The sequence below is a fragment of the Candidatus Edwardsbacteria bacterium genome (assembly GCA_018821925.1).
Taxonomy (GTDB): Bacteria; Edwardsbacteria; AC1; order AC1; family EtOH8; genus UBA2226.
The window spans coordinates 1-87,082 of sequence record JAHJLF010000016.1; the positions used below are offsets into that span (position 1 = coordinate 1).

The following is an 87,082-nucleotide window of genomic DNA, read 5'->3' on the forward strand; positions in this document are numbered from 1 at the left end:
GTGGTCTATGAAATATTTCCGGCCGGTGAGATCCCTGGTGAATCCCCGCACCCGATAGTCGATCACGGCAATATCGGAATAGAAAGCGTCCAGCAGGTAGTTCAGGGCCTTAAGCGGCGAGATCACCCCGCAGGTGGAGACGTCGATATCGGCCCGGAAGGTACTGATGCCGTTGTAGGGATGGCTCTCGGGATAGGTATGGACGGTGATGTGGCTCTTGTCCAGATGGCCCACCACCGCTTCCGACTGGATATTCTCGGCCGGGGCGTCGGGAAAATCTGGATAGTCAGTTTGTACGTGCTGTTCCGAGATCAACATGGTGACGCTGGCGCCCTGGGGATCGTAATCCTGCTGGGCGATATTCAGCACCTTGGCCCCGATGATGGAGGCCACCTCTTTGAGTATCTTGGTCAGCCGGGCGGCGTTATATTCCTCGTCGATGTATTTGATATAGTCCTCGCTGTACTTGAGCCCCTTGGCATGGCAGATATCGTACATGTTAAAACTGAGGGTCTTGGTCAGGTTGTTGAAACCGTAGAGTTTCAGTTTTTTGATGGGCTTGACCTCGATCCGGGTATCCTTGGCCCTGAAAATATTTTTTTCCTTGTATTTCACCATCTCTTTGGCCTCTGATTAAAGAATGAATTCATAAACGGGTATATTATAGAACTAATCGACCTTAATATCAATAGATAAAATTAATTAACGGGATTTATTTGATAGTGGTGGGGCGAAATTATGATGCCTGCACCTTTGCTGGATATATACTTTCCTGCTCCCAGTTAGTGAAATAAAATTTGTTTAAAATTATCTTGACAAACCAGTCCTTAAGCATTATAATGAAGTCAATCCGCTGATGCGGAGGTGGATGGCCAAGTGCTATCGGAATTGGGGCTTGCAAAAGCCCCTTTTCTTATTATATAAACTTTTTGCCATAAATCAAAGCATTTCGTTTATAATATTTTTTCTGCAAAATATCTGATATACTTTGTGCAAAAATCGTAATATTGTTCGAAATACCTTGGTCAGAGAGAATTTCATCGCGGCTGTCGTGCGCCAAAAGATCAGCAATCTGAAGACCACTTATATTATTAAGTTTGGGCTTAACCTTAAGCTCTTTGCTTGTTAAACTTTCTTGAAACTTATCAGGGGCAACGTAGTCTGTGCCTTTTTCAATAAGCCCGCGAAAAGATGCTTTTAATCTCATATCAGCTTTACCCCCTCTAGACTCAGCCATCACATCGCCCTTGCACCCTTTTTGCTCTAAAAAGAACACATATCTTTCCAATAGAACTGCCAAACAATAATGGTACGGATCATATCTCCATGTGTTGTACGTTTCTCTGTGCTTTTTTTTATCAATGCATACTGTCATTACAGTATATTGCCAGGCGTTCAATAATTTAAGAAGTTCACCATCAAAAGATGCTCTTTTCTCTGGATTTTTTAAACATTCAAACGGGGATTTGGAATTTATCATTTCTTTTCTGTGGAATATTACCGGCTCATCTGAATGATAGGTAAAATAATCACGTTTTATTTTCTCCATTTGCGGATGAATTACAAAATCAGCATGCCTTAGCTCTATGATTATTCCAGTAAGACTAAGATATCTGTGATTTGGGTTGTTTGAGCTATCTAAATCTGGGTTCCCAACTTCGTCAATATAAATCCGATACTTCATAAATAGCCATTTCGTTTAAAATACTTATTCTTCCTACCACCCCACTGCCAACCCCAGCTCCAGCGGAGTCTCGATCACCATTTGATCGAAAGTCATTAAAAACCCATAATCCAAAGTTATGCCCACCCGGCGGGTAAGGGGAAACTTTATCCCGGCGCTTATTTGGCCGAAGGGCCGATAAACGGTCTCCCCGGTTCCCGAGACCATTATGGTGTCAGTCGTGCCTGCAAAACCTCCTTCGGTGATCACCGTCAACTGCCCGACATGCGAGGCCATCACTCCCAGTCCCAATTTTAGGTTGGTGCCCATGATGGCCCGCGGTCTGATCAGCTTAAGGTACAGGCTCACCGGAACCTGCCAAGAGGCCTGGCCGGTCCAGACCAAGGTTTGTCCGCCTACCCCGGTGATCTCCGCGCTTCCAGCAGGCTGCTTGCTGAATGTCTGGTAGGAGCCGGAACCGCCAAATGCCAGCCAGTCCTTGGCCCGGTATTCCAGCCCGCCACCGGCCTGCCAGCCGCTCTCCCATAGCGAGAAGGGTTTGTCATCAAACCCGTTCTCCGCCCAGTCAGGGCTGGCGTTGCCCAGCCAGCCGAGGTTGAGGTTGACGCTCCACTGGGCCAGGGCCGCCGCCGGCACAATGGTCAGCAGCAGGATTAGGGATATGGTTTTTTTCATGATCTCCTTGTGTCATCCGTTCAAAACAGATTGTAACCGCTGCCCGGCTACAGAGTCCTGTTCCCCAATTATCTATCCCCTATGATCCATTCCCTATTTTCCCCACCGGTGCCACGTAGACCACGAACTCGTCCCTGCCGTCCAATTGGCACAGCTTATCAAACAATTTCTGGTTATAGGCCCCGATGGCGCAGGTTCCGCAGCCGATGGACTCGCAGGCCAGATAAAGGTTCTGGCAGAGGTGCCCCGAGTCCTGCAGAATGATCTTCTTAGCTTCCAGGGAGTAGCGCCACTCCGTCTTGTACGGGACCGCACTCCAGATGAATGTTACCGCGCAGTTGCCTACGAAATCCTGGCCCAGGGCCGCCTTGGTCAGTTTTTTGGGCATCGAGGCGGGGCTGAAAAGTTTCACCAATTTATGGTCCACCGGCTGATAGCGATATATTCCATTTTTCAGGCCGGCAACATTGTTGACCGCCAGGTAGGTCTCGAAGGGATGCATGCATCCGCCCGACGGCACGGTGCGGAAAGCAACCAGGTTTCCCCTCATGCTTTTGACCCCCTGGGTGGCCCACAGTAGGTACGACAACTCGTTCAAAGATAACGGATCGTCCGTGTACTTGCGGCGGCTCTTGCGGTCGCCGATACAGTCGAAGATGTCAGATTTCTTTATGACCGATTTGTCCGGCTGAGGCAGTTCAATGACCTCGGCGCCGGCGGGATATTCCTTCTGCAGCGGCCCGCGCTCGATCCCCCTGGTCTGGTCCGATATCACCTTCTCCAACTTAATGAACCCGGCCTTCATCGTCTCCCGGAACTTCAGGGTCTGCTTTTTGGATTTAACTGTGCTCTGCTCCAATTTTCCCACCCTGGCTCCGATGCCCTCGATCTGCCGCGAGATCTCCTGCAGGGCTTGCTGCTCCTTCTCCGGAGGCAGCGCCCCTGTCTTTGAGACCTCGTCCTTGATGTATCCATCCCAGCCGGACGGCAGTGATTTATAAAATTCTTCTGCCAAAGGCTGGTCGGCATTTTTTATCAGGCTGCAGAATGCCTCCTTGAGGCCCTTTTCGCTTTCCACCATGTCGCCCACCAGGGTTTTGCGTTCCAGAACCCCCAAGGCGATGATCTTTTTGATGATATCGGACATTTTTATTTTACCTCCATGTTTATGTTTTTTTTCTTTTTATTTTATAATAAAGTATAAAAGCGTATATGCAAGCATTTACCGTTAACGCCAAAATCCCAAATGCTATCTGCATGTTTCTGGTCAGCACGTCGGGATAGATAACCGGGATAATATAATGTTCAATAAAACCAGAACTGTATATTTCCCTGCCGCCTGAATATCTAAGCCAGTTTTCCAACGGCGTCAATGGGCAGATACCTCCGCTGAACTCAATTGCCGCCCCCCAGATAAACGCCGGCACATGAAACCATAAAATTTTTCTCCATTTAAAGCACAGCAAACCGCCCAATATAACAAATACGATAAAAAGAAGGTGTATCAGCACAACAATATCAGCTAATATTAAATAAGCCATTTTACACCATAATAAAAATATCAGATTTATTTTATTAGAATAATAAAATCAGCGTAAGTAGTCGCTGAAGCAGCCAATCATAGTAGCATCTAGATAGGTAAGCTGAACATTGGGGAGAGCCTGCGTGGGCAGGGATGGGTACCTGGATTCCCTCTTTCGAGGGAATGACATGCGTAGCCCGGCGTTGCAGCCAGGGGCGAAGCACTCACATCAATTTCCAAAACACAATGCCCTTTCGCAAACCCACTTCGCCGAAGTAGCCAATCGTAATATCACCTCGCTACGTAGGCTGAATGACCCTCTACCATGCTGGGTCGGATACCAAACCCAAGCTTAGCCGATGAACCGGCCAAGGCGGGTCTTAGGGGAGCGGCCACGGCCAGTGTTGCTGGCACAATCAGAATTGCATAATTGTTTTCGGCGGGTTAATAGCGTGGTCTGTTTTGAAACCGTCAGTTTGCCGTCCCCTAAAACTTCTCTTTGTAGCTTTCTCTTGGTTACAAGAGAAAGCGGAAGAACCTTTTCTGGATTCCCGTCGTCAAGGGAATGGCATGCAGGGTTATTGGTATGTTACTGTGCGAAGAAACTTCGCCCCTACGATAATATTACTCTCTCCTTACGGGCGAGGGATCAAGGGAGGGGTCGGGAGCCTTAGGTCAAAGGGCGAATCGTTCAGATTCGCCCTTTTTATATTCACGGATTATCTATCTCACTTCGCTGCCGGGATCGGTCTTCCTCTGCGGATTAAGTATCACCACCCCATCCTTATCCTGGGCCGCCAGCAGCATGCCGTGCGATTCCAGCCCCCGGATCTTGGCCGGCTTGAGATTGGCCACGATCACCACCTGCTGTCCCACCAGCGATTCCGGAGTGTACCACTGGGCGATACCGGCCAGCACCTGCCGGGTCTCCTGACCCAATTTGACCTGCAATCTCAGCAGTTTGTCGGCATTGGGAACTTTCTCGGCCGAAATGATCTCGGCGGTGCGCAGTTTTATCTTTTTGAAATAATCTATATCTATCAGATCTTCATCAACAATTTCCGATTTTTCAGTTCCTGATTCCAGTATTTTATTTTCTTCCATATTCTTTTTCCCTTCGTCTTTATTCACAGAGGTTAACGGTTGTATTAATCCAACAGAAAAACCTTTTTGTAAATTAAAATCTTTAAAGTTTACTCCTTCACCAATTTTCGGAAACAATTGCTCAACTGGACCGATCGCATGCCCTGATTTAATATGTCCCCACCTGAGGGCATTGATATTAACATCCTTGTCCTCAACGCCTAATTTTGTCAACAGTTGCCCGCATTTTTGTGGCATAACAGGCGAAAGTAATACAGCTGAAAAATGCAATACTTCTGTGGCAACATATAATATTGTGTTAATATCTTGATATTTTTTCCCTTTATGAAGTTTCCACGGTTCAGTTGCATGAATATAGCGGTTAGTAAGTTTGATTAAATATATAATAGACTCTATTGCTTTATTTGGGTCAAGGCATTCAACATGCTCTTTAACAGTTTCTACAATTCTATTTGTTTCTTCTATTAAACCTTTATGTATTTTAGATTGGATATAGCTATCATTAGGTTTACTAGGTATTTTGCCTTCACAATATGAATTAATCATTTTTAATACGCGACTGGCCAAATTCCCAAAATCATTGGCCAAGTCACTATTAATACGCATTACCAAGCTCGCTTCGGAAAATATTGAATCTGCCCCAAGTGTCATATCTCTCATCAAAAAATATCTAAATGGGTCAACGCCATATTTATCTACCAAATCCAAAGGTTTTACCACATTACCCAATGATTTTGACATTTTAGTATCACCTACCAGCCACCAACCGTGCGCCAGTATTGTCTGAGGGGTCTTGACCTTCATGGCATGGAGCATAGTAGGCCAGTAGACCGAATGGGTGGTCAGAATGTCCTTGCCCAGCAGGTGCAGGGCGGAGGGCCAGAATTCCTGATATTTTCCATCGTCCGGAGAATGGTAGCCCAGCGCCGAGATATAGTTGATCAGAGCGTCGAACCAGACATAGGTAACGTAATCATGGTCAAAGGGCAGTTCTATGCCCCAAGCCAGCCGTTTCTTGGGCCGGGAGATGCACAGGTCGTTCAGCGGTTTTTTTAAGAAGCCCAGTACTTCGTTCTTCCGGGTCTCGGGTTTGATCGTCATCCGGCCGGAGGTTATCTCGTCTATCAGCCATTGCTGGTGCTGCGACATCTTGAAGAAATAGTTCTTCTCCGTGATCTTGGACACCGGCCGCCCGCAGTCTGGGCAGTTGCCGTCCTTGATGTCCTTCTCTGTCCAGAACCTTTCGTCGGGGGTGCAGTACCAGCCGTCGTATTCGGCCGGATAGATCTGGCCCTGGTCGTAAAGCTCCTGCAGGACTTTTTTGACCACCGCCTGATGGCGGACCTCGGTGGTGCGGATGAAATCGTCGTTGGTTATCTCCAGCTTTTTCCACAGGCCAGTAAAGCGGGCGGACATCTGGTCGCAATGCTCCTGCGGGGAAACGCCCCGCTTGACCGCCGCCTCCTGCACCTTTTGGCCGTGCTCGTCCAGGCCGGTCAGAAAAAAGCTTCTATCTCCGAAAAGCCGGTGATAGCGGGTCAGCACGTCCGCCAGGATGGTGGTGTAGGCGTGCCCGATATGAGGCTCGTCATTGACGTAATAGATGGGTGTGGTTATGTAAAAATTCTTCATTTCTGCTTGATCTCCGAAAAAGGGAACCAGGCGTGGCCCTCGTCGAACTTGACGTGTATCCTCTGCTTGAAGATGTCCACCTTGTAGACGGTGCCGTCGCCCTGCGGGGTATTCACCACCGAGCCCACCTTGGGCAGGTGGCTGTAGGATTCCTCGTAAAAAGCGTCCTCATACATCAAGCAGCACATCAGGCGGCCGCACAGGCCCAGCATCTTGCTGGAGGTCATCGACATGTTCTGCTCCTTGGCCATCTTCAGGGTGACCGGCTCGAAGTTGTTCAGCCAGGCCACGCAGCACAGCTGGCGGCCGCACTGGCCGTAGCCGCCCACCCGCCGGGCCTCGTCCCGAACCCCTATCTGGCGCATCTCAATCCGGCCCTTGAACATGGTGGCCAGGTCCCGCACCAGGTTCCGGAAGTCCACCCGCTTCTCGGCGGTGAAGTAGAAGATCAGCTTGCTGCCGTCGAAGCGCGACTCCACGTCCACCAGGCTCATATGAAGTTGGTGCTTGGCCACCAGGTTCTGGCAGGCCAAATAGGCCTCCTCTTCGCGTTTGTGGTTGGTCTGCAGTTTGGCCAGATCCTCTTCGGTGGCCTTGCGCAGGACCTCCCCGGAGCGTTTCATCTTCTCGCGGAACTGAACGTTGTTGCGGACCACCGTCCCGATCTCCTCGGAGCTGTCGTAGGTGACCACCACCAACTCCTGGGGCATCAGGCTCAGCTCCTGGGGGTTGTTGTAGTATGTTCCCCGGGCCTGTTTAAAATGAACCTCAATCAGAGGTGAAGGCATCTTCCTCTCCTTGCGTTGTATTGCAGGCTGACAGCAGGCACAGCCTGGGGGTTACGTTTCGCTCCAGCGCGATCCTGGCCTTTTCAATGGCCCGGACCATCTCCGAAAGCTTCTGCTGGTCTATTCTTTTCCCGATGTCCGACAGCTCGGCCTGCCGGTCGGCATTCAGTATCTTTCCCGTTACTTTTAGATGCACCAGGTCGGCGACCACCGCCGACAGCATCTCCAGTATCCTGGCCGGGCGCCCCCGGTCCCGGGCTATCTGATCGATGGTCTCCACCATTTCCCATTGCTGGCCGTCCACCGCCGCCTTCAGCAGCTTGACGGCCAGGTCCCTTTCGGACAGCAGGTCCTGATCGGTCATCTGCAGGGCCCTTCCCAGGCTGTTGCCGGAAAGCTCGGCCAGCAGGCCGGCGGCCCGGGGATCCTGCCCGTGGTCTTTGACCAGGGACTTTATTACCTCCTCCTGCGGCAGGGGCTCGAACCGTACCTTCTGGCAGCGCGACAGAATAGTTGGCAGCAGGGCATTGGGCCGGTCGGTGGTCAGGATGAAATTGGTGGTGGGCGATGGTTCCTCCAGGATCTTCAAAAAAGCGTTGGCCGCCTCGGTGGTCATGGCCTCGACCCCGGTTATCAGCACCACCTTGCGTTTCCCTTCGTATGGCAAAAAACCCAGCCTCTCCTGCAGCTCGCGGATGTCGTCGATGGAGATGGCAATCGGCCGGCTGCCGAAATCGAAAGCCTGGTGGGGCTGAGCCTCTTTCTCCTTGAGCATCTCCGAGATCTCCTCGGCCAGTTTCCGCTTGTCGCTATCCGACGAGGGATGGGGCCGGGGGAACAGGTAGTGGAAATCGGGATGGATATAGGCCTCGGTCTTATGGCAGGAGTTGCACTGCCGGCAGGGCTGGTCGCTCTCGGACTGGCAGTTGAGGGCCATCACCAGTTCCATGGCGGCCAGTTCCTTGCCCACCCCGTCCGGCCCGTAGAACAGATAGCTCTGGGCCAGCCGGTCCTCGGTCCAAGCCTGCCGCAATATTTTCTTGGCCACGCTCTGGCCTATGAGATTATCGAAAAGCACTTGTAAAACAAAAATATTTCTTGTTTAATTATGAATACCGTTTTCACGGAAATGATAAGAATATCAAACCTGGCTTAAGGTCGCCTATGCTCTGTCGCTGAATAGAGGAGGCCGTCCGCTTACACATTATATTGGGCTTCCTCGAGTGCCATAGCTTTAGCGGAGGCACTTGGGAATTTGGCGATGTCTGAGCAAAGCGAGTTCGTCAAATTTAGGCCGACAGTTTGGGGCTACCGGGCAGAGCATCAGCGACAAGTTCTCTTTCCTACTTTCTCTTCAAAGAGAAAGTGGGAAGAATACAGTCCGGTTCCAATTTTATCTTAATGCCTGCATTTAGGAAAGGGACCCCCTGTTTTTCGAAGACAAGTTTCTTGGGAATGACAAAGCGAGATTGCTTCGTTTGCCCGGCTTCGAGGCTTCCTCGCAATGACCGCCCTGACAGGCGGTCCGGTGCGGCCCCTGTCATCCATGATCCATAAACTATTATCGGTGTTTATTCCAGCTCCTTGACCTGTTTGTTGCGGATGGTCATCAGTTTGGACTTGGGCATGGCTCCCTGACTACCGAAGGCGAACTGGCCGGAGGCCCCCTGGCTGGCGTTCTCGGCCTGGTTCAGGGCTTTTTGCAGATCCTCCCGGGTGGAGGCCCCCTTCTGCAGGGCGGCCAGCATCACCTTGGCGCCGTCATAGGCCTGGGCAGACAGCTTGGAAGGCGCCTTGCCGTAGGCCTTCTTATAGCTCTCCTCGAATTTGGCCGCGGCCTGGGCCAGGCTGGAACCGGAGGACAGGGTGGCGAAGATGGCCCCCTCCACATAGGTTCCGCCCTTGGAGGTGACCTTGGGGTCGCCCCAGCCATCGGACCCCAGCAGCTGCACCTTCAGTTGATTGTAGACCAGCTGCGGCGCGATCATGATGATGTCATTGGGCGTGGTCGGTATGAACACCGCTTGGACTTTTCCGGCCTTCAGGGTCTCGGCCTGGGCCTTGAAGTCGGTGGTGCCCGGTTCGTAAGAGACCGAGACCGCCACCCTGGCCCCCAGGTTCTTGGCCTGTTGAACGAAGGCTTCGGCCACCGCCGCCCAGCCGGGATCGTTGGGATACATCACCCCCAGCGTTTTCATTCCCAGCTTATTCACCGCGCAATCGGCCAGGGCCGCCCCCTGCCAACTGATGCTCTGACTCAGCTGGAATATATACGGCCCCAGAGTGGAGATCCTCTCCTCCGAGGCGGTGGGCGACAAAAACGGCACGTTCTTGAGGTTGGCAATTCCGGCCGCCGCGCTGGTGGGCCCGGACAGCACCTCGCCGATGATCCCGATTACCTGGCTGGTGTCGCTCAGCCGAATGGTGGCCTTGATGGCGTCGATGATGTCGCCCTTGGTGTCTTCAATGATCAGCTTGATCTTATTGGTGGTGGTCTTGTTATATTCGGTAAAAGCCATGTTCACCCCCTCTTTGACCGCGGTGCCGTACTCGCCGTACCGACCGCTTAAGGGGACGATCAGGCCCACCTTGCGCCCGACATCGCCCACCGGCACCACCGGCTTATTGTCCTTGAGTGATGCCAGAACCGGTTTGGCCAGTCCAGCCTCCTGGCTGGCGGGGTATTTTTTAACGATCTCCTGCAGTATCTTGATAGCTTCGCTGTTGTTCTTGGCGTCCAGCTCCTTCTGGGCCAGCTTCAGCCCCAGGGCCGGGGCCATCTCGGATTCGGGATATTTTCGGAAAAGTATCCGCAGCTGCCCGTCGGTAAGCCTCTCCTCGATCATGGCGGAAAGCGGCAGCAGCAGGGCCTCGCGCTCGTCCCCGGTCCTGGCGGCCTCCAGCCCCTCGATATACTGCTGCCCGGCTTTCAGGTGATCCTGGCTGGTGAAATAGCAGTCGCCCAGCAGTTTCTTGGTCATGGGATATTCCTTGGACTGGGGATATTTTTCGGCCAGCATCCAGCCGTTCTTCAGGGCCAGGTCCAGCTCGTTAAGATCGTAGCGGCTCTTGGCCGAAAGATATATGGCCTCGGGGACATAATTTGAGCCGGGATATTTGGCCAGCATCTCCTGGGTGGCCCCGATGGCTTCCCTGGGTTTGTGTTCCGCGTAAAGACTCCGGGCTTTTTTTATGAAGTCCTCGGCTCCGGCGTCCTGGTCGTTGACCTGAACCGTTTTGGCATCATCCTTCTTGACCGGCTTCTTGTCCACCGCCGGCTGCAGGGTAGCGCAGGATACGGTAAAGGCCAATAAAATTAATAAATAAAATCTCCTCATCTTCATCTCCGTAAAATATATGTTCGTCTCTATTCTGTTTTAAAAAATACCCTTGTAAGTATAACAGCCCTTTATTTTTATGTCAACATCAAAAGACCGGCGAAAGGTCTACATTTTCCTGCCGATGGCCCAATGCACCGGCATTATCATCCCTCTGTCGTCAGTCATTATTTCCATTGACTCCAGAGCCTCCCTCGGATATCCCAGTTTATGCAACAAATTCCACTCCTGCCGGAACAATTCGGGATTCTGTTCAAATGTTATCTTATCATTTACCGATCCCACGATTGTTTTAAGCCCGACCTTAGCAAAGATGCTCCCCAGCTTTTTGCCGATATCCGGATCAGCTCCTTTTTTCGCCAGATCGGTCATCAGGAATTCCTTGATGGATGGATGGCTGCCGGGAAAATCCTGCCGCGCCGAGTAATCGGGTTCGGCCAAGACCGCCAATTTCCCGCCCTTTTTAAGGACTCTCCGGCATTCATTGCATACGACATCGGGATGCCTGGCCCACAGCCAAAAATAATGAGTGACTATCAGGTCAACTGATTCATCGCCAAAGGGAAGTTTTTCGGCATCGCCGGCCAGCCATACCGGTTTTACTTTATCTGAGATTTTATTTTGGGCAAAGTCCAGGGCCGATGTGTCGCTATCCAACCCATAGATTGTCGAATCGGTGCGGCCAGCCAGCTCTCCGGCGATCACCCCGGTGCCGGAGCCGATCTCCAAAATGTTCTTACACCGGGCGATCTCAAGCCGACGGTAAAGGTAAAGTCTCAAGGCCCGGGTCCATTCCGCCTGCCGGACGTAGCGCTGGTGCCACCAAGCCAGATCTTGGGGGTTTAAATTTCTTGACAAACCAATATCCATATAATATCATGTTTTAGTAATTGAGGAGGCCCGAATGGTCATCGCGAGATCGCCTTGATTTTTCGGCCGCCGAATTCGGTCCATAGATTGCTTCGTAAGACTGGCCTTGGGGTTAAACTCGCAATAACTGGAACCAACCTTATAGTTTCAGTATTGATTATACCAAAAAACCAGCCAACATCAAATTAAAAGAGCGGATATAAAATGAGAAAAATAATAGTTTTATCATTGCTGGCCCTGGCGGCATTGGCCGGGCCGGGTCTGGCTCAGGACTACAGCTTCACCCTGCCGCGCAACACCTCCTGGCTGGTGATAACCCCTGCCGGCCAGGCCGACCTTTATTATGAACTGACCTTCATTTGCGACCCGGGCGCCCACCCCATAGACATCGTGGATATCGGAATGCCCAACGGCAGTTATCAGATTAACGGCGCCATGGCTCGGATCGGCCAGACCGAGCTGGACGATATCCGGGTCTCGGAATACGTCAAGCCTTACGGGGTGGAGGTCCACCTGGGCAAAAAAACCATCCGACCCGGCGACTCGGCCACGCTGTTCTTCAACATCCATCTGGAAAAGCTGCTGTATCGCGATTCAAAGGACCGGGACTATGTCTCCTTTGAATTTTCCCCCACTTGGTACGGCTCCAAATATGTCAGCGGCTCCACCCGCCTGGAATGCAATTTTTCTTTTCCGCCCGGCATGGGCCCGGATGAGCCCCGCTATCATCAAAAACAGTTCACCGAAGCATGGCTGGATACCGTTGAGAACGCCGTGGTCTACCGCTGGGTGCTGGGCAGCGCCGACCCCGACCGGCAGTACACCTTCGGAGCCTCGTTCCCGGCCAAGTATGTGCCCAAGGGGGCGGTCAAACAGCCGGCTCCTTTCTGGCAGAAGATGATCGGCGGTATCTTTGGTTTCATTGTCGGCATCTTCAAATTCTTCTTCAGCACCATCGTCTTCTGGATATTCGGAATAGCAATATTCTTCGGTGTCCGCCAGCAGAAAACCCGCCGTATGAAATACCTGCCGCCGGAGGTTTCCATCGAGGGGGTGGGCATCAAACGGGGCTTGACCGCGCCCGAGGCCGGCATCATCCTGGAGATGCCGCTGGACAAGGTGCTGAGCATGGTGCTGTTCGGGTTGATTAAAAAAGAAGCGGTGGAGGTTACCGACCGCGAACCCAAACTGCGGATAAAGGTTCTTAAGCCCGAACTGGCCGCCCTGCCCTATGAGAAGAGTTTTCTGGAGGCCCTGGACAAATACGGCCTGCCGGATGAGATCAAACTGCGGGAGGTGGCCATCAAATTAATCAAGGATGTCAACGACAAGATGAAGGGGTTCTCCCGCAAGGACACCGCCGCCTATTACCGCGGCATCATCGCCAAGGCCTGGAAGCAGGTGCAGGACGCCCAGACACCGGAATTGAAGAGCCAGCCCCTGGAGGATCAGTTCGACTGGATGATGATGGACGGCGATTACAAGAACCGCATGACCCAGCATTACGGCACCGGAGATGTGTTTCTGCCACTCTGGTGGGGCCGGTCGGGATACGGTTATCATTACGGCGGCGGGGGTACCACCGTAAAGACTTCGGGCGGAACGGGGGTGCAGATGCCCAAACTGCCAGGCGCCGATTTCGCCAACAAGGTCACCACCGGGGTGGAAAGTATGTCCGCCGGCTTGGTAAGCAAGCTGGACAGTTTTACCGGGGGCGTGACAAACAAGACCAATCCCGTCCCGGTTTCATCGGGCGGTCGGAGTTCCGGGGGCGGGGGCTGCGCCTGTGCCTGCGCCTGTGCCGGATGCGCCTGCGCTTGCGCCGGCGGAGGAAGATAGAATAGATATTAGATTATGGGAACTGTGTGTTGTAGGGGCGAAGTCCCTTCGCCCTTGGCTGCAACGACTGACCATACATGTCATTCCCTCGAAGGAGGGAATCCAAAAGAGGACAGAGATGATTTTTTATTGCCGTCATCCCATAAAAATATAATTTGAATAACATTTATGAAAAAACCCCATAGGCCTGTCGTCGTAATCAGCAAGTGCCTGACCTTTGCCGCCTGCCGTTATAACAGCCTGATGGTAGGCTCCGAAACGGTCGAAGCCCTGAAAAAGCACGTGGACTTCATCCCGATCTGCCCGGAGATGGAGATCGGGCTGGGCATTCCCCGCCAGCCAATTCGGGTGATTGAAAGCAAGGACGAAACCCGGCTGGTCCAGCCATCCAGCGGCCTGGATGTCACCAAAAAAATGCAGGCTTTCAGTCAGAAGTTTCTGAATAATTTAAAAGAAGCCGATGGCTTCCTGCTCAAGAGCCGCTCGCCCTCATGCGGGATCAAAGATGTCAAATTCTATGCCGGGCCGGAGCAATCGGTGCCTCTGGGCAAGGCCCAGGGTTTCTTCGGGAAAGCGGTGCTGGAAAAATTTCCCGAAGCCGCCATCGAGGATGAGGCCCGGCTTGATAATTTTTCCGTCCGGGAGCATTTCTTCACCAAGCTGTTCGCCCTGGCTGACCTGAGAAGAGTTATCAATTCCGGAGAGATGAAAGAGTTGGTGGCCTTCCACTCCCGGAATAAATATCTGCTGATGGCCTACAGCCAGGCCAAACTGAAGATTTTGGGCCGCATCGTAGCCAATCATGAAAATAAATATTTTATCGACCTGACAGAGGACTACAGGGTCGAATTCTCGGCCGCCCTGGCCCACGCACCCAAACATACCTCGCACATCAACGCGCTGATGCACACCCTGGGGTATTTTTCGGATAAGATCTCCTCCGGCGAGAAACAATATTTTCTGGATTCCCTGCAAGACTACCGCAACGGCAAGCTGCCGTTAAGCGTGCCCCAGAGCCTGATCCGGTCGTGGATAGTGCGGTTCAATGAGGAATACCTGAAGGACCAGACCTTTTTCCGGCCGTTTCCCGAGGAGCTGACAGAGATAGCCGATTCGGGAAAAAGAAGAAAATATTAGGAGGCACTGATGGACAATAACCCGCTGACCCAACAACAGAATAACCTGAACATCGTCTACTGGGCAATGGCCGCCGAGCCGGTGATCCTGGCTCTGATCGCGATATTCCTGAAATCCCGGAATGCTGTGGGAAATTTTCTCTCCCCGGCTTCGGATGAACCGGTGATGGTGGCCTTTATCGCAATTTCCTCCATCTTCGTCTGGCTCAGCTTCAGGTTCGCCTCCGGCCGGAATTTGCTGCCCAAAGCCATGACCGCCCGGGCCAATCCCCAGGGGTTCCGGCTGGTGGCCTTGGGTCTGGCCATTGCCCCGGGGATCTTAGGGTTTGTCCATTACCTGTTCTTCGGAAACCTGCTGTTCCTGCTGATCCTTAACGGCGGCGCGGTGGGCCTGGCCATTAAGCATATCACACAATTCAACGAAGGGAATTGTTAGACCTCCCCCGCCCCCTCCTTGATCAAGGAGGGGATTTAGGGGTGGTTTAAAACTATTATGCTCATCAATCTCAAAATAATCCCCAATGCCAAACAGGCCAAGATCATTTCCGAGGGCGACGGCTACAAGGTCTACATCCCGGCCCCGGCGGTGGATGGCAAAGCGAACGCATATCTGGTAAAATTTCTGGCGGAACATTTCAAGGTGCGTAAAAGCGCCGTCACCCTGGTCCGCGGCGAGACCAACCGTCATAAGGTGGTGGAGATAACCGGCCTATGAATAATAAAAATATATTAAGAGCATCCCGCTGGCTTGTGGCGGTCCTGTTTCTGCTCGATCTTCTGGCCGTACTGGTCTTATCGTTCATCATCACTTTGAATATTCTGCCGTTGACCGTATTGGGCTCGTTTCTCCTGCTGTTGGTCTCCTTCTCTCTGGCCATGTTGTTCCGTCAGACCATCGTTCCCTCCTGGCTGGAAAAAAGCGGAGACCACGTCATTATCCACTGGAATAACTGGAAGCTTTCGGGCAGGCTCCTCTCGGCCGGGTTTCAGGGAAAACGCAAACTGCTGCTGGAAGTTAGCGATATCAACCTGATGTTGACTCCGGTCGGCCCCATGATGGGCCTGGCCGGCATGATGATAAAACCGCTTCTGGGACTGGTGCTTCCGGATTTCCTGGCCCAGAGCTATTACTTTAAAAAAGAATCCCTGCTGAAAAAAATACGCTCCGGCGATAATCATTATACGCTTATTTTCCCGGTGATCCTGCTGGGAAAAAGAAAGGTGAAGAAATGGCTTGGTTGAAAAATTTATTTTCCAGAGAAAAGCCGCTTCGCCCCGGCCTGTTCCAATACCGGGGACAGGAGGGCGAGACAAACTTCCGGCTGCATCTCCGCATTGAGCCCGATGCCCGGGGGGTGCTGGTTATTAATGCCTCGCGGATACTGCATTTGAACCAGACCGCTGCCGAGATGGCCAAGCACATCATTGAGGGAGATGAAACCGTTCAGGCGGTTAAGCAGTTGCTTAAAAGGTACCGCGGGGTCAAGGCCGATCAATTGAAACAGGATTACGATTCTCTGAAGGAGAAGATATTCACCCTGGCCCGGACCGACGACATCTGTCCGGTCACCTATATGGACATCAACCGCATCGAACCGTTCGAGACGCCGGTCTCGGCGCCCTACCGGATGGACCTGGCCCTGACCTATAAATGCGACAATGCCTGCGGCCACTGCTACCTGCCCAAGGACCGCCAACCGGCAGAACTGAATACAGACCAGTGGAAACAGGTCATAAAGAAGATCTGGGAGATCGGCATTCCCCATGTCTGCTTCACCGGCGGCGAGGCCACTTTAAGGCCCGATCTGGTGGACCTGATCGCCTACGCCGAGGAGACCGGCCTGGTCACCGGCCTGTTGACCAACGGCCGAAATTTGAAAAACAACGACCTGGTAAAAAGAATGGTCGAATCCGGGCTGGATCATTTCCAGATAACTTTGGAATCGCACGATGCCGGTATCCACGACAAAATGGTGGGGGCCTCCGGCTCCTGGCAGGACACCGTCCTGGGCATCAAGAACGCGGTGGCTACGCCGGTATACACCATCACCAACACCACGCTGACCCGGCTGAATGCCGACAAGATAGAAGCCACAATGGAATTCATCAAATCGCTGGGCGTGGCCGCCATGGCCTGCAACGGGCTGATCTACGCCGGGCAGGGCGCCACCTGCGGCATCGGCTTCAAGGAGGAAGAACTAAAACCCCTAATGGAGCGCATCCGCCAAAAGGCGCAGGAACTGGAACTGCGGCTGATCTGGTACACGCCCACCCAGTATTGCCAGCTGGACCCGGTAAACATGGAACTGGGGGTTAAGACCTGCACCGCCGCCAAGTACAACATGTGCCTGGAGCCGGACGGCTCGGTGATCCCCTGCCAGAGCTATTTCGCTTCGCTGGGAAATATATTGACCAACCCCTGGGAGAAGATATGGAACGCCCAGCCGGCAGTTGATTTGAGAAAGAAAGCCTATTTGCAGGAGAAATGCCAGGAATGCGATAAACTGCCGCTGTGCGGCGGCGGCTGCCCCATTTACAACCAGCAGCAGGAAGTGCTGTGCACCGACAGCAAATCGAACGGGTGAGAATAAAATGAAGATTAAATTAATAACAGGATTATCAAAAGAACAATGTATTGCAAATTTAGGCAATGCTTTTTCAAAAGAAAATTCAGAAATTATTGGGAAAATTAGTGATGATAATATAACCATCAAAAGGAAAGAAAACTACCAAAGCGGTTTTATACCAATCAATAATCATGCTTACATACCGATATTTAAAGGAAAGCTGTTTAGAAGCAAACAAGGCACCTTAATTGAAGGTGGTTTTAAGTATAAACCATCAATCAATTATTATGCCTCTTTATTTATCGCAATTGTGGTAGGCGCAATTTGGTTTATATTGGGTTTAATTTCATTGATTTTCAATGACAATGAAATTCTCCCGGTTTTAACCAGTAAGCTCACAGCAATAATGATACCAATATTGTTATGGACCGTCATTTTCTATACAAATAAATTAGCAAAAGCAGATAAGATATTTGTAATTGATATATTGGTCAATCTTTTAAATGCCAAACAGGAAGGTCTTAAATGAAATTAAAGAACAGCTCTCTTTACTACTGGCTGGCCAATATCATGTGCCTCATCAGCGCCGCGTACTTCTTTTGGAAGGTCCTGCCCTGCATCACCACCTCCAAGGAGATCGTCTTCGCCACGGTTTGCATTTTGACCATGGTCGCCAGCGGCATCTGCTTTGTTCTGTATACCGATGCCAAAAAGAGCGAACAAAGCAATAATAAATGACGTTTTGATTGTCATTCCGGACTTGATCCGGAATCCAGGAAAATCTGTCTTTCTGGATTCCTGCTGAAGCCTGCACAGAATGCAATGAAACGCAGGAATGACTATTCATTTCGTAGTTAATCATTTAGAAGAAACCAAAATGAAAACTTATTTCGCTTTTCTTTTGTCGTTTTTCCTGCTTCCCCTGACCGCCGCTCATGCCCAACAATCCTTCGAAACAGACACCTTCGACTTGGGCCAAAAGAAACTGGTCATCCACTTCATCGGCCACGGCACCCTGATGCTGGACTACGATGGGCTGATCATCCATGTCGATCCGGTGGGCCGTTACGCCGATTACACCCAATTGCCCAAAGCGGACATAATCCTCATTACCCACCAGCACCAGGACCACCTCGACAAGGAGGCCATCGCTAAGATCCTATCGGCTAAAACGCGTATTATTTTAAACAGGGCTTCTTGCGACATCTTGGGCTTCGGCAAAGCTATGGCCAACGGCGATACCATCACCATAAAAGACGTTAAGATAACCGCCGTTCCGGCCTACAATACCACCAAGGGGCGGGACAAGTTTCACCCCAAGGGCCGGGATAACGGTTATGTGCTGGAGATCGGCGAGAAAAAGATATATATCGCCGGCGATACCGAGGACATCCCGGAGATGAAACAACTGAAAAATATCGACATCGCCTTTCTGCCCATGAACCAGCCCTACACCATGACCGCCAAACAACTAGTAAACGCTGTGAAAGTGATAAAACCGCGTATCGTCTATCCCTACCACTACGCTGACAGCGATCTCTCAGCCCTGCCCCAGCTCCTGAAGGGGATCAAGGGAACGGAGCTGCGCATCCGGCGGATGAACTGACTTTTAATCTATTGATATACAATCACGCAGGTCCCCTCCTTGATCAAGGAGGAGATACAGGGGCGGTCTGATTCTGGCCATATTAATGGCTATAAAAATATTTTAAAATATTTTAAAATAACACTTGACAAACTATCGGCATTATGATACACTGCTCAATAGTAAAACAACCCAAGCGTCCGGAAGAACCAATTCCCCGTGTCAGTTGTTAAATTGACCAGGGGCTTTTTTTCGGGCAAAAACACAAAATCCAAGGAGAAACATGAGTTTCACGGACAAGACCCTATCCTGCAAAGAGTGCGGGAAACCATTCACTTTCACTGCCGGCGAGCAGGAATTCTATCAACAGAAGGGCTTCCAGAATGAGCCCCAGCGCTGCCCGGATTGCCGCTCGGCCAAAAAGACCGAGAGACGCGGGCCCCGCCAGATGTTCAAAGTGACCTGCGCCGACTGCGGACAGGACACCGAAGTTCCCTTCAAGCCCACAGGCGATCGTCCGGTCTATTGTTCAGACTGCTTTGCCAAGAACCGCGCCTAAGCTTCTAACACCGTCATTCTAAATTTGCAAGATATAGATGATAGGACAAAACCTCCCGGGAGACCGGGAGGTTTCTTTTTTTGCTTAATCCGACCTTTGGGGCCTAGAAATTATGCCCCAACCGGAGGTGGGTCAGAAAGCTATGCCGGCTGCCGCCCATCAGCTCCAGCCTGACAGGACCCACCGGAGTCAAAATGCCGGCCCCAAAACTTACCCCGCTCACCAGGCCCTGTTTGGTGAACTGGTCCTTCCAATACCCGTCGCCGGCCTTGGCGATATTCCAGCTTATGGTGACGAACCTGCCGGACGAGATCTCATATTGCGCCCCGATCCCCAGGCCCATGACATTGCTGCCGTTAAGCTCCATGGGCTTCAGCCCGGCCAGGGAGATGACCCCCTGCCGTTGGTCCAATCCTCCCAGATAGAAGCGGTAATGAGTGGGGATCTCCCGGCCGGAGACATTGCCCCAAAAAGTCTCCTGGCTGAGCGATAATTTTTTATTCACCGGAAAGCGTCCCTGCCACAGGCCGGACTTCTTGTAAAAATCGGCCCTCCCCCCGAATTGCCGGTTGGCCAGGGTATTGCTCAATGTCAGTTTTTGCCCCCTGGTCGGGAACTCGCTCCGATCATAGGTATCCATGTCTAACGAAAGGCCGATGATTAGGTGATGTTCCTTGGTGCCGACAAATCCCACCGGGGCGATATCCGGCGACGACCGGAAATACTCCATTTTTATGCTTCCGCCCAGCTCCAGCATTTTGGAATAGATGGATCCTAAAAAGATCTCACCCCGGGCCATTCTGCAATTCAGGCTGGCCCAGCGCTGCTCATGTTGGTATAGATAAACCGGGAACTGAACGAAACCCAGGCTGAGCCGGGCTCCGATGCCGCCTCCGATGCCGGCATGGATGGACTCTGATAGCTTGAATTCCGGACTGTTGCCCAGACGCAGGTCCGCTACCAAAAGCGAGCTGTGCCCCAGCAGGTTCCTAAGATTGAACCCGGCCAGGATCTCGGCGTTGGTATTGCTGTCGTATCTGAATCCCAGCCCTAGTAGGTGATGCTCCTTTTCTATGACTTTGACTTTTAGACCCACTCCGGCACCATCCGGCACCATCCGATAGGTGACCCTTTCAAAGAACTGCGTGCTGTAAACCCTCTCAATTGCCCGGTCCAGCTCGTCCGCCGAAAGCCATCCGGCGCCATTCAGGTTCATTTCATCCAGAACCAGTTTTTTGGAAACATTGCTTAAGCCCTCAACCTCGATATTTACCACGTAAAGGGATTCCGTCCTGGCCGGGGTCATTCTTGTTTCCTGTCTGCGTCTCAAGCCCAGGGAGTCTATCATCCTCTCCAGCTCCGATCGGGACTTTCGGGCGGCTTCCTCGCCTTTATTAATGATCTCTCCGATCCGGCTGAAACTGGCCGAAGTGTACTGGGACAATTCCGGGATTATCAGGGCCTGGCATAACAGGCGCTGTTTTTCCACCGAGGCAAAACCCTGGAAGCTTATGGTTTGATCCAGTACCTCTATCAACGATCCCAGTTTATCCTGGGAGCGAAGTAAAACGCTGACATCTACTCCCAACAGCACTTCGGCTCCCATGGCTTTGGCCTGACTGGCCGGGAGGTTATCGACGATGCCTCCGTCGATCAGCAGTTGCTCTCCAATGCGCATGGGAACAAATATCGTCGGCAGGGACATGCTGGCCCTTACGGCCTCGGGCAGGGATCCCCGGTCCAATATCACCGGCTGTCCGGTCTCCAGGTCGGTGGCCAGGCAGCAGAAGGGGGTCGGCAATTTATTGAAATCATCAATCCGGTTAGCCGGCCAGGTAAGCCGAGCTAACAGGGCCTGCAGTTTCTGACCCGAGATCAGGCCAGAAGGCATGGTCACTCTGCCCTTTCTTATTGGGAAGATGAGGGCATAAATACCGTGCCGGGACTTCTCTCCCTTAGACAGATACCTTCGGGAGGCGGCATCATCAAACAGCTCCGCCCAGTTCTGTCCTAGGGCTATCTGTTCTATCTGGGCCGGGCTGTATCCTATGGCATACAGGGAGCCGATAATGGCCCCCATGCTTGTTCCGGCAATGTAGTCCACTTGCAGGCCGGTCTCCTCAATGACCTTGAGCGCCCCGATATGGGCGAAGCCCTTGGCCCCGCCGCCGGACAGTACCAGGCCCACTTTGGGACGGCACTCCGCCTCGTCCCCCGCGGCACCAACCGTTGCCGCCATCAGAACGGCCATGGCCGACAGGCAGATACGGACCAGATGAAAAGATCTTGTTTTTTTATTCATGTTTTCAATGATACCAAAAATTGGGCGGCATTCCAAGCCAAATATTTTACCCCTTGCTAAAATATTTACTGTAAGGTAAAATGATACCTAATATATGCCTAGAAACAGAAAGAAAAAAAGATCCAATCTATGGATTGTGCCGGCGGCGGCGCTGGTTCTTCTGGCGGCCTTCGGTCTGCGCCATTTTGTCGGCCGGCCTCAAAAGCCCGTCTTGCCGGAAATCCCCAAAAGCCAGGCCTTCCGCCCCGCCACTGGGGATATTCAAAGCCTGCTGGGAACCCTGACGGACCAGGGTTTTACTGTCCGGGCACTAAGCCCGGGAGCCGACAGCTCCCGTAATTTTCTGATCTACATCCCTCCGGGATATCCCCTGATCCAGGCCAATTTAATGATAAACCGGCTAGCCCTTTCCCAAAATTATACCCCGGTCAGATCGCTGGAGAACAGAAAGAAGCAACGGCTGGATCTGGCCTTTCTTTCCCGGGATTCCCTGGGCCTTAATATAACCGTTCTCAAAAAAAGAGCCCCGGCTGAAAACATCTCTAATCTACCTAAGATCGCCCTGGTTCTTTATTTTTGGCCTCCAGAGAAACCCTCCCTTTCCGGGCAATTCGATAAAATAGCAGCCATCAAAACGGTTATAATAAAAGGCAGCTACCGATCCAAGGACAGGGAGGCCATCTGTACGGTGACCTTGGAGCCGAAGGGCTATCCCAGGAATGACCCCGGTCCCGGCACTATTTTAGTGGACGATCCTTCGGGAAAAATAAAAAACAAGCTGGACGATGCCGCGACTGCGGCCGATGAGCCTGCCGGGTTGTACCTCTGGCAGGGATCCCGGGCAGTTGAGGATGCCAGGATCACGGATATGATCACCTCCTATTGCAGCCGCAATCAGCTCATCCTTATCGAGCCTTACCCCTCGGCCCAATCCCTGGTAAAAAAATCCGCCGGGGCCAATTCCTGCTCTTATATTACACCGGACTTGGTAATTGACACCCAAGCTTCCGCTAATAGCTGCCTATCCCAGCTGAAAAATCAACTTGCCAAAACCAAGGCCAGATCGCTTATTCTGATCCCGGCCACCGAGAACGGCTTGAAAGCCCTTAATAAGGTCCTCACCACGGAAACCGCTTCCCATTACGAGTTCGTGGCCGTTTCAGGGATGATGTAATGAAAATAAATTTAGCACCCTGGTTGTGGCTTTTTTTGCTGTGGCCGCCAGTCATCAAGGCAGAAGATATTCCGCCAAAAAGGTGGGAGATAATAGCCGTCGGAGATATTATGCTGGGCCGGGGGGTATCAAAAGCAATTGAACGACATGGCCCCGGCTACCCCTTGGCTAGGATGATGCTGGTTACCGACTCCTGCCAGGTGCTGTGCGGCAATCTGGAATCGGTCATCAGTTCAGAGGAATTCAAAAGCCAAAGCCCCTATCGTTTTAAAGCCGACCCGGTTGTGGCCGCCAATATTTTGAAGCAGAACGGCTTCGGCTTTTTATCGGTTGCCAACAATCATGCCTACGACTGCGGACCAAGCGGCCTGGAGGAATCACTTGGAATTTTGGATTCATTAATGATCCCCTATAGCGGGGTACTGGAGATACCTAAAAGCCCGGGGAGCGACAGCAGCGCTGATTCATCGGCGATGAAAACAATATGCCGGCCGGCTTATCTGAAAATAGGCGACATACGGATCTGTTTTCTGGCTTTCTGCCAGCCTTATTTGCTGAACCCAAATAACGAGAACAATATTATCGCCCCGGCCGATTCCGCAACGATTTATAATTCAATACGGGCGGTCAAAGATTCTTGCCAGGTGGTCATCACTTCCTTTCATTGGGGCTTTGAGTATCAGCAGCAACCATCCAAGGCTCAGAAGTATCTGGGCCGGCTGGCCATCAGGGCCGGCGCCGGAATAGTCTTGGGGCACCATCCTCATGTTCTGCAGGGGGTTGAGCTTTATAGGGGTGGGGTGATTGCTTATAGCCTGGGGAATTTCATATTTGACCAGAGGGATTCTTTGGCCAACCAGAGCGCCGTTCTGCATATGATAATGAAAGGCTCCCGGTTGGATTCTTTATGGCTGGAGCCCATAGAAATAACGGCAAAACGTCCGACGATCTTGAATAAAGCCAAGCTCACTCAATTCAAGGACTTGATCGATGGATTGAATCTGAAGTTTAAAACCAAGTCCCGAATAATAAAGGATAGGCTCTATCTGTTCTAACGGTAGCATGGATATTTTAAAGGCTGGAAATACTTTTCCAGCCTTTTTCTTTTAAATGGTAACTATATAAATTCTGTTGTCAAAAAAACATGGCTGTTCCTAAAGCAACATCATCAATGCGTTTATCTCGCAACACATTGTTTTCCAATGCATTGCAAACAAATGATCGAGTTGGCATGACAAGTGCTTGTATATAATACCAGAACGCAAACAAACTAAAATAAATAAACTTCAAACCCAAGGAGAACCAAAATGAAAAAGGCAGCCGTACTCACAGCCCTGGGCGGATTGATTTTCGCCGGAATAACCACCACCTGTTACGCCGCCCCAAACTGGGCAAGATTTTTACCCAGGCCGATAGTCATACCGGTTGATTCCTCCTCTGTCAGCAACGATATCACAATTGCCGCAATTGATTTCAGAAAATTTCTTCCCCGGCCCATTGTGATCCCGGTAGATTCTGTCGAATTTTCCGGCCCCATCGAGCTGGCCTCCTCATATCAGGGCGGGATCATCATCTGCAAAAAGTCGAAAACAGGACCTTCCATTCCTCCGACACCCATCGATAGAAGGACCCTGACTTCATATCAGGATGAGATCATCATCTGCAAAAAGGCGATAACGGGGCCTTCCATTCCTCCGACACCCATCGACAGAAAGACCCTGACTGCTTAAATTATTATCAGAAGAAACCATGAAAAAAGGCCGCAGATAATCTGCGGCCTTTTTATTTCCCTTGACAAAATACCTTCTAATCCTTATATTTATAAAAGCCGTTTTGGATAAATTGCTAATTTATAAGGGTTATTATGCGTTTGGAAAAATTTACCGTAAAATCCCAGGAAGCCCTGGAGGCCGCCTCAACCCTGGCCGAGCAAAAGAACCAGCAGGAGATCGCCCCGGAACATCTTTTATTGGCTCTTCTGGAGCAGACGGATGGCGTGGTGGTACCCATCATTCAGAAGCTGGGCGCCAGGCCGGAAGCGATCCAGGAACGGTTGGAACAGGAGATCGATGCCGTCCCGAAGGTTTATGGCGGAACCGGACAGGCCTATATGTCGCCCAGCCTCAACCGGGTGCTTCAGGAGGCCATGAGTGAGGCCGACCGGATGAAAGACGAATACGTTTCGGCCGAGCACCTGCTTTTGGCTATCTCCGAGGGATCCGGAAAAGCAGCTCAGATCCTAAAGAATGCCGGCATCACCAGGGATGCGGTGCTGAAGGCCTTGGTAGACATCCGCGGCAATCAGCGGATAACCGACCAGAATCCCGAGGGAAAATACCAGGCCCTGGCCCGTTACAGCCGCGACCTGACCGACCTGGCCCGCAAAGGGAAGCTGGACCCGGTGATCGGCCGGGATGACGAGATCCGACGGGTGATCCAGGTGCTGTCCCGCCGCACCAAGAATAACCCGGTGCTTATCGGAGAGCCCGGGGTAGGCAAGACCGCCATCGTGGAGGGTCTGGCCCAGCGGATAAATTCCGGCGATGTGCCGGAGACCCTGAAGAACAAAAAGGTGGTGGCCTTAGACATGGGAGCCTTGATCGCCGGGGCCAAGTTCCGGGGCGAATTCGAGGAGCGCCTGAAAGCCGTGCTCAAGGAGATCGAGGCCGCCGCCGGACAGATCATCCTTTTTATAGACGAATTGCACACTCTGGTGGGCGCCGGCAAGGCCGAGGGCGCGATGGACGCCTCCAACATGCTGAAGCCCTCCCTGGCCCGGGGCGAACTGCGGATGGTGGGCGCCACTACCCTGGACGAATACCGCAAGAATATCGAGAAGGACCCGGCCCTGGAGCGCCGGTTGGCGCCCATCGTGGTGCAGGAGCCATCGGTGGAGGACACCATCGCCATCCTGCGGGGATTGAAGGAACGGTATGAATTGCACCATAAGGTGCGGATCAAGGACAGCGCCTTAGTGGCGGCGGCGGTGCTGTCGCACCGCTACATCTCCGACCGCTTCCTGCCGGACAAAGCGGTGGATTTGATAGACGAGGCATCCTCCCGCCTCCGGATCGAGATCGACAGCATGCCCACCGAGATAGACGAAGTGGAACGCCGCATCATGCAGTTAGAGATCGAGCGCACCGCCCTGAAAAAAGAGAAAGACCGCGCCTCGAAAGAGCGGCTGGCCAAACTTGATGCCGAGCTGGCCGAACTTAAAGAGAAGTCCTCCGCCATGAAGGCCCATTGGCAGAACGAGAAGGCGGGCATCAAAAAGATCGGCGATGTCAAGCAGCGCATCGAGGATGCCAAGCTACAGGAACAGCAGGCTGAAAAGCTGGGCGACCTCAACAAAGTGGCCGAACTGCGCTACGGCACCATCGCCTCCCTGCAGAAGGACCTGGAGAGCGAGAACAAACAGCTGGCCGAGGTGCAGAAGGACATAAAGATGCTGAAGGAAGAGGTGGACGACGAGGACATCGCCGAGGTGGTGGCCAAATGGACCGGCATACCGGTGGCCCGGATGCTGGAGGGCGAGACCGCCAAATTAGTAAAGATGGAGCAACGGCTTAAACTGCGGGTGGTGGGCCAGGACGAAGCTTTGGTGGCGGTATCCAACGCGGTCCGCAGGGCCAGGGCAGGATTGTCTGATCCCAATAGACCCATCGGCTCATTTATTTTCCTGGGTCCCACCGGCGTGGGCAAGACCGAGCTGGCCAGGGCCCTGGCCGAGTTCCTGTTTGATGACGAACGGGCCATGATCCGGATTGACATGTCGGAATATATGGAGAAGCACGCCGTGGCCCGGCTGATAGGCGCCCCGCCGGGCTATGTGGGATATGATGAGGGTGGCCAGCTGACCGAGGCCGTGCGCCGCCGTTCCTATTCGGTGATACTGTTCGACGAGATCGAAAAGGCCCACCATGACGTGTTCAATGTTTTATTGCAGATATTAGACGACGGCCGGCTGACCGACGGCCAGGGCCGGACGGTGGATTTCAAGAACACAGTGATAATCATGACCTCCAATATCGGTTCGCAGTTCATCAGCGAGCTGGATGATGAAGCCCAGATCAAGACAAAGGTGTTGGAGGCCATGCGGGAGCACTTCCGGCCGGAGTTTTTAAACCGGGTGGACGAGACCGTGATATTCCACCGGCTGGATAAGTCGCAGATCAAGGAGATCATTGATATCCAACTGGCCCACCTTTATAAAAGGCTGGCCGACCGGAAGATAACACTGGAAGTTACCGAAAAGGCCAAGGAATTGCTGGCCACCGAAGGGTATGACCCGGCCTTCGGCGCCCGGCCGTTGAAGCGGGCCATCCAGCGGTTATTGCAGGATCCATTGTCTATGATGATTTTGGAGGGAGCATTCAAGGAAGGGGATACGGTTAGGGCGGAGGCCAAGAAGGGGGAGATAATATTTAACAAAGAGTAATTGTTTAATAATGGTGAACGTGAAGGGCCCCGCCGGAAGGCGGGGCTCTTGGCTTACATTTGTCTATGGGTTATGTCACGATAGCAGGTGGTGTGAATTGTTAGGTCGCCCTTTTCTCTAAATGCTTCGGGTGTACATACCCAATAAGCAAATAACGATAAACTTCCAAGAGGTCGTTGAAAAGAAAATAGTAATCATCGGCCGTTATGGGTGGGTGCGAAAATATGCCAAGTCGGCTTTCAGGATGGAAAGACGCAATTCTCCTTTCGTAGTCCTCCTCAAAATACTTCTCAAGTCGGTCTATATCATAAAAAGCATTGTGAATATAATTTGCGGCATCCTTCGCAGTTGGTTGTTGATACCCTGTATCTCTCAGTTTACGCAAAACCATACGGTACGAAGCTTCCATTGAGATGTAGAGGGTGTTGGTCGCTTCTTCGAAAAACTGATAGTGAAAATGTAACATGCCAGCCTTGATTAGCGTTGAGAGACCTCTGAGCACAATTGCATCGTTTGGGCAAATTGCATCGTATAACTGCTGGGCCATCGTATAGTCAATTCCTTTGTCGCGAAGGTCATAATCTCGACCCCCGACCACCGGCGGTAGAGGAATGTCGGTTGCGTGGCGATAGGAATTCAGTGCTGGAACGGCGTAACCAGTAGGAGTTTTATCTGGCTCGGTTAGTTTCTCAATCAGAATCGGCCTCACGTGTTCGATTGCATAGGTAATTGAGTCAGGAGGTTGTGAACACACCAAGGAAATATCAAATGGGTAAGGATAGAAGGCCGAATAGCTTATTTCTCGGTCAACCGCGAGCATCAGTGCTCCGTAGATTCTTATCTCCGATACAGAAAGTAACTGAACTTCGGAGCATGATTCGTCATCACCCCGGTCGTGATATTGGACGAGGCTGAAACACAGATCTCTACTAGCGACATACAAACAATTCGAAAAAGAAACGCTCATCGCCGGGTAGATCCCCATCGGAGAAAGAATTCTCGCGATATGGGTAGGTTTTTCTCTATGTTCGCAGGTGCGAATGTGCGGTTTCATTCTTATATTGCGAAACAACAGTTACTTTTTTGATACTTGTATTTTGGATTAACTTAAACGCTTTCGAAATAACGGCGTTTTATTCTTCCCTTGTCGCATTCAGTGCTTTGTTTCTCTTTAAAGTATATCTCAACCAATTCAATGCGGTCTTCATCTTTTAAGTAAGCATAGATCAGGCGCAACCCCGTTTGAGCCCCCTTGCCCTTAAGCGCTTTGCAGGCAAATTTCCTGACTTTGTATACTGGCGGGTTTTCAAATCCTAAGCCGGGAATCCTGAATATACCTTTATTGTCAATGTTGCACTTATGGTATGAATAAATTGAATAATTGATAAGATTATCTAAATCATCTTCCAACGTCCTGAATCGTTTTGTCAATTGTTTTTTGTCCCGTTTAAATTCAGGGTGTTCGAACACTTCCCTGAACTTAGCCATATTATGTCCTCACCGAATATTCCGGCGTTCGATAAAAAACCGCCTCATAATCAATGGGCTTGCTTTCTTCGGCAGTGATCCAGGGAACATCGCGGTGGGAGTAATCGCTTAATTCCGAGGCGGTTTTATCTGATAATCTATTCAAAACATCATTAATCACTTCAATTTCATGGGCTTTAAACTGCCGCAGATCAAAACTTTTCAACGGCAAATACTTTCTTTGGGGATACTGGAAATAACTTGATTTAACCAACTCTATTTCTCCTTTGCTGACCATATCGTCGACCACTTTTTTAAACTCCACGGGCGTGGGCCCGTATTTATTTTTGATATAGGTGGCGCCGATAAGCTGTTCTTCATATTTTTCATAAAAATTAAAATCAATAAAATATAAAAGCTTATAAATGACGGTTTCGCCTATGTTTGGCTTGGAACCGACTTTATTAAGAATATAAAGCAAAGCTTGCTTGAGCTTATTCAGATTTTTTTGAGGTACGCTGATGCGTATTTCTTCTACTTGTTTTTCCGGCCTCCTTTCGCTTTGAATCAATATTTTAGGCGTTTTGCCTTCGTCTAAAAGTTCCTCAACGTTCAAATTGAAGAATTTTGCCAAACAAACCAGTTCGGAAGCGGTTGCCTTGCGCTTTCCCTTTTCCATCAACGTTACCGCAGGCCGGGCTATGCCCAGCGCCTTGGCCAGCGTTTCCTGGTTGATGTTATTGGCTTTGCGCAATTGCTGGACCCGCTTGCCTAACAAGATATCTATGTTCTCGTTCATCTTTTTAATTCCCTTAGTTCGTCCACATTATAACAAATGTATGATAATATGTCAAGTGGTTGTTAGATAAAACCACATATTTTTATTAACACAGCGGGCCAGAGCTACCGGAACCGTTGCCCAACCAATTAACGAGAACGAGCCCCGCAATTGCGGGGCTCTTGGCGTTAATGATCTCACCTTAAGCGGAATGTCAGGCAAGCTGATCGGTCATAATTTCTCTACATATTCCATCCGTTCCTTATCGGACTCCGGCAGCAACTCCCTTTTCAATATCTCCTGATCCCCTTTGCCTATTTTATAAGCCAGATCATCCAGATTCCCAGTTCTATGAAATTCCGCAATCTCGTCCGGATTAAGCTCGACAATCCGGTTGTGCATGGCTATTCCCCCGCAGGTGACGTCGATCACCAGGTCCTTGACCCTGTCGCATTTACACACCGAGTAATAATTGGAGCTTCTATAGATCTCATGCAATTTCATATCGCTGTTCCCGCCATTCCTCTGATCTTTCCGCACCATTGCCGGATGATATTTAATAATTGGTCTTTTTGTTTATCAAATATTTAGCCCCGCAACTGCGGGGCTCTTTGTTTATTCTGGCTACCGTCAAAGCTCACCTGCCGCTATGGAGCGCAGCGGAATAGCGGTCAGGTGAGCGCCTTGTTAGGCACTTCTTTTAAGTTTAAATTCTACTCTCAATGGTCTGACTATACTCTTCTCCTTCATGGACTACCTGACCACACTCACTTTCTTCTGACAATACTTAACTCACAACTCGAGGCCCGACCCTGTTACTTCTGCGGATTCTTATTCCGTGCTTTTTCTTTTTGTTTTTCGTAGGTTGTCGGTCCGTTGATCCATTCGGACTTATCATACCAATCTTCAGGATAACCAACTTCCTGTGCCATTTTTTCAGGGGCATTGATATAACCATCATCATAACGGGCTACAAGGGTCCAGGCAAATCCCCACCAGTCTTTCACAACCTGGTTTGCCTGCGTTTCACAGTAAGTGGTGAGCAGTTGTTGCGCCTTTTTCGGGTTCTGTTTATAAAGAGCAAGCGCTTGCTTATCCATTTTCTTAATGCCTTCAATTTCAGCGTGTTCGATTTCGTCCTGTTTCTGCTGAATATCTTTGATTATATAACTATACTTCAAACCCGCCCAATTAGCCACAAAGTTGAATGCCCACCACGCACTTTCCTGGCTGAAGACTGAGGTGTTACATGTGTAATATGGTTTGGCAATTCTTGTAACTCCTACGTAGAAGGGAACATAGCAAGTACTCATCGGCTCATCCGGACCGAACCATACAATGCCCCCGATAGGATCCGGTAACCAGCCGCGTGCTTGACAGACATAACTGAATCCACAGCGAAAGATGGAAATCGGACGTTCCCATGCACCTTTCAGTTTGGCATTTGGATCATCGGTATCGCCCGTCGGATCCCTGGGACCGGGGTATCGGTAGGGGCAGCCGAAAGGACCTGCGGTTACTCCTTTTGACAGATCAAATTCAGTTCCCTGGTAGTAATCGCGGTACAGGTTCATAACGTCACGGACGCTGAGTTTTTTATCGGGTTTAATGGAGAGCGGATACTCTCTCGTGAAACCATCTTCGACCCAGGGAGATTTTTTCTGTGAGGGTGCCATCCGCGCATGTAAACGCCAGACCCGACGCAGTGAGTAGTATGGATGATTATATTCTCCTGAACTTACGGCTCGTAACCAGTCTAACTTCCCGTCTTCCGGTTTCCACCATCCGTGTTTTTCAGCAATAGCATGAAGATCGCGGCAATAGAGCATATTGGGGTCATCCGGGTCGACTTCTCGAATACGCAGTTCATTTGCTGCCACGAACACCTCGCCATCGGGTATCTTTTTTGCCACCCAAAGCCCACCTGTGCCTTCAGGACTGGGTGCCATTTCTATGACCCAGCCTTCCTCAGTATCCCCAATGGGCAGTGTTTCACCTGTACCGTAGTAGCCGTAGGTTTCAATAAGATAACCAATCAATTTAATGGCTTCGCGTGCTGTTGTGCAGCGTTCTGCTGCAACGCGGCTAAGTTCAGCACTGTAGAAAATAAGTTTTCCAGGCACCGGTTCGGGTTGTATTTTTGTCCCGTCGGTACACTCGCCGAACATAAGCTGATGTTCGTTCATGATAGCATAGCTGCCATCAAAGTAAGCATAGGTATGTGCGACTTGAGGAATAGTACCAAGTGGTATGCTCTGCGGCTGACTGGGATCGATATAAGTTGGACCCCGGTGAGTGCCCACATAACGGCGCAGCAAATATCCATGATATTCCGGTCTGCTCCCCAGCGATGCAGCATCGTAGTATACAGGACGGAGTGCCCCGGGCTTATGATCTGCGGCCGGTACGTAGACCAGGCGCTGATCGAACAATTCGCTGTCGTCTGAATGCGCAACAATGACCGAACCGTCTTCTGATGCCCCCTTGGTAACGAGTATGGTCGTGCAGGCCAGTGCAGGTACAAGATTCGCCAGGTTTAGGATGAGTGTTATAATGATCACTTTCATCATAATACAATACCTCCTTTTTATTGATTAACGGGTCTACAATTTCACTTTCGCTACAATCATACTAAATAGAATGGCAATAATCCGTCATTCTATGCCTAACATGTATTGGGTTGTATTTATGCTGTTTTGTTATTTTGGCATTATACAAAATACAGCCCGTCATGTCAATATTACAATAGAAAACCATTGCCGTATATTACTAAACAATAACTTAATATTTGGAAAACGGATTCAGGGGCGGCCCATACATCTTAGCGTCTGGGCCTGGATGTTTCTTCTCAAGCGCCAGGTTCACTCATTTTTTGGGCCTCAGTTTCGCCGCCAGCTTTATTTTACCGAGTCTTCCTTTTTTATTGGCCATGATGACGTCATAAAGGTCCTCCGAATCCTGGGGCGGCACGATCTCCTTCTCTTTTTTGAGAAGGCTCATGGCCCCGGTCGGGCAGGTGGAAACGCAGTTTCCGCAACCGATACAGCGATCGAGGTTGATGACTGCGGTGCCCGCACGATCGTCAACCGTCACGGCATTCACCTGGCATCTTTCGACACAGATCCCACAACCGGAGCAGGTCCCGGCGTTCACCGAGGCGCAGTAGTTGGTTGCCCAGAAATCAACCGGTTTGGGCAGTATTTTCTGAAGGCGGAGCATTCCGCAACAGCACCCGCAGCAGGAGCAGATGAAATCGACCTTCCGGGTGTTGGAAGGCTGAAAGACCAATCCGTCAGCTTCGTTCATCCGGGCTATTTCAAGCGCCTCCTCTCTGCCTATGGCCCTTCCGTTCGCGTATTGGATAACATTCTTCGCCATGTCTCCGATGGCCAGGCACGTTTCCTGGCGGGAGGTTTTCCGACAGGGATCCCCCTTCAGACCGGCCATTTTTCTGCAGATGCATTCGAGAATGGCGAAGGGGCCGTCGGCGCCGTTAATGATGTCCACTATGTGGTCATAGGTGGCTACCTGGTGTTCCACCGAGATGCTTTTCCCCACCGGTATCGTCCGCATCTGCGGCAATTCCGTACTAAGAAAGGCCAGCCCGAAGGACTTGTCGTTGGTGTACTGCCCAAAATCGCTGAGGAACTCAGGGGTAAGCCTCTTCAACTGGCCCTCGAACATGCCGACGATGAACGGTATGGTGTAGAAGCACCGAGTGCCTTCCTTTTCAACCAAGCCGATAACCCCATTTCTTGCCATGTTATTTAGCAGATCCTCGGCCCCACCGAGGGCTATCCCACTGTCCTTGGCCAATTCCTTGATGTGCTCGATGGAGTCGGGTTTGTAAGTCAAATACATGGCCAGCCGGGCTTCCTCGGGGCTGAAGAACCGCTTGAGAAGTCGTATCTCAGCTCCGGACTTGGTGGCGGGATAACCTACGGCTTGATTGTCGAGATGTTGTTGAAGCTTGCGATAGACCTGTTCAGTCTGGTCCATTTTGTTATCCTCCCCTCAATGCCAAGTAATAGATGATAAGATAATATTTTAAAGTGCCTTCTTTGTCAAGTAAAAACCAATGGTCGTTTTTTCTTTGCCCCAGTCCCTGCTTTGCCCTTCCTTAATCGCAAAAGACACCGCAAGCGGGGCTTTGCTTTTGCCTGCCGCCCAAGCTAAACCTTTCCACTTGGTCATTGTTGAGTTTTACCATAATAAATGAAGCTTAAGTTAGCGTACCACACATATCGCAATATACTGTAATAATAATAGGACAGTTTATTGGTTAGTCTGCTTTTGGCGCATCGCCGATATAAACAAATATGGACTGTCTTGCAATGGCTTATGCCTATTATTTTTATGCTCAACGGTTTGGCACAAAAAGTGTGGTATTTTTAAGATAGTTGTTTTTATTGTTATCGGCTTTTTGCTATGCAATATTCAGCAAAAAACTATTTAACTATAAGCAGGGATGACATTGTGTTTTCTAAGACAAAAGGGTTAAACTGTTTACAATGTTAAAGGACGTTACTTATGGACAGCAAGAAGAGCATCATCATAGCAGAATCGTTCCCGATATGCCTGAAGGGTTTGGCCGATCTGATCTCGCTTCAGCCGGACCTTAAGGTTGTCGGGGCCTTTGATGATTACAACCCTTTTATTGCCGCTATCGGGGAATTCAACCCAGAGGCCGTAATTTTAAGCGCCGTTTTGGATATTGACTCCATCGAGCTTACCAAAACCGTGCATGGCAAATATCCCAAAGTTCCCATCATTGCATTCTCGATGATCAAGGATCCCTTCTACGCCGAACGGGTCCTTAAAGCCGGCGCCAGGGGATATGTTTTAAAACACGATGCCCCTGATGTCATATTGAGGGCTGTCCGCGAAGTCATAGCCGGGCGGATATTCGTCAGCGAGATCGTAGCCAACCATATATTCCAGAAATTTGTGAACGGCAAAGACTACACCTGCGATTCCCTGATAGGCTGCCTGAACGACCGCGAGATCGCCGTCTTCCGGTATATCGGACAGGGTTTCTCCACCAAGAAAATAGCCGAGAAGTTCAACCTCAGCCCAAAAAGCGTGCAATCGTACCGGGAGAGCATCAAGCGTAAGTTAAATCTGGAGGATTCCCACGACCTGATAAAATCCGCCGTCCAGTGGATGCAGAACGAGCTGGTCTTCTAACCTAAACGCGCCGGGGGTGATTGGCAATGCCTAAAAAACTGCTGGTGATCGAAAGCGACAAGAGTGTTCTGGCCTGCTCCCGGATGTTATTCAAGCACTATGGTTTTGAGGTTGATTCCGCAGAAACCCTGGAGACATCCAAGGAGCTTATATCAAAGAATAAATACGATATAGTTGTCGCCGAACTGTGCTTAGAGAACAAGAACGAGAACGATGGCTTTGAGATCATTGCGCATACCAAAAAGACCTCGCCCGGCACCAAGGTCATCATTGTAACCTACCTGTGCGACCCCGCCATCAAGCGAAAGGCCCTGGAATACGACATTCACGGGTATTTCGAAAAACCGGTTTCGTTCGATAAGATATTTAAGCTGATAGAGGACCTGTAACTTTCTCCAAATGAAAACCCCGGATCTTTTTGATCCGGGGTTTGTTTTTATATTTTGTGGGCAGAAAATCATTCCTCTTTTTTTATTGACCGGGCGACCATCTGTCTAATGACTCCCGTAACGAACTTTGCTTTCCATTCTTCCATCACACCGGCCAGCTCTTCCTGCATGGCGCCTAAAAATTCATTGCTATTTTCCAAGGTAACGTTATTTAACACAATCCCGCACTTGCTCTCAATCTTCTTTAAGGCGTTCTCCGGCGCTTGAGGTGCGTAACGTCGAAATATATCCGTTATCACGTCATGAATGATATTATGGCCGTTTTGATCGGTCATGATTACATTCCCTTGATATAATCCGCCGCTCTTTTATCCAATTTCGCACTGGGGGCCATAACAAACCGGCAATCGCTGTCTCCTTTGGCAATGCACATAATTTCCTTGGCATCCAAATCCAAATCAAAGCTGTACGAGCACCACCCGGCCGAATATCCCGCCGAAAAGAGGCAAACCGGCTTATCGCTTTTTTTGCCCTGACTGGCGTGCAGTTCCGATTCGAAGGTATTGGGGTGGTTATAGACCAACAGGTAATCGGCATCGGCACTGGGAGCGCTCTCCGGCAGGATATCTACCAACGCCCAGCCGGTATGGCTGAAATGTACCGGGCCGGCCGACAACTTGGCGATCGGATCTTTTAAACCAAGCTTTTCGGCAAACCTTTTGGCGTCGCTCTTTCCGATTGTTTTGGCCAGATCGTAAAGAAAGGAATCGGTTACCGCTTCTCCGAATTGGCCTATCATGCTGTCCCGCAGGGTTGAGAATATCGATTCTCCCCTCATCAGTATATAGCGATCTCCGGCGATATGGATGACGCCCCGGGAGGGCTTCATTTCTATCTTCGAAAAGAAGTCCCCCACTATTTTCTCCGCTTTGGCAAAGATATGCTCAAACTGGGGCGGGACTTTAACGGTTTTCAGCATGGTTTTCTCCCCATTACAAATTTACTTAACAACCGGCTTATTAAGCATCCATCTTACAATTGGATGGCTCGGATCAGTGCAGCTTGGGTCCGAAGGAAGTGCTGCTGTAATGCTTGCCCCACTCCTTTTTGATACTGGCCATGATGATCAGATTGCCATCAGCCATGCCCTCGACCTGGGAAAGCACGGTACCCACGCTGATCTTCCACTCCGGGGCGTTACGGAAAAGCCGTAGGTCGATGTCCATGCCATAGTCGAACCTGGTCGAGGAGTAGGTGGAATCATGGGGAATGCCCGACATTAAAATTAAATATGGCGGCGCAGGCAGGGAAATGTAATACGGCATGATGGTGGTCACCGTGGTGCTGCTCCAGGCAAAACGACCGAACGGCACCAGCGATACATAGTAATTCAGGGGAATGTCGGCCACCAAGCCCATCGGCAGGCTGCCCTCCATGGTGCTGACCGAGAAATCCTCGTCCTCAATGATATTTTCCATCTCGAAATCGGTTCCGGTGAAGTCGAACCCTATGAACGCGGCCAGGGTGGTCTTCTTGTCTACAATCTCCCCTGCGATGTCCCTCTTTTCCCCTTTTTTAAGGTCCAGCACCATGGTAGCACCCATGGCCATGGCCGAGGCGGGATAATCTTTTTTGACATTGTTTATTTCCGTCGGGACGTTCAGCCCCAGAAACATGAAATGGGACATCAGCCCGAAACCGTCGGCAAAGCCGCGGGACATCTCAAAATTGAAACCCTTGCCGGTGGGCGACTCGTCCATGTCCGAATCCTCCGGCAGGCCCAGCTTCATGTAGATCCCGGTAAAAGTGAACTGATACGTCCCTTTGAAAAAATCCAGACAGGAGATGGGCGGAGGAGTGGGTTTTAAGCTTGGTCCCCCTTCATCCTGGGCTTTGGCCGACGCAGCCAGCAGCAGCGATCCCGCCAGTATCAGCAATACTGACTTTTTCATTTATTCTCCTTTTTATTGATCTGATCGTTTTCCACGTTAAGGGCGAATTTGGTCACCACCTGGTTGACCGCTTTCCGGGTGGCGATGCCGATGGTGGTCTCGTCGAATCCAGTCGTTCCGAACTCAAAGGTCAGGGCCACCCCCCGGGTCTGGGTGCTGCTGGCGCCGATGCCGGTCTCACCGGCGATGATGCCGGCGGTCTCGGAATCCACCAGCCGGGCGTCTATCACCACCCTGGTGGTGATGGTCTTGGTGCCGCCCACCCCCACGAAGGCGCTGGTCTTGCGGATGCCGAACTCGCTTACCTCGCCCACCACCACCGTTTTGGCTCCCAGCATTTTGCCCACCTTGGCCGCGGTCTGGGATGTCACCGCTCCGGTCTGTCCCAGCTTCTGCTCGGCAAAGATCTTCTCCAGGGCCTGATCATTGCGCTCCACCACAATGAAACGCCCGGAATTTACCAGGGCGGTGATCATCATGTTGGACACCCCCCGCCCGATGCGGGGATCGTCGAACTCCGACTGGTTGCGCAGGTCAATCACCGCCACCGTTGTTTTTTTGCCATTATAGGGCGGCAGTTCCAGCCGCAGGTCGGCGGTGGTCTCCGGCGGAGGCGCCGTGGTGGTGGCGGCACAGCCCATAAAAAAAGAAGCCATCACAGCCAGAAGAATCCCTGACCTATACATACAGCTCCTAGAGTAAAAATTCATTTATTTTAGGTATGTGCTATTCTAATTCAAATTCGTCCCGCTGTCAATAAGTATTGTTGCATCTGGCGCTTTAAAATTATGATTGACTTTACCTGGGTCGCTTTGATAGTATTCAAGAACATTCCTTATATGCCGAATTTTACTTGGGGAGCTGATCAATGAAAAACAAGAACGTCCTGATAGTTCTGGGAAGTCCCAGAAAGAACGGTAACAGCACCGCCCTGGCCAAACGGACCGCCGAAGGGGCCAAGTCCGTCGGAGCCGTTTGTGAGATTGTCTGCCTGCATGAGATGCACATCAAGCCCTGCAACGCCTGCGACTACTGCCTGACCAAACCAGGCCATGTCTGCATCCTTAAGGATGACATGCAGAAGCTGTATCCCAAATTAGTCAAGGCCGACGCCATCGTCATGGCCGGGCCAGTATACTGGTTCACCGTTTCGGCCCAGATCAAGCTGTTCATGGACCGCTGGTATGCTCTGATCGGCAAGAGCGGGCACGCCCTGAAGGGCAAGAAGATTGGCATCATTTTGACCTACGGCGATGTTGACCCCGTTGCCTCCGGCGCGGTGAACGCCATCCGGACCTACCAGGACGCCTTTCGCTTCATCGGAGCGCCGATCGTGGGAATGGTCTACGGCACCGGAAACAAACCCGGAGAGGTCAAGAAGGACAAAAAACTGATGCACCAAGCCTTCGAGTTGGGAAAAAAGCTTGGGAAATGATTAATTTTGATAACAGAAAAGCCCGGCACTGCCGGGCTTTTCTTACTTATGTCACACTGAGACTGGCAACCTGCTTGGCAAGCTGAAGGTGTGAACTTTGTCATCCTTCAGCTTGTGCTACTTTGGAGTTAGCTCAGGATGACAAGAAAAAACGTTATCACTTCTCGAAAAACGGGTTCTTCAGGAAGGGCGGCTGGCTGCCCACTTCGGATGGCCCGCTGGCCTCTATTTGGTCCAGCAGGATATCCGGGGTTATTACCGAAAACGACGCACTTTCCACCCCGCCGCCTATCCGGCTGTTGTAGACCATCGGCTTCTCTCCCGTTCGGTAGATATCGCGCAAGGTCCGACGGGAGACATCCCGCAGAACCAAATTTCTTACCAGGCTTAGCTTCTTGGTCTTGATATCATACTTGTAAGCCTCTATGGCTTTGAGGGTGGCATCCAGATATCCCAGGGAATATTTTTGAGGCTCCAGCCGTTTTATAATGATCCCGTAATCGTTGCCCTTTTCCTTGCACAGCTTCTCCAGGGTTTTTAGGAGCTTTTTATGCGCCAGCCCCTTGGACGATGACAGGAACAGGTTGCCCGGCATCAGTTGTCCGTTTCGCAGATGGCCGTTGCTGCCGTATATCTTCTCGATGGGCGAGCGGGACATGTAGAATGTCTTCAATATTCCGTCCTCGATCAGGGCGATCCTTTTGCCCGGCATCCCCTCGTCGTCCACCCGATAATGGCCGCCCAGCGAATCCTTTTCGAAAGTCTCTGCCGTGGGATCGTCGATCAAGGTGATGTGTGGAGCGATGATCCGCTTATTCAGCCATTTTTTCAGATCTTTGGAGGTGTTGTCGGCATAGTCGTAATCCGAAACCGGATCGCGCTCGGCCTGCATCAACGGGACGATGGTCTGCACCACGAATTCGGCGGCGGCCTGTCCCTCCAGCAATACCGGCCCGAAATAATCCTCCATGGGCGGGGCCGCCAGCTGATCGCAGAACCGCTTGATCTCCTGCCGGGCCTTCTTAAGCAGGACCCCCCTGTCATCGCCGGATTGATAATCCACCGAGAAACCGTCCTTCAGCATCAGTCCGTTGTCGGTCAGCCCGGACATCTCCACATTGATGGAGCCGAAAGCGCCGAAGGTGCGGTTGGCCGAGCCCTCCGAGCTGACAAAATAATGTTTTTTGAACTGAACCAGAGCCTCGGCCTGTGATCTGTCTATCCGGGGATATTCCCGGAACAGCCGGGAGACGTCCTTTAAAATATCCTTTATTTTATCCCATTCCAGTTTTTCCTCGGGCACCGGCTGGAAGAAACGATAGGGCTTCTCCCGGGAGAGATCGTCCAGCGGCTCCTGGCGCTTCTTGGTTTTCATCAGCATCTTCTTGCGGGAGTACTGCTCGATGGCCCGCTTGAAAGTTTGGTCGCTCTGCCACCACAAAGATTTGCGCAAACCCCAATAGTCCGCCTCGGCCGGGATGTTCGCCCGATATCCTCCGGAGCGGTAGCGCCAGCGGCCCTCCGGAGTGTTATCCATGGAATAGTCGCCTATCCTCAGATCCACTTCCCCCCGGGAAAAGCTGGAGGAGCCCTCATCCACTAATTTTCCGAAGGTGGCCGCCGCTTTGTAAGTTTTATATATCTCGATGGTATAGGAGACGAAATAGGGATGGTTGGCCGGGCCGCCCGGCATGATAGCCGAATCGCGCGGCGCCCGGCCGGCGGCATTCGGGGCTCCCTGGAATTTATCAGATTCGGGGGCAGGCGGGGATAAACGTCCCAAGCCTTCGGAATACGATATCCTCAGGTTCTCCGGGATCTTTAAGCCGTCAAAATTCCTCTGCAATTCGTCCTGCATGGCATTCAGCACCGGGTCATCGGGAAAAGCAGGCAGTGATTGGGCGGAGACATTTAAAGAAATGATGGCCGATACTGCCAGCAAAAATAAGAGTATTTTATTTTTCATTTTGTCCGTCTCCTTTCCGCAGTTCCATGGGCTGGGGGAGAATGGGCGGCTTGTCCTGCTCCATCATCCGCTTCTCCACCTCCATCTCCCTTATCAGGATGCTGGGCGAGACGCAGGACACCGGCAGGTAGCCGGACTCGGCCCCGCAGAAACCGCTGAAGACGTCGTAATCATCGGCGGTGGCGGTTATCTTGGAGAACACCGTCAGCGGCGTGCCGCTGATGTCGATGCCCCGCACCAATTCTTCGCGCCCGTCGGGATATATCTTGTAGACCATCACCGGCAGGACCTTGAAGGACTGCGGCATGTAGGTGCTGGTCATGGTGAAACCGCCGGAGATGTCGGTGAAGATCAATCCATAGGGCTTCTTTTGCTTTTTGACCTCGGCCATCAGCAGTTTCTTCAGGGCCGCAAAAGACACGGTCTGCTGGGACGAGATGATGGTGTTGCCCATCCGCGACACCGGAGCCTGTCCGATGGTGCCCCGGCCGTGCCCGTTGGAATATTCGAATCCGGCGATGGGCGAGCGGCTCATCAGAAAGTTTTTCAAAGTTCCCTTTTCTATGATAGTGACTCGCTCTGAGGCCACCCCCTCGTCGTCGTAGGGGTAATCGCCCATCAGGTTGAGCCCCCTGAAGGAGGAGAGAGAGGGATCGTCAAACACCGAGATGAACCCGGGAAGGATCGTCTGGCCCACCTTCTTCTTGAAGGTCTGGCCCTCGGTGACATCCTTCTGCCGGTGGCCCTCCACCCGGTGCCCTAGTATCTCATGGTAAAAGACCGCCGAGGCCCGGTTGCACATGATGGCCGGGCCGACATGTGGCTCGGCCAGCGGCGCGTTGCGCAGGGCGGCCAGCTCGGAGATCATCTTTTGGGCGGTTGCTTTTATGGCCGCCTCATCAGGCAGTCCATCGGCAGATCTGGCATCGAAGGCCTCGTAGCGGTAGAGGTCCATGCCGTCCTCGGCCACGGTGGAGATGTACAGGTGCAAGCGGCAGCGGATGCGGCCATGCGATATTTTGGTGCCTTCGCTGTTGACGATGTAATTATTTTCGGCGGCCACGGCAAAGGCCACTTCGGATTTGTAGATATCGGAATAGCCGTCGAACAATTTGGAGATATCCATCACTCTTTGTTTCCACCAGGCCTGGTCGATATCCAGCTTGGCCGGAGCCGACAGGCTGACCACCACCGGGGCCGGAGAAAAGTCGTCGGACTGGTCCTCCTCCTCCACCTTGACCGCCAGGTTGGCCTTGACTGCATCAAAACCCTTCTGGGCCTGCTTGAAGGTCTTGTCGGTGTACCACCATAATACCGATTCCAGGGCCGCCTGGTCGTCCTCGGCCGGCAGGTCGAACTTGCCGCTGCCCCAGTAGCCCCAACCCTCGCGGATGTTATGAGTGTTGTCTAACTGCATGGAGCCCACCCGGACGTCCACCATCCCAGCCCGTTCCTTGAGCGATCTCTCCTCGGTCACCGCTCCGAACGACCCGTTGACTGTGTATTTCTCCTCCTCCGTCACCCGGTAGCCGATGAAATACGGCTTGTCGCCCGGGGCCTTTTGCAGGATAGGCAGGTTTATCTCTATCTGGTGCGACAGGGCGGAGATGACCGCCGAGGGCTTTTCTTCAGAGGATGCCGTTCCCGAGAGAAGAAAGGCAACAAAGAGGATTGATAATGTTTTTTTCATGATTTACCTTATAATAGAATTTCGTTGTAGGGGAGGGTTTGAAACCCTCCTCTACAGTATTTATAACATTCATGCCATCTATGTTTTCCCAACGACGGGTAGGGGTGGGGTCGTTACCCTGTGAATTTTCACATTACAACAATAAAGCCCTGTGCTTTCGTGGTTTTTGATATTTCACTTATGAACTCCTCCATCTCATGCCCCTGTCTGGCATTAATATCTATTTAAGCATAATATTGAATGAGATTCAACCAAAATGTTCTTGCTTGGCATAGCGTCCCCATAAAAAAACCCCGCGCAAGGCGGGGGTTTCTCCCTTTAAAAAAGGCAGGTTATTTCTGAACCACCGGACTCATTAAGCTGGCCTTGATCTTGGCGGCCAGGCTCTGCATCTTGGTCCCGATGTTGACCGCGCCCAAAAAGTCTCCGGACTTACATGCTTCCTTGGCCTTGGCCAGAGAAGCTTCCATCCCTTTGACATCGGTCTTGGCTGCCGCGATGGCGGCCTGGTCCGCGCCTCGGGCCGAAGCAATGGCGGCCTTGGTCTCGGTGATCAGCTTGGGCAGGCTGGCGGCCATGCCCTCCCATATCTTGGGCAGTTCGGCCTTGCGGGATTCGACGGCAACGGCCAGGTCCTTGACCTTGAGTGGCAGATCCTTGGCTCCGTCCAGGGCGGCCTTGTAATCGCCCTTCTCGAACAGGCTCCTGGCTTCGGCCAGGGCTGTCTCCACAGAGGCCAGCTGATCCGGCACATATTTCTGAGCTTCAATGCTGACGGCCTTTAAAGCCTCCTCGGCGGTTTTGATGGCCAGCTGAGCCGGGGTCTTGCTAAGACTGCAGGCCGCGAACAGCAAGGCGACACAACAGAGGACCGGACGGATCTTCTTCATGGTCTTTTCCTTAGTTATTGGTTTATGGTTATGGTTGTTTGCTGGAATAAGCAGTCTATACCTGCCGGAATAAGAAGTCAAGAGATAATTTAAAAAATATTTCCCTTATCGCATTCCTAAGACGGCTCTGAGAAAAACACAAAAGCCTCGTGCTTACGAGGCTTTTAATATTTTCTACTTGTGAAACTTCTTGATGAACTCCTCCACTTCCGGTACCCCGCCCTGGTATATCAGGTATCCGTTGTACGGCTCGCGCGGAGTGGTCTCCCCGTTGATGGGGGTCAGCATGATCTCCCTGACCTTCTCCAGATCGCTGGTCTGGCCCAGGGCCCATCCCAGTTTGATATAGGCCACCTCCGGCAGCATGTTCTCGGCCGGCACCACCCCCTTGGCCATCAGGTCGCGCCCGGTGTCGTAGACGAACATGTGGACATAGCCCCACAGGGTCTGGACCGTCATGTAGATGGCCACCCCTTTCTTGACCGCCCGCTCGATGGCCGGGTACAGCGGTTTGTTGACGTGCCCCAGTCCGGTGCCGATGATGATGATCCCCTTGTAGCCGTTGTCCACCATCGAATCTATCATGTCCGGCTGCATGTTGGTGTAATAGTAGATCATCCCCACTTTCTCCTCGAAGAAGGGCTTGATGGTGACCTGGCGGTCCTTGCGCCGGGGATTGTAATCCTGCTTGATGTGGGTCAATCCTTTGCGGGTGATCATGGCCAGCGGGGTGTCGCCGATGGTGCGGAAGGTGGAGCGGTAGGAGGAGTGCATCTTGCGGACCCGGGTGCCCCGGTGCAGCAGGCCGTATTCGTCCGAAGTGGGGCCGAACATGCAGACCATCACCTCGGCGATGTCGCCGTGGCCGGCCGCGGTGGTGGCGTGCATCAGATTGAGGGCGGCGTCCGAGGATGGTCGGTCGGATGACCGCTGGGAGCCCACCAGCACGATGGGCACCGGCGGGTTCTGGACCATGAAGGTCAGGGCGGCCGCGGTGTAGTGCAGGGTGTCGGTGCCGTGGCCGATGACGATGCCGTCGATGCCGTTCTCTATCTCCTTGCCGATGGCCACCGCTAAGGTCTTGTACTGTTCCGGCCCCATGTTCTCGGAGAACACCGCGAAAAGTTTATCGGTGGTCAGGTTGCAGATGTCGGCCAGCTCCGGCACCGCGCCGTACAGCTCGCCCGGGGTGAAGGCCGGGATCACCGCGCCGGTGCGATAATCCAGGCGCGAGGCGATGGTGCCGCCGGTGCCCAAAAGCTTGACCTTGGGCAGGCCGGGGGTAATGGGAAATTCCTTCTCCGGGATCTTGTAATTGGCCTTCTTGTAGCCGGTCTCGGTCATCCCGGTGATGGTCTTGACGTCGATGCCAATATTGTAGCCGGTGGCGATCTTCAGCACGATGTGCTGATCGTCATCGTTCTCCGACCGCGGCAGCACCGTCCCTTTGAAATCGCCCCGGCTGGTAAGTACTTCGGCCTGGCCCCACACCCGGACGTTAAATTTCTTCAGGACTTCCAGCCCCGCGCCCTTGTAACCTTGAAAAATATCTTCTGTCATTTATTTGATTATCCGTTATGCATTTTTAGTTCTTTGAACCTCACCCTTCCCTCTCCTAAAGCATTAGGAGAGGGGTAGGGGAGAGGTCAGTCTTCTATCAATGTCCAAAGTTCACCCAGTCCCACATTCCCCACCGCCATCTTCCTCAACTGCCCCATCACCCAATGCTTCTCAGCCTCCGGCAGTTTTGAGGTTCTGATGCTTTTGTATTTCTCCTTGAGAAACGGGATCTTGGAAACTATCTCGTCCTTGGAGAACCGCTTGAATTCAAGGTTCACCAGCACCGAGTCGAAATCCATCTTGGGATACTGGTACACCACCGGCAGCATGGTCTTTACGATCTCAGGGTCCAGCTTGTTCTCTACGATATATTTGTAAAGATCATGGATGCGTTCAAATGAAAAGTCCGGGGATCTTTTATAATGTCCCTCGACGTATTTCAAATGATGCCCGAACAGCTTCCCGACCTTTTTGGGGGCCTGGCTCAGGCCGGTGACGATCTTCTCTATCACCGGATACAGGTTGTGGGTGAAAAGATAATGATAGGAATCCTCCGGCACCCCCCAGGTTTTCAGCTGGTTGTATCTTTCGATGACATCAGTGGGCAGATCCTGGCCCAGTTTTTTGATATGGCTGTCCTCCAGCGGGATGGGCTTGGAGTCGGTGTCGGGATACATCCGGTCGGCCCCGGGCAGCACCCGCTCGAAGATGGTGGTGCCGTCGGCCAAGGATTTGCGGGTCTCGTTGGGAACCCCGGAGAAGGCCATTATGCATCGTTCCTCGATGGTCTCCCGGGCGGTCTTGATATCATCCTCCGGCCCCCAAAAGATCAGTTGGGCGTCATCGGTCGAGACTTTGAGCAGGCTTCGCACCTGGTCCCAGTCATTATCAGCCAGCATCGGATCCAGGTCCTCGGAGCAGGTCATGTTGGGCCGTTCCAGGCAGGCGATCACTTTGAGCCGGTCGGCGATCTCATTGGCAAAGCATTTTCCGGGCTGGGTAAAGTGTGAAAGTATTCCATTGAAGCCCGGCAGGTTGACCGCCACCACCTGGCTACCGTTGTTTGCCAGTTCCTTAAAGCGCTTGCTTTCCAGCTTGTTGATAATTGGTTTGAGCGGTTCAGGTTTTATTTTCCATTCCTTCTGCTGTTTTACTTTGTCCTTGAGCAGGTCGCGGATCTTCAGCAGAGCCCACTGCCGGAAGCACTCGTTGTGGGTCAGTTCTGGGATCAGCTTGGTGCGCGATACCCCCTTGATCTCCACCCGGGTGCCGCCCTTGCAGGAGACATTGACGTCCTCCCGGCCCGCCCCGATCCCGGTGCGCACCATCCCGGTGCTGCGGTTCAAAAAGCGGATGTAGTTGCAGGCCTCCATCACCTCGTCGGGGTTCTTCATGTCGGGATAGGTAACGGTCTCGATCAGCGGCATGCCCAGCCGGTCGGTGCGGTATACCCGCTCATGGCCGATGTCCGACACCTCCCGGCAGGAATCCTCCTCCAGCGAAAGCTGGATCAGGCGGACCTTCTTTTTCTTCAGCGGGATCTCGCCCTCCACCCCGATGATGGCGGTGCGCTGGAACCCGGTGGGGATGCTGCCGTCCAGGTACTGCTTGCGGGTGATATGCACCTCGCCCACGATGTTCAGCTTGGACAGCAGGGCGATGCGGATGGCGATGTCCAGGGCCTCCCGGTTCAGCGGGAAGGGCGGGGTGTCGTCCACGTCGTAGGTGCAGGCGGTCCGACTGTTGATGTGATAGACGATGTTCTTCCGGGTCTTGAACTCCATCAGGGCGGTGCCGTCGTACTCGCCCAGTTCGGAAAGGGTGGGCCGCATATGGCGAATCAGCTCGGCATCATATTCCTCCGGCTTCTGGAATATCCCGGCCGGACAACGACAGAACAGCTTCTGTTTGGTCAGCAGCTGCTGGTGAACCTCAAGGCCGGACATAAAGCCGATGGCGTCGTAGGTCTGCTGGGTGGCCTGTTTCCTAGGCAGGTACCCGGTCGACGCCAGGGTCTTATCGTAATTCAGGGCGGGGTTGATTTTGTCGCTCATTTCAAAAATATATTCAGGATTAATTTATTACTGTGGATAAACAATTAAGAATATTACAATTCTATTCATAAGTCAATATAAAATACAGCCGTCAGAAATGGAACGGCTGTATTTTTTAAACCATGGCGCAGGTGATTTATTGTGCCTGGGCGGCGGCCGGGGGTTTCTTTCTGGCCCTAAAGAGGTACAGCACCAGCCCGGCTATCAGGGCCAACACTATCAGCAGAACGATTATATTGTGGGCGACCATGGAAACGATGATGGTGGCGGCCGACAGCACCAATGCGATGGGAAAGGCTACCAGGCCGATAACGAACCGGCTGGCCGAGCCCAAAAACGGAAGGACATCCAGAATGGTATGCAGGGGGCCGGTCAGCATCAGCAGCCCGATCCACATCATCAGAAATCCGATGATCCGGCCGATCCATCCGGCCGCCTTGTATTCGCCCTTCAGAGTGGCGATGGCCTCGTCCCTGGCTCCCAGAAAGGCCCGGTAGAAGCTTTTCTCGCCATTATAAAAATATGGATCAAGCATCCCTCCGGACAGCTTGCCGAATACCGTGGCCCTCCGGCCGGATGACAGGGCATAGAATGACAGCCGGGTATCGCCGACCTGCGGGTCGGCCAAAGAACCCTGCCCCTTGAACAGATATTCTTCGGTGACGGTATATCCTTTGGTCTTTTCCAATAGGATCTTTCCGCCCCCCAGGCCCAGAGGCTCGGTCGAGGGCAGGCTTATGCGTTCCATATCCAATTCATAAACCCCGACTTGGGCCTGTCTGGCCGAAAAGGTTTGGGAACGGATCGCCGGCGGGGGGTTGGCATGGCCCTCCGGCTGCTTGAAATCCCCCGAGTTCTCCGGGTTTTCGGTCCATCCCTTTTCGTAGCTGTAGGTCTTGGTGGTGGTCTCGCTGCCGCCGGTGTTCTTCTGGGTCTTGGTGCTTACCCGCTCCCTCCAGGCGAACATCTCGGCCCGGCGGGTCAGGATCAGGTATTTTCCCGGGGATATGAAATCGGGATCGCCCACCAGTTCGACGGTCTCCAGCGGCCCGGTGACCGACGCCAGCTGTTCCTGGGCGTTCTGATCTATCGATGATGGCGATGCAATGACGGCCTTCTGCGCCAGCTTGGCGAAATCGGTCCGGCCCTCTGTTTTCCAAAGCACTATAAAGGATATGAAGAACAGGGCCAATCCCACCAGCACTCCGACAAATGAATTGATGATCCTTTTGCCCCAGCCGGTGGTGGTAACTTCGGTCAATTGATCGGTCATTTTTTCCTCCTATACTTATAATGGGATAGGGACGCCCGGGCGATCCGTCTGAAGTTATTATCCGATAGCTTTATGGAGATGTCAAGCAGTTTTATACCCTGGCGAAAAGCTTCGGTGTCTTTTTCTATATTTTTCTCTTGCAATCATAAATCTGTATGGTAAAATGTTAAATTGTATTAGGAGGCTAACTTTATGCATTTCAAACGTTCCTCCCAGGTGGCCGAGGTGATAAAACGCGAGATGTCCGACATCATCTCCAACCACATCAAGGACCCCCGCCTGGGATTCATCACCGTTACCGGGGTTGACCTCACCGATGACCTGCGCTATGCCAAAGTGTTCGTCAGCATATTCGGGGAGGAGGACAAACGGCAGGAATCCCTCAAGGGCTTGGAGAGCGCCAAGGGCTTCATCCGCCGGGAGATGGGCAGCCGTCTGCGTCTGCGCTATTGCCCCGAACTCTCCTTCAAGGTGGACGAGTCCATAGCCTACGGCGACAAGATAGATCGCCTGCTTAACCAGATCTCCCCGAAAGAGACGCCCGATGACAGCCAGTGAGATCGCCCAGGCCCTGGAAAAGCACCGCCGGATAATGATCACCAGCCATGTCAACCCCGACGGAGACAGCATCTCCAGCCAGCTGGCCCTGGCCTCGTTGCTAAAATCCCTTGGCAAACAGGTGAGCACAATAAACCAGGACCCGGTGCCGGAGAGATACCGTTTCCTGCCCGGCTGGGAGTCCATCTCCAATAAAATGGAGACGCCCAACGTTACCGCGGTCTGCGTGGTGGACTGCGCCAACCCCCAGCGCCTGGGCCAGGCGGCCGAGCTGATCACTCCGGCCACCATGGAGCTGATCGTGATAGACCATCATGTCTCCAACGACGGTTTCGGGCACATCCAGTATATAGACACCCAGGCCTCTTCCACCTGTGAGCTGGTATACCGCATCTCCCAGAAGCTGGGCGTCAAGCTGAGCGCCGAGCAGGCCACTATTTTATTATCGGGCATCATGACCGATTCCGGAGGCTTCCGCTATTCCAACACCTCTCCCGTAACTTTACGAAGCGCCGCCCTGCTGATGGAGTCCGGGGCCGAGCTGGCCTGGATATCGGAACAGCTATATTTCCAGCAGCCCTTACGGCACCTTAAGGTGCTGGGGCAATTGTTCTCCGATCTGAAGACCGCCGCCAATGGCCGGATCTCGTGGGTGGCCCTGACCCAGGAGATAGCCCGGAAGCACGGCCTTGACATTAACGACAGCGAGGAATTCGTCAGCCATGTGCTGGCGGTCAAGGGGGCCGAGGTGGGCCTGCTGTTCAAGGAGCAGGGCAACGGAATTGTGCGGGTCTCCTTCCGTTCCAAGGGCCGGGTGGACGTAAATAGACTGGCAGCCATCTTCGAGGGCGGCGGACACCTCCAGGCCGCCGGGGCCAGAGTCAGGGGGTCGATTGATGAAGTGACCAGGAAGGTTATTGAGACAGTGGAGAGGGAGATCTGACCTGTTCGCCGCAGACTGAGCAGGCCAAGTCCCTCGCCTGTGTCAAATGCAATAAAACTTACGCCATAGAAGATTTCAAGCAGATAGAATATTAACTCCTGCTCCCTCTCCAAAAGCATTTGGAGAGGGTCGGGGTGAGGTCAAAAGGAAACAGTTATGAAAACATACGGATTGATCTACAACCGGAATCGCCCGGGGGCCGAGCGCATCGTGCGGGAGCTGGCCGCCTGGCTAAAGGATCACGGCATCAAGGTCCTGGCCGAAAAGGGTTTTGATATCAGCCAGGCCGAGATGGCCGAAGAAACCGAAGTGGCCGCCCGCTGCGACCTGATGCTGGTGCTGGGCGGCGACGGCACCCTGCTTAGGGCGGTAAGGCTGATGGGAGATGATCAAAAACCGGTGCTGGGCGTCAACCTGGGTTCGCTGGGGTTTTTGACCGAGATCTCCCAGGACCATATTCAGCAAAGCATGGAGCAGGTGATCCGGGGGCAATATCAGGTAGAGGACCGGGCCATTATCCGGGCCCAGTGCGATGGTTCGTCTTTTTACGCCCTGAACGATTTCGACATCCGGGTGCCCACCCGCTTAGTGGAGCTGACCGTATCCATCGGCGATGAATTCGTCAGCCGCTATTACGCCGACGGCCTACTGATCGCAACTCCCACCGGCTCCACCGCCTATTCCCTTTCGGCCGGCGGTCCGATAGTGGAGCCCGACATGGATGCTTTCGTGCTTACCCCCATCTGCCCCCATACTTTGAGCCTCCGCCCCATGATCGTATCCATGAAGAAGACCATCACGGTGGTGGTCCACGGCAAGAACGAGGAGGCGGTGTTGGTGGCCGACGGCCAGACCGTGGCTAAATTAAAGGATGATCAAAAACTGACCATCACCAAGGCTGACAGAAAAGCGCTTTTAGTAAGACCAGCGGCCTCCTCATTCTATAATATTTTGAGAACCAAACTTAAATGGGGCGCCCGGGGAGAGAACGGCTGAAACTTGACAAACCACCCAAACCCCTCCTTGATCAAGGAGGGGACGCCATGAAAATTTTATGAGGATAACGAAATGAAAAAAATCATTACCCTGGTTTTATTGGTCGCAACAGCAACGGTAATTGTCCAGGGCTGCGGTAAAAAGAGCGACCCGGTGGCCCCGACCCCGACCCCCCCCTACTCCACCGACGGTGATTGCCGTTTATCCGCCCGCCAACAGCATAGACAACTTTGGAAACAGCCTGATATATCTGACATTCAGCGCCGACATGAAGCAGACCGAGACCCAGAACGCCCTGACCATAACCGGCATGACCGGCCAGAAGACCTGGTGGAACCGGATACTGATATTCCGGCCGGACTCGCTTTATACCCCTGGCGACACCATCCGGATCACTTTATCCACCGCTGCCCAAAGCACCGCCGGAACGGCCCTGGCCACGGTCTACACTTCTTCATTTATCTGCGGAGCCAGTGCTGACAGTATCAGGCCCACGGTGTCTTCCACCAATCCGGCCAGCGGCCAGATCGGGGTCAGCGTCACAGCTAGCATTTCGGCGGCCTTTTCCGAGAAGCTGGCCCCCTGGTCGGTCTCGGCTTTTTCCATGACCGGCGTTACCAGCATCTTGGGAAATACAGCCCTGCAGAGTGACTCCATAATAAACTTTTCCCCCTCTTCGCTCCTCTGCTATGGCATGACCTTCACCGCCATCATCGACACCAGCGTCACCGATCTCTGTGGAAACCATCTATCGCCCCAGCATTCCTGGACCTTCCAGACCATGGCCGACACCGTCAAGCCCAAGGTATTGTCGCTTGATCCGGCCAACAACGACACTCTGGTCTCGGTGAATAAGTCAATCATTGTTAGATTCTCCGAAGTGATGGATACCGCCTCGGCCCGGGCCGCTTTTTCGATAACTCCTGCCGCCACCGGGAATTTCTCATGGACCGGAGATTCCATCATGACCTTTGCTCTGGCCGAGACCCTGGCCTTCCGTCGGCAATTCCAGGTGACGGTCGGCACCGGAGCCCAGGACCTGGCCGGGAACCCTCTGGCGGCGACTTGGAATTCCAGCTTTACCACCGTCCGGGGGATCTATGTCTGCTGTAACACCTCCAATGATATATATATGCTCCAGCAGAACGATCTTAAGTTCGAGGGCTACCTGCCAGGTTACATAGGGGCCAAACAGGTCAAGATGTCTTCTGACGGCAATCGCGCCTATGTGCTGTGCGGCGGAAATCCAGGCCAGCTGTATTTTTTGGAGGTCAAGAATGATAACAATAATCTGGGAAATATTTCCGTGGGCAACACGCCCTACGGCCTGGCTGTTTCGACTGACGGCAGCAAGCTGGCGGTAAGCGTATCCGGGGATAACCGGGTGCTGATCATCAACGCTGACACCAGGCAGATAATTGATACCATTGCCACGGGCAATACCCCCACCGGGATTGTTTTCTCGGCGGATGGTGCTTATATCTATGTCATCCTCAATCAGGATACCCGGGTGGAGCGCTATAATCTGTCAACCCACGCCCTGGATTGGGTGACAATCATCATCGGCGGAGAAGAAGCTGTCCTTTCTCCCAATGGCAGCCGCCTCTTTGTCACCAACGGGTCCTATGTAACCGTCATCACCACTTCCACCTTCTCCGCCCCGTATAACATCCAGAGCGTCAGCGCACGTCCCTTCGGGCTGGCCGTCTCCCCGGACGGAGCCCACCTGGCTGTCGGCTGCTACACCGAGGGATTGGTAAAGGTCTACAGCGCCACCTCCGGCACCGAACCAGCGCCGCTGGCCCAGATAACTGTCGGCACCGGCCCCAACGGTCTGGCTTACAGTCCGGATGGCAGATATCTTTATGCCTCGAATTCCGGCAGCAGCAGCATTTCGGTCATAAGCCGGAGCGGGAATACTTACACTGCCCAGACGCCGAAGACGGTGGGCAGCGGCCCGTGGGGCATTGCGGTAACACCATAAAACGACAATCCGAAAACCACCCCTTCCCCTCCTTGAGCCTGCACTGAGCCTGTCGAAGTGCAAGGAGGGGATTAAGGGGCGGTCTATTGCTAAGCTGAAGATCTACCCAACCAACACTAATATAATCCATGCTTAAAAAACTCATCGTAAAAGATTACGCCCTTATCGACTCCCTGGGTGTCGAGTTCTCCCCCGGCCTCAACATCCTCACCGGGGAGACCAGCGCCGGCAAGTCCATCCTGATCGGCGCCCTGGGCTTGGTGCTGGGCGAGCGGGCCGACACCGACAGCGTCCGCAGCGGCGCCAAGGCCGCCATAGTGGAGGCCGAATTTTATCTTAGGGATTACGCCGCCGTTAAGAAGATCTTCGGCGAATTGGATCTCGAATGGTCCGATGATCTGCTGATCCGCCGCGAGGTGGCATCCTCCGGCAAGAGCCGGGCCTTTGTCAACGACAGTCCGGTCACCCTGGCTAATCTGAAGCGGATCGGCGATGCCGTTCTGGACATGCACGGCCAGCACGAGCACCAGTCCCTGCTATATGAAGAAAAGCATCTGGATTATCTGGACGGCTATGCCCGTACCTGGCCGGAAAGAACGCTGACCGGTGAATTGTTCCAGCAACACCAGAAGATCAAGTCCGAGCTGGAGGTCTTGCGGACCAGGGAGCAGCTGACCAGGGAGAAGCTGGACCTGTATTCTTTCCAGATAAAGGAGATTGAATCGGCTTCGCTTATAGAGGGCGAAGACGCAGATCTGGAAAGCGAAAAAACCGTTCTGGAGAATTCGGAAAAGCTGTTCTCCCTGGCATCGGCCAGCTATCAGCTTTTATACCAGCAGGACGGCTCCATCACCGAACAGTTCAGCGCCTTGGAGCGTTCGGTGGAGGAGGTAGCCGGCATCGATCCCCGCATGGAGCCCACCCTGAAGGCCGTCACCTCGGTGAATGATCAGATAGAGGAGATCGCCCGGGATTTACGGAAATACCGAGACGGCATCTCTTTCGACCCGCAGCGGCTGGAGGAGATACGGAACCGTCTGGACCTGATAAGGACCCTTAAGAAAAAATACGCCGGCCGGGAGAACTCCATAACCGCCGTATTAGCCCATCATGCCCAGATAAAATCCGAAGTCGATTCGGTGGAGCACGGCGAAGAGCAAATACAAAAGCTGGAAAATGACCATGAGGCAAAGCGTCAGGAGCTTGAAAAATCCTGTTTAGGCCTGTCGGCCAAGCGCCAGGAGGCCGCCAAGAAGATGTCTAAAGAAGTGGTGATCCAGCTTAAGGACCTGGGAATGGAAAAGGCTTCCTTCAAAGTGGCTGTTTCTCAAATAGAAGACCCTGCCGGCCTTACTGTTGACAACAAGAAAAGAGTTAAGACTGAGAGCTCCGGAATAGACCTGGTTAGGTTTTTGATCTCGCCCAATCCCGGAGAGGAATTAAAGCCTCTGGCCAAGATCGCCTCCGGCGGCGAGATCTCCCGGGTGATGCTGGCCATTAAGACAATTTTATCCGAGGTCGATGCCGTACCGGTGCTGGTGTTCGACGAAATAGACGCCGGGATTGGCGGCCGCATTGCCGAGGCGGTGGGAGTAAAACTCAAGGAGATCTCCTTGGCCCGGCAGGTGCTGTGCATAACCCACCTGCCCCAGATCGCCTCGCTGGCCAAGAGCCACTTCCGGGTCAGCAAAGATGAGCAAAAGGGCCGCACCATCACCTCGGTGAATGTTTTAAGCGAAAAAGAGAAAGTCGAGGAGATCGCCCGAATGCTGGGCGGCAGCAAGATCACCGAGACTACGCTTAAACATGCCCGGGAAATGATAGAGAAATAAACACTCTGAATATCTTTGAGGTCACAATTTGTGACCTCAAATGGAAATCACAAATTGTGATAACCAAATAAATATATTAGTATCATTATGACTAAAAAAGCTCTAATAAAAATTGACGACATACAAAACAAAATCCATACCATCCGTGGTGTGCAAGTAATGTTGGACAGTGATTTGGCTACCCTCTACCAAGTAGAAGTCAAAGTGCTTAATCAAGCGGTAAAACGCAACGTCGGAAGATTTCCTAAAGAATTTATGTTTTACTTATCTACAGATGAGTACAATTCTCTAAGGTCACAAATTGTGACCTTAGAGAACACAAAATCTTTAAGGTCGCAAAATGTGACCTTAAACAGCAGGCGTGGGAAACACCGTAAATATCAGCCCTATGTATTTACTGAACAAGGCGTAGCTATGCTTTCGGCCGTTTTGCGCAGTGACGTGGCCGTAAAGATAAGCATCAGCATAATGAATGCTTTCATTTCAATGCGTAGGTTCATTGCCGCCAATGCCGGGATAATGCATCGGGTCGGAACGCTTGAAGTGAAACAGCTCGAAATGGATAAAAAGATGGACAAAGTTTGGGATGCTATAGAGAGTAAAAGCATACAACCCAAGCAAGGAGTTTTTTATAATGGCCAGGTTTTCGATGCTTATAAATTTATCTCCGATCTTTTCCGTAGCGCAAAAAAATCCATAATTATCATAGACCCATATATTGATGAAACAGTATTAATCCATTTAACCAAACGGCCAAAAGGAGTGAAGGTAGTTATATTAACAAAGGAAACACCAAAACAATTATCTTTAGATGTAAAAAAATTCAATCAGCAATATCCAACTATTGAAATAAAGGAATTTAAAGAGTCTCATGATAGATTCATCATAATAGACCGTGCCGATATATATCACATAGGTGCGTCGCTTAAAGACCTCGGGAAAAAATGGTTTGCTTTTTCTAAAATGGACATGGGCATTGCTGATATGATAGAAAAGCTTAAGAATATTACGTAAGTGTTTTAAATATAAGACTGACTGCCGCCAACATCATCATCCAGCAGCAGCAGCATCTTCGTGTTGGCATAGATGCTCAGCAACAATAAATCATATTAGATGATGTTGGGCATACTCATATTGATTTCTGTAGACATAATCAATGAACCTCCCCAATATCCTCTCCCTGTTGCGAATCGCCCGGGAGATGTTGGGAAAGAACTAGTTCCGTGCAAAAACTTTTCACACTTTAAGATCAGCGACAAATGAAAGAATTGAAGATAAGAAAAATAAACCTGACCGGAAACGTCACCCACAACCTTTGCTTTCTTTCCCGGGATTTTGATATATCTTTTTATGTAAAGTTCAGCTCTTTTACCGGCGAAGCGGGATTGCTTTTTAGGGCGGCAGATCAGAACCATGGTCATGCTCTGAGAATCACTAAGGACCGTATAACCTTTGTCGCGCATTTCTCGCCCGGCGGCACTTCGGAATACAAAGAACAAACGATAAAAAGCAATCTTCAGGAGAACCAGCGGTACAATATCCGAGTGCTTTTCGTCGGATCCGAACTGAAAATATCCGTGGATAACAGGATACTATTCAGCAGTTCGGTTTCTTCAAGCACCATAGGAAATATATATATATTCGGCAACATTGTCGGAAAAGTAAATATTTATCAGATATCTATTTCCTCGCTCGACAAGCAGGCGGATATGGGAGATGCTGCATTTGTCGACAAATTTAACGATATCAACAACTGGGAGATAATCAGCGGACAATGGCAGACTAATTCCGGATGCCTCCGGGGAACGGCTGAAAAGAATAATATTTATGTGCGCTTAAAGGAAAATATCCCTCAGTTCGGCGGCGTCTCTTTTTATCTGAAAAATGAAAATGATCTGCGGATGAATTATGGTTCCGGCATTTTGCTTCGCTTTTCCCCAGAAACCCAAAAAGGGGTTGCCATCCATTGTTTTCCCAGCCACGGCTATATCAGCCTTTACCCCGACTTTGATCTTTCAATCTATAATGCAAAAACCGAGATCTGTTACCCTGGTCTGGAATTGAAACACCATATGCTTTTAAAAGCAAATTGTTGGCATTACCTTCAGATAAAATTCACCAAAACCCAGTTCTGGACATATTTTGACGATGTTTTGATCCATCAAAGCAATAATATCCCATATCATGATGGCCAGCTTTTGTTGTGCGTCGGCGAACGCAATACCGCACAGTTCAGCGATTTCAGGCTTTACCGATCGGAAGAGACGACATGAATATCCCTAACATCCTCTCTCTGTTGCGCATCGCCCTGATGCCGGCGGTATTGCTCTGCCTCAAGGAAGAAAAAACACTGCCCCTTCTGATACTGATGCTACTGGCGGTGGCCACCGATTATTTTGACGGATTCCTGGCCCGGAAGCTGGGCAAAATATCTTCTATGGGCAAGATCCTCGATCCTCTGGCCGACAAGATCTGCCTGGACTCGATGGTCTTTGCCCTTTCCCTGTGGCGGGGCTTCCCCTGGTGGGCCACCGGGTTGATAATATTGCGCGATGTTTTGATACTGACCGGCGGCCTGATGATGATCAACAAAACCAAAGAAATTCCCGTCTCCAACTGGCCGGGAAAATTTGCGGTCACTTTTCTTTCGGCCGCCATATTTCTTTATGTGCTCAACTGGCAGCCCTGGGGCCTGTATCTGCTGTATGTTTCGCTTTTACTGATTCTGGCATCGGGGATGCTATATCTTCGCACCCTTCGTGCCAGTCATTGCGAGAGAACATCGAAGAATGGCAAATGAAGCAATCTACACAAGGCCTCACCCTTTAGGGCAGCTGATCTCTGGCTAGCTTAAATGGGTGAAAGCTGAAATCCTACAACCTGTATCGCTTCGAAGTTTACTCAGGATGACAATGGTTTTGTCATTTTTCGTCCTGCTTTATAATCAGATCAAATAAACCTCTATGTTCTCTGTGGCTTTGTGTGTGTAAAAACCTTTTTTGAGGAATAAAATATGCCCGGCAAAGTATATTTCGCTAATTTCCGGGAGACCTCCGAACGGAACATGTTCGACAAGATCGATCTCCTGCTGGAAAAGCTTCCCCTGTCCTCGACCTTCAAAAAAGACGATCTGGTGGCGGTCAAGGTGCATTTTGGCGAGCGGGGCAATACCGCCTTCATTCCCTCCTACTTCGTCCGCCGGGTGGTTGATAAGATCAAAGAGGCCGGAGGCAAGCCTTTTGTCACCGATGCCAACACCCTGTATGTCGGCTCCCGCTCCAATTCGGTGGACCATCTGGATACGGCCGCCATGCACGGCTTCACCCGCGACACCCTGGGCTGCCCGGTGCTGATAGCCGACGGCCTGCGGGGCGGCGCTTACGTGGAGGTCGAGGTGGACGGCAAGCACCTGAAAAAGGTAAAGCTGGCCCATGACCTGGTCAAGGCCGATTCCATCATCTGCGTTACCCACTTCAAGGGGCACGAGCTGGCCGGGTTCGGCGGTAGCATCAAGAACCTGGGGATGGGCGGCGGGGCCAGGGGCGGCAAGCTGGCCATGCACTCCGATGTCACCCCGATCATCAAGGCCGAAAAATGCATCGCCTGCGGCAAGTGCGCCACCAACTGCCCGGCCGAGGCCATCACAATAGACAAGTTCGCGGCCATAGATTCCAAGAAATGCATCGGCTGCGGCTCCTGCATCGTGGTCTGCCCCACTCACGCCGCCCGCAACGGCTGGGACAGCGGGGCCCAGAAGATGCAGGAAAAGATGGTGGAGCACCTGGCCGGGTTCGTGAAGCACAAAAAGGCCCGGATCGCCTATCTTAATTTCATCATGAACGTCTCCCCGGCCTGCGACTGCTACGGCCACGCCGACCACCCCATAGTGCCGGACATCGGCATCTGCGCCTCGCTGGATCCGGTGGCGGTGGATGCCGCCAGCAATGACCTGGTGATTGCCTCGGCCGGACATAAGGATTCGGTGCTTAAAACCTCCCATGCCCCAGGCAGCGACAAGTTCCGGGATATCTATCCCGAGGCAGACTGGAATATCCAATTGGATTACGCCGAAAAAATGGGCTTGGGACAAAAGAAATATGAACTAACAGCGATATAGCAAGCCTTGGACATCATCACACCCACATTAATGACCGATGGCCTTACCCTGCGCTCACCCCGGCCAGATGAAATGGAATACATCCAAAAACTCTGGGCCGACCCCTTAACCATGGCCGAGGTGGGCGGGCCCATCCATCTCACCGATGAGCAGGCCGAAAAATTGTACGCCCGGATGATCTCCCCCGGAAGCGAAACAGACAGGTATTTCCTTATATTCAACCAGAACGACCAACCGGTGGGCGAGATCAGCTTTCATAGGTATGACCCCTCCTCCGGCACGGCGGAATTCAACATCAAGATCGAACATCAGCATCGCAGCAAAGGATACGCTAAAAAGGCCGTTCCTTTGCTATTGAGATATTTCTTCTTCGACTTCGGAGGAAAGATCATGTGCGACCCAGTGGCACCCGATAACCAGCCCGGCCAGAAGGCTCTTATTAAGTTTGGTTTCAAAAAAGATATTTTGAGGCAGGATGTTTGTCTTTTGAAAATGACCAAAGAAGATTTTTCAGATATCTACGGAAATATAACACCTTGAAAGGAACCACCATGAAAAAAACTTTTTTGATCCTGCTGGCGAGCGCATTGTCCATCGGAGCCGCTTTCGCCCAGCCCGGTTTCGATGAGGCCCAGAATCTCTGGGCCGACCGGGGAAATCCAGTCTCGCTGGAGAAGGCCATCGCCGTCTACGAAAAAGCCTACCAGACAGTGCCCTCCTATCAGCTGGCGGAGCGCCTGTCATACGCCTATTATTTCCTGGCCGATGCCTTCAAAGAGGGCGATGCCAAGGCCGATAATTATTACAAGGGCCACGAATGGGGCCTGATATCGCTTAAATACAATGGTGAATTCAAAAAACTGTCCGAGGTGGATGATAAATCCATGGGCGATGCCGTCTCGGTGCTGGGCAAGGAGTATGCCGGGGGGATATTCTGGACCGCCACCTGCATCGGAAAATGGGGAAAGATGAAAGGCATTTTTAAGACCATCAAATCATCCAAACAGGCCCGGAAGATGGTGGAGCATCTTTATACCCTGGACAAGACCTATTACTACGGCGGACCGGCCCGCTGGTTGGGGGCATATTTCGCCCTGGCGCCCGGAATGTTCGGCGGCGATATGAAGAAATCCAAAGAGATGTATGACGAGGCCTTAAGTATGGCGCCGAACTATTTCGCCACCTCGGTGCTGATGGCCGAGAACTACGCCTCCAAGATCAAGGACCGTCAGATGTACGACCAGCTGCTGGACAAGGTCCTCTCCAGCCCGGCCGGCATCATCCCGGAGATCATATCGGAGCAGACTGTGGAGCAAAAGAAGGCCAAAAAATTGAAGGAAGAGAAGTTCTGATGGATGAAAAGGAGATATTGGTCTGGGCGGAAGCCTCCGGGATTTCGGTGGAGCAGGCCAAAGAATACCTGAAGAAACTCGAACCGTTAGATAAAATTGAGGCCAATACTCTGCGGAAGGTTTTTTCCGGAGTGTCCGGGCCAGTATTGGAACTCAGCGCCGGGCGGGGCGAATTCACCCGCCAGCTGCTGGAAAAATACATTCATCCTGACGGAAAGCTCTATACCACCGAAAGACTCTCCGAAGTGGCCGAAAAACTGATCAAAGAGATTCCCGACAAGCGGCTAGAGGTGCTGGTCAGCGACTCCTCCAAACTCCCCCTGCCGAATGGCTCAGTAGGGCTGGTGATCTCACGGGCCGCACTGCATGATTTCGTCAGCGACGATGGTGACGTTGTGAGAGCGCTCAATGACTGTGTTCGGGTGCTGGCGCCGGGCGGGATATTTGTCATTTACGATAAGATCAAGGACGGCTACAAGGACGTTGAAACAGAATCGGCCGAGGGCCGGATGGAAAGGATGAACGTAGAACTAGCATCATTGGAGAGCAAGCTGTGCTGGGGTCTGCACTATCTGAAGGATTATGTTCGGCTGATGGAGGAAATGGGGTTTAAGGATATCCAAACGACCATTCTGGAAATGCCCGACCAGCCGGGATATATCAAATACATGACCGGCAACCTGAACCAGCGAAGGCCGGCCTATGTCAAGCGTTGGGGAGAGAAGGTCAATGTCCTGCTGGACAGCCTGTATGCCGATTTTCAGAAAACCCATCCCAGGGCCCTATCCATGGCCTTGATCTGGGGTCAAAAAAAGTAATAATGATGCAAGGAGAAACAAATGTCTGAGATAAAGATATCGCAACCGTCTAAGGACGAACTGGATAAATTGGGTATAGTCAGCTGGTCATCGTGGGAATGCGACCCCTCGGAATTCGACTGGCGGTATCCCGACCAGGAGACAGCATATGTTTTCAAGGGCAAGGTAGTAGTCACAACTGCTGACGGCGCCAAGGTTGAGATCAACGCCGGAGATCTGGTGGTGTTTCCCAAGGGGCTTAAATGCCATTGGCAGGTGTTAGAGCGGATCGAGAAGGTCTATAAAATGGAATAATAGCCCCTTCCACGTCCTTTCTCTTTATTAAGAGAAGGAAACAAAGGGTTGAGTTGTCAAATATAATCAACATAAACAGCAGGAAAAATATGTCAAAACTAAAAGTCGGCGTGATCGGTGTGGGTAGCCTGGGCCAGCACCATGCCCGGGTCTTTTCCGAGATCAAGGAAGTAGAACTGGTCGGCGTGGCCGACAGCGACCAGCAGCGGGCCTCCGAGATCGCAGCTAAGAACAAGACTAAAGCCTTTTCCGACTACCGGGAACTGCTTAAAGAGACCCAGGCGGTAAGCGTGGTAGTGCCCACCAGCCTGCACTATGCCGTAGCCAAAGAAGTGATCGCCTCCGGCAATCATCTGCTGCTGGAAAAACCCATCACTTCAAAGATTGAAGAAGCGGAAGAACTGGTGGATCTGGCAGAAAAAGGATCTATAAAATTACAGGTGGGCCATATCGAGCGGTTCAATCCGGCCATCCGGGCAGCTTCCAGCCATATAAACGATCCCAAATTTATCGAATGCACCCGCATCGCTCCCTTCGTCACACGCGGCACCGATGTCCCGGTGGTACTGGACCTGATGATCCACGACATCGACATAATTTTGTCCTTCGTCCGCTCGCCGCTTAAGAACATCTCGGCCATCGGCTTCAACCTGGTCAGCGAAAAGGAGGATATCGCCAACGCCCGTTTGGAGTTCGCCAACGGCTGTGTGGCCAATGTCACCGCGTCACGCATCTCCGCCAAGAAGGAACGGAAGATCCGCTTCTTCCAGCGCAATGCCTACATCAATGTCGATTACATGAAGCCCGAAGTAAAGGTCTATAAACTGAAAGGCGAACCCAAAGGCGTGCTGGATCTGGCCAAGATGGTGGATTACCAAGAATTAAAGATCGACAAGGTGGAGCCACTGAAAGCTGAATTATCCGCTTTTGTCGATTGCCTGATCAACGGCCGGGAGCCCTTGGTGACCGGACAGGACGGCCTGATGGCCCTGAAAGTGGCAGGGGATATTTTAAAAACGATCGAAAAACACAAACTACAGCTCTCATAGCAATCGGAGGTGTTTTAAATGGAATATAAATATTTTGACAAATCCGGCCCGGCCAATACCGAAGAAACCTTACGACTGGCCCTGTCCCGGACCCGGGAGCTGGATATAAAGAACATCCTGGTGGCCACCACCTCCGGTGCGACGGCCCTTAAGGCCGCCGAACTATTCTCCGGTTTCAACTTGGTGGCAGTAACCCACTCGGCTGGTTTTTCCTTTAAGGATGTGCAGGAGTTGGATGCCAAAAACAAAAAGACCTTGGAAGCAAGGGGTATTAAAGTGCTCACCTGCCAGCATGCCCTAGGCGGGGTCAACCGGGCGGTCAGAAGAAAGTTCAACACCTACCAGATGGACGAGATCATTGCCTACACTCTGCGGACCATGGGGCAGGGCTTCAAGGTCTGCATAGAGATGGCCCTGATGGCGGCCGATGCCGGGCTGGTCTCGGTCAAGCAGGAGCTCATCGCCATCGGAGGAACCAGCAGCGGGGCCGACACCGCCGTGGTCCTGACGCCAGCCAACGCCCAGGATTTCTTTGATCTCAAAGTACATGAGATAATCTGCAAACCACGCAACATTTAGGTTTTAAATGAACAGAACCGGCCTCAGATCATCTTTCCTTTTTCCGGCATTGGGAAAATTATTGATCCCCATCCTGGTCGGATCCATTTGCCTTTCTCTGTGGCAAATATTCCAGACAACTTTCAAGATCGCTCCCAAAATTCAATCAGTCTTGGCCCTCCCGGTTTATTTGATCAGCGGGCTGTCCGGCTTTGCCATACTGGTCGTCCTGCCTGGGTATTTCGTTAAGATAATTAACCAAGCCGCCGATAAAAATGAGTACATATTTAGCTGGCGGGAATTGGCGGATGTTCAAAATGCCATCCTGGTGCCAGCTTTTAAAATATTATTAGTGACGGTCTGGTCCTTTTTGCCCATAGAGCTGTATCTGGCCCTGCTGGTCAAAAATCATGGGGCGCCATCGCCCTTGGCACTAATATTTCTTTTATTGTTCAGCTTTATATATTTTCCCATGGCATTGCTGATGATGGCTGTCACGAATAAAACCAGGCCTTCCCTGCTTCCATCCAATGTCATCGAACCGATATTCAAAACTTTTAAGCGGTATATCCTGTTTTTATTATTATTCTGGATTTTATTTCTGTTGCCGCTCTTTGCCTTGCTCCTTTGGCCCATCCCCTTTATCGGCCCGCTGGCATCCTCTTTCATTCTATTATATCTTTGGACCTGCGGCATGCATCTGCTGGGAAGCTTTTATCGCAAAGAAAAAGAAAGGCTGAACTGGCAATGAAGATAGACAATTATTCCTTTGGGCAAATAACGGTCGATGGCAAAAGTTATGTCGCAGACCTTATCATCTTCCCCGACCGGGTGGACGACAAATGGTGGCGCAAAGAAGGACATCTGTTGCAAATGGACGATCTGGCCGAGGTCTTTGGCCTGAAACCGGAGACATTGATAGTGGGCCTGGGGCTTCCCGGATTGATGACGATTGATGACTCTGTCGTTGATTATTGTAAGAGCAATAATATTATTTTGTTCAGCCTTCCAACCACGGATGCCGTAAGCAAATATAACGAACTGACAAGCAAAAAGCCGCTGGTCATAGCGGCTTTGCATCTTACCTGTTGATTGATAACTAAAAAGACAAACCGTCGAACTCCTCCTGGGTCAGATGCCCGTATTGCAGCATCTTTTGAGCGATCCAGTTGCGGCGGGTTTTCATTCGTTTGGTGTCGGTAAACGGGCCGTATTTCCTGGGGTTAACTATGATCGAAGCCAACCTGATAGCCTGTTCGGGATCAAGCTTCGACGCCGAACAGTCAAAATAAATCCATGACGCTGCCTGGCAGCCGAAGATTCCGTTGCCCCATTCAATGTAATTCAGATAAAGCGCAAATATCCTGGCTTTGCTCAGTTTTTCCTCCATCCGTCCGGCCAGAAAAACTTCGGATATTTTCCTGGTCAGGCTCTTGGAAGTTGAAAGATAAAGGTTCTTGGCTAATTGCATGGTGATGGTGGAGCCGCCCCTGGCCCACCGTTTCTTTTTCCAGTCTGTTTTGATGGCCTCCCTCAACTCGTCATAGTCTATGCCCTGATGGGAGAAGAAAGCCGCATCCTCGGCCACCAGCACCGCCTTTTTAAGATAGGGCGATATGGAATTGTAAGGAATGTATGACTGGCTGATCCGGTACGGTTTTTTCTTGGTCCGGGCCTCTTTAACTCTTTGCTCCATCAAAGCGGTCTTGGCGGGATTCTTCTTTGCCAGGTTGTCAATGGCCGGCAGGTGTATCAGATCAAGAACGACGGACCCGGCGAAATAAAAGATCGTCGCCGCCGCCAATATGATGATGAATTTTATTTTGGGGTTTTCCTTTTTGCTCATAGCCCAAGTATTATCCGCAATAGCAACCAACTTGTCAAGACATTGATAGATGAATAAATCGACTGTCAATAATCCGCTGATGGTTCTGGTCTCGGTCCAGGTGATCATGGCCGGGACCTTTCTGATGACCAAACTGGGTCTGCGAGAGTTCTCCCCGCTGGCCCTGGGAGTGCTGCGCTTCGGACTGACCGCTCTGGTCTTTGCCGCCCTGCTGGGCATGAAAAAGATGTATTTCAGACCCGATCGTAAAGATCGCTGGACCTTCCTCTGGTTGGCCCTTTTCTCGGTGCCCTTCAACCAGGGTCTTTTCCTTTACGGCATGAAATATACCCTGGCCGCCCACGGAGCCCTGCTTTACGCCGCCACCCCTATCATGGTATTGTGCCTGTCCTGCATCTGGCTAAAAGAAAGACCTTCGCCATTAAAGATAACCGGCATCGCCCTGGGATTTGCCGGAGTGTTGCTGGTGCTGTTCGAAAAGGGGATAGATCTCTCCGGTCAGACCCTCAAGGGAGACATCCTGATATTTTTTGCCGTCCTTACCTGGTCGGTTTATACCATACTGAGCAAGAAAATGTTGCAAAAATACCGGCCCTTGCAGGTCACGGGGTATTCGCTGATGTTCGGGGCGGTGCTTTTTCTCCCCATCGGTCTTCTGCCGATACTCCGGCAGGATTACGCGGCCGTCACCTGGTCCGGCCTGTCATCGATCCTTTACCTGGCCCTGCTGACATCGGTTGTAGGTTACCTGACCTGGAACTGGGCCTTGTCCAAGATCGAGGCCAGCAAGGTGGCGGTGGTGTCCAACCTTCAGCCGGTGTTTGCCGCCTTATTGGCCTGGATATTTTTAGGAGAGAAGATCACCCCTAATTTCATACTCGGGGCGGCGGTGGTGGCCGCCGGGGTGATACTGACCGAGAAGGGATAAAACAAAAGGCCTCCGTTTTGGAGGCCTTTTTGGTTTTCATTTGTATTTATTTATTGCCAGAACCACATTTTTTGTTTTACGGTTAAAAATATCGCGTACTCTGAAAGTAAAAATATTACTGCCTTTTGTTAAATGTCCTACAAATTCAGATTTGCATTCAGACCATGGCCCGTTATTGCGACTTATTTCATATTTCTTGAAAAACGGGCAAGAATTAGATAGCACAAACGAAAGCTTTTTATTATGATATTTTAATTTATAACTGATTTTATTCATACTTGGATAAAGGTAATCCATCCCCTGATGATGCTTAAAATATCCTCGCGGTTTATCCTGGAACAACAAATGCGGTCGATCACTTGTTTCTTCTGTTTCTCCCAGAGTATCCCAATTGGCAAAGAAATTCTGATTGTTATATATCCAGACCACACTAAAGTATTCCAGCCAACTTTTTAGGGATACAGCTTTCCGGCCATTAATATATGGATTTACCTGTTGCGTTTTCCCTTTCAAAACATATTCACGTATTTCAGAGGCATTTAAAACCTCTTTCCCCGCCATCCAATAACAATTGTTCTGGGGATCCAATAATATCCATTTATCAAAATCATCGCTCCATACTTCTATTACCCAATGCCCCTTTCCTGTTCCGTAACCGTAATTATTTTTTAAAATAGCAATGACCCTGGCCGGATAGCCCTGTGCCTGCATGACAGCAGCCAGGAGAATCGAAAATTCCTGACAAGTAAACCCTCTTTTATCATCTGCCTCCTTAAGTATTGTAATGGGGTTTGAATTGCTGGGTTTATTAACCGCATCGTGAGCAAAACATTTATTTACCCAGGCAAGACATTCTTTGAAGAAATCAAATTCCTTGGTGGATTTGAAATGTGGTAGTTTCTTTTTCAAACGAACCAGATTTCTTGTGTCACAATATTTCATCCACTGCCAAGGTTCAATATTCTGGCTTTGGTATTTAACAATCCCTATTGTACTGGCATTATTATAAACAAGCTTGTATATATGCTGAAAAGTATTTAATTCTTTTAAACCTCTTCCTTTATATTTCAAATTCGACAAATCATCCAACTTCTCCAGATCCGTATATCCCAATTTAGCAGCTTTGTTAAATAAAGACAGTCCTTCTGCAATATCTTTGTTTAAAATTGACATATATGCGGCAGCAGCTAACGCCCAATTTTGTTTTTTTGAATCTTTTGCCAAGGCAAATAATTCTGCTACTTGGCTAAATTTGTTTTTAGCGCCATTAAAATCATTCTTTGAGGCATAGATTCTGCCCTCTTTTATCAAGCGCTCTATATTATTATTGTTCACCAAGACCCCTTTGACTTATATTTACCATTATTATCACAAACGTTGAGTTGCAAATCAAGTGAATTATTTCATATATAAAAAGCCCTCCATTGAATATGGAAGGCTTTGGATCTTTTCATTCTATAAACCGGCACCTTTAAGCACCATTTCCAACCCTTTCACATCTTCCTCGCTGAAAGAACCCAGCTCTCCGCTGTCCAGGTCCAGCACATAGAGACACTCCCCGTCCTTTTCCAATACCGGCACCACCACTTCGGAAAGGTTGTTGGGGTCGCAGACGATATGTTCTCCGCCCAAAGCATGAACGTCGGCCACCACCTGGGCCTTTCTTTCCTTCCAGGCCTTGCCGCAAACCCCGTGCAGTCCGATGGGAGAACAGGCCGGTTTGGGCTGGCGGCAGGCCAGCAGCATTTCCTTCTTATCGTCGGTGATCTTATAGAACCCCACCCAGGCCAGGCCCTTTTCTTTCAATCCCTCCCATAAAATATTGGTGACCGTTTCCATCTTTTGTTCCGCCGATCCCAGGTCCTTTGCCGCCAACCCGGCGGCTTCGGCCATTTTTGAATAGTTCCGAAGGTGTTTCATTTAAGCCTCTCCAAATATTAGTTTGACCTCTTGCCTCAGAACAACCAGCCATAGATCAGGCCGGTGATGGTGGACATGATGACGACCAGGATTATGTAAACCATGGTTTTTTTAGTCCCCATAATACTGCGAATTACCAGCATCGAAGGCAGGCTCAATGCCGGGCCGGCCAGAAGCAATGCCAATGCCGGTCCTTTTCCCATGCCCGACCCCATCAGTCCCTGCAAAATGGGAACTTCGGTGAGAGTGGCAAAATACATAAAAGCTCCGGCGATGGAGGCGAAAAAGTTGGCAAACAGGCTGTTGCCGCCCACCAGTCGGACGACCCATTCATTCGGGATAAGAGCCTGCTGGCCGGGCCGTCCCAACAGGAATCCGGCCACCATCACCCCGCCCAAAAGCAGCGGAAATATCTGTTTGGCAAAAATCCAGGTGCTGTCCTTCCACATCGTCAGCTCGTCGCGGGAAAACCATTTCCAAAGAATGAACGCCAAGGAGATCAACAGCGCGCCGGTTATATACCATTTTACCTGAAAGATGACAGTCCAGAAAGAAACCGACGCTCCCGGCGCCCAGTTGGCAAATATCAAAATGCCAACCATAACGGCAAAATATATTACTGTCTGCCAAAGCGGTCTGGCGGCAGGGGTTTCACCGGTTTCAACGAAACCGCCGTTCTCGTGGCGCCGGGCCTCCTCTTTACGGAAAATAAAATGCATCAAAAGACCTATGATCACCGAGAACACAACGGCCCCCACCGCCCGGGCGATGCCCATCTCCAGACCTAGAATTCTTGCAGTTAAAATAATGGCCAGCACATTGATGGCCGGGCCGGAATACAAAAAGGCCGTGGCCGGCCCGATGCCCGCCCCCTTGGAATAGATGCCGGCGAACAGCGGCAGCACGGTGCAAGAGCAAACTGCCAGGATCGTTCCCGAAACCGAAGCCACGGTATAGGCGACCATCTTTTTGGCACCTGCGCCCAGATAGCGGATCACCGAGCCCTGGCTGATGAAATTGGCGATGGCTCCGGCAATGAAAAAGGCCGGCACCAAACACAGGATAACGTGTTTCTGGGCGTAGTCCTGTGTCATTAAGAAAGCCTCCATAATGGAAGCCTGCATCCGGGGATTGCTCCAGGGAATAAAATAGGCGGCCAGGAAAAGACCAATCAAGGTTAAAAGTTTATTGCGCTCTTTCATTATATTGCCTATCTTGCCGTGATAATCATATACACCCCGCCCAGGATCACCAAAACGCCGCAGACGATCTTGACGATGGCCGTACCTTTTGACTTTTCCGTCCAATTCAGATAATGCTGGATGATCTCGGTAAAAGTCCCGGCCAGCACCAGCACCAAGCAGTGCCCGATGCCATAAGCCAATAAAAGACCTGCTCCGTAAAGAGGATTGGTGGACGCCGTGCGGAAGGTGACCGCCAGCATCGGGGCCATATAGGCAAAAGTGCATGGCCCCAAGGCAATTCCGAATATCAACCCCAGAACAAAAGCAGCCAGTAAACCTTTCCGCTTGTATCCCGAGGCATTAGCCCCGGCCCAGGGCATGGGGATCAGGCCGATCAGGTGCAGACCGACCAAAAAGAAGATGACCGCTACAAAATAATTGCCCCAGCGGCCGATATCGCCCATCATCCGTCCCAGGGCCGCGGTGATTACGCCGATGACTCCGATGGTAAGTAATATTCCGACCCCGAACAGCAGGGAGATTGCGAATGCCCGCTTGGTGGAGATCCGGCCCTGCTCATCCACAAAGCCCACGATCAGCGGGATGCTGGCCAGATGGCAGGGGCTGAGGATGATGCTGAGGATGCCCCATAAAAACGAGGCCGCCAGGGCGATCAGCGGAGCGCCCTCAACGGCGTGGGATAAATTAATGAAGAGCTGTTCCATTATTTCTTAAGCTGGTAGCCCAGCTCTTTCCATTTGGCCAGGATATCCTCTTTGGAATAAAAGCCCTCGTGCCGGAACAGTTCCTTGCCCTCCGGGCTGTAAAATATCTGAGTGGGTATCACTCTTACTTTATATTTGCTTCCTTCATCCGGATTTTTCCAGACATCGATGAATACCACATCCATCTTGCCCTTGTATTCCTTTTCCAGTTCCTCCAGGATCGGCGCCATCATTTTACAGGGGATGCATTTACTGGCGCCCAGATCCACCAGCTTGGGTATTTTGACGGTCTTTGGTTTGGCGCTGTCCGCTTTGGCCTCCGGTGTTTTATTGATGGCCGGTACGGCACTGGTTTTTGCCTGCGTTTTCACGGCAAGCGTGTCCTTGGTTTGGGGTGCCGGTTTAGCTCCCATAGCCCATAATGGGCTTACTGCAAAGCAGAACAGGGGTATCGATAACATACCGATAAGAATTCTCTTCATTGTTTCCTCTTTGAAAATTAAATATATCCGTTTGAATCCGTAAAAATCCGTTCCATCTTTATTAATCGGATATCAGCTTCTTTATCTGCTCCGGCGATAGCAGGTGTCCGGTGGATTTTACCACTCCGTCTATGGCCAGGGCCGGTGTCAGCATCACCCCGAATGCCATGATCTCCTTGATGTCGGTTACTTTTACTATCTCGGCGGCTATGCCCAGTTCTTGAACAGCCTTCTCGGCGTTGGCATTTAGCGTTTTGCACTTGGGGCATCCGCTGCCCAGTATCTGGATCTTCATATTATCTTCCTTGTCTTTATTATTGACCGCATCTGTTCTGCGTTTCCGTTATATGGCAGTTCACCCCGTTGCACTCGGTGCATTCGAACTGGATGGTGGTGTGCAGAATTCCGAACTTATGTTCCAGCAGTTCCTGGATCTCTTTTAAAAGGGCATCGCTCTGGCTGGTCATCTGGTCGTCTATCTGCACATGGGCGCTTAAGGCGTGGATCCCGGAGGACAGGCTCCAAACATGCAGGTGGTGCAGGGCTTTAACCCCTTTGATCCCGGCCAGGACCTTTTCAATTTCCCGGCTCTCAATCCCCGCCGGGGCCGCCTCCAGAAGGATATCCACCGATTCCTTTACCAGGCCGTAGGCGCCTTTTAAGATCACCAGCCCGATGATAATGCTGAGTATCGGGTCGATAAGATAAAAGCCCGTGAACCTTATTAAAAGCCCGCCTATCACCACTGCCACCGAAGAAAGCAGGTCGCCGATTATGTGAAGAAAAGCCCCGCGCACGTTAAGGCTGTGTTTGCTGGAGGACTTGAGTATGAAAAATCCCGCCAGATTGGCCAGCAGGCCGATAACGGCAACAATGATCATCAACCCGCTCTTAATCTCGATCGGCGAACTGAAACGCTGCCAGGCTTCGTAGAAGATGTATCCCGACAGCAGGATCAGGGTAATGCCGTTTATCAGGGCCGCCAGTATCTCCAGGCGGAAGAAGCCGTAGGTCTTTTTCTCGGTGGCCGGCTGCAGGGCAAAGCGCATAGCCAACAGGCTTAACGCAATGGCCAGCACGTCGGTTAACATGTGCCCGGCATCGGAGAGCAGGGCCAGACTGCCGGACAGCCATCCGCCCAGGAATTCCGCCAGCATCACCAGGCCTGTTAGGATCAGGGTGATGAACAGGCCCTTCTGCCCGGCCTGGCGGTGATGATGGTGATCATGATTATGTGACATTATAATTGACCTATTCACTTCGTTAGCAAAGCATTGTTTTCCTTCTTAGTGCAAGACTTATTTCCCATTCCGGCAGGAGCGGTAATTTTAATCGCAACTACAGTCGCCGGAGGAACAGCAGGACGATGAGTTTTTTCGCTTGGAATTGAGCACAGCCTGGGCGCAGCCCACTCCCGGCTGCACCTGAATTGCGCCGTAAGGGCAATTGCGGCGGCAGGCCCCGCATTCGATGCAGGCATTACTATCGATCATTACTGCCTTCTGCTCGTCCATGCGGAACACTGCATGTGGACAGACCTGGACGCAACGTCCGCAGCCTTTACAGCGTTCCGGGTTGTATTCCAGCGTTACGACGTTCTCAAGATATCGCAGCATTATGGTCTCCTTATATTATCCGAAACAGGCATAGCATTTGCAATCCCGCCGACAAAGCTATCGCGCCGATGATCCAGGGCATCGAATGCTTAATTTCTTTCTTGACTCCCGATAGCGAAGTAAAGGTTGACGCGCCGGTAAAGTTCATAGCCAAATAGGCCGAAATAGCCGACATTAAAAGTATCAACGATAACGCCGGGAAGGGGTACACGGAAAACCAGCGAAAATAATTCGAGACAACAACAAGCAACACGCCCGACAGCAGACCGGCGACCGCGCCCTTGAATGAGAACATCCTGCCGGGAAGAACCGGCAGCAGCGCGGCTGTCAGCACCGTGCCGGCCAGGATAGCCGTCCACAGACCTGCTATCACAAATCCCGCCCGCTGCCAGCCCAAGGACAACTGGAAACCGGCCGGACCGAACGAGAACAATAGCCATATGATGACAGATATCCAAAATCCCTTCAGCCAGGCTTGCGACAGTTCCAACAGAGACACAACTAAACGGTCGGTCAATGTGAAACGGACCCGGCGCATGCCGGGGTCGGCCATTCGCCCGTTCTTCATGAATGTTGGTATATCCCGGGCCCGGACCGGACCGTAGGTCACGGAAAAACCGGTCTTTTTCTCCACCGCATGGGCGGATATGCCGGGGGCGCCAAGCTGGGGCACAATCAGCTCACGGTGGCCGACCACCTTCGCCAATCCCGTTTCCTCGATCATGCGGATCAACTCGGCGGTCCCGAAAGTGCCCTTGCCGGCCGCGCACCAGACGTTTACGCCCTTGGTGTCTAAAACCAGAATCCAGCCGTCGAGCCCGTGAAGGACGCGTCTTAAAATGTCGAACGACAGCTTGTAATTCGCCGAAACAAACACCGGGGAATCGGCTGTCGGCCGGCCGGCCGCATACAATCCAGGGCGGACGGCATATGACATGCGATGGTATCCCAGCCGGACAAGGGCCTGGCCCAGGTGATCGGAAAGATCCCATTCCGTCGTTATCCGCTCGATGGCATCGGCCGGCGAATCGACCTTCCCCAGTATCCTGATCGATTTGTATTTGATGCCGGTTTTGCCGGCCGGGTCACAGCAACTGTCTTCACCCTGTTTAGCGTTTTGCGCGGCGTTACAGGAACAGTTTGTCATAATTGATCCTTTATTTTTTTCCCTGCGGTTTCAACCTGCAAGTGCAGGAGCCCGAGAGCTGTTTGCTTTGGTCTATCTTAATCGGCAGGCCGTCGCGTTCCCAGTCAAGTATCCCGCCGTTGAGATTGGCCGCGTTGGGAAAACCCTGATCCATTAGATATTTTACCGCCGCCTTGCTGCGCAGGCCCACCGAATCAGCTATGATCAAGGGCCTGTCTTTTGGAAGCTCGCCCAGCCGGGATTTGAGCTCCGGATCAGGCAGGTAAAGCACTTCCGGCACATCGAATTTCTTATAATCGGTCTCGATCGGCGCCCGCAGATCTATGAACAGCGCGCCGTTCCGTGCCTCCTCCAGCGCCTCCTTGCCGGAAAGGTGTGCCAGCCCCGCTATCAGCAGGCCTTTTTTATCGAAGTAATTTTTCATTTCTTTGCGTCTTTGCGGTTAGGCGAAATATTTCTTCCTGAACCACAACGCCACGTTCACCAGCCCTATCATCACCGGCACCTCCACCAGCGGGCCGATCACAGCGGCGAAGGCCGCCCCGGAGTTGATGCCGAACACCGCCACCGCTACCGCAATAGCCAGCTCGAAATTGTTGCTGGCCGCAGTGAATGCCAGGGTGGTGGACTTGCCGTAGCCGGCCCCGGCTTTTTTTCCCATCCAAAAGCTGACTAAGAACATCACCACAAAGTAGATCAGCAGAGGAATGGCGATCCGCACCACATCCATCGGGATCCTGACGATATACTCGCCCTTAAGGCTGAACATCACGACAATGGTGAACAGCAGGGCGATCAGCGTGATGGGGCTTATTTTGGGAATGAATTTGGAGTGATACCATTCCTTGTTTTTCAGCTTGATCAGCGTGAAACGGGTGATGATGCTGGCTATGAAGGGAATGCCCAGATAGATGAAGACGCTTTTGGCTATCTGCCCGATGGTTATGTCGACCGCGCTACCCTGCAGGCCGAACAGCGGTGGAAGCTTTGTGATGAATATCCAGGCGAATAACGAATAGAACAGCACCTGAAAGATGCTGTTGAAGGCCACCAGTCCGGCGGCATATTCGGTATCGCCCTGAGCCAGGTCGTTCCAGACTATCACCATGGCAATGCAGCGGGCCAGGCCGATCATTATCAGCCCCACCATGTATTCGGGATAGGCCGGCAGAAAGATGATGGCCAGAAAGAACATCAGTATCGGACCCACCACCCAGTTCTGGAGCAGGGACAGCCCCAGCACCTTCCAGTTTTTGAAGACGTCGCCCAACTCCTCGTATTTGACCTTGGCCAGAGGCGGGTACATCATCAGTATCAGGCCGATGGCGATGGGGATGTTGGTGGTGCCCACACTGAATTTAAGATTGAAAGAATGCACCGCTCCCGGCCAAAGCCAGCCGATGAACACGCCCAGAGCCATAGCAGCGAAGATCCAGGCTGTCAGGTAGCGGTCCAAAAAACCCAACTTGCGGGAGATTGACTGATTCATAAAACAACCCCTCTGATTTTATTTGCTCACCATTTGCAAATACTGACCAGTTCGTTGAGCAACGATAAGAATTTTCTGCTGTCCTTGCTTTTATGCAGACGATAATGAACCCACTTGCCCTGGCGGCGGTCGTCAATCAGCCCGGCCTCCTTGAGGATCGACAGGTGCCGGGAGATGCGGGACTGGCCCATCTTAAGAGCCTCCATCAGCTGGCAGACGCACAATTCCCCGCCCTCCAGCAGTTTGAGGATACTCAATCTTGTCGGGTCGCCCAGGGCCTTGAAAGTTTTTACGGTCTGTTTCATATCTTCCTTAATTTCCCCTCTCCGCAGCGGGGAGGGGAAGGGGTGGGGTTATCATATCAATATATCTTGATATGTGTCCATCATATATCAACCCCCCTTAAAAGTCAAGCCCCTTATTTTATTATTGCAGATGGGGTGGTTTAATGATATATTTAAAATGATTACCCGAGGGCTGGTGACCCTATCCCCCTGGACCCGGAAACCTCGGTGATGGTGAACTAAACCGGAACATCTGAATTAGATCTGTATAATCCGCGAAAATCCGTGTCCAATTAAACCCAAAATAATTATGAGAACAACATTACTCTCCTGGAACGTCAACGGCCTGCGGGCCGTCTTCAAAAAAGGCTTTGCCCAATGGGTGGGAAAGGCCAGCCCCGACATCCTCTGCCTGCAGGAGACCAAGGCCAGGCCGGAGCAGGTGGTAAACGAGCTGGAAACCGTTACAGGATATCATGTCCACTTCGCCTCGGCCCAAAAGCCGGGATACAGTGGCGTGGCCCTATTCTCTAAAAAGAAACCCTTGTCGGTTAAGCAGACCTTCGGGGTAGCCAGATTCGACGACGAGGGCCGGATCCTCCAGGCCGACTACGGAAAATTCATCCTGTTCAACATCTATTTCCCCAATGGAAAAGCATCACCGGAAAGACTTAAATATAAGATTGACTTCTACCAAGCCTTTTTATTGGAGATGAAAAAGCTTATAAAAAAGGGCAAAAAGATAATCATCTGCGGGGATGTCAACACCGCCCACCAGGAGATAGACCTGGCCCGGCCAAAGGAGAACTCCAAGGTCTCGGGCTTTTTGCCACAGGAGCGGGAATGGATAGACCATTTTTTGGAGCTGGGTTTTATAGATACTTTACGGATGTTCGACCCGTCGCCCGGCCGCTATACCTGGTGGGATGTGATCAGCCGTGCCAGGGACCGCAACGTGGGCTGGCGGATAGATTATTTTTACGCCAGCGATAATCTTAAGAATAAACTCCGGAACGCTTACATTCTGCCGGAGGTGATGGGCTCGGACCACTGCCCCATCGGATTGGATATTGAGATATGAAAAACATTTTCGAAGCCCTGCTGGCGGAACAGCAAACGGACGGCGCCATCCCCCACCATCCCTATCACAAATGGCGGGGAGCCCACTGGGCGCTGCTGCTGCTGGCCGACCTGGGCCATCCTCCGGGGGGCCGGAAGTTGATCCCCCTGAGGAACCAGGTGTATGACTGGCTGTTGTCGGAACGCCACCTGAAAAGCGTCAAGATCATCAAGGACAAGGCCCGGCACTGCGGCTCCCAGGAGGGCAACGCCATCTTCTCCACCCTGACCCTGGGAATATCGGATCAGCGGGTGGAACAGCTGATATCCAACCTTCTAAAATGGCAGTGGCCCGATGGCGGATGGAACTGCGACAAAAAACCCTCGGCCCGCATTTCGTCCTTTCACGAGACCCTGCCACCCTTCCGGGCCCTGGCCCTGCACGCCAGGATCACCGACTGTAAAACCTCCCGCCGGGCCGTGGAAAAGGCCGCCCAGGTGTTTTTGTCCCGGAAAATGTTCCTGCGCAAAAAGGACGACACGGTGATGGATCCCGGATTCATCCGGCTGGCCTACCCGGCCTATTGGCACTATAACATCCTGGCCGGGCTGAAGGCCATGGCCGAGGCCGGGTTCATCATGGATCCCCGCTGCCGCCCGGCCCTGGACCTGCTGGAGTCAAAGCGTCTGCCGGATGGCGGCTGGCCGGCGGAGGTCAAATATTACCGGGTCTCCGGGAAGGAGGCCAACGGGACAACCCCCGTCGACTGGGGTGGGACCAGCAGGACCAAAAGTAATCCGTATATCACCGCCGATGCCCTATTGGTGCTGAGATCGGCCGGCAGGCTATAAAACAGTCTTGTAATCATTTTATTTAGGGGATAGTGTCATGGAAGACCAGGAAAAATCAAAAGAACAGCTTATCAATGAACTGCACGCCCTGCGCATTCACCTGTCAGAGTCCGAGGTGCAGGACCTGGAGCACGGCCGCACCCGGCAGAAACTGCGGGCCCTGGAACAACTGGTGGACACCATGCCTCTGGGCGTGACCATCTCGGACATCGAGGGCCATATCCTGTATTCCAACCCGGCCGAGGCCCAGATGCACGGCTATCAGGTTAATGAGCTGATCGGACAGGAGGTGCGGATCTTCGCGCCCAACGGCATCTGGAATCCTATGACCAGGGAGCAGGCCAGAAAGATCAAGCGCCTCAGCCGGGAGGGCCTGAACATCCGCCAGGATGGATCGATCTTCCCGGTGCACCTGATGTCGGATGTGGTCAAGAATTCCTCCGGAGAGCCTATTGCCATCATCACCACCAGCGAGGAGATGACCATCAAAAAGCAGGCCCAGGCCCTACAGTCGGCCCTGTACAAGATCTCCCAGAAGGCCGCCGCCGCCCCCAGCCCGGCCCAGCTGTTCTCCGACATGCACAGCATCCTGGGCGGGCTGATCTACGCCCGTAATTTCCTGGTGGCCCTGTACGACGAAGACAGCCAGATCCTGGAATTCCCCTATCACATCGACGAGTTCAGCGCCACGCCGCCCCCGGCCAAATTAGGCAAGGGGCTGTTCGAGTATGTGATCAAAAGCGGCCAGGTGCTGTTTGCCACTTCGGAGACCATTGCCGAGAAAATGCGGGCCGGAGAGATGGATGAGATGACCTCCCCCTTCGTCAACTGGCTGGGCATCCCCCTGAAGAAGGCCGACCAGACCATCGGCATCATGGTCATCAAGAGTTACACCGAGGAGATATCGTTCAGCGAGGCCGAGAAGGACCTGCTGATCTTCGTGGCCCAGCAGATAGTGGGCGCCATCGACCGGCTGAAAAAATGATCCTTCCGATCTTTCCGGTTATGTTATAATAGGGAGAAACCAACCACGGTTGCTTGCCTGCCTGGCCTCGATACAGCCGGTGGTTGAGTAGCATAAAAAGTGTATCGAAACCACCGGCCACTCGGCCAACGTCAGGCAAGCACTCCGTGATAACGTAAAAAATCCTGTCAAAAATTTAAAGGAACCAATCATGCTGGATCTTAAATTCATCCGCGAGAATATCGAACTGGTAAAAGAGGGCCTGGCCAAGAAGGGCGAAAAAGCCGACCTGGGGCCGTTCCTGGAGCTGGATACCAAGCGCCGGGCCATGGTCCAGGAGGTGGAGGTCTTAAAGGCCCAGCGCAACAGCGTCTCCGATGAGATCGCCAAGTTAAAGAAGGAAAAATCGCCCGAAGCCGATAAAAAAGTTCTGGAGATGCGCCAGGTGGGCGACCAGATAAAAGCCCTGGACGACGAGTTGCGCCTAGTCGAAGAGAAGCTGACCGAGATCACCCTGGCCCTGCCCAATCTGCCCGACCCCACTGTCCCGCTGGGCCAAAGCGAAAAGGACAACGTGGTGGAAAAAACTGTCGGCGATGAGAAGAAGTTCGACTTTGCTCCCAAGCCCCACTGGGAGCTGGGCGAGAAGCTGGACATCATAGATTTTGAGCGCGGGGTCAAGATGTCCGGCACCCGCTTCTATCTGCTTAAAGGGGCCGGCGCCCGCCTGCAAAGGGCCCTCATCGCCCTGATGCTGGACGTCCACACCAGAAAGCACGGCTACGGCGAGATCCTTCCGCCCTATATCGTCAATCACCACTGCCTGATCGGCACCGGCCAGCTGCCCAAGTTCGCCGACAACCTGTATCACGACGCCGAGGAGGATTTCTGGCTGATCCCCACCGCCGAGGTGCCGGTGACCAACATGTATCGGGGCGAGATATTGGACGGCAGCCAGCTGCCCCTCTATCACGTGGCCTACACCCCCTGCTTCCGGCGGGAGAAAATGTCGGCCGGCAAGGATGTCCGGGGCATCAAACGGGGGCACCAGTTCGACAAGGTGGAGCTGGTCAAGTTTTCTTTGCCGGAGAATTCAAATGAGGAACTGCAGAAACTGCTGGCCGACGCCTGCGTCATCCCGGAGATGCTGGGCCTGCGCTACCGGATAGTCCAGCTGTGCACCGCCGATCTGACCTTCTCCTCGGTGAAGACCTACGATGTGGAGGTGTGGGCCCCGGGCTGCAACGAGTGGCTGGAGGTGAGCTCCTGCTCCAACTTCGGGGATTTCCAGGCCCGGCGGGCCAATATAAAGTTCCGCAGGGAGCCCAAAGCCAAAACCGAATTTGTGCATACCCTGAACGGCTCTGGCCTGGCCCTGCCCAGGACGCTGATAGCGGTGATGGAGAATTACCAGAACGCCGACGGGAGCATTACCGTGCCGGAGGTTTTACGGCCGTTTATGGGGATGGATGTGATAAATATATCTTAAGGAGAATTCACTTGGATAAGAGAGAATTGATTCGAAAGATTAATAAGGGAGCAATTTCATGGAATGCTTGGAAAAAACGACATGACAAAAAGATTGCTTCTGTAGAAATAACTGAATATTCTTCTTTTGAACTAGATGACCTAGCTATTGACTTATCAGATTATAATTTTAAAGGTAAAAATCTATCTGGCTATGACTTTAGTAATGCAATTTTTCTCGACACCTGCTTCGTGGGCGCAAATTTATCAGAAGCAGATTTTAGTTGTTCTTATTTAACTTCTTCGGATTTAAGTGAAGCAAAATTAAACTATGCAAATTTTGAAAATGCAAGATTAGATAGTGCCGTATTTAATAATGCAAATTTAAGTAATGCGAATTTGAGCAATGCGGTTTTAGATAACGCAGACCTTTGTAGTACTATTTTATGGGAAGCCAATTTAACTAAAACAAATCTATCATACGCAAATCTATGGCAAGCTGACTTATGGCAAGCAAATATGGAAAAAGCAATATTAGAAAATGCCAATCTACATGGAGCAAATTTAAAAGATGTAAATTTAACCGGCGCCAACCTTTGTAATGCAAACCTTAAAGAAGCACGATTAATTGAAACAAATATTAAAGGTGCTAACCTTACTGGTTGTAAAGTATTTGGTGTTTCTGCATGGAATGTAAAGACAGATGCTAAAACAAATCAAAGCAATCTTATAATTACAAAAGAAAAAGAAAATATAATAACCATAGACAACCTTAAAGTTGCACAATTTATTTATTTAATTCTTGAAAACAAAGAAATAAGGGATGCCATCGACACAATAACATCTAAAGTTGTTCTTATTCTAGGTAGGTTTACGAAAGAGCGAAAAGTGATATTGGAATTATTACGAAAAGAATTGAGAAAATATCGATATATTCCCGTGCTGTTTGATTTTGAAAAACCCAAATCACGAAATTTTATTGAAACCGTTTCAACACTTGCACACTTGTCTAAATTTGTAATAGTTGACCTTACTGATGCAAAAATTGTTTTAGAAGAACTACCAGAAATTGTTAAAAATATTGCAATACCAATAAAGCCATTATTTTTAAATAATTCCGAAAGGGAACCCACAACTATCAGTAATTTAAGAAAAAATCATAAGTCGATATTAAATACATTCTATTATTCTACACATGAAGATATAATGAATTGCATGAATGATGAAATCATTACACCTGCTGAAAAAAAATATCTTGAGCTTAACGAAACATTATAAAAATATGTATATTGCCAAAGTTATATAAATGGCCAACTGGAACAATATATATGAAACCACCAAAAACAGCAGAAAGACTTGGGCCAGTCTAACATTTCAATGAAAGAAAATATCCTCATCCGCCCATACCAGCCCGCCGATCCCATACCGGAGATCACCGCGCTCCTGCACCGGGCCTACGCCGGCATGGCCGCGCAGGGCATGCGCTACCTGGCCTCGCACCAGGATGATAAGACCACTGAAAAACGCCTCACCATCGGCGCTTCATTTTTGGCCGTAAAGGAAAACGCCATCGTCGGCACCATCACCCTTTACGGGCCGTATCAGGAGGCCGAGGCTCCCCTCTATCGCCAGGAGGGCGTCAGCCACTTCGGCCAGTATGCAGTGGACCCCGACCTGCAGGGCTCCGGCCTGGGCAAAAGGCTGTACCAGACGGTCGAGGACCATTGCCGGAAGAATAACGTCAAAACCCTGGCCCTGGACACCGCCGGGACGGCCAAGCATCTGATAGATATTTACCAACGCTGGGGATTTAAGGTGGTCGACCATGTGCAGTGGGACTGCACCAACTACCGCAGCGTGATAATGGCCAAGGACCTGACCGCCCCCTCTTTCCCCCTCCCGTAAGGAGGGGGAAGAACGCACCCCTTCCCTCACGGGGAAGAGCCTGCACTGAGTTAAGCAACTTATTGCTGCAAACGAAAGTGGGCAGGGGTTAGGTCCGTACCCAGCCATCCAACATAGGAGCCGAAGATGAATTCCATTTTCCTGCTGGCAGCCCTCTCCCTGCTGGGCCTCTACGGCGAGCCCCACCTGACCCTGGAGTTGGCTGGCCCGGCGGCGGCCGATGCCGCCGGCAAACGGGTGCTGTTCTTCGCCTTCGTCCAGGTGCACCGCCCGGCCAAGGGCCTGGCGGCCTTTCCCGACGGCGGCCGCCCCAAGGTCCTCTACAAGAATGTCTCGCTCTACCAGATGGATATCGCTGACGGCGCCTTGAAAAGGCTTTACGACTTCGGCCCCCTGCCGCTGGCCAGATCCGCCTGGAACTGCCGGGCCTTTTATGAGGGAGATTCGGTGCGGTTTAACCTGGAGCCCGTCAGCGGCTGGCAGCAGAATCTCAAGTGGAAACGGGTGGATACGGCTTCATACCAAAAATATCATACCTGGTTTGTCATTGATCCAGCCACCGGCCTGGCCTCCCCGACCGAACCGGCCGGCAACGCCCCAAAAGTCGGCCCCGGCTTTCCCTTAAGCCGGATCAAACAGCTGGCAGAAAACATCGCCTGGAGACAGTGGGGCATCGAGCTGGACAGCATCTGCCCGGCCGGCAAAAAGGAGCGGATCGGCCAACTGACCGGACTGAAGGGAAACCAGAACTACCGGGATGCCCTGGTCGAGCAGTTTTACGGCCGGCTGGAGAAGAATGGGGCCCGGAAGATCGTTTCCAAAATCCGGAAAGACCGGCCGGGATCGCTGGCGGCCAAAGAGACCGTCGACAAACTGCGAAAAATCTTTCTGTTGGAGGACGAATGATCTTTAGATTGTTCCTGGCCCTCCTGTCCCTGACGGCCGCAACGGCTTTGGCCCAGGACTGGGTGGAGATCGTCCTGAGCGGATCGGAAGGCCAATATCATAACGCCAGCTCCCAGCTGGGCGCCAGCGAGGGCTGGGAGGTGACGGAGGCCAGCCAAAAGTACTCGACGGCAAACCTGGTCGACTGGGACTTCTCCACCACCTGGGCCGAGGGCGACCCGGGGGATGGCACCGGCCAAACGGTGTGGATAGCGATCCCGCGGGACTGCCGGACCTTCAATATTTTTTCCGGCTACGGCAAAAGCCGGGACCTTTACCTGAAGAACAACCGGCCCAAGCGGATCAAGCTTTCCTGCTATGCCGGGGTCAGCCCGCCGGGCTATGTGACCGAGATCGCCCGGTGCTTCCGGGCCCTAAAATACCCCGGCGATTTTTATTTTGACCTGAAGGATACCTTCGGCCTGCAGAGTTTTCCCTTTCCGGCAGCCTACCAAGACCTGGAGGATCTCCTGCACAAGGTCCAGGCAGGCTCCCGCCCGATCGACAGCCTGACGCCGGACCCGTCCTGCCTGATCCTGCGTCTGGACATAGCCGAAGTGTACCGGGGCACCAAATGGAACGACGCCTGCATCTCGGAGGTTTTCTTCGGCAGCATTTACGTAGCGGACGACAGCCGCCCCGGATATGCCGGGGCCAAAAATATCCGGGTGGACCCAAAAAACGAGGGCCGGATACTGGCCAACCTGCCGGGGAAAAAGAATGTGGTGATCTATAGCGACCCCGGTTATGTGCTGGGCCTGGCCGAGATCTCGGCCAGCCTGCGCTGGGCCACCGTCATGAGGATGGATGCCGGGCCCGGAGCGGGCCGCCGGCAGACCGAATGGCTGCTGCTCGACATTCCGAACGGAAAAGTAGTAAACCGGGAATTTGAAAAAGCCACCGGAATTTCCCTGGACGGCCCCTTCTTCCTGGTGACCAAGGGAGGCCGGCTGATCCTGGATGTCTCCTCAATAGAGATAACCCTTTATTGATCCAACCTCTAAATATATTGCTGCAAACGAAAGTGGGCAGGGTGCCTGCACTGAGGTTGACCATTTGTAAATCTTTCGAAGTGTTAGGTCATAACCGTAAGGGCAATTCATGAATTGCCCCAACAATGAATATGAACAACCATTACATGGAGGAAAAATGAAACACCGCAACGCCTTGTTCGCCGTTATCCTGTTCATCGCCCTGGCCACCCTGGCCGGCTGCATCCCCGGCGACGGCGCCAATACCGCCCAGAGACCGGCCGGATTTTTCTGGGGCATCTGGCACGGCTGGGTGGCCCCCTTTTCGCTGATCATCAGCATATTCAAAAAGCACATCCATCTGTACGAGGTCTTCAACAACGGCTGGCTGTACGATTTCGGGTTCTACATCGCGATCATCAGCGGCTTCGGCGGGCTGTCGCTGTTCCGCCACAAGAAATCGTGTAAATAGCACCACCCCTCCGTCCCCTCCTTGATCAAGGAGGGGATTAAAGGGGTGGTCTAAAAAGAGGCATGGTTACCCATGCCTCTTTTGCTTTATCCCAAATAAGGATTGAAATAATCTATCTTCGTTTTGGGCAGTTCCTTCCTGAATAATTTGATCAGCTCCGCGATCCCGATGGCCCGGCCCTTGGGCCGGGGAATGGTTCTTATATACCACCAGGGATCTATGGACAGATTCCTCATCTGGACCATATCCACCTTATACTGGGCGAACAGTTTTACCAGCCCCTCGGCCTCCCGCTCCCTATCGGTATAACCCGGAAATACCAGCAGGTTGATGCTGACGAACAGTCCGTTGTCCTTGGCGGCCTGGATGCTCCTCAGCACATCGGAATATCCATAGTTGACCGGACGGTAGTAGGCGTCGTAGCATTTTTTAAAGGAGGAGTTCAGGCTAATCCGCACCGAATCCAGCCCGGCATCGGCCAGGGCCCTTATCTTCTGCGGGCTGTAGCCGTTGGTGTTCAGGTTGATGGTCCCCTTATCCGTCTGCTTCCGGATAAGTTTGATGGCCTTTCCGATGGTCTCCGCCTGCAGCAGGGGCTCGCCCTCGCAGCCCTGGCCGAAGCTGGCTATGGGCGACGGCGCATTTTGCAGATGAGGAATGGCTATGGCGGCGATCTCCTGCGGGCTGGGCACGAATGACAGGCGGTCCTGCGAGGCGCAGCAGCCATCCTTCCCGGCCGGCTGCCAGGACAGACAGCCCAGGCACCGGGCATTGCAGGTAGGCGAGGTGGGCAGGGGCAGTTCCCAGCGGCGGTAAAAAGTGTTTTTTCCGGCAAAGCAGTGATACTCCAGGGCACAACGGGCTAACTGTCTTAACAGCCGGTTGTCCGGCTCCAGTTTCAATCGTTGCTCGACTAATTTGATCAGCCTCTTATCCTGTTCCGGGCTGTGCAGTTCGGGATCGGCCTTGGGATTCTTGGCCACCAATTTTGCCGCTCCGCAGATCTTCCCTTTATGCCAGGCCACCGCGGTGTAGGACCACAGCGGCAGCAGCGGATCGGATGACCTCTCCACATAGGCCGGCATAAGCGTTCTGGTATAGCCGGCCGGCATGAAGGCCGCCACCGGGTAGATCTTTTTAGTACCGAACTTTTCCAGGTAGACCGGGCTTCCTTCCTTTTGAGCCACGATAATCCCTTTTTTTATCACGAACAGCTCACTGCCCTCCGGCAGGGGCACCATCTCGCTTGCCGGGATGGGGACAAAGTCCCCGCCGGACAGGCCCAGGGCCTGGTGATGGGCGGAGTCGAAGATCCGGCCCTTGGCATCGGCGTAAAGTAAATTTGGCATGCGTTGATTATACGGAATATTGGAATCTTTGTCAAACCGGCATAGCCGGTTGAGAAATAATAAAAATAGTTCTTGACAAATATACCCCGGAGGTTTAATATCAATCAAATAGCATTTTGATCAACCATACCACCATTATTAACGAAGGACGCCATGAAAACATTTCGTTGGTTAGTCGCAATTTCTTCCCTGGCCTTGACCGCCACCCTGGCCCTGGCCGCCACCGCGCCTGGCAAAACTCCCCCGGCAGCAAAATTGATGTCGCAAAAAACATTGAACGCCAATGCCTGGACCATCTACACCACCAACTACGGCCCGATGGTAAATCCCCAGACCGGCAGCGGCGGTTTCTGGCGCAACCCGGGCCATGGCTATATTTACGGCGCCGGGCTGTGGGTGGGGGCCCAGAATAGTTCCGGAACAAAAATTGTGGCCAACGGTTACAATCCCGCCAGCGGAAGTTATGAGTTCGGCCCGGTCAGTCTGGATGACAGCTACCAAAATTATCTGACCGATCCGCTGGCCCGGGTCTACCTCTCCACCAATCCCACCGACTACTACGACTGGCCGGTCTTGGATGACGGGAAAAAAGTCATCAAATCCCGCCAGGACAGTTATTGCAAGTACAGCGATGAGAATCCCCAGTTCACCACCAGCGGCGATAGTGTCCTGCATGTGGTGGTGGAGCAGTTCTCCTACGCCTGGAACTATGCCGACAATAATGACATCGTCTTCTTTTATTTCAAGCTCCGGAACCTCACCGGCCAGATATTGGACAACGCCTATGTCGGCCCCTGTGTTGACAGCGACATCGGCGACGAGGCCGCCCCCAACGCCAACGACCGGACAATCTTTGACTATACCCGCAATCTGGCCATCCAGTTCCAAACTACCAATGAACCGGGCTGGGACAAGACCGGGGTGGTGGGCTTCCGCTATTTCGAGAGCCCCATCAACAACACCGGGGATACCGTGCATGTGATAGATAATCAGTTCCCCCACGCCATCGCCCCCGGAGATCCGCTGGGGCTGACCGCCTTCAAGATATACACCATTGATATGGATCCCAAGACCGACGAGGAGCGCTACCTTATGATGTCCGGCATCAACTACTGGGATCTGATCCCCGACGCCTACGATGAATGGGGCGCCGATGTGGCGGCCGACAAGCGTTTTCTAATGTCCAGCGGGCCGTTCGTTTTAAAGCCCGATTCCATAATGACCACCTGTATCGGCATCATCGGGGCATTGGACACTTTGTCTCTCAAGCTGGCTTCGGATGTGGCCCAGACCATTTACGATAACGGTTTCGTCCTGGCCGATGCGCCGTCCTCTCCCTCATTTGCCTTGACCGCCACCGCCGGGGACGGCAAAGTCTATTTAAGCTGGAACAAGGCCATCGAGAACACGCCCGATCCCTACTGGGAAAATTTGGATTCCATAAATAAGTGGTATACCTATTTTGCCGGTTCCTGGGTTCATCTGCCTCCGGCCGGCCAGGCGCTGGTGGATTCCTTCGAGATCAGGACCGGAGCCGCCACCTCCGCCAAGATACCCCGGGGGGCTGCCAATCCGGTGGGCGGAACCGATACTTTGAATGCCAAATACAGCGAACAAGCCATGTATACCCCGTATGATTTCCAGGGATACCTGCTCTACCGGGCCGACAACCTGGCCGACCTGAACGATCCGGCTAAAAGGGTTCCGGTGGGCACCCTTCATACCGGAAGCAGCGGAGCCCACGGCTATTTTTACGACAAGGTCGACGGGTATCAGATAGTCCTGGATATCGACCTGTATCCCTATGTGACGCCCGACACCACTTATTATCTTCCGATCTACGATACCATCGGCACCGACCGGGGGCTTATCTACGGCCTGGTTGATAACGGCCTGACCAACGGGCATTGTTATTATTACGGGATCTCGGCCTACGATTACCAGCCCAATGTTTATTTCACCCACAAATCCCCCACCACCATGTCCAGCGACCCGGTGTTGTATGCCCAGGCGGTGACCCCGGCCGCAACCCCGGGGGGATATGTTCCGCCCAATATTGTTATCCGGGTAGATGGCGGCTCGGATGTCCGCTATGGCGGAGCACTGGATTATTTTCAGAACCTCTTCGCGGCCGATCCCAAGGCCGTGCCGGACGACAGCTTCAAACTGTACTGGGGCGAGATGGGCAAGTATTCCAGCGGCGGTTACAATTATCCCGTTTACCAGGGACGGCTTTATAGCTCCGTTGATTCTTTAATGGATTCGCTGAGTCTGACACCATCCTACAGCTTTTATGGCGCTGAACCCGCACCCAGCTACAACGGAGCGCCGTACGACCAGTTGCCTTTCGGCGGGATCGTCTTCCAGCCCTTCCTGCACTATCTGCCAACCGAAGCCGTGGTCGATACGGTATCGGTCACCGGGGTCTACCCGGCCGACAGTATCTTCGCCCAGGCCTACGGTTCTCTGAACAGCAACTTTACCGCCAGCATCAACGCCTGGCAGTGGCGGGGGAGCGACTACGAGATCCGCTGGCGGGACAGCAGCGGCATGGTGGGCACCAATCCAGCCGGCAGCATCCTGTGCGCCACGGTGTGGGATATCACCAACAATGTGGAGGTTCCCCTGGAGACCGGCGTCACCAAAGCCAACATGATCAAGTCCTCCTGGTGCTTCAACCCCACCGCCACCACCTGCGCCGGCTATGTTGACAGCATCAGCACCTCGCGTTTCGGCATGTATATCGCCGGGGTCATCATCTATTTCAACCGCCGCAACGGAGCAACACTGCGCAATATCTCCACCCTGTGGGACCTGCGACCACACACCGGAGATATTTGGACCCTCACCTGTTCCGGGCCCACCACTCCCAGCAGCGGGGCCATTGCCACCTTTATTATGACCCCGGAGGTCTCGGGCGTGGCCGGCCGGCCCGGGATCGACGCCTTGAACGTCTTTCTGTCCCAGAACGCCCCCAATCCCTTCGGCCGTTCCGGCACCAGCATCAGCTACCAGATCGGCGGCAGCGGGTCCAGCCCGGTCAGCCTGAAGATCTACAACATCACCGGACAGCTGGTGAAGACTTTGGTCAACGAGCATAAAACGCCGGGCCGTTATAA

At 52.1% G+C, this 87,082-nt stretch carries 88 protein-coding genes; 45 read left to right on the forward strand and 43 right to left on the reverse strand.

From position 1 onward, the window contains the following. From speD to KJ869_01345, 10 genes are all read right to left on the reverse strand, one after another. On the reverse strand, nt 1-570 hold a 570-nt coding region (gene speD / locus KJ869_01300; protein ID MBU1575829.1), incomplete at its 3' end, for an adenosylmethionine decarboxylase. Nucleotides 571-916: 346 nt separating this feature from the next. Further along, nucleotides 917-1,684 carry a DUF3800 domain-containing protein gene (locus KJ869_01305; GenBank protein ID MBU1575830.1) on the reverse strand — a complete coding sequence of 256 codons (768 nt, stop codon included), beginning with the start codon at nt 1,682-1,684 and terminating at the stop codon, nt 917-919. Nucleotides 1,685-1,717: 33 nt separating this feature from the next. Next, a complete protein-coding gene (locus tag KJ869_01310; GenBank protein ID MBU1575831.1) occupies nt 1,718-2,359 on the reverse strand; it encodes an outer membrane beta-barrel protein in 642 nt (213 codons plus the stop codon). Nucleotides 2,360-2,438: 79 nt separating this feature from the next. After that, the gene (locus tag KJ869_01315; protein ID MBU1575832.1) at nt 2,439-3,164 is read right to left on the reverse strand and encodes a SagB/ThcOx family dehydrogenase; all 726 of its coding nucleotides are present in this window, start codon (nt 3,162-3,164) and stop codon (nt 2,439-2,441) included. Between the two features lie 361 nt (nt 3,165-3,525). Continuing rightward, nucleotides 3,526-3,900: a DUF2784 domain-containing protein gene (locus KJ869_01320; protein MBU1575833.1), complete on the reverse strand. Its 375-nt coding sequence runs from the start codon at nt 3,898-3,900 to the stop codon at nt 3,526-3,528. Nucleotides 3,901-4,604: 704 nt separating this feature from the next. Then, a complete protein-coding gene (gene metG / locus KJ869_01325; GenBank protein ID MBU1575834.1) occupies nt 4,605-6,617 on the reverse strand; it encodes a methionine--tRNA ligase in 2,013 nt (670 codons plus the stop codon). Beyond that, nucleotides 6,614-7,405 (reverse strand): stage 0 sporulation protein, encoded by a 792-nt coding sequence (locus KJ869_01330; protein MBU1575835.1) that lies wholly within the window; start codon nt 7,403-7,405, stop codon nt 6,614-6,616. The genes metG and KJ869_01330 overlap by 4 nt, the downstream gene beginning before the upstream one ends. Further along, nucleotides 7,386-8,453 carry a DNA polymerase III subunit delta' gene (gene holB / locus KJ869_01335; GenBank protein MBU1575836.1) on the reverse strand — a complete coding sequence of 356 codons (1,068 nt, stop codon included), beginning with the start codon at nt 8,451-8,453 and terminating at the stop codon, nt 7,386-7,388. Before holB ends, KJ869_01330 begins: the two co-directional genes overlap by 20 nt. A 523-nt stretch (nt 8,454-8,976) precedes the next feature. Further along, the gene (locus KJ869_01340) at nt 8,977-10,743 is read right to left on the reverse strand and encodes a penicillin-binding protein activator (protein MBU1575837.1); all 1,767 of its coding nucleotides are present in this window, start codon (nt 10,741-10,743) and stop codon (nt 8,977-8,979) included. A 108-nt stretch (nt 10,744-10,851) separates the two neighbouring features. Further along, nucleotides 10,852-11,601 carry a class I SAM-dependent methyltransferase gene (locus tag KJ869_01345; GenBank protein MBU1575838.1) on the reverse strand — a complete coding sequence of 250 codons (750 nt, stop codon included), beginning with the start codon at nt 11,599-11,601 and terminating at the stop codon, nt 10,852-10,854. A gap of 216 nt (nt 11,602-11,817) precedes the next feature. On the opposite strand from KJ869_01345, the gene KJ869_01350 reads away from it, so the two are divergent. From KJ869_01350 to KJ869_01395, 10 genes are all read left to right on the forward strand, one after another. Then, nucleotides 11,818-13,452 carry a hypothetical protein gene (locus KJ869_01350; GenBank protein ID MBU1575839.1) on the forward strand — a complete coding sequence of 545 codons (1,635 nt, stop codon included), beginning with the start codon at nt 11,818-11,820 and terminating at the stop codon, nt 13,450-13,452. Nucleotides 13,453-13,620: 168 nt separating this feature from the next. Further along, on the forward strand, nt 13,621-14,589 hold the full coding sequence (locus KJ869_01355; protein MBU1575840.1) for a DUF523 and DUF1722 domain-containing protein: 969 nt from the start codon (nt 13,621-13,623) through the stop codon (nt 14,587-14,589). Nucleotides 14,590-14,598: 9 nt separating this feature from the next. After that, the gene (locus KJ869_01360) at nt 14,599-15,024 is read left to right on the forward strand and encodes a hypothetical protein (GenBank protein MBU1575841.1); all 426 of its coding nucleotides are present in this window, start codon (nt 14,599-14,601) and stop codon (nt 15,022-15,024) included. Nucleotides 15,025-15,081: 57 nt separating this feature from the next. Further along, the gene (locus KJ869_01365) at nt 15,082-15,303 is read left to right on the forward strand and encodes a YggU family protein (protein MBU1575842.1); all 222 of its coding nucleotides are present in this window, start codon (nt 15,082-15,084) and stop codon (nt 15,301-15,303) included. Beyond that, the gene (locus KJ869_01370; GenBank protein MBU1575843.1) at nt 15,300-15,830 is read left to right on the forward strand and encodes a hypothetical protein; all 531 of its coding nucleotides are present in this window, start codon (nt 15,300-15,302) and stop codon (nt 15,828-15,830) included. Before KJ869_01365 ends, KJ869_01370 begins: the two co-directional genes overlap by 4 nt. Beyond that, complete coding sequence (locus tag KJ869_01375) at nt 15,818-17,173, forward strand: radical SAM protein (GenBank protein MBU1575844.1); 1,356 nt, start codon at nt 15,818-15,820, stop codon at nt 17,171-17,173. Before KJ869_01370 ends, KJ869_01375 begins: the two co-directional genes overlap by 13 nt. 7 nt (nt 17,174-17,180) lie before the next feature. Next, nucleotides 17,181-17,684 (forward strand): hypothetical protein, encoded by a 504-nt coding sequence (locus KJ869_01380; protein MBU1575845.1) that lies wholly within the window; start codon nt 17,181-17,183, stop codon nt 17,682-17,684. Next, on the forward strand, nt 17,681-17,893 hold the full coding sequence (locus KJ869_01385; GenBank protein ID MBU1575846.1) for a hypothetical protein: 213 nt from the start codon (nt 17,681-17,683) through the stop codon (nt 17,891-17,893). The genes KJ869_01380 and KJ869_01385 overlap by 4 nt, the downstream gene beginning before the upstream one ends. A 97-nt stretch (nt 17,894-17,990) precedes the next feature. Next, nucleotides 17,991-18,761, forward strand: coding sequence for an MBL fold metallo-hydrolase (locus KJ869_01390; GenBank protein MBU1575847.1), 771 nt, complete (start codon nt 17,991-17,993; stop codon nt 18,759-18,761). A 262-nt stretch (nt 18,762-19,023) separates the two neighbouring features. Then, nucleotides 19,024-19,299: a zinc-ribbon domain containing protein gene (locus KJ869_01395; GenBank protein MBU1575848.1), complete on the forward strand. Its 276-nt coding sequence runs from the start codon at nt 19,024-19,026 to the stop codon at nt 19,297-19,299. Between the two features lie 103 nt (nt 19,300-19,402). Here the strand turns inward: KJ869_01395 and KJ869_01400 are convergent, their stop codons facing one another. Continuing rightward, nucleotides 19,403-21,601: a patatin-like phospholipase family protein gene (locus KJ869_01400; protein MBU1575849.1), complete on the reverse strand. Its 2,199-nt coding sequence runs from the start codon at nt 21,599-21,601 to the stop codon at nt 19,403-19,405. A 94-nt stretch (nt 21,602-21,695) separates the two neighbouring features. Between KJ869_01400 and KJ869_01405 the strand changes: the two genes are divergently transcribed. The 4 genes from KJ869_01405 (at nt 21,696) to clpB (ending at nt 27,216) form a co-directional block, all read left to right on the forward strand. After that, on the forward strand, nt 21,696-22,775 hold the full coding sequence (locus tag KJ869_01405; GenBank protein MBU1575850.1) for a divergent polysaccharide deacetylase family protein: 1,080 nt from the start codon (nt 21,696-21,698) through the stop codon (nt 22,773-22,775). Beyond that, nucleotides 22,775-23,830 (forward strand): CapA family protein, encoded by a 1,056-nt coding sequence (locus tag KJ869_01410; protein ID MBU1575851.1) that lies wholly within the window; start codon nt 22,775-22,777, stop codon nt 23,828-23,830. Before KJ869_01405 ends, KJ869_01410 begins: the two co-directional genes overlap by 1 nt. 252 nt (nt 23,831-24,082) lie before the next feature. Continuing rightward, nucleotides 24,083-24,505, forward strand: a complete 423-nt coding sequence (locus KJ869_01415) for a hypothetical protein (GenBank protein MBU1575852.1) — start codon at nt 24,083-24,085, stop codon at nt 24,503-24,505. Between the two features lie 131 nt (nt 24,506-24,636). Continuing rightward, complete coding sequence (gene clpB, locus KJ869_01420; GenBank protein MBU1575853.1) at nt 24,637-27,216, forward strand: ATP-dependent chaperone ClpB; 2,580 nt, start codon at nt 24,637-24,639, stop codon at nt 27,214-27,216. A 100-nt stretch (nt 27,217-27,316) separates the two neighbouring features. Here clpB and KJ869_01425 read toward each other — a convergent pair whose 3' ends face one another. The 7 genes from KJ869_01425 to KJ869_01455 all read right to left on the reverse strand — a co-directional run bounded on the left by KJ869_01425 (nt 27,317) and on the right by KJ869_01455 (nt 33,655). Next, a complete protein-coding gene (locus KJ869_01425) occupies nt 27,317-28,270 on the reverse strand; it encodes a hypothetical protein (protein ID MBU1575854.1) in 954 nt (317 codons plus the stop codon). A 53-nt stretch (nt 28,271-28,323) separates the two neighbouring features. Further along, nucleotides 28,324-28,704, reverse strand: a complete 381-nt coding sequence (locus tag KJ869_01430) for a hypothetical protein (protein MBU1575855.1) — start codon at nt 28,702-28,704, stop codon at nt 28,324-28,326. Between the two features lies 1 nt (nt 28,705). Continuing rightward, on the reverse strand, nt 28,706-29,482 hold the full coding sequence (locus KJ869_01435) for a DUF4065 domain-containing protein (protein MBU1575856.1): 777 nt from the start codon (nt 29,480-29,482) through the stop codon (nt 28,706-28,708). Between the two features lie 210 nt (nt 29,483-29,692). Continuing rightward, nucleotides 29,693-29,965: a hypothetical protein gene (locus tag KJ869_01440; protein MBU1575857.1), complete on the reverse strand. Its 273-nt coding sequence runs from the start codon at nt 29,963-29,965 to the stop codon at nt 29,693-29,695. Nucleotides 29,966-30,276: 311 nt separating this feature from the next. After that, nucleotides 30,277-32,028, reverse strand: coding sequence for a C69 family dipeptidase (locus KJ869_01445; GenBank protein MBU1575858.1), 1,752 nt, complete (start codon nt 32,026-32,028; stop codon nt 30,277-30,279). A gap of 298 nt (nt 32,029-32,326) precedes the next feature. Then, nucleotides 32,327-33,460 carry a 4Fe-4S binding protein gene (locus tag KJ869_01450; GenBank protein ID MBU1575859.1) on the reverse strand — a complete coding sequence of 378 codons (1,134 nt, stop codon included), beginning with the start codon at nt 33,458-33,460 and terminating at the stop codon, nt 32,327-32,329. Between the two features lie 48 nt (nt 33,461-33,508). Further along, nucleotides 33,509-33,655, reverse strand: a complete 147-nt coding sequence (locus KJ869_01455; protein ID MBU1575860.1) for a hypothetical protein — start codon at nt 33,653-33,655, stop codon at nt 33,509-33,511. Nucleotides 33,656-33,991: 336 nt separating this feature from the next. Here KJ869_01455 and KJ869_01460 point away from each other — a divergent pair, with 336 nt between their 5' ends. Together KJ869_01460 and KJ869_01465 are read left to right on the forward strand one after the other, a co-directional pair. Next, a complete protein-coding gene (locus KJ869_01460; GenBank protein ID MBU1575861.1) occupies nt 33,992-34,648 on the forward strand; it encodes a response regulator transcription factor in 657 nt (218 codons plus the stop codon). Nucleotides 34,649-34,674: 26 nt separating this feature from the next. Continuing rightward, nucleotides 34,675-35,037 (forward strand): response regulator, encoded by a 363-nt coding sequence (locus KJ869_01465; protein ID MBU1575862.1) that lies wholly within the window; start codon nt 34,675-34,677, stop codon nt 35,035-35,037. A 68-nt stretch (nt 35,038-35,105) separates the two neighbouring features. On the opposite strand, the gene KJ869_01470 is transcribed toward KJ869_01465, so the two are convergent. The 4 genes from KJ869_01470 to KJ869_01485 form a co-directional block, all read right to left on the reverse strand. After that, nucleotides 35,106-35,372: a hypothetical protein gene (locus tag KJ869_01470; protein MBU1575863.1), complete on the reverse strand. Its 267-nt coding sequence runs from the start codon at nt 35,370-35,372 to the stop codon at nt 35,106-35,108. A gap of 2 nt (nt 35,373-35,374) precedes the next feature. After that, nucleotides 35,375-36,016, reverse strand: coding sequence for a XylR N-terminal domain-containing protein (locus KJ869_01475; GenBank protein ID MBU1575864.1), 642 nt, complete (start codon nt 36,014-36,016; stop codon nt 35,375-35,377). A 73-nt stretch (nt 36,017-36,089) separates the two neighbouring features. Further along, a complete protein-coding gene (locus KJ869_01480) occupies nt 36,090-36,989 on the reverse strand; it encodes a hypothetical protein (GenBank protein ID MBU1575865.1) in 900 nt (299 codons plus the stop codon). Next, nucleotides 36,986-37,645 (reverse strand): CsgG/HfaB family protein, encoded by a 660-nt coding sequence (locus KJ869_01485; GenBank protein ID MBU1575866.1) that lies wholly within the window; start codon nt 37,643-37,645, stop codon nt 36,986-36,988. The genes KJ869_01480 and KJ869_01485 overlap by 4 nt, the downstream gene beginning before the upstream one ends. 212 nt (nt 37,646-37,857) lie before the next feature. On the opposite strand from KJ869_01485, the gene KJ869_01490 reads away from it, so the two are divergent. Beyond that, a complete protein-coding gene (locus KJ869_01490; protein MBU1575867.1) occupies nt 37,858-38,424 on the forward strand; it encodes a flavodoxin family protein in 567 nt (188 codons plus the stop codon). Nucleotides 38,425-38,581: 157 nt separating this feature from the next. Here KJ869_01490 and KJ869_01495 read toward each other — a convergent pair whose 3' ends face one another. From KJ869_01495 to KJ869_01520, 6 genes are all read right to left on the reverse strand, one after another. Further along, a complete protein-coding gene (locus KJ869_01495; GenBank protein MBU1575868.1) occupies nt 38,582-40,390 on the reverse strand; it encodes a hypothetical protein in 1,809 nt (602 codons plus the stop codon). After that, complete coding sequence (locus tag KJ869_01500) at nt 40,380-42,080, reverse strand: TldD/PmbA family protein (protein MBU1575869.1); 1,701 nt, start codon at nt 42,078-42,080, stop codon at nt 40,380-40,382. Before KJ869_01500 ends, KJ869_01495 begins: the two co-directional genes overlap by 11 nt. Before the next feature lie 332 nt (nt 42,081-42,412). Continuing rightward, nucleotides 42,413-42,970, reverse strand: a complete 558-nt coding sequence (locus KJ869_01505; GenBank protein ID MBU1575870.1) for a hypothetical protein — start codon at nt 42,968-42,970, stop codon at nt 42,413-42,415. A 174-nt stretch (nt 42,971-43,144) separates the two neighbouring features. After that, nucleotides 43,145-44,530, reverse strand: a complete 1,386-nt coding sequence (gene gatD / locus KJ869_01510; GenBank protein ID MBU1575871.1) for a Glu-tRNA(Gln) amidotransferase subunit GatD — start codon at nt 44,528-44,530, stop codon at nt 43,145-43,147. Nucleotides 44,531-44,616: 86 nt separating this feature from the next. Continuing rightward, entirely contained in the window at nt 44,617-46,584 is a 1,968-nt protein-coding gene (gatE, locus tag KJ869_01515; protein MBU1575872.1) for a Glu-tRNA(Gln) amidotransferase subunit GatE, read from the reverse strand. Nucleotides 46,585-46,720: 136 nt separating this feature from the next. Then, nucleotides 46,721-47,857: a TMEM43 family protein gene (locus KJ869_01520; protein ID MBU1575873.1), complete on the reverse strand. Its 1,137-nt coding sequence runs from the start codon at nt 47,855-47,857 to the stop codon at nt 46,721-46,723. Nucleotides 47,858-48,049: 192 nt separating this feature from the next. Between KJ869_01520 and rbfA the strand changes: the two genes are divergently transcribed. The 6 genes from rbfA to KJ869_01550 all read left to right on the forward strand — a co-directional run bounded on the left by rbfA (nt 48,050) and on the right by KJ869_01550 (nt 55,184). Continuing rightward, entirely contained in the window at nt 48,050-48,415 is a 366-nt protein-coding gene (gene rbfA, locus KJ869_01525) for a 30S ribosome-binding factor RbfA (GenBank protein ID MBU1575874.1), read from the forward strand. After that, nucleotides 48,402-49,358, forward strand: coding sequence for a bifunctional oligoribonuclease/PAP phosphatase NrnA (locus tag KJ869_01530; GenBank protein ID MBU1575875.1), 957 nt, complete (start codon nt 48,402-48,404; stop codon nt 49,356-49,358). The genes rbfA and KJ869_01530 overlap by 14 nt, the downstream gene beginning before the upstream one ends. Nucleotides 49,359-49,514: 156 nt before the next feature. Continuing rightward, on the forward strand, nt 49,515-50,354 hold the full coding sequence (locus KJ869_01535; GenBank protein MBU1575876.1) for an NAD(+)/NADH kinase: 840 nt from the start codon (nt 49,515-49,517) through the stop codon (nt 50,352-50,354). Nucleotides 50,355-50,544: 190 nt separating this feature from the next. Continuing rightward, nucleotides 50,545-52,338, forward strand: coding sequence for an Ig-like domain-containing protein (locus tag KJ869_01540; GenBank protein ID MBU1575877.1), 1,794 nt, complete (start codon nt 50,545-50,547; stop codon nt 52,336-52,338). 128 nt (nt 52,339-52,466) lie between these two features. Then, a complete protein-coding gene (gene recN, locus KJ869_01545; protein MBU1575878.1) occupies nt 52,467-54,170 on the forward strand; it encodes a DNA repair protein RecN in 1,704 nt (567 codons plus the stop codon). Nucleotides 54,171-54,257: 87 nt separating this feature from the next. Further along, a complete protein-coding gene (locus tag KJ869_01550; protein ID MBU1575879.1) occupies nt 54,258-55,184 on the forward strand; it encodes an ORF6N domain-containing protein in 927 nt (308 codons plus the stop codon). Between the two features lie 95 nt (nt 55,185-55,279). Here KJ869_01550 and KJ869_01555 read toward each other — a convergent pair whose 3' ends face one another. Then, nucleotides 55,280-55,591 (reverse strand): hypothetical protein, encoded by a 312-nt coding sequence (locus KJ869_01555; GenBank protein MBU1575880.1) that lies wholly within the window; start codon nt 55,589-55,591, stop codon nt 55,280-55,282. Between the two features lie 156 nt (nt 55,592-55,747). On the opposite strand from KJ869_01555, the gene KJ869_01560 reads away from it, so the two are divergent. From KJ869_01560 to KJ869_01610, 11 genes are all read left to right on the forward strand, one after another. After that, a complete protein-coding gene (locus KJ869_01560) occupies nt 55,748-56,443 on the forward strand; it encodes a hypothetical protein (GenBank protein MBU1575881.1) in 696 nt (231 codons plus the stop codon). Continuing rightward, complete coding sequence (locus KJ869_01565) at nt 56,440-56,970, forward strand: CDP-alcohol phosphatidyltransferase family protein (protein ID MBU1575882.1); 531 nt, start codon at nt 56,440-56,442, stop codon at nt 56,968-56,970. The genes KJ869_01560 and KJ869_01565 overlap by 4 nt, the downstream gene beginning before the upstream one ends. A gap of 213 nt (nt 56,971-57,183) precedes the next feature. Continuing rightward, nucleotides 57,184-58,287: a DUF362 domain-containing protein gene (locus KJ869_01570; GenBank protein ID MBU1575883.1), complete on the forward strand. Its 1,104-nt coding sequence runs from the start codon at nt 57,184-57,186 to the stop codon at nt 58,285-58,287. Between the two features lie 30 nt (nt 58,288-58,317). Next, nucleotides 58,318-58,827, forward strand: a complete 510-nt coding sequence (locus KJ869_01575) for a GNAT family N-acetyltransferase (protein MBU1575884.1) — start codon at nt 58,318-58,320, stop codon at nt 58,825-58,827. A gap of 11 nt (nt 58,828-58,838) precedes the next feature. Next, nucleotides 58,839-59,639 (forward strand): TRAP transporter TatT component family protein, encoded by an 801-nt coding sequence (locus KJ869_01580; protein MBU1575885.1) that lies wholly within the window; start codon nt 58,839-58,841, stop codon nt 59,637-59,639. After that, on the forward strand, nt 59,639-60,457 hold the full coding sequence (locus KJ869_01585) for a class I SAM-dependent methyltransferase (protein ID MBU1575886.1): 819 nt from the start codon (nt 59,639-59,641) through the stop codon (nt 60,455-60,457). The genes KJ869_01580 and KJ869_01585 overlap by 1 nt, the downstream gene beginning before the upstream one ends. A gap of 21 nt (nt 60,458-60,478) precedes the next feature. Beyond that, a complete protein-coding gene (locus KJ869_01590; protein MBU1575887.1) occupies nt 60,479-60,751 on the forward strand; it encodes a cupin domain-containing protein in 273 nt (90 codons plus the stop codon). A gap of 89 nt (nt 60,752-60,840) precedes the next feature. Further along, nucleotides 60,841-61,800, forward strand: coding sequence for a Gfo/Idh/MocA family oxidoreductase (locus tag KJ869_01595; protein MBU1575888.1), 960 nt, complete (start codon nt 60,841-60,843; stop codon nt 61,798-61,800). 18 nt (nt 61,801-61,818) lie between these two features. Next, nucleotides 61,819-62,379, forward strand: coding sequence for a hypothetical protein (locus KJ869_01600; GenBank protein ID MBU1575889.1), 561 nt, complete (start codon nt 61,819-61,821; stop codon nt 62,377-62,379). A gap of 7 nt (nt 62,380-62,386) precedes the next feature. After that, nucleotides 62,387-63,109, forward strand: a complete 723-nt coding sequence (locus KJ869_01605) for a hypothetical protein (GenBank protein MBU1575890.1) — start codon at nt 62,387-62,389, stop codon at nt 63,107-63,109. After that, a complete protein-coding gene (locus KJ869_01610) occupies nt 63,106-63,450 on the forward strand; it encodes a hypothetical protein (protein ID MBU1575891.1) in 345 nt (114 codons plus the stop codon). The genes KJ869_01605 and KJ869_01610 overlap by 4 nt, the downstream gene beginning before the upstream one ends. Nucleotides 63,451-63,457: 7 nt before the next feature. Here the strand turns inward: KJ869_01610 and mtgA are convergent, their stop codons facing one another. Then, nucleotides 63,458-64,204, reverse strand: a complete 747-nt coding sequence (mtgA, locus tag KJ869_01615; protein ID MBU1575892.1) for a monofunctional biosynthetic peptidoglycan transglycosylase — start codon at nt 64,202-64,204, stop codon at nt 63,458-63,460. Nucleotides 64,205-64,253: 49 nt separating this feature from the next. Between mtgA and KJ869_01620 the strand changes: the two genes are divergently transcribed. Continuing rightward, on the forward strand, nt 64,254-65,132 hold the full coding sequence (locus tag KJ869_01620; GenBank protein ID MBU1575893.1) for a DMT family transporter: 879 nt from the start codon (nt 64,254-64,256) through the stop codon (nt 65,130-65,132). Nucleotides 65,133-65,168: 36 nt separating this feature from the next. On the opposite strand, the gene KJ869_01625 is transcribed toward KJ869_01620, so the two are convergent. The 12 genes from KJ869_01625 to KJ869_01680 form a co-directional block, all read right to left on the reverse strand. Continuing rightward, on the reverse strand, nt 65,169-66,467 hold the full coding sequence (locus tag KJ869_01625; GenBank protein MBU1575894.1) for a transglutaminase-like domain-containing protein: 1,299 nt from the start codon (nt 66,465-66,467) through the stop codon (nt 65,169-65,171). 120 nt (nt 66,468-66,587) lie between these two features. Next, a complete protein-coding gene (locus KJ869_01630) occupies nt 66,588-67,052 on the reverse strand; it encodes a GAF domain-containing protein (protein ID MBU1575895.1) in 465 nt (154 codons plus the stop codon). Between the two features lie 35 nt (nt 67,053-67,087). Continuing rightward, the gene (locus KJ869_01635) at nt 67,088-68,254 is read right to left on the reverse strand and encodes a permease (GenBank protein MBU1575896.1); all 1,167 of its coding nucleotides are present in this window, start codon (nt 68,252-68,254) and stop codon (nt 67,088-67,090) included. Nucleotides 68,255-68,262: 8 nt separating this feature from the next. Next, on the reverse strand, nt 68,263-68,964 hold the full coding sequence (locus tag KJ869_01640) for a cytochrome c biogenesis protein CcdA (protein ID MBU1575897.1): 702 nt from the start codon (nt 68,962-68,964) through the stop codon (nt 68,263-68,265). Beyond that, complete coding sequence (locus tag KJ869_01645) at nt 68,961-69,374, reverse strand: thioredoxin family protein (protein ID MBU1575898.1); 414 nt, start codon at nt 69,372-69,374, stop codon at nt 68,961-68,963. Before KJ869_01645 ends, KJ869_01640 begins: the two co-directional genes overlap by 4 nt. A gap of 130 nt (nt 69,375-69,504) precedes the next feature. Then, on the reverse strand, nt 69,505-69,738 hold the full coding sequence (locus KJ869_01650; protein ID MBU1575899.1) for a TM0996/MTH895 family glutaredoxin-like protein: 234 nt from the start codon (nt 69,736-69,738) through the stop codon (nt 69,505-69,507). Between the two features lie 19 nt (nt 69,739-69,757). Next, a complete protein-coding gene (locus KJ869_01655; GenBank protein ID MBU1575900.1) occupies nt 69,758-70,684 on the reverse strand; it encodes a cation diffusion facilitator family transporter in 927 nt (308 codons plus the stop codon). Between the two features lie 87 nt (nt 70,685-70,771). Continuing rightward, nucleotides 70,772-71,059 carry a 4Fe-4S binding protein gene (locus tag KJ869_01660; GenBank protein MBU1575901.1) on the reverse strand — a complete coding sequence of 96 codons (288 nt, stop codon included), beginning with the start codon at nt 71,057-71,059 and terminating at the stop codon, nt 70,772-70,774. 10 nt (nt 71,060-71,069) lie between these two features. Beyond that, nucleotides 71,070-72,206 (reverse strand): acetyl-CoA synthase subunit gamma, encoded by a 1,137-nt coding sequence (locus KJ869_01665; protein ID MBU1575902.1) that lies wholly within the window; start codon nt 72,204-72,206, stop codon nt 71,070-71,072. Nucleotides 72,207-72,216: 10 nt separating this feature from the next. Continuing rightward, complete coding sequence (locus KJ869_01670) at nt 72,217-72,630, reverse strand: rhodanese-like domain-containing protein (protein MBU1575903.1); 414 nt, start codon at nt 72,628-72,630, stop codon at nt 72,217-72,219. 18 nt (nt 72,631-72,648) lie between these two features. Beyond that, a complete protein-coding gene (arsB, locus tag KJ869_01675; protein MBU1575904.1) occupies nt 72,649-73,695 on the reverse strand; it encodes an ACR3 family arsenite efflux transporter in 1,047 nt (348 codons plus the stop codon). A gap of 26 nt (nt 73,696-73,721) precedes the next feature. Then, on the reverse strand, nt 73,722-74,000 hold the full coding sequence (locus KJ869_01680; GenBank protein MBU1575905.1) for a metalloregulator ArsR/SmtB family transcription factor: 279 nt from the start codon (nt 73,998-74,000) through the stop codon (nt 73,722-73,724). 289 nt (nt 74,001-74,289) lie between these two features. On the opposite strand from KJ869_01680, the gene xth reads away from it, so the two are divergent. The 9 genes from xth to KJ869_01725 all read left to right on the forward strand — a co-directional run bounded on the left by xth (nt 74,290) and on the right by KJ869_01725 (nt 82,614). After that, nucleotides 74,290-75,060 carry an exodeoxyribonuclease III gene (gene xth / locus KJ869_01685; GenBank protein ID MBU1575906.1) on the forward strand — a complete coding sequence of 257 codons (771 nt, stop codon included), beginning with the start codon at nt 74,290-74,292 and terminating at the stop codon, nt 75,058-75,060. Next, nucleotides 75,057-75,890: a hypothetical protein gene (locus tag KJ869_01690; protein MBU1575907.1), complete on the forward strand. Its 834-nt coding sequence runs from the start codon at nt 75,057-75,059 to the stop codon at nt 75,888-75,890. Before xth ends, KJ869_01690 begins: the two co-directional genes overlap by 4 nt. A gap of 37 nt (nt 75,891-75,927) precedes the next feature. Beyond that, a complete protein-coding gene (locus tag KJ869_01695) occupies nt 75,928-76,875 on the forward strand; it encodes a PAS domain S-box protein (protein MBU1575908.1) in 948 nt (315 codons plus the stop codon). Nucleotides 76,876-77,065: 190 nt separating this feature from the next. Continuing rightward, complete coding sequence (serS, locus tag KJ869_01700; GenBank protein ID MBU1575909.1) at nt 77,066-78,343, forward strand: serine--tRNA ligase; 1,278 nt, start codon at nt 77,066-77,068, stop codon at nt 78,341-78,343. 11 nt (nt 78,344-78,354) lie between these two features. Continuing rightward, a complete protein-coding gene (locus KJ869_01705) occupies nt 78,355-79,599 on the forward strand; it encodes a pentapeptide repeat-containing protein (GenBank protein MBU1575910.1) in 1,245 nt (414 codons plus the stop codon). Between the two features lie 99 nt (nt 79,600-79,698). Next, nucleotides 79,699-80,226 (forward strand): GNAT family N-acetyltransferase, encoded by a 528-nt coding sequence (locus tag KJ869_01710; protein MBU1575911.1) that lies wholly within the window; start codon nt 79,699-79,701, stop codon nt 80,224-80,226. A gap of 126 nt (nt 80,227-80,352) precedes the next feature. Further along, nucleotides 80,353-81,132, forward strand: coding sequence for a hypothetical protein (locus KJ869_01715; protein ID MBU1575912.1), 780 nt, complete (start codon nt 80,353-80,355; stop codon nt 81,130-81,132). After that, nucleotides 81,129-82,163: a hypothetical protein gene (locus KJ869_01720; protein ID MBU1575913.1), complete on the forward strand. Its 1,035-nt coding sequence runs from the start codon at nt 81,129-81,131 to the stop codon at nt 82,161-82,163. The genes KJ869_01715 and KJ869_01720 overlap by 4 nt, the downstream gene beginning before the upstream one ends. A gap of 157 nt (nt 82,164-82,320) precedes the next feature. Further along, nucleotides 82,321-82,614, forward strand: a complete 294-nt coding sequence (locus tag KJ869_01725; protein ID MBU1575914.1) for a hypothetical protein — start codon at nt 82,321-82,323, stop codon at nt 82,612-82,614. An 86-nt stretch (nt 82,615-82,700) separates the two neighbouring features. On the opposite strand, the gene KJ869_01730 is transcribed toward KJ869_01725, so the two are convergent. Continuing rightward, nucleotides 82,701-83,963, reverse strand: coding sequence for a radical SAM protein (locus KJ869_01730; GenBank protein ID MBU1575915.1), 1,263 nt, complete (start codon nt 83,961-83,963; stop codon nt 82,701-82,703). 153 nt (nt 83,964-84,116) lie between these two features. Between KJ869_01730 and KJ869_01735 the strand changes: the two genes are divergently transcribed. Beyond that, a partial coding sequence (locus KJ869_01735; protein ID MBU1575916.1) for a hypothetical protein occupies nt 84,117-87,082 on the forward strand: 2,966 nt, incomplete at its 3' end.

Excerpts from the sequence above, each read along its gene's own strand:
- KJ869_01460 (MBU1575861.1), top strand. The coding sequence starts at position 33,992 with ATGGACAGCAAGAAGAGCATCATCATAGCAGAATCGTTCCCGATATGC.
- KJ869_01550 (MBU1575879.1), top strand. The coding sequence starts at position 54,258 with ATGACTAAAAAAGCTCTAATAAAAATTGACGACATACAAAACAAAATC.
- KJ869_01330 (MBU1575835.1), bottom strand. The coding sequence starts at position 7,405 with ATGCCTTCACCTCTGATTGAGGTTCATTTTAAACAGGCCCGGGGAACA.
- KJ869_01400 (MBU1575849.1), bottom strand. The coding sequence starts at position 21,601 with ATGAATAAAAAAACAAGATCTTTTCATCTGGTCCGTATCTGCCTGTCG.
- KJ869_01380 (MBU1575845.1), top strand. The coding sequence starts at position 17,181 with ATGAAGATTAAATTAATAACAGGATTATCAAAAGAACAATGTATTGCA.
- KJ869_01695 (MBU1575908.1), top strand. The coding sequence starts at position 75,928 with ATGGAAGACCAGGAAAAATCAAAAGAACAGCTTATCAATGAACTGCAC.
- xth (MBU1575906.1), top strand. The coding sequence starts at position 74,290 with ATGAGAACAACATTACTCTCCTGGAACGTCAACGGCCTGCGGGCCGTC.
- KJ869_01555 (MBU1575880.1), bottom strand. The coding sequence starts at position 55,591 with ATGACCATGGTTCTGATCTGCCGCCCTAAAAAGCAATCCCGCTTCGCC.
- KJ869_01680 (MBU1575905.1), bottom strand. The coding sequence starts at position 74,000 with ATGAAACAGACCGTAAAAACTTTCAAGGCCCTGGGCGACCCGACAAGA.
- KJ869_01305 (MBU1575830.1), bottom strand. The coding sequence starts at position 1,684 with ATGAAGTATCGGATTTATATTGACGAAGTTGGGAACCCAGATTTAGAT.
- KJ869_01440 (MBU1575857.1), bottom strand. The coding sequence starts at position 29,965 with ATGAAATTGCATGAGATCTATAGAAGCTCCAATTATTACTCGGTGTGT.
- mtgA (MBU1575892.1), bottom strand. The coding sequence starts at position 64,204 with ATGAGCAAAAAGGAAAACCCCAAAATAAAATTCATCATCATATTGGCG.
- KJ869_01365 (MBU1575842.1), top strand. The coding sequence starts at position 15,082 with ATGCTCATCAATCTCAAAATAATCCCCAATGCCAAACAGGCCAAGATC.
- KJ869_01520 (MBU1575873.1), bottom strand. The coding sequence starts at position 47,857 with ATGACCGATCAATTGACCGAAGTTACCACCACCGGCTGGGGCAAAAGG.
- KJ869_01660 (MBU1575901.1), bottom strand. The coding sequence starts at position 71,059 with ATGCTGCGATATCTTGAGAACGTCGTAACGCTGGAATACAACCCGGAA.
- serS (MBU1575909.1), top strand. The coding sequence starts at position 77,066 with ATGCTGGATCTTAAATTCATCCGCGAGAATATCGAACTGGTAAAAGAG.
- KJ869_01655 (MBU1575900.1), bottom strand. The coding sequence starts at position 70,684 with ATGTCACATAATCATGATCACCATCATCACCGCCAGGCCGGGCAGAAG.
- KJ869_01585 (MBU1575886.1), top strand. The coding sequence starts at position 59,639 with ATGGATGAAAAGGAGATATTGGTCTGGGCGGAAGCCTCCGGGATTTCG.
- KJ869_01475 (MBU1575864.1), bottom strand. The coding sequence starts at position 36,016 with ATGCTGAAAACCGTTAAAGTCCCGCCCCAGTTTGAGCATATCTTTGCC.
- KJ869_01720 (MBU1575913.1), top strand. The coding sequence starts at position 81,129 with ATGATCTTTAGATTGTTCCTGGCCCTCCTGTCCCTGACGGCCGCAACG.
- KJ869_01430 (MBU1575855.1), bottom strand. The coding sequence starts at position 28,704 with ATGGCTAAGTTCAGGGAAGTGTTCGAACACCCTGAATTTAAACGGGAC.
- KJ869_01340 (MBU1575837.1), bottom strand. The coding sequence starts at position 10,743 with ATGAGGAGATTTTATTTATTAATTTTATTGGCCTTTACCGTATCCTGC.
- KJ869_01395 (MBU1575848.1), top strand. The coding sequence starts at position 19,024 with ATGAGTTTCACGGACAAGACCCTATCCTGCAAAGAGTGCGGGAAACCA.
- KJ869_01620 (MBU1575893.1), top strand. The coding sequence starts at position 64,254 with ATGAATAAATCGACTGTCAATAATCCGCTGATGGTTCTGGTCTCGGTC.
- gatD (MBU1575871.1), bottom strand. The coding sequence starts at position 44,530 with ATGACAGAAGATATTTTTCAAGGTTACAAGGGCGCGGGGCTGGAAGTC.
- KJ869_01415 (MBU1575852.1), top strand. The coding sequence starts at position 24,083 with ATGAAAAAGGCAGCCGTACTCACAGCCCTGGGCGGATTGATTTTCGCC.
- KJ869_01725 (MBU1575914.1), top strand. The coding sequence starts at position 82,321 with ATGAAACACCGCAACGCCTTGTTCGCCGTTATCCTGTTCATCGCCCTG.
- KJ869_01470 (MBU1575863.1), bottom strand. The coding sequence starts at position 35,372 with ATGACCGATCAAAACGGCCATAATATCATTCATGACGTGATAACGGAT.
- KJ869_01570 (MBU1575883.1), top strand. The coding sequence starts at position 57,184 with ATGCCCGGCAAAGTATATTTCGCTAATTTCCGGGAGACCTCCGAACGG.
- KJ869_01435 (MBU1575856.1), bottom strand. The coding sequence starts at position 29,482 with ATGAACGAGAACATAGATATCTTGTTAGGCAAGCGGGTCCAGCAATTG.
- KJ869_01480 (MBU1575865.1), bottom strand. The coding sequence starts at position 36,989 with ATGAAAAAGTCAGTATTGCTGATACTGGCGGGATCGCTGCTGCTGGCT.
- KJ869_01360 (MBU1575841.1), top strand. The coding sequence starts at position 14,599 with ATGGACAATAACCCGCTGACCCAACAACAGAATAACCTGAACATCGTC.
- KJ869_01485 (MBU1575866.1), bottom strand. The coding sequence starts at position 37,645 with ATGGCTTCTTTTTTTATGGGCTGTGCCGCCACCACCACGGCGCCTCCG.
- metG (MBU1575834.1), bottom strand. The coding sequence starts at position 6,617 with ATGAAGAATTTTTACATAACCACACCCATCTATTACGTCAATGACGAG.
- KJ869_01505 (MBU1575870.1), bottom strand. The coding sequence starts at position 42,970 with ATGAAGAAGATCCGTCCGGTCCTCTGTTGTGTCGCCTTGCTGTTCGCG.
- KJ869_01650 (MBU1575899.1), bottom strand. The coding sequence starts at position 69,738 with ATGAAGATCCAGATACTGGGCAGCGGATGCCCCAAGTGCAAAACGCTA.
- KJ869_01635 (MBU1575896.1), bottom strand. The coding sequence starts at position 68,254 with ATGAAAGAGCGCAATAAACTTTTAACCTTGATTGGTCTTTTCCTGGCC.
- KJ869_01605 (MBU1575890.1), top strand. The coding sequence starts at position 62,387 with ATGAACAGAACCGGCCTCAGATCATCTTTCCTTTTTCCGGCATTGGGA.
- KJ869_01350 (MBU1575839.1), top strand. The coding sequence starts at position 11,818 with ATGAGAAAAATAATAGTTTTATCATTGCTGGCCCTGGCGGCATTGGCC.
- KJ869_01385 (MBU1575846.1), top strand. The coding sequence starts at position 17,681 with ATGAAATTAAAGAACAGCTCTCTTTACTACTGGCTGGCCAATATCATG.
- KJ869_01710 (MBU1575911.1), top strand. The coding sequence starts at position 79,699 with ATGAAAGAAAATATCCTCATCCGCCCATACCAGCCCGCCGATCCCATA.
- KJ869_01425 (MBU1575854.1), bottom strand. The coding sequence starts at position 28,270 with ATGAAACCGCACATTCGCACCTGCGAACATAGAGAAAAACCTACCCAT.
- KJ869_01530 (MBU1575875.1), top strand. The coding sequence starts at position 48,402 with ATGACAGCCAGTGAGATCGCCCAGGCCCTGGAAAAGCACCGCCGGATA.
- KJ869_01500 (MBU1575869.1), bottom strand. The coding sequence starts at position 42,080 with ATGAAAAAAACATTATCAATCCTCTTTGTTGCCTTTCTTCTCTCGGGA.
- KJ869_01315 (MBU1575832.1), bottom strand. The coding sequence starts at position 3,164 with ATGAAGGCCGGGTTCATTAAGTTGGAGAAGGTGATATCGGACCAGACC.
- KJ869_01595 (MBU1575888.1), top strand. The coding sequence starts at position 60,841 with ATGTCAAAACTAAAAGTCGGCGTGATCGGTGTGGGTAGCCTGGGCCAG.
- KJ869_01590 (MBU1575887.1), top strand. The coding sequence starts at position 60,479 with ATGTCTGAGATAAAGATATCGCAACCGTCTAAGGACGAACTGGATAAA.
- KJ869_01445 (MBU1575858.1), bottom strand. The coding sequence starts at position 32,028 with ATGAAAGTGATCATTATAACACTCATCCTAAACCTGGCGAATCTTGTA.
- KJ869_01575 (MBU1575884.1), top strand. The coding sequence starts at position 58,318 with ATGACCGATGGCCTTACCCTGCGCTCACCCCGGCCAGATGAAATGGAA.
- KJ869_01665 (MBU1575902.1), bottom strand. The coding sequence starts at position 72,206 with ATGACAAACTGTTCCTGTAACGCCGCGCAAAACGCTAAACAGGGTGAA.
- KJ869_01465 (MBU1575862.1), top strand. The coding sequence starts at position 34,675 with ATGCCTAAAAAACTGCTGGTGATCGAAAGCGACAAGAGTGTTCTGGCC.
- gatE (MBU1575872.1), bottom strand. The coding sequence starts at position 46,584 with ATGAGCGACAAAATCAACCCCGCCCTGAATTACGATAAGACCCTGGCG.
- KJ869_01715 (MBU1575912.1), top strand. The coding sequence starts at position 80,353 with ATGAATTCCATTTTCCTGCTGGCAGCCCTCTCCCTGCTGGGCCTCTAC.
- KJ869_01320 (MBU1575833.1), bottom strand. The coding sequence starts at position 3,900 with ATGGCTTATTTAATATTAGCTGATATTGTTGTGCTGATACACCTTCTT.
- KJ869_01455 (MBU1575860.1), bottom strand. The coding sequence starts at position 33,655 with ATGACCAAGTGGAAAGGTTTAGCTTGGGCGGCAGGCAAAAGCAAAGCC.
- KJ869_01450 (MBU1575859.1), bottom strand. The coding sequence starts at position 33,460 with ATGGACCAGACTGAACAGGTCTATCGCAAGCTTCAACAACATCTCGAC.
- KJ869_01535 (MBU1575876.1), top strand. The coding sequence starts at position 49,515 with ATGAAAACATACGGATTGATCTACAACCGGAATCGCCCGGGGGCCGAG.
- KJ869_01630 (MBU1575895.1), bottom strand. The coding sequence starts at position 67,052 with ATGAAACACCTTCGGAACTATTCAAAAATGGCCGAAGCCGCCGGGTTG.
- KJ869_01375 (MBU1575844.1), top strand. The coding sequence starts at position 15,818 with ATGGCTTGGTTGAAAAATTTATTTTCCAGAGAAAAGCCGCTTCGCCCC.
- KJ869_01645 (MBU1575898.1), bottom strand. The coding sequence starts at position 69,374 with ATGGGAGCTAAACCGGCACCCCAAACCAAGGACACGCTTGCCGTGAAA.
- recN (MBU1575878.1), top strand. The coding sequence starts at position 52,467 with ATGCTTAAAAAACTCATCGTAAAAGATTACGCCCTTATCGACTCCCTG.
- KJ869_01600 (MBU1575889.1), top strand. The coding sequence starts at position 61,819 with ATGGAATATAAATATTTTGACAAATCCGGCCCGGCCAATACCGAAGAA.
- KJ869_01565 (MBU1575882.1), top strand. The coding sequence starts at position 56,440 with ATGAATATCCCTAACATCCTCTCTCTGTTGCGCATCGCCCTGATGCCG.
- KJ869_01580 (MBU1575885.1), top strand. The coding sequence starts at position 58,839 with ATGAAAAAAACTTTTTTGATCCTGCTGGCGAGCGCATTGTCCATCGGA.
- KJ869_01355 (MBU1575840.1), top strand. The coding sequence starts at position 13,621 with ATGAAAAAACCCCATAGGCCTGTCGTCGTAATCAGCAAGTGCCTGACC.
- KJ869_01490 (MBU1575867.1), top strand. The coding sequence starts at position 37,858 with ATGAAAAACAAGAACGTCCTGATAGTTCTGGGAAGTCCCAGAAAGAAC.
- KJ869_01690 (MBU1575907.1), top strand. The coding sequence starts at position 75,057 with ATGAAAAACATTTTCGAAGCCCTGCTGGCGGAACAGCAAACGGACGGC.
- KJ869_01405 (MBU1575850.1), top strand. The coding sequence starts at position 21,696 with ATGCCTAGAAACAGAAAGAAAAAAAGATCCAATCTATGGATTGTGCCG.
- KJ869_01310 (MBU1575831.1), bottom strand. The coding sequence starts at position 2,359 with ATGAAAAAAACCATATCCCTAATCCTGCTGCTGACCATTGTGCCGGCG.
- KJ869_01670 (MBU1575903.1), bottom strand. The coding sequence starts at position 72,630 with ATGAAAAATTACTTCGATAAAAAAGGCCTGCTGATAGCGGGGCTGGCA.
- KJ869_01410 (MBU1575851.1), top strand. The coding sequence starts at position 22,775 with ATGAAAATAAATTTAGCACCCTGGTTGTGGCTTTTTTTGCTGTGGCCG.
- rbfA (MBU1575874.1), top strand. The coding sequence starts at position 48,050 with ATGCATTTCAAACGTTCCTCCCAGGTGGCCGAGGTGATAAAACGCGAG.
- KJ869_01730 (MBU1575915.1), bottom strand. The coding sequence starts at position 83,963 with ATGCCAAATTTACTTTACGCCGATGCCAAGGGCCGGATCTTCGACTCC.
- KJ869_01390 (MBU1575847.1), top strand. The coding sequence starts at position 17,991 with ATGACTATTCATTTCGTAGTTAATCATTTAGAAGAAACCAAAATGAAA.
- KJ869_01610 (MBU1575891.1), top strand. The coding sequence starts at position 63,106 with ATGAAGATAGACAATTATTCCTTTGGGCAAATAACGGTCGATGGCAAA.
- KJ869_01370 (MBU1575843.1), top strand. The coding sequence starts at position 15,300 with ATGAATAATAAAAATATATTAAGAGCATCCCGCTGGCTTGTGGCGGTC.
- KJ869_01495 (MBU1575868.1), bottom strand. The coding sequence starts at position 40,390 with ATGAAAAATAAAATACTCTTATTTTTGCTGGCAGTATCGGCCATCATT.
- arsB (MBU1575904.1), bottom strand. The coding sequence starts at position 73,695 with ATGAATCAGTCAATCTCCCGCAAGTTGGGTTTTTTGGACCGCTACCTG.